Genomic DNA, 113,892 nt, shown 5'->3' with positions numbered 1-113,892 from the left:
CGGTGGGTCAGTGTGGCGACCCAGGAGCGCAGGGGGCCCTGCTTGGGGTCGTACGCCTCCGGGTTCTCCCAGACGTGGGCGAAGACCTCGCGGGTGACGCCGTCGGCGGCCCGGTCGTCTCCGAGCACGCGATGGGCGAGGCCGTGCACGAGCGAAGCGAATCGGTCGTAGAGCTCACCGAGCGCGGCCGCCTCCCCGCGTGCGAGCCGCTGTTGCATCTTGCGGTCCCAGCGGGGCGGCGCGTCCTTGTTGGTCATGCGGCCCCTCACCCCCGGTCGTGCGGTGCGCCTGTCCCTGTGTCCACCGGATTCTCCTCTCCGGCTTCCTCCCGAATGTAGTCGGCACCCCTGACAACGCACGCCCCTTTGTGGCAATGCGCGCCCCTCGCGGAGCTGCGGATGGTAATGCCCCGATCACGCTGTGCGTGTGGCTCCTCACGGTGTGCGTGTGTCTGCCGTGGCTCGGTGCGATCAGGATCGACCGTACTAGACCGTTCTCGACCGAAACAGCCCAACTGGGGCACGCTTCGATTCCGCATCCGGTGTTTCATGGAGTGAGGGTGGGGCAGCCGCGCACCAGGGAAATGACAGGACCACTTCCGGTTCCGTTTCCGGGTCCGACGTCGTCGGGCCGTCAGGGTCCAACAACGTCGAGCGAGGGGCAGGCGCGTGACGCTCAGGGTGACCGACGGCGAGCAGCGCGGCTGGGCCGTGCTCCGGGTGTCGGGCGAGATGGATCTGGTGACGTCACCGGTGCTGCGGCAGCGCGTGCACGACGCCGTGGCCGACGGGCGGCACAGTGTTGTCCTCGATCTCTCCGGAGTCCTGTTCTGCGACTCCAGTGGTGTGGGGGTGCTGATCGCGAGCCGGCGACTGCTCCGCTCATGTCAGGGGCGCCTCCGCTTGATCCTTCCCGCGCAGGGCGCCGTGGACGGATCCCACGTCAACAGGGTGCTGGGCGCCCTGGGTGTGCGCCGGCTCTTCGACGTCTATCCCGATGTCGGTGCCGCTGTCGACGACGAGCCGGATTCCCTGTCCGCGTGATTCGCGTCACGTGCGGGTCAAGTAGAGGGGAAGATCGTCCGGTAACTCCGCGACACGGTTGTCGCGGTATTTCCCCGGTCTTGGCACAAGCGTCGTTTTCCCGCTCCCCGAGGGCCCCGGTCGTCGTACGCTCCCTGCCAGACGTACCCACGTGATGTAAGGCGGCCCGAAAAGACATGGTCAGCACCGAGTACGAGCGAAAGATCGCCGCCCGGTTCGCCACCTTCGATCAGGACGGCAACGGCTATATCGACCGCGAGGACTTCAACGCGGCGACCAAGGCGCTGCTCGCCGAGTTCGGCACGACGGCCCGGTCCGACAAGGGCCAGGCCCTCTACATCGGCGCGGAGGCCTTCTGGCAGGGCATGGCCGGAATAGCGGACCGGGACGGCGACCAGCGGATCACCCGCGAGGAGTTCGTGGGCGGCGCGGTGAAGCGGCTGCGGGACAACGCCGACCGGTTCGCCGAGATCGCCCGCCCGTTCCTGGACGCGGCGCTCGCCATCGCGGACGGCGACGGGGACTCGGCGGCGACCGTCGACGAGATCGCGCGGGCCCTCAAGGCCCTCGGCGCGCCCGAGACCGTCGCCACCGCCGCGGCCGGCGCGCTGGATGCGGACTCCGACGGCCGGGTCACCGAGCCGGAGATCGTGAGCGCCTTCGCCCGCTACTTCACGGTGCCCGAATAGCGTTCCCTGAGCTTGTACTTGAGCACCTTCCGCAGGGTCTCGTTGCGCGGAAGGGCGTCCACCAGCTCCAGTTGCTCCGGCAGCTTGTGCACGGACAGCCCTTCCGAGCGTAGGTAGTCGGTGATGGCGGAGAGCGTCAACTGCGGAGTTTTGTCCGGTTGTTCGATCACCGCGCATACGCGTTCGCCGCGTTCCGCGTCCGGCAGGCCTATCACCGCGACATCTCCTACCGCCGGGTGGCGGTGCAGCAGGTCCTCTATCTCCTTCGCCGAGATGTTCTCTCCCTTGCGGATGATGACGTCCTTCAGGCGGCCCGTCAGGACCAGATGGCCGGAGGGCGTGAGGTGCCCGAGGTCTCCTGTGATCAGGAAACCGTCCTCGTCGAAGGCCTCCGTGGTCTGCGCGGGGTTCAGATAGCCCGTGCAGACGGCTTCTCCGCGCAGTCTCACCTCCCCGTCCACGATCCGGATCTCCATCCCCTCCGGGGGCCTTCCCTCGGTCGTCGCGAGGTTCTCCTCCGAGTCGTCGGGCGAGCCCATCGTGATCATCGGGACCTCGGTCATGCCGTATCCGTGGGTCAGCCGGACGCCCATCTCCCGTACGACGGCGTGGTGGACCTCGGGCGGCTTCGGCGCGCCGCCGCCCGCGAGGAGGCGCAGGGTGGGGATGAGTCTGGCGTCCGGCTGCTTGCGCTGTTCGGCCAGGAACATCGAGTAGAACGCCGTCGAGCCGCCCGCCACCGTCACCCCGTGCTTGCGGTAGCCCTCCAGCGCGTCCGGCAGTCCGAACTTCTCGAAGAGGACCGCCGGGAACCCGTACAGCAGCAGCATGACCAGATAGTCGGGGCCGCCTATGTGCGCGAAGGGGAACGCGATCGAGCCGATGTCGTCGGCCGACAGGTGCAGCGCGTGGGCGAGGCAGGAGCCGCCGGCGATCAGCGAACGGTCCGTGTGCAGTACGCCCTTGGGGTCGGACGTGGTCCCCGAGGTCCAGTAGATCCAGCGCACGTCCGTGCCCGTGGTGGGGGGCGGGGGCAGGACGGAAGGGTTCCCCTCGGGTAGGGAGTCGTACGCCTCGAAGACGCCGGGTGCGTTGATGCGTTCCGCCATCGCCGTGTGGTCGAAGCCGCGCCACTCGCCCGGTACGGCGAAGTGTGCGGCCCCCGACTCCCTTACGGCGAAGGCGACTTCGCGGTCCCGGTAGAAGGGGATCACCGGGGACTGGACCGCGCCCAGCCTGGCCAGGGCCATCGCGAGCACGACCGTCTCGATGCGGGTCGGCAACTGCCAGGCGACCACCGTGCCGGGGCGCACGCCCAGGTCATGGAGGCCGGCCGCGGTCCGCTCCGCGCCCGCGCGCAGCTCCTCGAAGGTGAGCGTGCGGTCGTCCTGGAGGAGGACGGGGCGGTCGGGGGTGAGCGCGGCGCGACGCTCGACGAGTTCCCAGAAGGTGCGGGAGGCGCCCAGTGCGTGTGCGGTGTCCGTCGTCATGGCCCGTGCTCCTCACAGCTGACGGGTAGTCAGATTGGCTGGAGAGCGTAGGGCTCGGTGCCTTGTCGGTCCAGGGGTGCGGGGCTAGCCTTCTAGGGGACCTGTAGCTGACGGTCCGTCAGATACCCGCAGTTGGCCCGGCGGAGGGGACCCATGACCGAACTGCCCCGCATCATCAGCGTCGACGACCATGTGATCGAGCCCGCGAACCTCTTCGAGACCTGGCTGCCGAAGAAGTACCAGGACCGCGGCCCCAAGCCGCTGACGGCCGGGATCGGCGAACTCGCCTATGTGGCGGGCAAGTACCAGATCACGATGGACCCGGACGGGCCGCCGACCGACTGGTGGATCTACGAGGACCTGAAGTTCCCGTACAAGCGCAACATCGCCGCCGTCGGCTTCGACCGGGACGAGATGACCCTTGAGGGCATCACGCGCGCGGAGATGCGGCCCGGCTGCTGGGATCCGGTCGAGCGGCTCAAGGACATGGACGCGAACCACGTCGAGGGCTCGCTGTGCTTCCCGACCTTCCCGCGGTTCTGCGGGCAGACCTTCGCCGAGGCGCACGACAAGGAGGTCGCGCTGGCCTGCGTGCGCGCCTACAACGACTTCATGGTCGAGGAGTGGTGCGGGGGGAGTGGGGGGCGGCTGATTCCGTTGTGCATCATTCCGCTCTGGGACATCGAGCTCGCTGTCGCGGAGATCCGGCGGAACGCGGCGCGCGGCGTGCGAGCCGTGACCTTCTCCGAGATCCCCACCCACCTCGGGCTGCCGTCCATCCACTCCGGCTACTGGGACCCGTTCTTCGCGGTCTGCCAGGAGACCGGCACCGTCGTCAACATGCATATCGGCAGCAGCAGCCAGATGCCCGCCGCGTCGCCGGACGCTCCGCCCGCCGTCCAGGCCTCGCTCAGCTTCAACAACGCCATGGCCTCGATGATGGACTTCCTGTTCAGTGGGGTCCTCGTGAAGTTCCCGCAGCTCAAACTTGCCTACTCCGAAGGGCAGATGGGCTGGATCCCGTACGCCCTGGAGCGCGCCGACGACGTGTGGGAGGAGCACCGGGCCTGGGGAGGGGTCAGGGACCTGATCCCCGAGCCGCCCTCCACCTACTACTACCGGCAGATCTTCTGCTGCTTCTTCCGCGACAAGCACGGCGTCGCGTCGCTGGACGTGGTGGGCCGGGACAACGCGACCTTCGAGACCGACTACCCGCACGTCGACTCGACCTTCCCGCACACCAAGGAGGTCGCCCTCGACCACATGAAGGGCCTCGACGACGAGACCGTCTACAAGCTGATGCGCGGCAACGCCATCCGCATGCTCGGCCTGGACCTCGACAAGTAATGGACCTCTCCTACACGCCCGAGGAGGAGGAGTTCCGGGCGCACCTGCGGGAGTGGCTCGCGAAGGTCCTCCCCGGGCTGCCCCCCAAACCCTCCCCCGACGACTGGCCCGGCAGGCGCGCGTACGACCTCGGCTGGCAGCGCATGCTGTACGACGCCGGGTACGCGGGGCTCCACTGGCCCGCCGACGCGGGGGGCCGCGGAGCCACGCCCACGCAGCACCTGATCTTCCTGGAGGAGACGGAGAAGGCGGGCGCGCCCTACGTAGGGGCCAATTTCGTCGGGCTGCTGCACGCCGGGCCCACCATCGCGGCCGAGGGGAGCGCCGGGCAGCGGGCACGCTGGCTGCCGCCCGTGCTGCGTGGCGAGGAGGTGTGGTGCCAGGGGTTCAGCGAGCCGGACGCCGGCTCGGACCTCGCGGCACTGCGCACGCGCGCGCGGCGGGACGGCGACGACTACGTGGTGAGCGGCTCCAAGATCTGGACCTCCCACGCGGAAGTCGCCGACTGGTGCGAGCTGTTGGTGCGGACGGATGCGAAGGCGCCCAAGCACCGGGGGATTTCGTGGCTCGCGATGCCGATGGACGCCCCGGGGATCACGGTCCGTCCGCTGCGTACGCTCGCGGGTTCGACCGAGTTCGCGGAGGTGTTCCTCGACGAGGTGCGGGTGCCCGTCGCCAACCGGGTCGGCGAGGAGAACGACGGCTGGCGCGTGACCATGGTGACGCTGTCGTTCGAGCGCGGGACGGCCTTCGTGGGCGAGGTGGTGGCCTGTCGGCGCGTCCTCGGTGAACTCGCGCGCGAGGCGCGGAAGAACGGCCGTTGGGACGATGTGCCACTGCGGCGCAGGCTCGGTCGGCTGAATGCCGAGTTCCGTGCGCTCTGGCGGCTCACGCAGTGGAACGTGAGCGAGTCGGAGCGGTCGGGCGGAGTACCGGGCATCGGGGGTTCGGTTTTCAAACTGAGCTACTCGCGCGCGCGGCAGGACCTGTACGACGCGGCGGCCGACGTGCTCGGCCCCGAGGCGCTCGACCTCGACAGCCCGTGGACGCTGGACCGGCTGTCGTCCCTCTCGTACACCATCGCGGCCGGTACCTCGCAGATCCAGCGGAACATCGTGGCCGAACGGATCCTGGGCCTCCCGAAGGGGCGATGACCGTATGGATTTCCAACTCACTGATGATCAACGGGCGTTGCGGGCGGGTGTACGCGAACTGCTGGACCGGCGCTTCGGACGGGAGCAGTTGCGGGCCGCCGTGGACGCCCCAGGGCTCGACCGTGCGCTCTGGCGGGAGTTGGGCGAGGCGGGCTTCTTCGCGCTGCGACTGCCCGAGACGGCGGGCGGGGTCGGACTGGGACTCCCGGAGGCGGTACTGGCCTTCGAGGAGGCCGGCCGGGCGCTGCTGACCGGACCTCTCGTGGCCACGCACCTCGCGGTCGGCGAGGTGCCCGGAGCGGCCACCGGGGAGAGTGTCGTCGCGGCCGTCGACGGTACGCTCGTCGAGTGGCTGGACGAGGCCGACGTCGTACGCGGCGATGTGACGGGAGCCGTCGCGATGCGCTCGGCGGATCCGCTCACTCCGCTGCACCGGGTGCCCCGGGTCGCGCCGCCCGACCCGGTGGCCGCGCTGCTGACCGCCGCCGAGCAGTTGGGCTCCGCCTCCCGCACCTGTGAACTGGCCGTGCAACACGCCCGGACCCGTGAGCAGTTCGGGCAGCCGATCGGGGCCTTCCAGGCGGTGAAACACCTGTGCTCGGAGATGCTGGTGCGGGTGGAGGTGGCGCGTGGTGCGGTGTACGCGGCCGCCGTCACGGCCGATCCGCTCGACATCGCGACGGCCGGACTGCTGGCCGACGAGGCCGCCGAGCTCGGCGCCCGCGACTGCCTCCAGGTGCACGGCGGCATGGGATTCACATGGGAGTCCGACGTGCACCTTCACCTCAAACGTGCCTGGTTGCGGGCCCGTCGCGGGCAGAGCGCGGCCGAGGCCGAGGAAGCACTCGCGGAGGATCTGCGGATCGCCGCACCAGGGCCCCGGACGTGAACTGTGCACGACCATTGCCGTCGATCGTGGCATGACGGAACGGGCCCGAACGGACGGATGTCACTGAACGTGGCATACCGGAATTACCGAGCGTTGATATCGGGTTGTGTCCTATGCGTGACTCGTCACGGCCTGGAGTCGGAGCTGTGCTCCGGTACCTTGTGTGGGATGCGAGTGGTTCTGAGGCCGAGCCATCACGGTGTTGCCCCTGAGGCAACTCCGGATCCGGCGATGCGCACCGCTCGCGAGGCAGGAAGCAGGACCGTTCCTGCCTGTTCGACTCCCCGTGACGAGCGTCGCACAGTATGCCGCACGCGTACTCCTTCGCGCTGGAATATGCCCGAAGCGCTTGTTGGGGTGACTGTACGTCAACCATGCTGTCTCCTAAGGGGATCACGTTCCGTGAACCCTTTTCTGACCACGATCGTGGCCCTTGCGAGGCGCGAGGCGATGTGTCCGCCGGTTCGGATGGTGTGAGCGGTGCAGGTGCTTCAAGTGCAGCTGGAGATCCGGCCCGACCCCGCAGAGGTGGGGCGGGCACGGAGGTGGGCCCGTTCGCGGCTCGCGGGGTCCGGGATAGAGGCCGATGAGCCGCTTGCCGAGACCCTGATCCTGCTCGTCTCCGAGCTGGTCACCAACGCGGTGGTGCACACCGGCCGTCCGGCCGTGCTGCGGCTGTTGCTGCCGAGTTCCGTGACCGGGCCCACCGTCGGAGAGCGGGCCGTGGCGGAGGCTGTGGCCACCGTCCGTCTTGAGGTGCTCGATGCCAGCGCCCGCCCGCCCCGCCCCCGATGCGCGGACGGCGACGAGACCAACGGCCGTGGCCTGGCCCTCGTCGACGGCCTCGCCGACCGCTGGGGCTGGAGCAGCGAGGGCGCCGGCAAGCGCATCTGGTGCGAGGTGGACCGCTGTTCGGCGACGGCGGCAATCGCGGTGACGTGCGACTCGGCTCCGGCCGTGTACGGGGACCTGGCGTTCGAGGTGGTCTGAGCGGGCCGCTGTCCCTTTGGGGGCGAGCGGGGCCGTGCCCCTTCAGGGGCGCGGGGCGGTGACATTGGCGGCTCCGCCGCGGGGCACGACCAGTCCCCAGTGACCCGCACATGGCATCCGGACCTCCAGGCGGAGCACAGAAGCACGGGGCCTGCGCCCCACTTACCCCGTGCTGCCCGATGCGCCGTACCGTGCTTCCGCCCGTGACAGCACAAAGAGGGGCGTAAGCCGTTAATCGCCGAACAGGTGTTGACGGGCCGTGTCCGTTTGATCACGCTTGTGGTCAGCGATTCGCCGTGAGGGGACGGCGAGGGTTCCGGTGACGGGAGCCCTTGGCGAGCGTGGGTCGCGATCGGCGTCGGCTCCTCCAGGGTCGGGAGCAGGGCGGGTACGCCGGAGCCGGATGGCGGCGCGCGGTGTCGTGCCCGGGGTGAGGTGGGGTCCCTCCCGCCCGGGTGTGGCCGAGTGTGGGGGAGGTGCGCCGCCAGCCGACCCTCTTCCGGCAGGGTCGACGGAGTCGGCAGGGTCGGCAGGGTGTCTCAGAGGATCGCGACGGGTGCCACGGGGGTTCCGGTGGCGCCGACGAACGGTTCGGGCATCGCCGACAGCAGGAACGTATGGCGGCCAAGTTGTCCACAGGCTGTGGACAACTCTTCGAGATTCCAGTTCTGGCCCTGGAGCATGCCCATTTCGACCAGATCGAGAGCGTGCACCGGAAGCCACAAGTCCTCTATTTCCGGAGGAAATATCTCAAAGGTGAGGGTGTCGTTCGCGACGGCGGCCACATCGCGCGCGTGGAACCACTCCGGGGTGCGGACGGACAGCCCGGGCGACGGGAACGCGTACGCGTGCTTGTCGCCCGCCAGATAGAGCTGCATCTGGCCGGTGCGTACGAGGACGATGTCGCCCGCGCGGACCTTCGTCCCGGCCAGCTCCTCGGCCGCTTCGAGGTCTTCCGGGGTCACCGCGTGGCCGCCGTCGAGACGGTCCTTGCCGAGCGCGCGGGCCACATCCAGGAGGATGCCGCGCGAGACGATGTGGCGGGGCTTGTCGATACCGCTGAACTCGGCGCCGCCGTGGGCCGTGACGGTGGTCGCGGGACGGCCGTTGTAGATCTTCCCCGAGTGCGAGACATGGGTCAGCGCGTCCCAGTGGGTGGCCGCCTGGAGGCCCATGGTCACGGCGTCGTCGCTGCACGCGACCGTGCCGGGCCCGAACAGCTCCTGGTTGATCTGCACCATCGCGTGCAGCGGGTTCACCCGGCCCGGGATCATCCCGGTCTGCACGCCGTCCTCCCTGAGCGGGAGCGCGAGCGGGACGCGGCGGCCCGTACGTACGGTCGCGGCGGCCTCGCGCACCACCGCGTCGGTGATCAGGTTGAGCGTGCCGATCTCGTCGTCGGCGCCCCAACGCCCCCAGTTGTTCACGCGCTTGGCGATCTCGTGGAACTCGGCCGGCATCGACATGAGTGCTCCCCGGGGCTTGTCTCCAGGTATCTGACGGGTCGTAGAATCTGAGTCGAATCTAACGGACCGTCAGAAACTGCGGGAAGGGGCCGGGGCGTGGGGAACTTCTTGGCAGGCAAGGTCGTCGCCGTGACCGGGGCGGGCAGGGGCATCGGACGCGCGGTGGCGCTGGCCGCCGCGGCCGAGGGCGCACGGGTCGTCGTCAACGACTACGGGGTGTCCATCGAGGGCGCGGAGCCGACCAGCGAGATAGCCGAGGCCGTGGTCAAGGAGATCGAGGCGGCCGGCGGCGACGCGATCGCCGTCGCCGACGACATCTCGACGATGGCGGGCGGCCGGCGGGTCGTCGACACGGCACTGGAGACGTACGGGCGGATCGACGGAGTCGTGTGCGTGGCCGGGATCCTCCGCGAGCGGATGCTCTTCAACATGTCCGAGGAGGAGTGGGATCCGGTCCTCGCCACCCACCTGAAGGGCACGTTCACCGTCTTCCGGGCCGCGTCCGCCATCATGCGGCGGCAGGGTTCCGGGACGCTCATCGGGTTCACCAGCGGCAACCACCAGGGGTCCGTCTCCCAGGCCAACTACAGCGCGGCGAAGGGCGGGATCATCTCGCTCGTGCGGAGCGCCGCGCTGGGGCTCCACAAGTACGGGGTCACCGCGAACGCGGTCGCGCCCGTCGCGCGTACGCGTATGTCCGCGAACGTGCCGATGGAGTTGAAGGAGATCGGCGAGCCCGAGGACGTGGCCGCGCTCGTGGTGTACCTGCTGTCCGAGCGGGCGCGGGAGGAGCGGATCACCGGGCAGGTCTACACGATCGCCGGGCCGAAGATCGCGGTGTGGGCTCAGCCGAGGGAACTCCGTGCCGGGTACGCGGAGGGGTCCTGGACGCCTGAGCGGATTGCGGACTTCCTGCCGGGGAGCGTGGGGACGGACCCCATGCCCTTGCTTGCGCAGGTGGAGGAGATGGCGCGAGCTGCGCGGCGCGCGGCCGGGAAGGAGTGAGCTCGCCGTAGGGGCTGAGGTGGTCGGCGGGTGCGGGTTGGCTGTGGCTGGTCGCGCAGTTCCCCGCGCCCCTTGAGGGGCGGTGGGAGGACACCTTGGATTTCGGGTTCACGCAGGAGGACGCGGCGTTTCGGGGCGAGGCGCGTGCCTGGCTGGCCGAGCACGTTCCGGGAGCCGGTGAACGCGGAGCCTGGGAACGGACACTCGGCGAAGCCGGATGGATTGGGCTCGGGTGGGTTGAGGGCGGGTACGGGAATCGGCTGGGTGGGCTCAGCCAGCAGGTTGTCTGGGCCGAGGAGTATGCGCGCTCCCGGGCCCCCGCCCGGACCGGGCACATCGGGGAGAACCTGCTCGCGCCCACTCTCATCGCTCATGGCAGTGAGGAGCAGAAGGCCCGGTTCCTGCCTGCGATCGCGTCCGGTGAGGAGCTCTGGTGTCAGGGGTACAGCGAGCCGGGGGCCGGGTCGGACCTTGCGGGGATTCGTACGGAGGCCGTGCGGGACGGCGATGCGGGGGTATATCGGGTCTCCGGGCAGAAGACCTGGACCTCGCTCGCGCATGAGGCGGACTGGTGCTTTGTGTTGGCGCGTACGGAACCGGGGTCGCGGCGGCATCGCGGGCTGAGTTTTCTGCTCGTACCGATGGATCAGCCGGGGCGGATCGACGTCCGGCCGATTCGTCAGATGACGGGGACGAGCGAGTTCAACGAGGTCTTCTTCGACGGGGCGCACGCGCGCGTGGAGCACGTCGTCGGGGGCGAGGGCAACGGGTGGCAGGTCGCGATGAGCCTGCTCGGCTTCGAGCGGGGGGTCTCCACGCTCGCCCAGCAGATCGGCTTCGCCCAGGAGTTGGGGCGGGTCGTGGAGACGGCCGTCGCGACGGGCGCGGCGGACGATCCCGTCGTACGGGACTGTCTCGTGCGTCAGTGGGCCGAGTTGCGTGTCATGCGGTGGAACGCGCTGCGGACGCTGGGGAGTTCGGCGGACCAGGCCCAGGTCCAGGGAGCTCCCAGCGTGGCCAAGCTGCTGTGGGGGCGGTGGCATCAGCGGCTCGGGGAGCTGGCGGTGCGGGTGCGGGGCGCGGGGGCGGCGGTGGGGCCTTCGGACTGGTCGGCCTCGGCGCCCTACGAACTGGACGCGCTGCAGCACCTGTTCCTGTTCAGCCGGGCCGACACGATCTACGGCGGTTCGGACGAGGTTCAGCGCACGATCATCGCCGAGCGCGTGCTCGGCCTTCCCAGAGAACCGAAGGGTTGAGGTGGGCGCGATGCGGGGTCTGAGGGGTGTGGCATGCGGGGTGTGATCTTCGACGGCAAGCAGACCCAGGTGGTCGACGACCTGGAGATACGGGATCCGGGGCCGGGTGAGGTGCTGGTGGCGATCTCCGCGGCGGGGCTGTGCCACAGCGATCTCTCTGTGGTGGACGGGACCATTCCCTTCCCCGTACCTGTGGTCCTCGGCCATGAGGGGGCGGGGGTCGTGGAGGCGGTGGGTGTGGGTGTCACCCATGTCCAGCCCGGGGACCATGTCTCCCTGTCCACACTCGCGAACTGTGGGACCTGCGCCGAGTGCGACCGGGGGCGGCCCACCATGTGCCGCAAGGCCATCGGGATGCCGCAGCGGCCGTTCACGCGGGCGGGGCAGTCGTTGTACCAGTTCGCGTCCAACTCCGCCTTCGCGGAACGGACGTTGGTGAAGGCCGTGCAGGCCGTGCGGATTCCCGAGGACATTCCGCTGACCTCCGCCGCGCTCATCGGGTGCGGGGTGCTGACCGGGGTCGGGGCCGTGCTCAACCGGGCGCGGGTGGATCGCGGGGACAGCGTGGTCGTCATCGGTACCGGGGGGATCGGGCTCAACGTGATTCAGGGGGCGCGGATCGCCGGGGCGCTGACTGTGGTGGCCGTGGATTCGAATCCGGCGAAGGAGGGGGTGGCTCGGCGGTTCGGGGCTACGCACTTTCTGTCTTCGACGGAGGGGGTGCGGGAGGTTCTTCCCACGGGTGCCGATCATGCCTTCGAGTGTGTGGGGCGGGTGGAGTTGGTCCGGCAGGCCGTTGACCTTCTCGATCGGCATGGGCAGGCGGTGTTGCTCGGTGTTCCGCCTGCTACGGCCGAGGCGTCCTTTCTCGTCTCGTCGATGTACTTGGACAAGTCGATTCTTGGGTGTCGGTATGGGTCTTCTCGGCCTCAGCGGGATATCGCGTTGTACGCGGAGTTGTATCGCGAGGGGCGGTTGTTGTTGGACGAGTTGGTGACGGAGACGTATCCGGTGGAGGACTTCGAGAAGGCTGCGGCCGATGCGGGGGCCGGGCGGGTTGCCCGGGCTGTTCTTACGTTCTGAGCCGTGTCGCCGTGTCGCCGGAGGCGGTTTTCGCCCCCGCCGCCCCTACCCAATCCCGTCACTTCCTCAGGGGCTCCGCCCCCGAACCCCCGCTCCTCAAACGCCGGAGAGGCTAAATACTGCGCAGTTCCCCGCGCCCCTAAAAACCGTTGGTCAGCGGAATGTTCGTCGGTAAGTCGTGGGGGTTACGCCCAAGGTTGATTGGAGGTGTTGGCGCATTGACTGGGGGGTGCCGAAGCCTGAGGCGTGGGCGATCTGGTCGATGGAGAGGTCGGTGGATTCCAGGAGGTGGCGGGCGCGTTCGACGCGTTGCTGGGTGAGCCACTGGCCGGCGCTGATGCCGGCCTCCTCGCGGAAGCGGCGGGTGAAGGTGCGTACCGACATGGACTCCTGCTCGGCCATGTCCCGCAGTTGGATCGGTTCGTGCAGACGCGCCAGCGCCCAGGCACGAGCCGCGGTCGTGGACGCCAACTGCGGCTCGGGGACAGGGCGTTGGATGTACTGCGCCTGCCCGCCGTCACGGTGCGGCGGCACGACCGTACGCCGGGCCACCTCGTTGGCGACCGCCGTGCCGTGATCCCGGCGCACGATGTGGATGCACAGGTCGATCCCGGCCGCGACCCCGGCGGACGTCAGCACGTCGCCGTCGTCGATGAACAGCACGTCCGCGTCCACCCGCACCTTCGGGAAGAGCCGCTGGAAGTGCTCGGCGGACGCCCAGTGCGTGGTCGCCGGGCGGCCGTCGAGGTACCCGGCGGCGGCGAGAACGTACCCGCCCGTGCAGATGGAGACGAGCCGCGTGCCCGGCCGGATCAGCGCGAGGGCCGCGGCCAGCTCGTCCGTGAGTACGCCCTCGTCGTGCACCGGGCCGAGCTCGTACGAGGCCGGAATGACGACCGTGTCGGCGGTGGCGAGGGCCTCAGGGCCGTTCTCCACGAGGATGGAGAAGTCCGCCTCCGCCTCGACCCGGCCCGGCGGCCGGATCGAGCAGGTCACCACCTCGTACAGACGGCGGCCCTCGGCGTCCTTGGCGCGGCCGAAGATCCGCTGCGGGATGCCCAGCTCGAAGGGGAGGAGACCGTCCAGGGCGAGGACGACGATGCGGTGGGGCTGGAAGGGGGTCTGCGTACCCATGGCCCGATTCTAGCGAATGCTGTCCTTCTGGCCACTCGTTCGGAGAGTCCGCAGGCCGGAAGCTCTATGACGTGACACAGACAACCGATGCCGCAGCCACTGGGGCCGCTGCCCTTCAGGACTCCGTGCCCGGCAGGCGCCGTCGGCGGATTCACCGGGCCTGGTTCGTCGCCGCCGTGACGTTCGTGACGATCATCGGGGCCGCCGCCTTCCGTTCGCTGCCGGGGCTGCTGATCGACCCGCTGCACGAGGAGTTCCACTGGTCGCGCGGCACGATCGGGCTCGCGGTCTCCGTCAACCTCGCGCTGTACGGGCTCACGGCGCCGTTCGCCGCAGCGCTGATGGACCGGTTCGGCATCCGCCGGGTGGTTGCCGCCGCCCTGATCGTGATCGCAGTCGGTTCCGGCGCGACGGTGTGGATGACGACCGCGTGGCAGCTGCTGCTGTGCTGGGGCCTGCTGGTCGGGCTCGGATCGGGCTCGATGGCGCTCGCCTTCGCCGCCACCGTCACGAACCGCTGGTTCACCGAGCGGCGCGGCCTGGTCACGGGCATCCTCACCGCGGCCTCGGCCTCCGGCCAGCTGATCTTCCTGCCCGTCCTTTCCTGGATCGTCGAGGAGCACGACTGGCGTCCGGCGGCCGTCACCGTCGCCCTGGCCGCCCTCGCGGTCGTCCCCTTCGTATGGCTGCTGCTGCGCGACCACCCGGCGGACGTGGGCCTGAAGCCGTACGGCGCAACGGAGTTCGTCGAGAAGCCGCCACCCGTGCCCGGTGCGGCACGACGCACGGTGAAGGTCCTCTTCTCGGCCGCGCGCATCGGCCCGTTCTGGCTGCTCGCCGGAACGTTCGCGATCTGCGGGGCCTCGACCAACGGCCTGATCCAGACGCACTTCGTGCCCGCCTCCCACGACCACGGCATGCCGATCACGGCGGCCGCCTCGCTGCTCGCGGTCATCGGCGTCTTCGACGTCATCGGCACGATCGCCTCCGGCTGGTTCACGGACCGCTTCGACCCACGCCGTCTGCTGGCGGTCTACTACGCCCTGCGCGGCATCTCCCTCCTCTTCCTCCCCCTTCTGCTGGCCCCCTCGGTCCACCCGCCGATGATCTTCTTCATCATCTTCTACGGTCTCGACTGGGTCGCCACGGTCCCGCCCACCATCGCCCTGTGCCGCGAGCACTACGGCGACGACAGCGCCATCGTCTTCGGCTGGGTCCTCGCCTCCCACCAGGTCGGCGCCGCCCTCGTCGCCTTCCTCGGCGGCGTCGCCCGCGACACCTTCGGCTCGTACGACGTCATGTGGTACGCCTCGGGCGCGCTGTGCGCCGCGGCGGCGCTGATGGCGTTGGTGATCCGGCGGCGGCCGGTGGCGGTACTCGCCTGAACGCGTACGGGACCGGCACCCGGCCTCAGTCGGTGAGGCGGCCGAACCGTCCGCGGTGGAACAGCAGGGGCGAGCCGTCGCCGTCCGCCGTGCCCAGGGCGTCCACCCTGCCCACCACGATCAGGTGGTCGCCGCCCGTGTGGACGGCGTGGATCGTGCAGTCGATCCAGGCGGGGGCGCCGGCGAGGCGCGGTGACCCGGAGACCGGGGCCGGGTCGTGGGCGACCCCGGCGAACTTGTCGGCGCCGCTCACCGCGAAGCCGCGGCACAGGTCGCCCTGGTGGGTGCCCAGGACGTTCACGCAGAAGACGCCCGCGCGGGCGATGCGGGGCCAGGTCGTCGACGTACGCGCGACCATGAACGCGATCAGCGGCGGGTCGAGGGACAGCGCGGAGAAGGACTGACAGGCGAAGCCGGCCGGTCCTGCCGACTCTCCCTCACCCGCCGGTGCGGTCACGACGGTCACGCCCGTCGCGAAGTTGCCCAGTACGCGGCGGAATTCGACCGGGTCGATCGGTGCGCGTTCGTCGTCGCCGACCGCGCGCAGGTCCGGGCGTGGGAGCGGTTCGACCCGGCCCGCGGTGTCCGGGGCTCCGGCCGACCTGAGGTAGCGGACCGCCGCGGCGGCCATCCCTGCGTGTCCCATCACATCTTCCATTGAAGCTGACGGAGTGTCAGATTGGAAGAGTTACTCACGAACGCGAGGCTCAGCGGCCGTGGAACTCCGGTCCCCTGCGCTCCACGAACGACGTCACTCCCTCCTGTGCGTCCGCCGTCGTCATGTTGATCTCCTGCGCGGTGGCCTCTGCGGTGAGGGCGGTGGCCCGGTCGGTGTCCAGGGACGCGTTCACCAGTTGCTTGGTGAGGGCGATCGAGCGGGTGGGTCCGGCGGCGAGGCGTTCGGCCCAGGTACGGGCCGCCTTCTCCAACTCGCCATCCGCTACGACCCTGTTGACGAGCCCGAGGCGTTCCGCGTCCGCGGCCGTCAGGGCGTCGCCGAAGAACATCAGCTCCTTTGCCCGCTGGGGGCCTATCAGGCGGGGGAGGAGGTAGGCGCCGGCGCCGTCCGGGACGAGGCCTCGTCGTACGAACACCTCGATGAATCTTGCCGATTCGGCGGCTATGACCAGGTCGCAGGCGTAGGCGAGGTGGGCGCCTATTCCTGCCGCGGTGCCGTTCACCGCCGCGATCACCGGTTTCTCGCAGTCGAGGATCGCGGTGATCAGGCGTTGGGCGCCCTGGCGGATCACTCGTGCGACGTCTCCGGCGACTCGGTCTGTTGGTGGGCCGCCGCCTCGGAGGTCTGCGCCTGCGCAGAAGCCTCGGCCTGTTGCCGTGATGACGACCGCCCTTACGTCCGGGTCCGCGGAGGCCTCCTCGAACAGCCGGATCAGGTGGTCGCGCTGGTCCGGGGTGAGGGCGTTCATGGCTTCTGGGCGGTTGAGGGTGATCCATGAGACGTGGTTGGTGGTGGTGTGGAGTATCAAGGGGGTGGTCCGATCCGGTTGTGGGTGAGTGCGGGTCGCGTGTGGCTGATCGCGCAGTTCCCCGCGCCCCTAAAAGACTGCGCAGTTCCCCGCGCCCCTAGGGGGTGGGGCTTGCGGCCGTCTGTTGGCTGCCGGCCCGGTGGGGGCTGGTCGCGCAGTTCCTCGCGCCCCTGAAAGCCACAAGATCGCGCCGTTCCCCGCGCCCCTTAAGAGAGCGTGCTTGAGGTTGGTGCGTACGTGCGGGTGCGTTGTGGCTGGTCGCGCAGTTCCCCGCGCCCCTGAAGGGGCCCGCCCCCACCCTCCGGCAGTCGCCCTCCGGCCGAAGGGGTCGTGTCGGGGTTTCCGATCGCAGCACGACCTCTGATGGGCAACCGATCGGTGCGGGATGACACAGCTGCGATCGGATGCCCCGTCGCGGCCCCGACCGGACGACAAACGGCAGGCGCGTCTTTAGGGGCGCGGGGAACTGCGCGATCAGCCACAAACAACCCGCAGGCAGAACTCAACGGCACACAGCCAACGCGTCCAGCGCAACCGCCCCCTGCCCCCGAGGCAGCACCATCAGCGGATTGATGTCCAGCTCGGAGAGCTCCCCGTCCAGTTCGAGGGCCATGCGCTGGACACGGAGGACCACCTCGACGAGCGCGTCGAGGTCCGCCGGAGGACGCCCCCGCACGCCGTCCAGAAGCGCTCGCCCGCGGAGCTCAGAAAGCATCGACCGAGCCTGATCCTCCCCGAACGGCGGCACCCCCACCGCCGTGTCCCGCAGCACCTCCACGAGCACCCCACCCAGCCCCACCGTCACCGTCGGCCCGAACAGCGCGTCCTGCGTGACCCCCACGACCATCTCGACCCCGGGCTCGACCATCTGGCACACCAGCACCCCGTCGAGCGGCACATCCTCGTACCGCGCGATGTCGGTCAGGTCGCGATACGCGTCGCGCACCTGACTCGCAGAGGTCAACCCGATCTTCACCAGACCGAGTTCGGTCTTGTGCGCGAGCTGCGCACCGGATGCCTTCATCACCACGGGATAGCCGACGAGCCCGGCCGCCCGCACGGACGCCGCGGCACTCGTCACCAACTGCTCCCGCGGCACGCGAATCCCGTACGCCCGCAACAACTGCTTCGCCGCGTGCTCGCTCAACTGCTGCCCCGGCCGCATCAACGCCTGCGCCTTGCGGAACGAGGGGGACGACGTACGCGGCGCCTCGTCGAACGGCGAGCGGTAGAACGACGAGAACCGCGCGTGCTCAAGATGGGCCCGCACCGCAGTGATGCAGTTCGAGAACGTACGGAAGGTGGCCACCCGCGACGATCCGAGCAGCGTCTCCCGGTACGCGGCCTCCGTGCCGACCGGCGAACCCCACACCACACACACCAGCTTGTCCGTTTCCTCCGCCGCCTCCACCAGGTCCCGCGCCAGCTTGTCGCTCATCGGCGGGAAGGGGCCCGTGATCGGACAGATCAGCACTCCCACCGCCGGGTCCGCCAGGATCGCGTCGATGATCTTCCGACCGCGCCAGTCGCCCACCGGATGCCCGCCGTTGTCGACGGGATTGGACACGTCCAGGTACTCGGGGATCCACTCGTGCAACTCGGCCTGCTTGCCGGGCGACAACCTGGGGAGCGACAGTCCCGCCTCCGTCGCGAGGTCCGAGAAGTGCGCACCCGTGCCGCCCGAGATCGAGTAGACGACAACACCGTCGGCGGACGGGGGGCGGGCACGCGCCAACAACGCGGCCGTGTCCTGGAGTTCGTCGAGGCCGTCGACGCGGATCACGCCGTACTGCCGCATCGCCGCGTCGACCACCGCGTCGGCGCCGGTCAGTTTGCCGGTGTGCGAGGCGGCCGTACGGGCGCCGGTCTCGGTGCGGCCGACCTTCACCGCCACCACCGGCACCCCGCGCCGCGCCGCCCGGTCCGCGGCGAGCAGGAAGGACCGCCCGTCCTTCAGCCCCTCGACGTAGCAGGCGATGGCGCCGACTTCCGGCTGCTCGGCGAAGTAGGAGATGAAGTCGGCGCTCTCCAGGTCGGCCTCGTTGCCGGTGGGCGCCCAGTGCGAGAGCCGTACGCCGAGCTCCTGCATGGTGAAGACGGGCCGCCCCTGGTGTCCGGACTGGGTGATCAGCGCGATCGCAGGCCCGTCCAGGTCGTCGCGGAACTTCTCGAAGGCGTTCAGGTTGGTGTTCGGCCCGAGCAGCCGCAGCCCGGAGCGCTCCACAGCGGCGGCCAGCCGGGCCTGCGCAGCAGCGCCCTCCGCGCCCGTCTCGGCGAACCCGGAGGCGAACGCGACCGCGAACTTCACCTTGGTCTCGGCGAGTTCCTCGATCACGGGCAGCGGATCGGAGACCAGCAGCACGGCCAGGTCGACCTCTTCGGGCAGATCCCCGACAGCGGCGACGCACGGAATGCCGAAGACCGACTCACGCGTCGGATGCACCGGGTACAGCCGCGCGCCGACCCGCTCGGACCAGGCGAGCAGTTGCTTGGTGATGCCGGTGTTCGGCCGTCCCTCGGCGTCCGAGGCGCCGACGACAGCCACGCGTTCGGGGCGGAAGAAGCGGTCCAGATCGGGTACGCCGGCGTACAGCGGCCGGCCGCTGACGTCGAGGTCGTCGGTGGCGGCGGGCCTGCCGTGCACGGCAGGGGCCGGTTGCTCGCCGCAGGCGATGACTCGGGCCCGGCGGGAGTCGGTGGTGAGGGTGCCGTGGGTTGATCCAAGCATCGGTCCGCCCGCTCCTGTGTGGCTGCCAATAACTGACGCAGTGTCAGATTACTTAACTGACGGCTCGTCAGGAACGGGTCTGCACGCAAAGAAGTTGTGGCGAGCACAGGGTTTGTACCCGGTGGGGGGTGTGGGGGAACTCTGTTGGGAGGGCGGGTCTTTGGTTGCGGGGGCGGTGGGGGCTGGTCGCTCCCCCGCTCTCGGCTTCGCACGAGCGGGGGGCATCGCGGCGGAGCCGCAAATCGATGCAGCCCCGCGCCCCTAAAGGATTGCGCAGTTCCCCGCGCCCCCAGAAGGCTGCGCCGTTCCCCGCGCGCCCAGGGATCGCGCCTCCCCGTGCCTCCGCAAGACTGTGCCCCCTCTGGGGCGCGGGCTCAGCCTGTGATGCGGGACGGGTGTCTGTGGTCCCTGTCTCGGGCGATCGTTCTCGCGATCTTCTCGGCGTCGAGGGCGAGTTCGCGGAGCATGCCGCTGATGGGATTGACGTAGCCGCTGAAGAAGAGGCCGCGGGCATTGTCAGGGCAGTAGGCCCCGTGCACGACCGGCTTGCCGCGCGCGTCCAGCACGTCGAGGTGGCCGACGAGAGCCTCCAGGGCGCGGACGTAACCGGTCGCGGCGATCACGACGTCCGGGCCGACGCGGTCGCCGTTCGCGAGGACGACCTTGCCGTCCTCGAAGCCGTCGACCGCGGGCACGACCTCGACGCGGCCCTTGCGGACGGCGTCGATCAGGCCGACGTCCTGCACGGGGATGGCGCCCTCGTTCACGCGGGAGTACAGCCCGGTGTCGGGTCGCGGCAGCCCCTGCGCCGACAGGTCGGGCACGCTGACCTTGGCCAGCGGCCCGGCCATCCGGTCCACGAGGCCGACCGGCAGCCGTCGGCAGAGGATGCCGGTGAACTGGGCCGCCCAGCCGGCCGTCGACCGGCGCACGATGTGCGGCGCGGTCCGCACCGAGAGCCGTACGCGCGAGGCGCCGCCCTCGACGAGGTCGACGGCGATCTCGGCACCGGTGTTGCCGACCCCGACGACGAGGACGTCACGTCCGGCGTAGGGGCCGGGGTTGCGGTACTCGCCCGCGTGCAGGAGTTCGCCCTTGAAGGCGTCCCGGCCGGGCCAGTCCGGCACGTGCGGTGTGTGGTTGTAGCCGGTGGCGACGACGACCGCGCTGCCGGTCAGCTCGCGCCCGCCGGTGGCGTGCAGCAGCCAGCCGGTGCCGTCGGCGGAGGGCTCCACGCGGGAGACCTCGACACCGGTGACGATCTCCAGCTCGTGGTACTCGGCGTACTTCTCCAGGTACCGCACCACGTTGTCGCGCGACACCCACCGCCCGAACGAGCGCGGCATCGGCAGGCCGGGCAGCCCGGACAGCCGCCGCGTGGTGTGCAGATGGAGCCGGTCGTAGTGCCGTCGCCAGGACGCCCCGACGCGCTCGGACTTTTCGAGCACGACGGCGCGTACGCCCTGCGCGCGCAGCGCGTGCGCCGCCGCGAGACCGCCCGGGCCGCCGCCGATGACGTACACGGGGCGGTCGGCGGGGGGCTGTGCCGCGGAGTCCGCGGGCGCTGTGGAGTCGGCCATGTGCCAGAGCGTATTCATGTGGTCACTTGATGGGTCTCGGTCAAGCCCGGAATTGGTTGCGGATTGATCACGACTGTAGGAGGAGTGCGTGGGGCTCGTGGCGTAGAGCGTCTGGTTGTGGGGGCTTGGTGAGACGCGGCTCTTGCGTGTACGCCGTCCGTACGCTGAACTGACGTACCGTCAGATCCCGTTCGGCGGCAGGGGAGTTCATGGACACGATCTGGCTCACCGGGGCGGAATGGGTCGCCGTGCTCCGTATCGGGCTCGGGCTGTGGTGGCTGGAGAGCTGGCGGCACAAGGACAAAAAGGGCTGGTTCGAGCGCGGGACCGGAATCGCGTGGGCGTCGGACGTCGCGGCCAAGCACCGGTGGAACGCGGTGCGCAGCGGCTTCGACACGGTGGTCGCGCCGCGGCCGCGCACGATGGCGTACGTCGTCGTGTACGCGGAGCTCGCCCTCGGGCTCGGCCTGGTCGTCGGCTTCCTGACCCCGATCGCCCTGGTCGGCGGGCTGCTCCTCAACCTCCTCTACCTCGTGCTGATGATCCACGACTGGGCCGAGCAGGGGCAGAACGCGATGATGGCGCTGATCTCCCTGGTCGCACTCTTCGCGATGTCCTGGCAGACGTGGTCGCTGGACAGCGCGGTGGGCTTCTTCTGATGGCCGGGGTACTTCGGGTGGGGGTGCTGTTGTGACCGGGACGCGGTTCGATCTGCCTGAGGTCGACGCCTTTACGCGGCCGTACTGGGACGCGGCCGCCGAGGGGCTGCTGCTGCTGCGCCGGTGCGGGGCGTGCGGGCGCGCCCACCACTACCCCCGCGAGTTCTGCCCGCGCTGCTGGAGCGAGGACGTCACCTGGGAACCGGCGAGCGGCCGCGCCACGCTCTACACCTGGTCCGTCGTCCACCGCAACGACCTGCCGCCCTTCGGTTCCCGCACGCCGTACGTCGCCGCCGTCGTCGATCTCGCGGAGGGGCCGCGGATGATGACCGAGGTGGTGGAGTGCGGGGAGGAGTCGCTGCGGGTGGGGATGGCGCTGGAGGTGGCCTTCCGCACCGAGGAGACGGAGAAGGCGGAGGGGCCGGTCGCGGTCGCGGTTCCTGTGTTCCGGCCCGCTTCTGCCTAGTGCGGGCGCCCGTTGTTGAATGGAACGATGACCGACTTGTACGAGTCCCACGCCGCCCGTCCCTTTCCCGAACTCCACGGTCACGGTCTGCGGCTGCGGCCGTGGGACGCGGAGGCCGACTCCGATGTCGAGGCGTGGCTGCGGGGGTGTTCCGACCCCGAGTTCAAGCGGTGGAACACCCCGCTCAGGGCGATCGAGGACATGGATGGCGCGCGGGAGTCGCTGCGGGCGCGGGCCAAGGCGGCGGCGGAAGGTGTCGGGGCCTCCTACTGCGTCACCGACGCGGAGAGTGGCGTGACGCTCGGGCACATCGGGGTCAACGACATCGACCACGTCATACGGGTCGCCCGGGTCGGCTACTGGGTGCTGCCGGAGGCGCGGGGGCGGCAGGTCGCGACGCGGTCGCTGGCGCTGGCCGGGCGGTGGGCGTTCGAGGGGCTCGGGGTGCATCGGCTGGAGCTGGGGCACGCGCTTGGGCACGATGCGTCGTGTCGCGTTGCTGAGCGGTGTGGGTTTCTGTATGAGGGGACCTTGCGGGGGGCGATGTTCGAGGCGGGGCGGCAGGATGCGTTTCGGGATGTGCATCTGCATGCGCGGCTCGCCACGGATGCGGAGGTTGTTGGTTTGTGACGCCCCGGGCGGGGGGCTCCGGTTGTGTGGGCGGCTGCGGGTGGGTGGGGGTTGAGCGCGCAGTTCCCCGCGCCCCTTAAAAGACAAAAGCCTTGGGCGCAGCCCCGCTTTTAGGGGCGCGGGGAACTGCGCGACCAGCCCCCACCGGGCGCGCAGCCGCAGAACACACGCCATCGGGCCTACGGCCACAGCAGTTCGCGGCGCCAAGTGGACTCGGTGCGGTGGTACGCAAGGCGTACATGGCGTCGGTGGGGGTCGCCCTGGAAGAACTCGACCTCGTCGGGGGCAAGGACGTACACCGTCCATGAGGCCGCGGGGGCGTCCGGCTCCTGCTCGGCGCGCCGCCAGGCGGCCTCGGAGGCGCGTTCCAACTCCTCGTAGGAGTCGAGGACTTCGCTCTGGCGGCCCACCAGCGCGGAGGCGAGGGCGCCGGTCGAGCGGGCGTGCAGGTCGGCGTGAGCGACCTGGGGCGGGGCGACGGTGACCCGGCCTCGCACCCGGATCTGCCGACCCTGCGCGGGCCAGTAGAAGCAGAGAGCCGCGTACGGCCGGGCCGCCAACTGCCGGCCCTTGCGGCTGCCCGCGTGCGAGGCGAAGTGCCAGCCCTCCTCGTCGGCGCCGTGCAGCATCACGATCCGTACGTCGGGCCGGCCCTCCTCGTCCGACGTGGCCAGGGACATCGTGTGCGGCTCGGTCTGCCCTGCCCCCACCGCCTCCGCGAACCACTGCTCGAACAGCGGCAGCGGTTCCGCCGGGGCGGTGTCCGGGGTGAAGCGGGGCAGCTCGGTGTCCCAGACCCGCTGGGCCCGCAGCAGCCGTACGAACTCGGAGGGGGGCGGGGACGAGGAAGGGTCGGTGCTCATGGGGCGATTGTCGCGCCTGCCTCCGGCTCAGACCGCGCCGAGGTCCGACGACAGCCAGCGTTCGGGGCGCATCCGGACGACCACCTGGGTGCCGTGTTCCTTCCAGGAGAAGTCGACGTACCCGTCGACCTTGTCGGCCGGGAGGTAGCGGGCCGAGATCTCGTGGAGCTGCTCGCGGGTGGCGGGGGTCGTGTCGAGGACCGGGCCCTCGACGGACACGTACCGGATGGTGGGTTCGAGCCGGTCGACCATGAGGGTGAACCGGCCCGCCGCGCTGAGCAGTTGGTTCTTGCGGGAGTCCGCCTGGATCAGGATCCATACGGTGCCGTCGGGCTCGTACTGGTACCAGATCGGCACCGTGAGCGGGGCGCGGCCCGCCCCGGCGTCGACCGCGAACGCGGCGATGTGCGGCTCTTTCAGGAACGTCTCTCGCTCTTCACGGGTCAGGGCCATGCGGGGTCCTCCGGAGTGCGGGCGGTGGTGATTCCCTTTGGTTCTTCAGCGTGTTCTGTCCAGTTACGTATTCCAGTTCCGCGGGCCGGATACGTGGTGCCGCGCGGAACGCGTTCATGGCCGCTCGGTGGGCGTACCCCCCTTCCATGGTGGAGCCAGCACCACCATGGGTTCGGGTGTGGGCTGTCTCGTTGGGACGGGCGGGCGACGGCATTGTTGAACTCAGTCGATCGCAGGGGTTCACGGCCCCGCCGCCCGGAAGGAAAACCCCATGAAGTCGCAGCTCGCGCAGCAGCCGGTGACGGTGGGCGAGGTCGCTCCCGGGCCGTTCGCCTCCTTCGTCCGGTTCGTGGTGTGCGGTGGCGGGATCGGGGTCCTCTCCAGTGGTGCGGTGGCGCTGCTGGCCGGTGCGATGCCCTGGGCGGTGGCGAACGCGGTCATCACCGTCGCCTCGACCGTCCTCTGCACCGAGCTGCACGCGCTCTTCACCTTCGGGACCGGTAAGCGGGCCGGCTGGCGCCAGCACTGGCAGTCCGCCGGGTCGGCCACGGCGGCGTACGCGGTGACCTCGCTCGCGATGCTGATCCTGCACTTCGTGCAGTCGTCGCCCGGGATGCTCACCGAGCAGGTCGTCTACCTCAGCGCCTCCGGGCTCGCCGGGACAGCCCGCTTCCTGGTGCTGCGGCTGTTCGTCTTCGCGGGCGGCAGGGACGGGGGCCGGGACCAGGACCGGAAGCAGGTCCAGGACCGGGACCAGTTCCGGGACCGCGCCTTCGTCCGCAGGGCCGCCGCTGCCCGGCGCCGGGTGGTCTCCGTGCCGACACGCCTGCCGAACCGTGTCCTCACTCCCGCGGCGCTCACGGTCGGATCATGAGCCTCGGATCGCGAGTCGAGGGTTTCGCCGATTAGTTTCTCCCGTCCTCGCCGTCTGTCCCGACGACACAGAGACGACGCAGAGTTGACCGACCAGCTCTGCCGGAACCTGGAGGAACCTCATGAGGAAGATCACCGCCGGACTGTTCATCTCGCTCGACGGCGTCGTCGAGGCGCCCGACCAGTGGCACTTCCCGTACTTCAACGACGAGATGGGCGCGGCCGTCGGTGCGACCTTCGGTACGGCCGACACCATGCTGTTCGGCCGCACGACCTACGACAGCTTCGCCGGGGCGTGGCCCGAGCGGGAGGCCGCCGGCGGTGAGGACGCCGGGTTCGCGAAGCAGCTCGGTGACGTGCGGAAGATCGTCGCCTCCAGGCAGAAGCTCGCGTTCAGCTGGCGGAACTCCGAGCAGTTGGAGGGTGACCTCGTGGAGACCGTCACCGCGCTGAAGAACGAGGAGGGCGGGGACATCGCCCTCAGCGGTTCCGTCTCCGTCGTACGGCAGTTGCTGGGCGCGGGGCTGTTGGACGAGCTGCATCTGCTGGTGCATCCGATTGCCGTGCGGAAGGGGATGCGGTTGTTCGAGGAGGGCGACTCCTCGATTCCGCTGAAGCTGATTTCTTCGCAGACGTTTCAGACGGGGGTTGTGAGCCTGGTTTATGGGCCGGAGGGGGTGGCTGGTGCCGGCACGTATGAGGAGGCCAAAGGCCATCTTCCTCAGGGGGAGTAGTAGGGCTGGGGTGGTTGTCGGGTGCGGGTGGGCGGGGGCTGGTCGCGCAGTTCCCCGCGCCCCTGAAAGACTGCGCAGTTCCCCGCGCCCCTGGGTGGGTGGGGGCGGTGTGGTGTGTTGGGTGCGGGTTCGTTTGGGCTGAGCGCGCAGTTCCCCGCGCCCCTAAAAGCGGGGCTGCGCCCCAGGCTTTTGTCTTTTGAGGGGCGCGGGGAACTGCGCGACCAGCCCCCACCACCCGCAGACTCACGACATGCCCCGTCCAAGTACCACCGTCCCCGACGAGCAGAACCAGCCGCCCGTTCCTGAGGCGACGGCCAGTTCTGGGAGGTGGCCGTCGGGGCGGTGGACCTGGCGGGCGCCCGCCTCGCCGCGGAGTTGGCGGACCGCCTCCACGAGGAGGAACAGGCCCCGCATGCCGGGATGTTGGGCCGACAGGCCACCCCCGTCCGTGTTGACCGGGAAGTCGCCGCCGGCGACCTTCAGGCGGCCCTTCTCCACGAACCGACCCCCCTCGCCCTTCTCGCAGAAGCCGAGGTCCTCCAGCGTCACCAGGGTCATGTAGGTGAAGGCGTCGTAGATCTCGGCGAAGTCGATGTCCTGCGGAGCAACCCCCGCCCGCCGGAAGGCGGTTCGGCCGCTCACCGCAGCCGGTGACACCGTGAAGTCGGGCCACTCCGACATCGTCGTGTGGGAGACGTGCTCCCCGGTGCCGAGGATCCGGACGGGAGTCGTACGGCAGTCCTGGACGTACTCCTCGGCCGCGAGCAGGACCGCCGCCCCGCCGTCGGAGCGTATGCAGCAGTGCAGCTTGGTGAAGGGGTCCGCGATCATCGGGCCCGACAGGACGTCGTTGACCGTGATCGGGTCGCGGAACATCGCGTCGGGATTCAGCGCGGCGTTGGCCCGCGCCTGGACCGCCACCGATGCCAACTGCTCCAGCGTCGTGCCGTGTTCGTGCATGTGGCGGCGCGCGGCCATCGCGTACTTGGCGATCAGTGTGTGGCCGTACGGGACCTCGAACTGCAGTGGACCGCGCGCGCCGAACGACAGGTTGCCCGTGCGGCGGCCCGCCTTGATGTCCGCGCGGGCCGTGGACCCGTACACCAGCAGGACCGCGTTGGCGTGCCCGGCGGCGATCGCGTCCGCCGCGTGGGCCGCCATGACCTCCCAGGTGGAGCCGCCGACGGAGGTGGAGTCGACCCAGGTGGGCCGCAGGCCGAGATACTCGGCCACCTCGACCGGCGCCAGCGTGCCGAGGCCCGCCGAGGCGAAGCCGTCGATCACCGTGCGGTCCAGGCCCGAGTCGGCCAGGGCCCGGCGGGCGGCCTGGGCATGGAGCGCGTACGGCGTCGCCTCGTCCACCCGGCCGCAGTCGGAGAGGGACACGCCGACGACCGCCACCTTCCGCTGAGTCATGAATCTGACGGTACATCAGATTCGATGGGCTCCGGCAGGGTGCAACAGGGTGTCACGCCTCTGTGCATCTGGCCGTCGCCGCTCTAACATGACGCGCCGTCAGATGCGAAGGAGTGTGCTGCCCATGGACGCCACCTTCACCGCGGAGCAGGAAGAGATCCGCCGCACCCTCCGTGAGCTCCTCCTCAAACGCTGTGGCCCGGAGGAGGTCAGGACCGCCGTGCAGAGCGAGGGCGGGTACGACCCCGCGCTCTGGGAAACCCTGGCCCAGCAACTCGGGCTGCCCGGGCTCGCGTTGCCCGAGGCGTACGGAGGAGTCGGCTGCTCCGTCACCGAACTCGCCCTTGCCAGTGAGGAGTTGGGGCGGAGCCTTGCCCCCTCGCCGCTTCTCGCCACGGCCGTGCTCAGCGCGCCTCTGCTGCTGGCCCTGGGGAGCGAGCGGCAGCGGGCCGCACTGCTGCCCCGTATCTCCTCCGGCGAACTCACCGCCGCCCTCGCGGTGCCGGGCGCGAGCCTGACCACAGCCCTCGGGCTGACCGGCGACAACCGCGGAGACTGGGCGGGCGGCGGCCGCGCGGGAGGCGTACAGGCGCGGCAGACCGACGGCGGATGGCGGCTGTACGGGCAGGCCGACCAGGTGCTCGACGGGCACAGTGCGGGCCTGCTGCTCGTGTCCGCGCACACCGGAGGCTTCGCCCGCTCTCGGACTCTCCTCTTTCTTGTACGGGACCCTCTCGTGCAGGGCTCTCTCGGCCGGGACGGTTCCGGGAGTGCCGGGGTGACCCGTGTGCGGCTTACCTCCCTCGACGAGACGCGGTCGCAGGCGCGGATCCAACTGCGGGACGTGGAGGCCGAGTTGCTGGGCGAGGAAGGCGAGCCCTCGGACGTTGCCGGGGCGCTCGCCGCGGTCGGTGACTCGGCCGCCGCCGTCCTTGCCGTGGAGGCCCTCGGTGCCGCCGACCGCGTACTGGAGCGGACCGTCGAATACGTCAAGCAGCGTGAGCAGTTCGGGCGCGCGATCGGGTCCTTCCAGGCCGTGAAGCACCGGCTCGCCGATCTGTACGTACAGGTGCAGGCGGCACGTTCGGCGGCGTACTACGCGGCCTGGGCGACGGCCGTCGGGGAGGAACGGGTGGGCGGGCTCGCGCTGGCCCAGGCACTGGAGGCGCTGCGGATCACCTCCTCCGAGGCCGTGCAGCTGCACGGCGGCATCGGGTTCACCTGGGAGCACGAGGCGCATCTGTACTTCAAGCGGGCGGCCGGCGACGAGCTGCTCTTCGGGCCGGTGCACCGGCTGCGGGAGCACGCGGCGGACGCGGCCCGGCTGTTCGGCGGCGGGGAGGTGGCGGTCTGATGGGCGCCGGAGTAGGAGTTCGGATCGTGCAGAGGGTGTCCTCGACCCGTGGTTTCGCGAAGGTCGCGCCCCATCTCATTCCCGCGATGGACCGTGCCGTCCACCGGCTCACCCGCGGAAAGGTCCTGCTCAGCGCCCAGATGCTGCCCGGCGTCATCCTCACCGCACGCGGCGCGAAGAGCGGACTGACCAGGCGTACGCCGCTGGCCTGCATGCCGGAAGGAGGGAAGGGGAGGGAAGGCACGAGCTGGATTCTGATCGGGTCCAACTTCGGGCGTACGGACCATCCGGCCTGGACCGCCAACCTCCTCGCCCATCCTGACGCGGAGGTCAGCTGGAAGGGCAGGGACATCCCGGTCACCGCGCATCTTCTGCGGGGCGAGGAGCGGGACACGGTCTGGAAGGCGCTGCTGGAGTTCTGGCCGCCGTACGCGACGTACCAGGCGCGGGTGGAGCGGGAGATCCGGCTGTTCCGGATCGTCCGGCGGGAGGAACCCGGGAGTTCCGGGAGTTCCGGGAGTTCCGGGAGCGCGACAGGCGGCAGCCCACCTGAGTGAACTGCCGCCTGCGTGACAGGACTTGTGCCTGGAAAGACCCGGCGTCCGGCGCGGGGTGCGGCGGACTACTTGGTCGGCTTCTTGCCGGTCACACCCAGATGCACCAACAGGGCGAGGTTCGGCTTCAGTTCGGCCTGCTTCACGCCCCAGGACTGGAAGCCCTTCTGGTGCGAGGCCACCGCCGCGAGCATCGCGACGAGGGAACCCGCCATCGCTGCCGGGCTGACGTCCTTGTCGACCTTGCCCTTCGCCTGAAGCTCCTTGACCGTGTCCGTGAGGGAGTTGTTCACGGAGTTCAGGATCTTCATACGGATCTTGTAGAAGCGTTTGTCGCCCTCGGCGGCGCCCAGGTCGACGACTCGGAGGATGGCGTCGTTTTTGCGCCAGAACTCCAGGAAGCCGTCGACGAGTTCCTGTGCGGTCTGCCAGCCGGCCTTGCCGACCCAGGAGCGCCCTTCGAGGAGTTCGGTCAACCCGGCGCCCTCCGCCGCCATTTGCTCTGCAATCTCCAGGACGGCGCCCTCGACGTCCGGGAAGTACTGATAGAAGGTCGCCGGTGAAGTGCCTGCCTTCCGCGCGACGTCGATGACTTTGACGTCGCGGTAGGGCGAGGAGCTGAGCATCTCGCTGAGGCAGTCGAGCAGCTTCTGCCGCGTCGCCTGCCCGCGCCGACCGGCCACACGGCCGTCGACGGTACGCACTTGTCCTGTCATGCCGTCAGCTTACCGAGGGGTGATCGGAGCGCGATTCGGCCGACTGCAAATGGGGTGCGCGGGCCCTCGGAGAGGGTCTGGAGGAGGGGTGCCGCCCGCCCTGCGGGATGCGTGAAAGGCCGTTAGCTTGGCCGCATGGCTGGATCTGAGGCATCTGCCGGTTTCGCCGAGGGCGTCCCCTGCTGGATCGACGCCCAGCTTCCGGACGTCGAGGCGGGCAAGCGCTTCTACGGCGAGCTCTTCGGGTGGACCTTCGAGCCCTTCGACAAGACGGAGGAGGCGACCGGGCCCGCCCCGGGCTCCTCGGGCTCCCCGGGCTCCCTGGAGTCCCCGGCCCCCGCGGCCTACGCGGGCCCCAGCCCGTACGCGGGCTCCGTACGGGCGCACCTCGACGACCGGCCCGTGGCGGCCCTCGTACCGAAGCGGGACGGGCGGATGCCCACCGTGTGGACGGTGTACTTCGCCACCCCGGACGCCGAGGACCTGGCCGACCGGATCCGGGAGGCGGGCGGCCAGGTGATCACGGCACCGGTGCCGGTGGGCCCGTACGGCACGATGGCGCTCGCCGCCGACCCCGAGAGCGCGGTCTTCGGGCTCTGGGAGGGCGGCACGCTCCCCGGCTTCGGCAGACGGCACGGGCCCGGCTCCTTCAGCTGGGTCGAGCTGTACGCCCGGGACACGGCAGTCGCCGACTCCTTCTACTCCGGTCTCTTCCACGACGCCCTCTTCGGCCCCGGCACCACCCGCGACTTCGGCCGGGTCCTCGTCACCGAGGCCTTCCCGGCGGAGATGCCGCCCCACTTCCTCGTTCACTTCGGGGTGCAAGACTGCGAGGCGCTGCTCGGGACGGTGGTGCGGCTCGGCGGACGGGTCCAGGCGCCGCCTTTCGACACGTCGTACGGGCGCGTGGCCGTCGTCACGGACAACCAGGGGGCGTCCTTTGCCCTGCTGCAAACTTGAAATTCGCGTGCTTCAGTACTGAAGGGCGTATGAACGGCGTGCGCAAAGCTGCGAAAGGCGTCGAAAAACACCGGGCGGCGTTGAAAAGCAAGGCAAGCGCGGGCCTTTTGTCCCAGGGCGCGCTAAGACATCCCGATTCGGGCCCGGGTTCGCAACCGGAGCCGCGGCCAGGAAGAATCGGGGTGCGTGCCGCCGGAGCGGTTCGGTGGTGAGACGCTGCGCAGTGGCTGAAGCTGCGGCTGGAGCGGTGGCTGGAAGCGCGGCCGCGTACGGGGAGGTGGCAGGCAAGTGGTGGATCAGCTGACACAGCACGATCCGCGGCGGATCGGGCCGTTCGAGGTGCTGGGACGGCTGGGAGCCGGCGGCATGGGGCTGGTCTATCTCGCGCGCTCGGCCTCGGGCCGGCGGGTGGCGATCAAGACGGTCAGGACGGAGCTCGCCGAGGACCAGCTGTTCCGGGTCCGCTTCTCGCGCGAGGTGGAGGCGGCCCGTGCCGTCTCCGGCTTCTACACGGCCGCCGTGGTCGACGCCGACGCGCGCGCCGCCGTGCCGTGGCTGGCCACCGCCTACGTGCCCGCGCCCTCCCTCGAAGAGATAGTGACCGAGTGCGGGCCGATGCCCGCCCAGGCGGTCCGCTGGCTCGCGGCGGGTGTCGCGGAGGCCCTGCAGTCCATCCACGGGGCCGGTCTGGTCCACCGTGACCTGAAGCCCTCGAACGTCCTCGTCGTGGAGGACGGGCCGCGCGTCATCGACTTCGGTATCGCCTCCGGGGTGTCGAACACACGTCTGACGATGACCAACGTCGCCGTCGGCACCCCCGCCTACATGTCGCCCGAGCAGGCGAAGGACTCCCGCAGCGTGACCGGCGCGAGCGACGTCTTCTCGCTCGGCTCGATGCTCGTCTTCGCCGCCACCGGTCACGCGCCCTTCCACGGCGCGAACCCCGTCGAGACCGTCTTCATGCTCCTGCGGGAGGGCCCGGACCTCGAAGGCCTCCCGGACGAGCTGCGCCCGCTCATCGAGTCCTGTATGCAGATGGAGGCGACGGGCCGCCCCAACCCGGCCGACCTCCAGGCCCAGCTCGCACCCCACCTCTTCGGCTCCGGCTCCGACGACAGCGGTACGGCGTCCGCGTGGCTGCCCGAGCGGGCCGTGGGCCTCATCGAGCAGCGCCGCGGTGGCCGCCCGGCGGCCAAGCCGTCCTCCGGCCGCAGCGGCGGACGCGGCGCCCCCGTGGTGCCGCCCCCGCCGCCCCACGACCCGCCGCCCGTCCCGGTCGGCGCCGGTACGGGCCGGCACGGCGGCCCGCCCGACACCGGGCCCGTACGCCTCGCGGGCGCCCAGGTGCCCATCGGCCCCGGCCCGCGGGTCGCCGACGCCCGCGCCGCCGCCGTGAAGGCACCTCCTCCCGAAGCCGGCCTCGCCGCCTCCTGGTCCCGGCCGCGCCCCGGCGTGAACGGCGCCGACCTCCCCGGCGCCGGGCCCGTTCCGGTGCCCGCGCCCGCGGCGGCCCCCGGCGGCGACTCCGCCACCTCCTGGCGGCCGTGGCGCTTCCGCATGTCGAACGACGTGTGGGGCACCCCCGCCGTCGCCGGCGACCTCGTCTACGTCACGTCCTTCGAGGTGCACGCCCTGGACGTGGCCACCGGGCGGCGCCGCTTCAAGACCCGGGACGTCGCCTGGTCGATGGCGGTCGCCGGCGGCCGCGTCCACGCCTCCGACGGCCCCACCCTCTTCGCCTTGGACGCCCGCGAGGGCACCGACCTGTGGCGGCTGCCGACCGACGCCTGGGTGTACTCCCTCAAGGCCGACCGCGGCACGGTCGTCACCGGCACGCGCGGCGGTGGCGTACAGGCCTGGGAGGCCGCCAACGGGCAGAAGCTCTGGGAGATCACCGGCGCCCAGACCGACTTCGAGTCGCCCGAGGCCGGACCCGCCGTCCACGACGGCACGGTCTATGTCTGGAAGGACGCCCGGCTGCGCGCGCTGGAGGCCCGTACGGGGGAGGAGCGCTGGTCGTACCCCATCGGGGACGCGGCGTCCTGCGGCGGCGTGCCCGTCCGGATCACCCAGGCCGACGACGGATACGTGTACGTGTCCGCCGGTACGCGGGTGCTCGCCATCGATGTCGCCGGTGGGCATGTGCGCTGGCACTTCGAGGCGCCTGCCGTCTTCCTCAGCCCGCCGACGTTCGCGCCGGGGCCGGCTGTCACGGGCGGCGGGATCTATCTTGCCGACTACCTCGGCACGGTGTACGCGCTCGATGCGACCGACGGGCGCGATCGGTGGCGTATCGCCACGGAGGCGCGGTCCTCGCTCGATCCCGTGCTTGTCTCCGCGGGGCATGTCCATGTGGGGTCCGGGAAGGGGCTCTACACGCTCGACGCCGTCACCGGTACGCCGAAGTGGCGCTTCCAGGCGGGGGGTGACGTGGTGGGTGCGCCCGCCGTTGCCGACGGGCGGATCCACTTCGGGTCCACCGACCATCTGCTCTACACGCTGAAGGCCGATGACGGTCGGTTGCGGTGGAAGCTGGCCACTGGTGGGGAGATCACTGGGGCGCCCGTTGTCAAGGACGGGGTGGTGTATGCGTGTAGCAAGGATCGGTGTGTGTACGCGCTCGATGCGGAGAAGGGAACGGGGACTGCCCGTTCCTGATGGCGCGGGCCGGGTGTGGGTGCGTTGTCGGGTGCGGCCCGGTGGGGGCTGGTCGCGCAGTTCCTCGCGCCCCTGAAAGATGCGCCTGCCGTTTGTCGTCCGGTCGGGGCCGCGACGGGGCATCCGATCGCAGCTGTGTCATCCGGTACCTATGGGGTGCCCATCGGAGGTCGTGCTGCGATCGGAAACCCCGACACGACCCCTTCGGCCGGGGGCGACTGCCGCTGGGTGGGGCTGCGCCCCGTCAGGGGCGCGGGGAACTGCGCAGTCTTTTGGCTTTTAGGGGCGCGGGGAACTGCGCGATCAGCCCCCACCGGCCCGCAGATCCCCACGACCGGTGGACGCGCTCAGCGGTAATCCGTCGGCGGACCATCGAGTGTCGGTACCGCCGGGTCCGGCGGAGGTACGTACACGGGCTCCGCCCGCACTCCACGGCCCCGTAGGACCACGGAAGCCAGCAGCAGGAGCAGACCACCGCCGAAGGCGAGCCCCGTGCCGGGGCCCAGGCCGTTGGTCGGGGTGGCGGAGATTACGAGGTTGCCCTCGGCCTGGCCCACTCGGATCAGCCAGAGGACGGTGAAGGCGAGGACGATCACGCCGGCCAGGGCCACCAGCAGTCGCGACCGGAGCAGCAGCCCGGCCAGCGTGATCAGTGCGGCGCCCGCGAAGGGCAGGAAGAGTGAGGCGAAGAGCTCGGCGGGGATGTTCGTGACGCCGCCTGCGGAGAAGAGGTCCCCCAGGCGGTAGTGCCGGCCGTGACGGCCGTCGTACCAGGCACGGAAGGGGCTCCATACGGCGGCCGTCGCTCCGGCGAGAGCGAGGACGGACCCGAGCAGGTTGCGGACCATGCGCGGACCTCCGTTCCCGGGCTCTCGATGCCGACGCTACGCCGGGTCCCCGACCCCCGCCACGCGACGGACACGCTCAGTGACGGCCCGGGGCGGGGAGGCTCGGACTGGTGGTCAGCGGGTTCGGAAGCCCGTCCGGCGGCCGGTGAACAGGCCCGCCTGTGCCTCGCTCGGGAGGTTGCCCATCGAGACGAGATGCGGGGCGTGCGCCAGCGCGGCCGTCCGGGTCGCCTCCTTTGCCGCCCATACGGCCCGTACGGTCCCCTGCACGGCCTCGGTCGGGTAGGAGGCGATGATGTCCGCGCACCGCACGGCTGCGGCCGGCGCCTCACCGGGCGCGGTGACCTCGCTGACCAGCCCCACCTCGTACGCCCGCCGCGCGGAGACCCGCTCGGCCGTGCCCATCAGCGCCATCCGGGCGACCTCCCCGAACGGCATCCGCTGCGCCAGGAGGATGGACTCGTACGCGCTGACCATGCCGTACGTGGTGTGCGGATCGAAGAACGTGGCCGTCTCGTCGGCGATCACGAAGTCCGCCTCGCCGATGAGGTAGAAGGCTCCGCCGCATGCCATCCCGTTCACGGCGGTGATGACCGGCTTCCACAGGTCGCACGCCTTCGGCCCGATGGTGATCAGCGGATCGTCCACCATGTAGGGGGAGTTGGGCTGCGGGACGTCGGCATCACGGTCGAGGCCTGTGCAGAAGGCCCGGTCGCCGGCGCCGGTGAGCACGATCGCCCTTACGGAGTCGTCGAACCTGAACTCCCGCCAGGCGGTCGTCAGTTCGGCGGCGGTGGTGAGGTCGATCGCGTTGAGCTTCTCGGGGCGGTCGAGGGTGACGACCGCTACGCCTGTGTCCTTGTCGGTGGAGAGGTGAAGGGTCATGGGCGCTCCAGTACCCAGCGGGGCAGCGCGATGCCGCTCTTGCCGTCCTTGCTGTGTGTGAAGACCACCTGCACCTTTGCCCCGATCCGTATTCGCTGCTGGGTGACGGAGTTGAGCGGTGCCTCCGGACCGCTGACGAGGTTGCCCACGATCCGGATGCGCGGGGCATCCGCCAGTTCGACGACGATCACGTTGTACGGGGCCTGCGCCGCGTAGTCGGGCAGGAGAGGCGGATGGGGGATCACGTACGACCAGACGCGGCCCTTGCCGCTCATCCTGCGCCACTCGCTGTCGAAGGAGTGGCAGTGCGGGCAGCAGGGCCGGGGCGGGAAGCGGAGTTCGCCGCAGTCGGGCTCGGCGCAGGCCTGGACGCGCAGCTCGCCCCGGGCGGCGTACTCCCAGAAGGGGGCGCCGTCGTCGTCCACGACAGGTGTCAGCATGTCGGCCCTTCGGATATTTGGTTCGGCGGATGGTCGGGCGGTCAGGTCCTCAGGAGGAGGGCGGATGTCGGTACGCCCTCGCCCGCCGTGACCAGGCAGGTGGCCGCGTCCGGGACCTGTGCGGTGCTCGTGCCCCGGAGCTGCTTCACGCCCTCGTTGATGAGGTTGAAGCCGTGGACGTACGCCTCCGAGAGGCCGCCGCCGCTCGTGTTCAGCGGCAGCCGTCCGCCGATCTCCAGGGCGCCGCCCTCGGTGAACGCGCCGCCCTCGCCCCGGCCGCAGAAGCCGTAGCCCTCCAGAGAGAGAGGGATGAGAGGGGTGAACGCGTCGTAGATCTGGGCGACGTCCACGTCCTCCGGGGTGAAGTCCGCGTGTTTCCAGAGGTGTCGGGCCGCCGTCCAGGCGGGGCCCGTCAGCGGGTCGTCGTTCCAGTAGTTGACCATGCCGTGGTGCTGGGCGGGCAGGCCCTGGGCGGCGGAGTGTACGTACACGGGCCGGCGGCGGCAGTCGCGGGCGCGTTCGGCGGAGACGATGACGCAGGCCAACGCGCCATCTGTTTCAAGGCAGTTGTCGAAGAGGCAGAGCGGTTCGCTGATCCAGCGCGAGGTCATATACATGTCCCGGGTCAGCGGGCGCTCGTACATCATCGCCGCAGGGTTCTGGTTGGCCCGGTTGCGGCAGGCCAGGGCGACGTTGAAGAGGTGGTCGCGGGTCGCCCCGTACTCGTGCAGATAGCGGCGGGTGAGCATGGCTATCTCGTCGGCCGGGCGGAGGAGGCCGAAAGGGCGCGTCCACTGGGCGGGGGTGGGGAGTTGGACGGCCGTGTTCTTCCACGGGCGTGGGCCGCTGCCGCGCTTGCGTGAGCGCCAGGCGACTCCGACCGTCGCCTGGCCGGTGGCCACGGCGGCGGCCAGATGCGCGACGGTCGCGCACGAACCGCCACCCCCGTATCCGACCTTGCTGAAGAAGGTGAGGTCGCCGAAACCGACGGCCTTCGCCACCTCCACCTCGTCCGTCTCCTCCATGGTGTAGGAGGCGAGCGCGTCGACCTCGGCGGGGGAGATCCCTGCGTCGTCGAGGGCGGCGAGGATCGCCCGGCAGGCCAACGCCTTCTCACTCTCGGGGAGTTGCTTGGCGAAGGGGGTCTGCCCGATCCCTACGACGGCCGTGGCGTCCTTGAGTCCTGCCCCTGTCATGGGCGCACCTCCACCGTGGTCCAGGAATGCTGACAGGGCGTCAGGCTACAGCTAATCTGACGGGTAGTCAGCTAGTGGGAGTCGACCATGGGGAGGCTCGTTGTGCGCGGTGACATGGAGTGGGGCACCATTCCGGGGCTGGTGCGGGGGGCGGCCGACCGGTACGCCGACGTGGAGGCGGTAGTCGAGGGCCGCACCCGCGTCTCGTACGCGGAGTTGGGCGCCCGGGTGGAGCGCGCGGCGGCGGCCTGCGTCGCGAACGGCGTCAACCCCGGTGACCGCGTGGCCATCTGGGCGCCCAACACCCTGGACTGGATCGTCTCCTCGCTGGGCGCGGTGTCGGCCGGCGCGGTCCTCGTCCCGCTCAACACCCGCTTCAAGGGCACGGAGGCGGCGTACATCCTCTCCCGGAGCCGGGCGAAGCTGTTGTTCGTGACGGGGACGTTTCTGGGGACGTCCTACGTGGCGTCGCTTCGGCGGGCGGCAGGGGAGGGCTCGGGGTCCGCGAGTCCGCTCGGCGGGCTTCCGCATCTGGAACAGGTGGTCGTTCTCTCGGACGACGCCCCGGCCGACTTCCGTACCTGGAAGGACTTTCTGGCCAGTGGGGACGGCGTGGCGGCGTCGGACGTACGGGCGCGGGCCTCGGCGGTGGAGTCGTCGTCCCCCTCGGACATCGTCTACACCTCGGGCACGACGGGCCGCCCCAAGGGCGCGGTGATCACCCACGCGCAGACACTGCGGGCGTACGAGGTGTGGAGCGATCTCGCGGGCCTCCGTGAGGGCGACCGCTATCTGATCGTGAACCCCTTCTTCCACACCTTCGGCTACAAGGCCGGTGTGATCGCCTGTCTGATGCGGGGCGCGACGATGATCCCGCAGCCCGTGTTCAACGTGGACACGGTCCTCGCGAACGTGGCCTCGGAGCGGATCTCCGTCCTGCCCGGCCCGCCCACCCTCCACCAGTCGCTCCTGGACCACCCGGGCCGCGACGCGTACGACCTCTCGCCCCTGCGTCTGGTGGTGACGGGCGCGGCCGTGGTGCCGTTGCGCCTGGTGGAGCGGTTGCGGGAGGAACTTGGGGTCGACACGGTGCTGACCGCCTACGGCCTCTCCGAGGCGAGCGGGATCGTCTCGATGTGCCGACGCGGGGACGAGCCCGGTGTGATCGCGTCGACGTCGGGCCGCGCGATCCCGGGCACGGAGGTGCGGGTGGTGGACGCGGCGGGCGTCTCCGTCGCCCCCGGCGCCCAGGGCGAGGTCCTGGTCCGCGGTTTCAACGTCATGGGCGGCTACTACGAGGACGCCCGGGCCACCTCCGAGGTCCTCACCCCCGACGGCTGGCTCCGCACCGGCGACGTCGGCGTCCTGGACCCGGCCGGCAACCTCCGGATCACCGACCGCATCAAGGACATGTTCATCGTCGGCGGCTTCAACGCCTACCCGGCGGAGATAGAGCAACTCCTCGGCCTGCACCCGGACGTGGCCGACGTGGCGGTGATCGGAGTACCGGACGCGCGGCTCGGCGAGGTCGGCAGGGCGTACGTCGTGCGGCGGCCGGGAGCCGTGGCGACCGCGGACGACCTCATCGCCTGGGCCCGACGCGAGATGGCGAACTACAAGGTGCCCAGGACGGTGGAGTTCGTGGGCGAGCTGCCGAGGAACGCGAGCGGGAAGGTCGTCAAGGGCGAGCTGCGGGCGCGCTGAGGGCTGGTTCGGAAGCGGGAGTACGGGCAGACGCGCGGCCGGATCGTCCCGGCCGCGCGTCTGCCCGTACTCCCGCTTCCGGTCTCGTGGCGCCCCGCGCTATTCGCGGGCGGACAGTGCATGGGCGGGGGCCGTGCGCAGTGCCTGGCGGGTGGGGAGTTCGACCGTGATGAACGCGGTGCAGATCACGGTCAGCGCGACGGCGGGGAGCAGCCACACCGGGCCCGCGGGCCACGGCCGGTCCAGAAAGCCGATGCCGAGCAGCGCGAGGGGGATCGCGGACAGCAGCAGGCCGGTGGTGAGGGCGGCGGCCCCGATCACCGCGGCCTCGCGGCGCATCATCGCGAGGATCTGGCGCGGCGTGGTGCCGTTGAGGCGGAGCGTGGCGATCTCGCCCTGCCGCTGGGCGGTGGTGGCGACGAGCTTGTTGGCGATGCTGAGGAGGAGGTAGCCGAGGAGTACGACGATGAGGGCCAGGTTGATCCAGACCTCCGGCGGGGCGTCGCTCAGGCTGCCTCCCGATCCGGTGTCGGTGGGCTCAACGGTCAGGCCGGGGCGGGCCGCGGCGAGGGCGGTGAGGGCGCGCCGGGCCGCTTCGGTGCCGTCGGTGCGGACGAGGACGCTCTGGTCGAGGCCCGCGGTGGTGTGGCCCGCGGCGAGGTCGTGGGAGAGGGCGAGCGGGCCGAAGCCGAGGGCGCGGTCGTAGACGGCGACGACCCTGGGGCTGACCCGGGTGCCGTCCCCGAGGACGAGGGTGATGCGGCTGCCGAGTCCCGAGCCGGGGGAGCGGGCGACCTCGGTGCTGACGGCGACCGTGTCGCCGGTGAGCCTGGCCAGGCTGCCGTCCCTTACGTCCAGGTCGAGGACGCCCGACGCGGCCGGGGTCAGGATCATGGCCGAGCCGGATTCGACGACCGGGTCACCGAACTGCTTGTACTCCCGGATCACGGTGGTGTCGCTGACCGGGGCCGCCGCCTCGACGCCCGAGGTCCTGGTGACGGCGGCGAGGGTGCCGGCGGGCAGGCCGCCGAGGCCCGGCGCGGTCAGGCGCTGCTGGGCGAGGGTGCCGGTGCGGGTGTCCTGCACGGTGGCGCTCATGACGGTCGTCTGGGCCAGCGTGTAGGTCAGGACGAACACGACCGCCATGGCCAGGGCACTGACGACCCCGGAGAGCCGCAGCGCGTATCCGCGGATGTTGGACACCGCGAGCCAGGTCGGCGCCGAGACCCCGGGGCGGAGCCGGCGGCCCGCCGCGTCGCCGATGCCCCGGACCAGGGCGGGACCCGACAGGGCCAGACCGATCGCCCCGATGATCCCGGCCATGGAGGTGGCCGTCGCGCCGAGGACCGTACGGCTCAGCAGCGGTACGACCGACAGCGTGGTGGCGGCGACGATCAGCAGCAGCCCGAAGCGGGCCCGCATCTTCGACGGCGTGCGGGGTTCGCTGCGCGACTCGGCGACCGCCTCGGTGGCCGGCATGCGCGAGGTGCGCCACGCGGCGCTGCGGGCCGACACCTGCACGGCGAGGCCGAGGAGCAGGACGGTGGCGAGCGCGGGCAGCGGGCTGAACGTGAGCGGCAGGGTTTCCGGGATCACTTCGCGGTCGACGAGCATCCGCCGGAACTGACCGGCCAGCAGATAGCCGAGGCCGACTCCGGGCACGACCGCCACGACGGCGATGATCGAGGCTTGTCCGGCCGCAAGTCGCCTGATCTGCTTGGGAGTTGCGCCGACTGCCCGCATCAGGGCCAGATCGCGGCGCTGGCCGCCGATCGACACGGCGAGCGCGCTCGCCATCACGAACCCGATGATCAGCATGATGATCCCGCCCAGCGAACTGGCCAGCAGGATCAGCAGGGAACGGGCGGCGCCCGCGCCGGGGGAGGCGATGTCGCCGCGCTCGGAGCCGGTGGAGACGATCAGGTCGGCGGGGGCGGCGTCGCTGGTGTCTGTGCTGGTGCCTTTTCCGGTGTTCTTGATCTTCTCGCGGGCCGCTGCGGCCACCGAGGCCTCGGTGCCGGGCTCGGTGCGCAGGGCGACGAGGTCCACGGTCCCGGCGCGCTCCCCGTCGGCGCGGCCGGACAGCCGTACGGCCGTCGGGTCGGCGAAGAGGATTCCGGCGTCCGGTGCGTCGACGAGCGCCGTGACGCGGTAGGTGGCCGCGGCGCGGCCGGCAGCGGCGACCTCGACCCTGTCGCCCACCCGGACTCCCGCGGTGGCGGCCGTGGCGCGGTCGAGGGCGACCTCGCCGGTGCCGGCCGGAGCGGATCCGTCGACCTTCGCGTCCACGAAGAGCTTCGTCGAGGACCAGCCGTGCCCGGCCGTCCGCGGGTCCTGGGTCGGTACGACCTGACCGTCGGCGTCGACGAGGGCGGCGGGGAAGCCGATGTCGCCGACCGCGGCGGTGACGCCGGGCAGTTGGGCCAGCTCGTCGACCAGCTCGGCCGGGACGGTGCCGCGCTCCGGGAGGGCTATCGGCAGGTCGGGGCCCGAACTGAAGCTCTGTTCGGTGGAGACCACGACCTCAGCGCCGGAGAGGCGCCCGGCCGGCAGCTGGGAGCGGAACCCGGACTCGGCCATCACTCCGGTGCCGGTGATCAGGGCCGCTCCGCCGAGGACCGCGCACGCCACCGCCAGCAGGGCGGTGATCCGGTGTCCGGCCATCCGGACCGCGAGATGCAGCATGGTTCTAGACCTCTCCGAGCTTGACGAGACGGTCGGCCAGTTCGGGTGCGGTGGGCTGGTACAGGCGCTCGACCACCCGGCCGTCGGCCATCACCACCGCGTGGTGCGCCTGGGCGGCGGCGGCCGGGTCGTGGGTGACCATCACCACCGTCTGGCGCAGCTCGTCGACGAGTTCGCGCAGCAGGCCGAGGACCTCGTGGGCGCTGCGCAGATCCAGCGCTCCGGTCGGCTCGTCGGCGAACACGACGGCCGGCTTGGCCACCAACGCCCGTACGATCGCGGCCCGTTGCTGCTGGCCGCCGGAGAGCTCGGCGGGCCGGTGCGACAGGCGGTCGGCGAGACCGACCCGCTCCACCAGTGCCCGCAGCCACTCCCGGTCGGGGGCCCGCCCCGCCAGGCGCAGCGGCAGCGTGATGTTGTCGGCGATGCTGAGCGCGGGGACCAGGTTGTAGGACTGGAACACGAACCCGATGTGCTCGCGGCGAAGTTCGGTGCGGCGGGTCTCGTTCAGCCCGGCGATCTCCTGGCCGCCGATGCGGATGCTCCCCGAGGTGGGGGAGTCGAGACCGGCGGCGCAGTGCATCAGCGTGCTCTTGCCGGACCCGGAGGGCCCCATCACGGCGAGGAACGTGCCGTGCTCCACGGCCAGCGACACGTCGTCGAGCGCGTGGACGCCTCCCGCGTACGTCTTGCTGACGTTCGCCAGCGCGATGGCGGGAGCGGTCCGCGTCGCCGCCGGGTGGGCGGCTCCCGCGTGGACGCCGCTCATCGCCGGCCCCGCAGGTGACGGGTGACGAGCGCGGTCACGCACAGCGCGGTGACGGCGCCGCAGGCCAGGTGGACCTGGGTGGAGGCGGCGCCGTAGGAGGCCACCATGTTGCCGACGGTGCTGATGACCAGCACCAGCCACAGCGTCGTACGCACGACGTCGTTGCGGCTGACCGCGGTTTTCGTCGGGTCCGTGCTCTCGGTGCCGCTGGTGAGGCGGTAGGGGTCCGTGGTGGCCATCGCTGTCCCTCTTCGGATTCTTCGAACTCTTCGGACCCTCGGCGGGTCTCGCTGACGTCACCGAAACTACGGATCAGGACCCTGGGCGGCCGAGCCCGCCAGCAGCCCGAGTGGGGGTACAGCAGGCTGTACCTCTACGCTCCTCATCGACAGCGAACCGGCCGCCCGCACAGGGCTGTTGACAAGGGAGAGAGGTGGGGCGGATGTCGACCTCGACCCGGCACGGTGAGCCGGTCGACGTGGGGCGGCCCGGGATCAGGGCAAGCGCGATCAGGACCGCCGAGGCCGCCGGCGCCGCGCTCGGACAGCTCATCGGCGGGCTCGGGACCGCGATGCTCGCGTCGGCCGTGCTGATCTGGCTGGCCGTATCGGCCGTGACGTCCGTCGTGGGCGTCGGACTGCTCATGGCCCCCGTCGCGCTGCGCGTCCTGCACTCCCTCGCCGAGCGTGAACGCCACCGGCTCGCCCGGTGGGGTCCCGAGATCATCGGGCCCGACCCGGCGCCGACCCGGCTGCGGCTCGCCCTCGTCGACCCGACCACCCGGCGGGAGCTGCGCTGGCTGGTCCGGCACGGCACGCTCGGGCTGCTGCTCGGCCTGATCGCGCTGCTGCTGCCGCTGATGGCCGTACGCGACGCGCTGTTCCCGCTGTACTGGCGCCTGATGCCGGAGGGCTCGACCAGTACGTCCGTGGGCCTCGGCCATGCCCAGGGCTGGGCCGACGCCCTGGGTGTGACTCTGCTGGGGCTCGGCTGGATCGCGATCATCCTGGGCCTCACTCCCGCCATGGCACGGCTCCAGGCGCGCCCGGGACGTGCCTTCCTTGCGGCCGGACCCGACACCGACCTGTCCCTGCGCGTCGCGGAACTCACCGCCACGCGGGCTGCCGCCCTGGACGCCCACGCCACCGAACTGCGCCGTATCGAGCGCTCGTTGCACGACGGCACCCAGAACCGGCTCGTCACCGTCACCGTGCTGCTCGGCGCGGCCCGCCGCATGGTGGCCCGCGATCCGGCGGGCGCCGACGAACTCCTCGAACGCGCCCAGAGCGCCGCCGAGCAGGCCCTCGCCGAACTGCGCTCGGTCGCCCGGGGCATCCTGCCGCCCGTACTGGCCGACCGCGGCCTCGAAGGCGCGCTCACCGGACTCGCCGCGAGCTGCCCGGTGCCGTGCCGGATCGACGTCGAGGCGCCCGAGCGGTGCGCCGCGTCCGTGGAGGCCAGCGCGTACTTCGTGGTCGCCGAGACACTGACCAACATCGCCAAGCACAGCGGGGCGAAGAGCGCCACCGTCACGGTCCGAAGCCGCGGAGGCCGGCTGCGACTGGACATCACCGACGACGGCCGCGGCGGCGCCGACGAGGCGGGCGGCTCCGGGCTCACCGGCATCCGCCGCCGCATCGCGGCCCACGACGGCACCCTCGACCTGGCCAGCCCGCCCGGCGGCCCGACGACTCTCAAGGTGGACATGCCATGCGGATTGTGATCGCCGAGGACGACCCGTTGCTGCGGGAGGGACTCGCACTGCTGTTGCGCGCGGAGGGCCTCGACGTGGTGGCCACCGCCGGAACCGCCGACGGCATCCTCGACGCCATCGACACGCACAAGCCCGATGTCGCCATCCTCGACGTACGGATGCCGCCGACGCACACCGACGAGGGGATCGTCGCCGCCGTCGAGGCCCGGCGGCGCAGGCCCGATCTCGCGGTCCTCGTCCTGTCGGCGTACGTCGAGCAGTCCTTCGCCACGGAGCTGCTCGTCGGCGGGGTCACCGGGCTCGGCTACATGCTCAAGGAACGGGTGGGCCGGGTCGAGGAGTTCCTCGACGCGCTCAACCGGGTGGCCGCCGGGGGCACGGCCATCGACCCGGAGGTCGTCGCGCAGCTCTTCACCCGCAGCCGTCAGGACACCCGTCTGGAGCGGCTCAGTCCGCGCGAGCGAGACGTACTCGGGCTGATGGCCGAGGGACTGGGCAACGGCGCCATCGCCGAACGGCTCGTCGTCACGGACGGCGCCGTCCACAAGCACATCCGCAGCATCTTCGCCAAGCTCGACCTGTCGCCCGCCGACCAGGTGGACCGGCGGGTCGCTGCGGTCCTGCGCTACCTGGACGACGCGCGCCGACGCACCTGACGTCCTGTCACCAATCCCTGATTGCGGCGGTGTTGGCCGAGGTCAGGGCCGGTCCGGTACAGCAGGCGCTACCGGCGCAGTGGGGTGGGCACCCGCTCCGAACGGCCAGGCTGCCGGATCGTGACGGGGGGCCGGAATTCCTAGGTTGGTGATCACACCGCAACGGCGGTACGACGACCGACCCGCAAGGAGCCCGCCCGCATGAAGACGAAGCTCACCTCCCGCATCGTGGCCACGACGCTGGTGACCGCCCTGGCCGGTATCGGACTGACCCTGCCCGCGGCGGGCGCGACGGGGCATGCGGCGAAGCCGGCGCACGACAGGACGCTCAACAAGACGTACGGCAAGGCGCACGACAAGGCGTTGCAGGCCGACGTGGACGCGATCCTGAAGACCGGGAGCGTGGGTGTCGTGGCCCAGTCGACGGGTCCGCGGGGCTCCCGGTACGCCACCGCGGGAGTGGCCGACAAGGCCACCGGCGCCGCCGCCCGCTCCGGCGACCGGTTCCGGATGGCCAGCGCCAGCAAGACGTTCGTCGCCACCGTGGTGCTTCAACTCGTCGGCGAGGGACGCCTGTCGCTCGACGACACCGTGGAGCACCTGCTGCCGGGAGTCGTGTCGGGCAACGGCAACGACGGCAGCAGGATCACCGTACGGCAGCTGCTCCAGCACACCAGCGGGCTGTTCAACTACACCGCGGACTTCCCCATGCTGACCAGCGTGGACGCCTACCAGGCGGGCCGCTACACGACCTGGACCCCGGAACAGCTGGTCGGCATCGCGATGCGGCACGCCCCGGACTTCGAGCCCGGCGCAAAGTGGTCGTACTCCAACACCAACTACATCCTCGCCGGAATGATCATCGAGAAGGTCACCGGGCACAGCTGGGAGCAGCAGGTCACCAAGCGCATCATCCGCCCGCTGGGCCTGCGCGACACCTCCGCCCCGACGACGGACTCCAGGATCCGCGGCCGCCACCTGCACGGATACTCCGACTTCGGGAAGACCGGGCCGACGATCGACACCACCGCGTTCAACCCGTCGGCGGGGGGCGCGGCCGGCGCCATGATCGGTACGACCGCCGACCTGACCCGCTTCTACCAGGCGCTCCTGGGCGGCAAGTTGCTGCGCCCGGCGCAGCTGGCCGAGATGAAGACGACCGTACGGGCCGCGGAGATGGACCCGGTGTGGCCCGGCGCGCGCTACGGCCTGGGCCTGATGGAGGTCCCGCTGACCTGCGGAGGCGTCTACTACGGCCACGGCGGCGACCTCCCCGGCTCCACCACCCGCGACGGCGTCAGCCCGGACGGCCGCCGGGCCGTGGTCCTGCACGCGACCGGCGACGGCGCGACCGACCTGTCCACCGAGCGGGCCCAGAACGACCTGATCGACGGCGAACTCTGCGCCTGAGACCGGGTTGCCCCGGCCGCGACGGCCCTCCCTCCGGGGCCGTCGCGGCCGGTCAGCACGCCGGCAGCAGTCCGCAACCCCTCGATCTCGACGGCCGGTCCCTCGGCCCGGAATAGGAAGTCGACGTAGCGGCGGCGGCCGTCGAGTGTACGGAGTTCGGCCTGGCTCTCGGGGCAAAGGCCCGCGTCGTGCAGGCGCAGGCGCGCGATGGTTTCGGCGGTGACCCGGGTCGGGTGGGGGAGCTGCGCGGGGTGAGCGTTCTTCACGCGGGCCAGGCGGTGACCTGGAGGATGTAGACGCATTCGTGTCGGGCGATGGTGAGGTAGAGGAACATCCCGCCTGGCACGTATGCGGTCTGTACTCCTTCGCCTGCTCCTCGGTATGCGGTGCCGTCAAGGTGCAGGGCGTCGGCGGCTCGCACGAGCTCGTCGGCGCGCTTCTCCACTTCGGCGACGAATGCAGGCGCGGCGGGAGTTTCGCCGCCGATGACGTGCGTTTCGTCCGGGTCGTACTCCCAGCGCCAGTCACTCACGGGTGAGCGACTCCCGAGCGGAGGAGTGGAGGGTGCGAAGTTCGTCCATGGCTTCGCGCCACGCGGGGTCCCCCTGGTCGACGGTCTGTGCTGTGTGCTCGGCTGCCCGGAGTCGGGCGGCCGTGGACGGGATCCTTGCGATCTCGACAGCGACGGCCCACGTTTCGAGGAACTGCATGATCGGTCCGAGGCTGCCCGCGCGGGCAGCCAGGGCGATGGCCTCGTCCTTTTGGCGCTCCATCTCGGCCAGCCGGTGAGGAACGACTTGGGCCAGGGCCACGCGAAGCGCGCCCGGGGTTCGCTCGGGCCGGGGGATGAGAGGTCCGCCGGGCTCGATGTGCTGTGCGGTCATCCTGATCCTTCCCTGAGACCGTGCCAGCCCACGGTACGGCAAGAGGCGGTGGTGACACAGGGTGTTCGATCCGTTGCTCAGTCGGATATGGCGTCAGCGCTTCAAGATCGCGGTGAAGGCCGACCAGGCTGCGGGGCCGATCAGGAGTACGGGGCCGTCCTGGGACTTGGAGTCGCGGACGGGGACGACTTCGGGGAAGTCTCCGGCTACCTCGACGCAATCACCACCGGTGCCGTTGCTGTAGCTGCTCTTGCGCCAGAGCGCGGCGCTCAAGTCAATCTCGGTGCTTGCCATTTCGATAGTCCTCTGCCGCATCCTCGATCATGGCGAGGGACGCCTCAGGCGGCAGTGCGGCGGCCCTGAGCAGATCGTACGACTCCCGGTACTGCTTCACGAGCGCCGGATAGTCGATGACTTGGCCGCCGTGCAGACTCTCGACGTACACCACGGGAGGAGCGTCCGCGAAGGTCATGATCTTGGTCATGCCCATCATGAACGGATGGGCAGCCGCGGTTTCCGGAACGATCTGCAAAATGGAGCGCGTGGTTCGGACCGCCTCCGCGATGTGATCCAGCAGCTCGGCCATCTGCGCGGCCGGTACTGGCGGGCGCCGGATCAGCGACTCGTCCAGGATCGCCCAGAACCTCGGCGGACTCTCCGCCTCGAAGAGTTCCGCACGCGACAGCCGTGCGCTCACCTTCTTCTCGACCTCGTCGTCCGAGGATCGGGGCATGGCCGCCCGTACGATCGCCCGCGCATACGCAGCGGTCTGCAGAAGTCCAGGCACCAGCATCGGCGCCCATTCCTCAATCGATTCCGCATGCCGCTCCATCTCCGCCACGTCCGCGAAGTACTCCGCATGCCCCGACTGGCGGGCCTTGCGTGCATCTTCACAACGGCGCTCGAAAAAGCCGTCAGTCCTCAGAACCTTGTCGACGTGCCGGGCCAGGTCCAGGGGCATGCGCCGCTCACCTCGCTCGATCTGGCTCAGGAAGGGGATGCCTCGGAAGCTCCCTTCCGCCATCTGTTCGAGCGTGAGGCCCGCCAACTCCCTCTGATAGCGCAACTCGGCGCCGTAGAAGGAGGGGACGTTCGCCGACGCGTCGGGATCCTTGCGTGGGGGCACAACTCATCACCGCCGTTTGCCAATTGCTCTTGCGCAGCCCAAACCCCTGTCACGGTACGCGGCTTGACGTCAACGTGTGACTGAATCGTCACAGAACGCATTCACCGTACGCACGGAAAGGCGTCCCCCATGAGAGACCCCCAGCCTTCTGCCCCCACCGCCTACGACATGGAACGCTGCGTAGGCGAACTCCGCACCGCCCTCGCCGCCCACGGCATCACGTTGCCCTCCCTGCGGGTCGACCTGCCGACCTTCGCGGGTACGCACTCACCCCCGGCGGGACTGATCGCGCTCGGCAACTGCAACACCGCGACCGCGCGCAAGCTGGTCGCCGTACTCCGAGAGGCGGCCGCGCAGTGAACGCCCCGCCCGCTCTCGAACTCGACCTGCTCGCCCTCCCCAAGGTCGCACCCGACCTGCGCCGTACCGTCCGCCGGCACCTGGGTACCCCGTGCGCCGACGTCCAACTCTGCGTCACGGAGCTGGTCGGGAACGTCGTCCGGCACGTGGGGGAGGGGACCCCCGTCCGCGTACGGGTGGCTCGCATGGACGGTGACAGCGGCCGGATCCGGGTCGAGGTGACGGACCCCGACCCGCGCGCCCTGCCCGTCCTCCTGCGTGCGACGGGGGACGACGAGTCGGGGCGGGGGCTGGCGCTGCTGGACGCGGTGGCACTGCGGTGGGGTGTGGAGCGGGGGACGGTCGGCAAGACGGTGTGGTGCGAGCTGCAGGAGGCGTGGTGATCGACGCGGCGGCGAAGAGGTACACCCTGACATTGCCTGAGGAACTCACTGAGGAGATTCGACGGGAAGTTGGGCCGAGAGGCTTCAGTGGCTGTGTCGCGCGAGCGGTGAGATGCCAGTGGGAGCGAGAGCGGGGCCGGTCGGCGCGGCGGGGTGCCGAGCTGTCGGAGCCCGATTCAGGGACGGATCAAGGCGCCGCGCCGGGTGGTATCAGGTGATACCTTCACGTCATGGCGAAGACTCAGATCAACATCCGCATGGACGACGAGACCGCCGAGATGGCCAGGCAGGCCGCCGAGACGAGGCGGATACCGGTCAACGAGTACGTCGAGCAGTTGATCCGTAACGACAACGAGCACGTGCGTGCGGTCTTCATGGCCGCGGCGCAGGAGGTGCTCGATGAGTACGGGGATCTGATCGACGAACTGGAAGGGGACACCGGTCCGTGAGCGTGCAGGTTGATCTCGCCTGGATCCTGGAAGTCGCCCGACGGGCCGGTGTGGACGATCCGGGTATCGACGACTACGGCGTGCCGGTCGCCGCCGTTGAGCGTCACCGTGCGGTCCTTGTCGGCCAGGACATCTATCACGGTGCGTACGCCAAGGCAGCGGCCCTTGCGCATTCGCTGGGGCGTATGCAGTGGCTGGAGCGTTCGAATCTGCGGGTCGCTGTGGCGGTGGCCCATGCCTACCTGGTCGCTGCGGGTGTGCCGTCCAAGCTGGACCAGGAGCGGGTCAGCGCGCTGGTGGTCGAGCTGAAGAAGGACGGCTGCACTGTGCGTGGTGTCGCGGCGGTGTTGAAGAACTGGGCGGTTTGAGGCGCGGGGTGCCAGGGGCGGATACGGCGATGGGGGCCGAGCCGGGCGGGATGCTGTTGGCGAATCCCGTCAGATCCCCGGCAAGTGTGTGGTGAGTCCCAGCGACACGCCGTGAACCCGGTGTGTCGCTGGGATTCTCGCGACAATTGCCTCGCCTGACGGATTCGCCAACAGGTTCGCCAGGCCGGCTGCGCTGGCCTCCTCGGTGGGGGGAAAATCGGGGTGGGCGCCCGGTAAGCCGAAGACTCTGTGATGCCGGTCAGCTCGCCCAACAGGATGGCGATGGGGATCCGCTAGCGGACTTCGGTTTGCGCCACGGCCACCACGGTGACCGGCAGCGCGTGTGTCAGACTCAGCGACTTCCCGGATCCCTCCGGGCGCCCGTTCGATCGGCACGCGTGCGGGAGGGACACGGCGATGGCCAGACAGGACGTGAAGGACGAGGTCCTCTATCTGCGGGCGGCGGGGCTGGATCTGGGCAAGCGGTTCCTGCTGGCGTGCGTACGCACGCCGTGCTTGAAGCGGCCGGGAACCTGGACGCTGGAGACCGAGCGGTTCGCCACCACCCCGGCCGAGATCCGGCGTCTGCTGGCCTGGCTACTCGAGCGCCGGGTCGAGGTGGTGGTGCTCGAGGCCACCTCGGACTACTGGCGCCACCTCTACTACACCTTGCAGCCGCATCTGAACCTGATGCTGGTCAACCCGGCCCACCTCAAGGGCATTCGGGGGCGCAAGAGCGACCCCAGCGACGCCGCGTTCCTGGCCCGGGCGGGCGCCTCGGGCATGGTGATGGGCTCCTTCGTGCCCGAGCGGGAGATCCGCGAACTGCGGGACCTGACCCGCCGCCGCACGCAGCTCATCACGGCACGCGGGCAGGAGGCCCAGCGGCTGGAGAAGGAACTCGAGGACACCGGCATGAAGCTGTCCTCGGTGCTCAGCGACATCACCGGGGCCAGCGGACGCGCCATCATCAACGCACTGATCGGCGGCGAGCGTGACCCCCAGGCGCTGGCCGACCTGGCCATCCGGCGGGCCCGCAGCAAGATCCCGGCCCTGGTTGAGGCACTGGACGGCACGTTCACCGAGCACCACGCGTTCATGTGCCGGCACTACCTCGACGAGATCGACCACCTCACCGCCACGGCCGACCAGCTGGACCAGCGGATCACCGCGCTGCTGACCCGCCTGGAGCACAACAAGGACATCGAGAACCTGGACACCATCCCCGGCATCGGCCCCGCGGCGGCTGAGATCATCATCGCTGAGACCGGTGGGGACATGACCCAGTTCGCCACCGCCGGCCATCTCGCCTCCTGGATCGGGGTCTGCCCGGGCATGAACGAATCCGCCGGCGTCACCAAATCCGCCCGTACCCGCAACGGCAACAGCAACCTGAAACGGCTGTTGGGCATCGCCGCGATGTCGGTGACCCGGAACAAGGACTGCTATCTCAGCGCCTACTACCGGCGCATCGCCGCCCGCCGCGGACGACAGCGGGCCCTGGTCGCGGTGATGCGCAAACTCGCCGTCGCGATCTGGCACATCCTCCGCCACAAGACCCGCTACCAGGACCTCGGCGCCGACTACTTCACCCGCCGCGACCCTGAACGCGCCATGCGTCGCATGACCAAGGAAGCCAACCGCCTCGGCCTCACCGTCCGCTTCGAGCCCATCGCAGCAACGGCCTGACCAGCACACTCACTCAACTTTTCGTGTCAGCGTCCGGGTGGGCTCGGCCCCCATCGAGAGGTGGTGCGTCAAGGCATCGGGTTGTCCAGCGGGGCCACAGGCATCGGGTTGTCCGGCGGGGTCACGGGCATGGGGTTGTCGGCCAGTGCCGGGCTCGCGGCCGCTGCGGTGATGCCGAGCATCAGGGCGATCGTGGCGAGGATCTTCTTGGTACGGGTCATCTCGGCTCCTGTTGGGAGAGGGACTTCCGAACACCAAGTGACGCTAGCGCCAGGGGGGGGCGGTTGTTCGAGAGGGCCGAACGGATCGCGCCACCGATTGACCTGAACCGGGCCCCGGACAGACCTCGGCCGCGGTGGCTCCCCCTCCGCGCCACCGCGGCCGATCCCCGTCGGGATAAAGGTCTCTACTTGCCGCCGTCGAGGTCCAGCGCCGGCGGGGAGGGCATGCCGTTGTCCATCGTCCGGATGTCGGCGGGCTCGCTGGGCATGCCGTTGTCGAGCGGTACGACCTTGGGGTCCTTGGCAGGCGGCGTCGGCATGCCATTGTCCTGCGTGGTGGCGTCCGTGCCCTCGGCGGGCGGCGTCGGCATCCCGTTGTCGAGCGGAGTCACGACCGGGTCCTTGGCGGGCGGCGTCGGCATGCCGTTGTCGAGCGGAGTCACGACCGGGTCCTTGGCGGGCGGCGTCGGCATGCCGTTGTCCTGTGTGGTGAGGTCCGTTTCCTTCTTCGTCTCGCTCATGGGCCTGAATCCCTCCGTTGTGGTGACGAGTAAGGAACGCCCGCCCAGAAACTCCCCCGAGGGTCGCTGGACGGGCGTTCGGAGCCGCACATTAGCCGTTGGGCTCCTGGTCAGACCGTCTGCCCCCCGACGCGACGGTGTGACACGTACGAGAGTGCCGGGCGGAGATAAACGAATGCTGAACGTCCGCTACTGCCCCGTCACCGGCACGCCGTTCACGCCGCGGTGGCGGGCGTGAGCAGCGCGCGTACCTCCTCGGCCTGTGCGGCACCGCCGTGCTGTTCGTAGAGGTTGAGCGCCTCGCGCCAGCAGACCCTGGCCCGGTCCACCTGCCCCAGCATGGTGAGGGCCCGGCCCAGCAGCGTCAGCACGGTGCCCTGCATCCGGTCGCCGCCGATGCAGCCGAGCGCGAGGGCCTGCTCGGCGTGCTGGGCCGCCTGCGCGGGGCGGCGGGCGGCCAGGTGCACCTCGGCGATCCGGAAGTTGGTCGTGCCCTCCCAGAGCCGCTGCCGGTGGCTGCCGAAGACGGACAGCGCGTCGGAGAGCTGGCTGAGGGCCTCGGTGTGACGGTCGGCCCTCGTCAGGGCGATGCCCAGGGTGAAGTGACCGTTGGCGAGGCGCAGGGTCTGGCCGATCTCCAGGTACGCCGCAAGGGCCCGCTGCGCTATCTCCACCGCCATGGCGATGTTCCCCATGCCCAGGTGCGCACGCGACAGGTTGCACAGGCTGAGCGCTTCGAGGGGCCGGTTGCCGATCGTGGCGTACCCCTCGATCGCCTGCTCGAAGAACGGCTTGCCCTCCGCGTACTGCTCCTGGTGCATGAGTGTGAGCCCCCGGTCGTTGGCCGCCCAGCTCATGGCCATGGCGTCCCGTGCGGAGGCGGCGAGTTCCATGGCGAGCTGCGCCTGCTCGGCGGCCTGTTGGATACGGCCGGAGACCAGCAGGACATTGGTGAACGTCGTCCGCGCTCTGCCCTCCGCGTGTGCGTCCCCCGCGACCCGGGTGGCGTCGCACATCGCCCGTGCGGTCGTCTCGTACTGGTGGGAGTTGGCCCCGGACTCGGTGAGGTCCTTGGCGGCCCACAGCAGATCCACCGCCCGCCGCAGCCGGTCCGTGCCGGCGGACTGCCGTACGCAGGCCAGCAGTGGCGAGGCCTCGTTGTACAGCCAGTCGAGGGCGGCGCTGCCCTCCGTGAACCGCAGCCCCGGGTGCTCCGTCACCTCCAGGTGGTCCACCAGTCGGTCCCCGGGCCGCTCGATCGCGTAGACCCCGGCGGCCGTGGCCAGGTAGAAGTCGAGCATCCGCGACATCGCGGCCGCCTGCTCGCCCGGTGGCTGCTCGTCCCGCTCGGCGCACGCACGCGCGTAGAGCCGGACCAGGTCGTGGTAGCGGTAGCGGCCGGGCGCGGCCGACTCCAGGAGTGAGGTGTCGACGAGGGATTCCAGCAGGTCCTCGGTCTCCTCGATCGGAAGGTCCAGCGCCGCCGCGGCCGCGGCCAGCGAGATGTCCGGGCCGTCCGCCAGCCCCAGCAGCCGGAAAGCGCGGGCCTGGGCCGGCTCCAACTGCCCGTAGCCGAGCTCGAAGGTCGCCTTCACGGCCAGGTCGCCCGCCTGGAGTTCGTCCAGCCGGCGTCGTTCGTCGGCGAGCTTCGCCGCGAGGACCGAGACCGTCCAGGTACGCCGGGCCGCCAGGCGGGAGGCGGCGATCCTGATCGCCAGCGGCAGGAATCCGCACGCCGCCACCACGTCCAGCGCCGACTCGCGCTCCGAAGCCACCCGCTCCTCGCCCACGATCTTGGTGAAGAGCTGGATCGCCTCCTCCGGCGACATCACGTCCAGGTCGACCAGATGGGCCCCGGCCAGGTCGACCATCCGCACCCGCGACGTCACCAGCGCCGCACATCCCTCCATGCCGGGCAGCAGGGGGCGTACCTGGGCCGCGTCCCGCGCGTTGTCCAGCAGGACCAGGATCCGGCGGCCGTCCAGGGTCGAGCGGTACAGGGCCGCCCGCTCCTCCAGGGAGTCGGGGATGGCCGAGTCCGCCGTGCCCAGGGCGCGCAGGAAGGAGCCAAGCACCGTTTCGGGTGCGACCGCCCGCGCGCCCGCTCCCTGCAGGTCCACGTAGAGCTGTCCGTCCGGGAAGGCGCTGCGCGCCTGGTGCGCGACATGGACGGCCAGCGTCGTCTTGCCCACGCCGCCGATGCCCGCCAGCGCCGACACCGCCATCACCTGGCCCTCGGACGCCGACGCCGCCGCCAGCACCTCGCTCAGCTCGGACACGAAGGACATCCGGCCGGTGAAGTCCGAGACGGTGGCGGGGAGTTGGGCCGGGCGCACCGGGGCGGCCGCGGTCTCCGGGGCCAGTGGGGCCGAGGGCTCCGCCAGGCCGGGGTCCGCCTGAAGGATGCGCTGCTGGAGTTCCTGAAGACCCGGCCGCGGGTCCACGCCCAGCTCGTCCGCCAGCAGCCGCCGTGTGTCCGCGTAGGCGGCCAGGGCCTCCGCCTGCCGCCCCGAGCGGTACAGCGCCAGCATCAGCAGCTCGCGCAGCCGCTCCCGGAGGGGATGGGCCGCGGTGAGCGCCGTGAGTTCGGAGATCGCCTCCGCATGGCAGCCCTGCTCCAGGTCCATGTCCAGCCGGGACTCGACGAGTTGGAGCCGCCACTCCTCCAGGCGGGCGCGCTGGGTCTCCGCGTACGGGCCCGGAACGCTCGCCAGGACCTCCCCGTCCCACAGGCTCAGGGCCTTGTTCAGCAGGGCGCGCGCATGGCACAGGTCGCCCGTCGCCTTCGCCTTCTCCGCGTCGGCCGCCAACTCCTGGGCCAGCGCGAGGTCCAGCGAGGCACCCACGCCGGACGCGTCGGTGAGCCGGACGGCATACCCGCCCGACTCACTGACCAGAACGCCCGGCGAGAGGATCTTCCGCAACCGCGACGCATACGTCCGAACCGCCGCCAACGCCTGCGAAGGCGGCTCCTCCCCCCACAACGCGTCGATCAGTTCGCCCGCCGTGGCCGTGCGGCCCTCGCGGAGCAGCAGGGCCGCCAGCAAGGCGCGTTGTTGAGGGGACCCGGTGGGCAAGGAATCCGCCCCACGCCAGGCGCGCACCGGGCCGAGCACGCTGAAGCGGAGCGCCGCCGAATCCTCGGGACGCCACTGCTCCGGTACTCGCGGTACACCGTCCATCCCTGCCCCCTGCCGAAACGTCATGACAACCAGGCCAGTTTGCCTTGTTCATGGCGGATGCGTCAGCCGTGGGAGACACCGATCACAGGCCGCCGTGCCGAGTGGCGCAAGCCCTCACAGAGCCCACACCCCCTCCCCGCAACCCCGTGACGAGGTTCCCGCATTCCAGAGAGCCGCCGCGCGGTAGCTGACGGACCGTCAGATCGGCGCTACCGTAAAACACATGGAGACCTTCCCGAAGATCATCTCGGTGGACGACCACACCGTGGAGCCCCCCAACGTCTGGCGGGACCGGCTCCCGTCGCAGTACCGGGACACGGGGCCGCGCATCGTCCGTGCCCCGCTCAAGGAAATGACCTTCCTGGGCGGCAAGTTCGCCCCGGTCATGGGAAACCCCGGTGACGACGGCCCGATCGGCGACTGGTGGGTCTACGAGGACCTGCACCGCCCCCTCACCCGTCTCGACACCGCCGTCGGATACGACAGGGACGAGATCAAACTCGAAGTCATCACCTACGAGCAGATGCGCCCGGGCTCGTACGACGTCCCGCAGCGCCTGGCCGACATGGACGTCAACCACGTCCAGTCCGCCCTCTGCTTCCCCACCTTCCCCCGCTTCTGCGGCCAGACCTTCACCGAGGCCAAGGACCGGGAACTGGGGCTCCTCTCGGTGCGCGCCTACAACGACTGGATGGTGGAGGAGTGGTGCGGGCCCGATGCGGCGGGCCGCCTGATACCGCTCACCCTCATACCTCTGTGGGACGCGGAACTCGCCGCGCAGGAGGTGCGGCGCAACGCCGCCCGCGGGGTACGGGCCGTCGCCTTCTCCGAGATACCTCCGCACCTCGGACTGCCCTCCGTTCATACGGACGAGTGGGATCCGTTCCTCGCCGCCTGCGACGAGACGGGCACCGTCATCGCCATGCACATCGGGTCGAGCAGCCGGATGCCCTCCACCTCCGCCGACGCCCCGCCGGCCGTCGGCTCCACCATCACCTTCGCCAACTGCTGCTTCTCGATGGTCGACTGGCTGATGAGCGGCAAGTTCGAGCGCTTCCCGAACCTCAAGGTCATGTACGCGGAGGGCCAGATCGGCTGGATCCCGTACATCCTCGAACGCGCGGACGTCGTGTGGGAGGAGAACCGCGGCTGGGGCGGCGTCGCCGACAAGGTCCACCGCCCGCCGTCCGAACTCTTCACCGAGCACGTGTATGGGTGCTTCTTCGACGACGCCTTCGGTTTGAAGAACCTCGACGCCATTGGCGTGGGGAACGTGCTGTACGAGACCGACTACCCCCACTCCGACTCCACCTGGCCGAAGTCGAGGGAGGTCGGCGAGGCGCAGATGGGGCACCTGGACGCGGACGTCGTCGACCGGATCGTACGGCGCAACGCCATCGAGCTCCTGGGGCTGACCGGGGACGGGCTCTGGGCCGGGCCGGGCGGTGCCCGTTGAGCGCCTCCCTCGGCAACACGTCCTTCACCTACGGGATTCAGCTTCCCGTCCAGTCCCAGAGCACCCTCTACGCGGAGGCGTGGGAGGCGGACGCGGGTCCCGGCGACCTCGTCGAGATCGCCCGCACCGCCGACCGCTCCGGCTTCGACTACGTCGCGAGCTGCGACCACGTCGCCATACCGCGCCGCCTCGCCTCCGCGATGAGCACGGTCTGGTACGACCCCGTCGCCACCCTCGGCTTTCTGGCCTCAGTCACCGAGCGCGTACGGCTGTTGAGCCATGTCGCGGTCGTCGGGCTGCGGCACCCGCTGCTCACCGCCAAGCAGTACGCGACCCTCGACCACCTGAGCGGAGGGCGGCTGATCCTCGGGGTCGGCGCCGGACACGTACAGGAGGAGTTCGAGGTCCTCGGGGTGGACTTCGAGCGGCGTGGGGCCGTGCTCGACGAGTGCGTCGACGCGCTGCGGGCCGCGCTCGGACCCGATGAATTCCCCACCCATCACGGGAAGTTGTACGACTTCGAGGGGCTCGGGCAGCGGCCCCGGCCCGCGCAGGAACGGGTACCCGTCTGGGTCGGCGGGTCCTCGCCCGCCGCCGTCCGGCGGGCCGCGGTCAGGGGCGACGGGTGGCTGCCGCAGGGGGACCCGCGGGAGCGGCTGCCCGAGCAGATCGCCCGGGTCCGACGACTGAGGGAGGAGGCGGGGGTCGTCGAGCCCCTCGTCGTCGGCGCGATCACCGAGCCGCTGTACGTGGGGGAGCCGGGGTGGAGTGTCGGGCGCCGCACCCTCAGCGGGGACCCCGAGGCGCTCGCCGAGTCGTTGCGCGCGTACCGGGCGATGGGGGTGCACCAGATCCAGGTGCGGTTCCGCAGCCGGAGCCGTACCGAACTCACCGACCAGATGGCCGCGTTCGGAACGGAGGTCGCCCCGCTGCTGTAGGCCGCTGTTGCGGGTCGCTCCGGGGAACCTGTCTGACAGCCAGACAGTTCTTTCTTGAAACTTCGAACAACTTCCGCCTGTGCCGCGTATGCAAGGACGTCATGGCTTCGGCGGAAGGACACGCGAAGTGCGATCCCCCCGGCACGTCCGAACTTCCAAGAACAGCGCACAGCACGGCTCCCGGCACAGCTCCGCGCACGTCGGCACCACCGCTCCAGCGGATTCCTCCCGCAAGCTGTCCGTCGCCCTGGCCTGCGCCGACGGTGACTGGCCGCACGAGGACTGGCCGGCCCCGGACGATCCGTACGTGGGCCGGGTGCTGCACCTGTCGCCGCCCTACCGCGAGCTCCGGGAACGCCCTTCGGAGGGCGCGGTGGACGTCGTCGTTCTCCGGTGCGAGGACCCGTCGACCGCCTTTGCGGAGCTGCTGAAGGCCATGGGCGCGATGAGCGCCCCGGTGATCGTCCTCAGCCCCCGGCGCGACACGGAGACGGTGGTCGAGGTGTTCCGGGGCGGCGCGGGCTATCTGGTCGAGGGCGACTACTGCACCCACATGCTGTCCTCGGCGGTGATGGCCGCCACGATCGGCCACACCTACCTCTCGCCGACCGCGTGCGCCGCCCTGCGCGACGCTGCCCGGCGTATGCCGGGCAGCGGGGAGGCGACGGAGCGGATGCGTGCCCTGCTCTCGCCCAGGGAGCGGGAGATCATGGAACTGCTCTCGACCGGCCTGGGCGCACAGGAGATCGGCCTGAGGTTGGGGCTGAGCGAGAAGACCGTCCGCAACAACCTCAGCAACATCTACGCCAAGCTGGACGCCCGCGGCGGCACGGACGCGGTCCTGCGGTGGCTCGGGGCCCCGTACAGCGACACCCTGGGCCCCCTGGGATCGACCGCGCGCTGAGGGGGCGGCCGGCACGGAAGGTGTCCGTGGCGGCGGGTACGGAGAAGCCCCCGCGTGACTCGCGGGGGCCGTTCGTGCCTTGTTGCCGTTGCCGTACTTCACCGCGGTCGCTCCCGATTACGGCGGTCGCTTCCGCTGTACGGCTGTCGCTCCTGCCTACGGCGCCGGGATCTCGGACAGCGGGACCTCGACGTCCGAGACGTTCGTGCCGCCCTCCTCGAATCCGGGTTCCGTGCGGATGCTGTTCGACGAGTTCTGGATTCCGCTCGCCTCGGGAGTTCCGCACTTCACGTTGCGCAGCCAGAGGCGGCCGTCAGGGGTGCCGTTCTTCAGGAGCTGCGGATAGAAGACGTGCACGCTCGTGCCGCCCTCACTGGGGGAGAAGAACACCTTCTGGCCGTTCTGCTCCTCCTTGTACGTGGCCTTGAGGAATCCGCTCACATCGGTGCGCTTCTCGGACCACATGAAGAACCCGAGGTGGTCGGCTTTGACGGTGTCGGTCCTGGAGAAGTCGAATCCGGTTCCCGTGTCGTCACGCTTGATGCTGAATTCCGTCGTGTTGAACTTGGCGCCTATCTCGAAGAACGAGTTGCCCAGCTTCGAGTCCGCGGCGGCCGTGAACCCGTCCTCAAGGGTGATGGACCTCGTCACCGAGGCCGACACGCTGAAGTCCTTCGTGGCGGCGGTCGTGGATCCGCAGTTGTCCGTCACGGTGGAAACGCGCTTGTTCGCGCCCAGGCTGTTCCTCTTGACCTGGACGTCGACGAATTCACAGTTGTCCAGCTTCGCGGAGTCCTCCGCGCAGTCCTTGGACACCTCGGAGGGGGTGGCGGCACCCGCCTGGTTCATCAGCGGAACGGCCACCGCGGCGGCCACGACCGGGGCCAGCATGAGGGCGATGCGCTTCTTCTTGCTCCGGTGATGTCCCTTGCGGCCGGTGCGTGTCATGGTGCGTCTCCTTGGGGGAAGTGGGGGGAGGGGAGTCGGGTGACGGGGTTCGTCGGCCACGGCTGACCGGGCTGTCGGCAGCCCGTCGGCAGTGGGCGACCGGGAGCCGTCAGCAGTCCGTCAGGACCGGCTTGGCGACCCCGTCCGCGATTCCGGGGGCGCCGGCGGCTCCCGCCAGGACGACCGGTCCCTCGATGACCTCGGGCGCCGCGAAGTTCTGCTCGGGGCTGGGATTGACGGCGAAGCTCCCGGGATCGGCGTCGATCCGTACACGCCATTCGCCCGTCATGCGCTGCATCTTCGGCGTGAACTCCATGTGCAGGACCTTGCCGACCGGGACTTCCCGCGTCTCCTTGTCGCCGGCCGTCACCGACTTGATGGTCAGGTCGGTCGTGCCCTTGTGCTTGAGCCAGGACCCGCTCAGAAAGCCGAAGAGGCCTCCGCCGGCGCCCTGTTGTGTCGCGGTGTACTTGCCCTCGCCCTGGCCGACGGTCGCCTTCCAGGTGATGCTGACCTTCGCCGGGTCGGTGGCGTTCGGCTCGCAGTTCGGGAAGTCGATCGAGGCCTTCTCCTTGGGGCCGTCGAAGGTCTCGAAGTTCGTCTCGGCGAAATCGCAGTTGTCGGCCTGGAATCCGTCCGCGAAGGCGCCTCCGAAATCCTCGACCGACCGTTTTTCGCCGCTGACGACTGCGGACCTCTCGCACATGGTCATGATCTGCTCAGGTGTCTTCTCCTCGGCCGCGTTCGCCGAGGGCAGCAGGGTGACGACCGCCGCGCCGGTGGCGAGTGCGGACCCAATGGCAACGAGCCGGATCTTCTTGTTCTTCAAGGCCCTCTTGGCCATGCCTTGCTCCGTCCTTGGGGGCTTCTTTGCCTTGCCGAGAAAGGATTATTGGTCCGCCTCAGCGGGCCCGACAGAGTCAAATGTCCCTACCGGCCGGTTACTTGACGTGTGCATTGCGACACACCCGGAAACCTTCGGCAGGGCCTCGACCCCTTGCCTGACGATGCGTCAGATACGACCATGGGCATGCCCGTCACCCGTGTGACGGTGTGTCAGAAGTGGTCCACGCGTCCGCGTCTCCGAAGGAGTCTCAATGACGAAGTCAAGCCGCCTGCGTGACCGGCGGAGCGGAGGTGAACACCCGTCCGTCACGCAGCAGAGCCCACAACACACTCGCTCGTCGGCGGGCCAGGGCGATGACGGCCTGGACGTGTTTGCAGCCCTCGCCCCGCTTCTTGAGGTAGAAGTCCCGGTTCGGTCCCTCGCGGATGATGCTGGTCTGCGCGGACATGTAGAACACCCGTCGCAGGCGGCGGCTGTAGCGTTTGGGCCGGTGAAGGTTGCCGGTGCGCCGGCCGGAGTCACGCGGGACGGGCACCAGCCCGGCCGCCGACGCCAGGTGGCCGGCGTCGGCGTAGGCCGACAAGTCGCCGGCGGACACGACGAACTCGGCCCCGAGTATCGGGCCCATCCCGGGCAGGGATTCGATGATCTCCGCCTGCGGGTGACCGCGGAACGTGTCGCGGATCTGCTTGTCGATCCGCTTGAGCCGGTCGTCCAGGGCCAGGATCTGCCCGGCCAGGTCGGCCACGATCTGCGCGGCGACGTCCTCGCCGGGCAGCGCGGTCTGCTGGGCTTGTGCCGCCTCCAGTGCGGTCGCGGCGACCTCGTCGGCGCTGCGCACGCTGCGGTTGGCCAGCCAGGCTGTCAGCCTCGCCCGGCCGCGGCGGCGGATGGCGGCCGGGGTCTGGTAACCCGTCAGCAGGACCAGCGCGCCTTTGTGCGAGCTGTAGTCGAAGGCCCGCTCCAGCGCGGGGAAGACGCCGGTCAGCACATCGCGCAGGCGGTTGATCATCCGCACGCGGTCGGCCACCAGGTCGGAGCGGTGGGCGGTCAGCAGCGCGAGGTCGGCGGCCAGCTGGGCGGGCACGTCGATGGCGGTGAAGTCGTTGCGGTGGCGGGCGGTCTCGGCGATGACGTAGGCGTCGCGGGCGTCGGTCTTCGCCTCACCCCGGTAGGCACCCGACATGCGGTTGACCGTGCGGCCAGGCACGTAGACGGCCCGCTGGCCGTGGGCCGCGAGCAGGGCCAACAGCAGAGCCGAGGACGTGCCGGAGATGTCCACCGCCCAGTGAACCTCGTCCGCCAGATCGAGGATCTCGCCGAGCGCGGCCAGGATCGCCGACTCGTCGTTGTCGATCTTCTTCGACCACAACGTGGCGCCGGTCTCATCGACCACAGCCGCCCAGTGGTGGCCCTTGCCCGCGTCGACACCGGCCCAGAGCTGGGCCCTCCGCTTGCTCACTCGCCCTCCTCGCGCCGTTCGGCATGCCGTCGGCCCGAGGAACACCCCGCTGTCATCTCCGTAATCAGCGACCGCACGAAGCGCGCACATCTCAATCAGCAGCCAGGGCGCCCCGGAGAGCCGGGCGGCCACTCCTTCGAAGCCACTGAAGGCAAGAACCCATAAGCCACACCCGGCCCTCCCGGGCCGCCTAACAACTTACGGAGAAACCCATGGGCAAGCTCGACGGGCGGGTCGTACTCGTCACCGGCGCCGCACGAGGCCAGGGCGAGCAGGAGGCGCGGCTCTTCGCGGCCGAGGGCGCCAGGGTCGTCGTCGCGGACGTGCTCGACGACCAGGGGGAGAAGCTGGCCAAGGAGATGGGCGCGCTCTACGTCCACCTCGATGTGAGCCGGGAGGCCGACTGGGCGGCCGCGGCGGCCGCCGCGAAGGAGGCGTACGGGAAGGTCGACGGGTTGGTGAACAACGCGGGCATCCTGCGCTTCAACTCCCTGGTCGACACGCCTCTCGACGAGTTCATGCAGGTCGTGCAGGTGAACCAGGTCGGTGTCTTCCTCGGCATCAAGACCCTGGCCCCCGAGATCGAGGCGGCCGGCGGCGGGACCATCGTCAACACCGCCTCGTACACCGGGGTGACCGGCATGGCGTACGTCGGCGCGTACAGCGCGACCAAGCACGCGATCGTCGGCCTCACGCGCGTGGCCGCGCTGGAACTGGCCCCCAAGGGCATCCGCGTCAACGCCGTCTGCCCGGGCGCCATCGACACCGCTATGAGCAACCCGGCCCTGCTCGACCCGACGGCGGACGCCGAAGCATCCTCGGCCGGCGTCGAACGGCTCTACCGCAAGCTCGTGCCGATGGGCCGGATCGGGAAGCCCGAGGAAGTCGCCCGGCTCGCCCTCTTCCTCTCCTCGGAGGACTCCTCGTACATCACCGGGCAGCCGTTCGTGATCGACGGGGGCTGGCTGGCGGGCGTGAGCGCCATGTGACGGCCCATCAGGTATTGACGCCTCGCGGGCGCGGTGCAACAGTCGGCGGCAGATGGATCTGACGGTGCGTCAGGTCTGGCAGGGTGACGGACAGGGGACGGTGAACCTCCTTGGAATTCGGGCTCTTTGTACAGGGATACGTGGGCAAGCGGGCCGAGACCGATCCGCTCGCGGAGCACAAGGCGCTGATGGAGGAGACCGAGTACGTCATCCAGGCGGACAAGTCCGGCTTCAAGTACGCGTGGGCGTCCGAGCACCACTTCCTGGAGGAGTACTCCCACCTCTCGGCGAACGACGTCTTCCTCGGCTATCTCGCGCACGCGACCGAGCGGATCCACCTCGGGTCGGGCATCTTCAACCCGCTCGCCCAGGTCAACCACCCCGTGAAGGTCGCCGAGAAGGTCGCCATGCTCGACCATCTCACCGAGAACCGCTTCGAGTTCGGCAGCGGACGCGGAGCCGGCTCGCACGAGATCCTCGGCTTCCTCCCCGGCATCACCGACATGAACTACACCAAGGAGATCTGGGAAGAGACCATCGCCGAGTTCCCGAAGATGTGGCTCCAGGACGAGTACGTCGGGTTCAAGGGCAAGCACTGGCAGCTCCCGCCGAGGAAGATCCTGCCCAAGCCGTACGGGAAGTCCCACCCCGCCATGTGGTACGCCGCCGGGTCGCCGCCCTCGTACTCCATGGCCGCCCGCAAGGGGCTCGGGGTGCTCGGCTTCAGCGTGCAGAAGGTCTCCGACATGGAGTGGGTCCTTGAGCAGTACAAGACCGCCGTCGTGGAGGCGGAGCCGATCGGGGACTTCGTCAACGACAACGTGATGGTGACGACGACGGCGATCTGTGCGCCCACGCACGACGAGGCGATACGGATCGCCGTGGGCGGCGGGCTGCACTATCTGCCGTCGCTGGTGTTCCGCTACCACGACACGTTCCCCCGGCCCGAGGGGTTCCCCGTGTGGCCGGAGACGCTGCCCGAGTACAACGAGGAGTTCATCGAACTGCTCATCGCCGAGGAGCTGTTGATCTGCGGGGATCCGGACGAGGTGCTCACGCAGTGCAAGCGGTGGGAGCAGGCCGGGGCCGACCAGCTCAGTTTTGGGTTGCCGGTCGGTGTGCCCAAGGACGAGACGCTCCAGACGATCAAGCTGATCGGGGAGCACGTGATTCCGAAGATCGATACGGATCCTGTCCATCGGACGACGCGGTTCCGCGGGGCGGTCTGAGGATCGTCGGCGGGTGCGGGTTGCACGTGGCTGGTCGCGCCCACACGGCGCAGCCGTAAATGTCACAGCCCCGCGCCCCTGAGTAAGTCGTGACTCGGATGCCAGAAGGCTCAGGGAGAGAAGGGTTTCGTCGTGCTTGACCATCTGATCAAAGGCGTGACCGTCGTCGATGGGTCGGGTGGGCCCGCCTTTATCGCCGATGTGGGGATACGGGACGGGCGGATCGCCGTGATCGGCGGCCAGGTCACCGAGGAGGCGCGTACGAGTGAGGACGCGAGTGGGCTCGTACTCGCGCCCGGGTTCGTCGACCCCCACACCCACTACGACGCGCAGCTCTTCTGGGACCCGTATGCGACGCCCTCTCTCAACCACGGGGTGACGACGGTGGCCGGTGGCAACTGCGGATTTACGCTCGCGCCCTTGAATCCGTCGCGTCCCGAGGATGCCGACTACACGCGGCGGATGATGTCGAAGGTCGAGGGGATGTCACTGGTCGCGCTGGAGGAGGGCGCGCCGTGGAGCTGGCATTCCTTCGGGGAGTATCTGGATGCCCTGGAGGGGCGGATCGCGGTCAACGCGGGCTTCATGGTGGGGCATTGTGCGCTCAGGCGGTATGTGATGGGGCCGGATGCCGTCGGCGGGCAGCCCACGCCCGAGCAGTTGGATCAGATGCTCGCGCTCTTCCACGAGGCGATGGAGTCCGGTGCCTGGGGACTGTCCACGACACAGTCCTCCACCCACTCCGACGGGGACGGGAAGCCGGTCGCCTCACGGCACGCCAAGCCCGCCGAACTGCTCGCGCTCTCCCAGGCGGTGGGCGATCACGAGGGCACGCAGATCGAGGCCATCGTGGCGGGCTGTCTCGACCAGTTCAGCGACGACGAGATCGATCTGTTCGTGGAGATGAGCGCGGCGGCGGGCCGTCCGCTGAACTGGAACGTCCTGACGATCGACGCCGCCGTACCGGAGCGCGTCCCGCGTCAGCTGGCGGCAAGTGAGCGGGCCCGTAAGGCCGGTGGGCGGATCGTGGCGCTGACGATGCCGATCCTCACGCCGATGAACATGTCGCTCGGTACCTTCTGCGCGCTGAACCTGATACCCGGGTGGGGGGAAGTGCTCGGCCTTCCCGTGCCCGAGCGGATCGCGAAGCTGCGGGATCCCGCCGTCCGGCGCGAGATGCTGCGGCGGGCCGACTCCAAGGAGGCCGGTGTCTTCCGGCGCCTCGCCGACTTCGGGCGGTACGTCATCGGCGACACCTACAGCACGGAGAACGAGGGGCTGACCGGGCGCGTCGTACGGGACATCGCGGCCGAGCGCGGCCAGGAGCCCTTCGAGTGCATCATCGAGATCTGCGCCAACGACAGTATGCGTACGGTCCTTTGGCCCATGCCGACCGACAACGACCCCGACTCCTGGTCGCTGCGCCAGGAGACGTGGCGGCACGAGGACGTGATGCTCGGCGGCTCGGACGCGGGCGCCCATCTGGACCGCATGTGCGGGGCGCCGTACACGACCCGGTTCATCGGGGACTGTCTGCGGGGCCGGAAGCTGACGACTCTCGAGCAGGCCGTGAAGATGCTCACGGACGACCCGGCGCGGCTCTTCGGGCTGCGCGAGCGCGGACGGATCGCGGAGGGTTTCCATGCGGACCTCGTGCTCTTCGACCCGGACCGCATCGACGCCGGCAAGGCCACCCTGGTGCACGACCTGCCGGGAGACAGCCCGCGCCTCGACTCGAAGGCGATCGGCATAACGGCCGTCTGGGTCAACGGAGTCGAGGCGATACGGGGCGACGTGGTAACCGGTGCCGTACCGGGCAAGGTGCTGCGGTCGGGCCGGGACACGCGCACGGTGAGCACGAAGTGACGCGCCGACGACGGCGGTTGCGGCGGTGGCGGGCGTTGGGGGCCAAGTGACGGACGAACAGCGGCTGTTCATCGGCGGCTCGTGGGTGGAGCCGGACGGCGGCCACTACGAGGTGATCGACCCGGCGACCGAGGATGTCGTCGGGCTGGCTCCGGAGGCCTCGCGGGATCAGGTGCACGCGGCGGCCGCGGCGGCCCGCGAGGCCTTCCGGGCATGGTCGCGCACGACACCCGAGGAGCGGGCCGCCGTCCTCAGCCGGGCGGCCGAGGAGATCCGGCGCAACCTCGTCCCGTACGCCGAACTCGCCCAGGCCGAGACCGGAGCCACGACCGGCACCGCGCGCGGGATGCAGGTGGGTGTGGGGGCGGCCCGTTTCCAGCGGTACGCGCGCGTGGAGCCCGTCGAGGAGCCGTTGCCCCCGCAGATCAACGAGGCGGGCCCGTTCGGCAGGGCGGCCGTGATGGGTGCCCTGGCTGTGCGCCAGCCCGTGGGCGTGGTCACCTGCATCACCTCGTACAACAACCCCTGGGCGAACCCGGCAGGCAAGATCGCCCCGGCGCTCGCGATGGGCAACACGGTCGTCGTGAAGCCCGCGCCGCAGGACCCGCTGTCCGTGTACCGGATGGCTCAGGCGCTGGAGGCCGCGGGCGTGCCGCCCGGGGTCGTGAACGTCGTCAGCGGTTCGCGCGCGGAGGTCGGTGAGGCGGCCGTCGACTCGGACGACGTCGACATGGTGAGCTTCACCGGCTCGACCGCCGTCGGTCGGCGTATCGCCGAGGTGTGCGGGCGCGGTATGAAACGGCAGTTGATGGAGCTGGGCGGGAAGGGCGCGGCGGTCGTCTTCGAGGACGCGGACCTGGAGTCGGCGGTCCGGGGTATCGGAACCACCTTCTCCTTCTACAGCGGCCAGATCTGCACGGCCCCGACGAGGGTGCTCGCGCAGCGGACGGTGTACGACCGGTTGGTGGCCCAACTGGCGGCGTACGCCGGTTACTTGAAGGTGGGTGACCCGCGCGCGGACGGCACGGTCGTCGGACCGGTGATCTCCGCGGCCCACCGGGACCGGATCGAGTCGTACGTCGAACTGGGGCGCAAGGAGGGGGCGCGGGTGGTCGCGGGCGGTGAACGGCCGCCGTCCGACCGGGGTTTCTACGTCGCCCCGGCCCTCCTCGCCGACTGCACGCCCGACATGCGGGTCGTCCGCGAGGAGATCTTCGGGCCGGTCGTCGTGGTCCTCCCCTTCGACGACGAGGAGGAGGCCGTCGCCCTCGCCAACGACAGCGACTACGGCCTCATCGACTACGTCTGGTCCGGCGACGTCGCCCGCGCCTTCCGCGTGGCCCGGCAGCTGCGGGCCGGCGGCGTCGGCGTCAACACGGTCGGCCGCAACATGGAGGCGCCGTTCGGCGGCTTCAAGCAGAGCGGGGTGGGCCGAGATGTCGGCTCGTACGCCCTGCACGCGTACTCGGAACTCCAGTCACTGGTGTGGCCGGGCTGATCCGACTGATCCGATCTCGCCCCCGCCGCCCCTACCCTCCCCCACTCTCGGCTTCGCTCGAGCGGGGGGACCCCATCGTCCCTTTCTGGGGGCTCCGCCCCCAGACCCCCGGTATCGCGCTGAACGCGCTCGTCCTCAAACGCAGGACGGGCCGGCCGGTGCGGGACTTGGCTGCAGGGGGGCGCCCCGTAAGGGGCGCGGGGAACTGCGCGACCAGCCACACACAACCCGCACCCGAATGAGGCGGGGTCTGGGGCGCAGCCCCAGGGGACGGGAACGGGTAGGGGCGGCGGGGGCGAGACCTCGTCCGGACCACGACACCGTAGCGGCGCTACGGTCAGGGGTAGCGTCGCTATCGAATCAGTGTTAGCGTTGCTTCTGTCGGGAGCGAAACACGCTCCCCCGCCACGACAGGAGCACCGTCATGAGCGACGAGCAGCCCACCACCCCCCGCGTAGCGGTCGTCACCGGCGGATCCCGCGGTATCGGCCGCGAGACCGCGGAGAGGCTCGCAAGGGACGGCTTCGCGGTCGTCGTGAACTTCGCCGGGAATCAGGCCGAGGCCGACAAGACCGTCGCAGCGATCACCGAGGCGGGCGGGCGGGCGCTCGCCTTCCGGGCCGACGTGGCGGACGAGACCGAGGTGGCGGCGCTCTTCGACGCCGCGGAGGCGACGTACGGCGGGGTCGACGTCGTCGTCCACGCGGCCGGTGTCATGACACTGGCCCCGCTCGCCGACTTCGACCTCGACGCCCTCGACCGGATGCACCGCACGAACATCCGCGGCACGTTCGTCGTCGACCAGCAGGCCGTGCGCCGGCTGCGCGAGGGCGGCGCGGTCATCAACTTCTCCAGCTCCGTGCTGGCCCTCGCCATCCCCGGCTACAGCGCGTACGCCGCCAGCAAGGGCGCCGTCGAGGCCATGACGCTGATCCTCGCCCGCGAGGTGCGCGGCCGGGACATCACGGTGAACGCGGTGGCCCCCGGCCCGACCGCCACCGCCCTGTTCCTGGACGGCAAGGACGAGGAGACCATCGCGCGGATGGCCGCCCAGCCGCCGCTGGAGCGCCTCGGCACACCGAACGACATCGCCGGAGTCGTGTCCTTCCTCGCCGGCCCGGCCGGCCGCTGGGTCAACGGCCAGGTGCTCCGCGCCAACGGCGGCATCGCGTAAGCCCCCCGTCCCACTCCTTTTCACCTTCCACCTTCCCCCTTCTCTCCTCAGGAGTTCCGTCATGGGCAAGACGATCGTCATCACGGGTGCCGGTTCGGGATTCGGTGCGCTCGCCGCGCGGGCACTGGCCGACGCGGGTCATACGGTCTACGCGGCGATGCGCGACACGGCAGGGCGCAACGCGAGCCGGGTCGCGGAGGCCGAGGCGTACGCGGCCGAGCATCAAGTCGACCTGCGGACGGTCGAGTTGGACGTCCTCTCGCAGGAGTCCGCGGACGCCGCCGTCGCCACGGTCCTGTCCGGGGCCGGCGCGCTGGACGTGGTCGTCCACAACGCGGGCCACATGGTGACCGGCCCGACCGAGGCCTTCACCCCGGAGGAACTGGCCGCGGTGTACGACACGAACGTGCTGGGCACCCAGCGGGTCAACCGCTCCGCCCTGCCCCACCTGCGGGCCCAGGAGCACGGCCTCGTGCTCTGGATCGGCTCGACCTCGACCCGGGGCGGCACCCCGCCCTACCTCGCGCCGTACTTCGCCGCGAAGGCCGCGATGGACGCGCTCGCAGTGTCGTACGCCGCCGAGCTGGCCCGCTTCGGCATAGAGACGACCATCGTCGTGCCCGGCGCCTTCACCTCCGGCACCAACCACTTCGCGACCGGCGGCCACCCCGCCGAGCAGGCGGTCCTGCCCGCGTACGAGGAGCGGTACGCGGGCCTGATGGACCAGGTCGCCCAGCGCCTCGCCGCCCTCGCGCCCGCCGACGCCCCCGCGTCCCTGGTGGCCGACGCGATCGTCGAGGTCGTCGGCTCCCCGCTCGGCGAGCGGCCCTTCCGGGTCCACGTCGACCCGGCGAACGACGGGTCGGAGGAGGTCAGCCGGGTCGCGGACCGCATCCGCGCCGAGTTCCTGACCCGCATAGGCCTGGACGACCTCCTCGCCCCGCACGGGACGGCCGCGTGACCCCGGCCCGCACGACATCGGCCCGCCCCGCCTCGACCCGGACCTCGTCGGTTAGCGTCGCTCCCGTGAGTACGAAAGCGCGCATTCTCGAAGTGACGGCGGCCCTCGTCGCCGAGTCGCCGGACGGGGACGTCTCCACCCGGGCCGTGTGCGAGGCGGCAGGGGTCGGCGCCCCCGCCCTCTACCGCCACTTCGGGGACAAGGAGGGACTCCTGTCGGCGGTCGTCGACCACGGCTGGGACAAGTACCTCGCGACCAAGCGCGACCGCGCCCCCGGCACGGATCCCGTCCAGGACCTGCGGGACGGCTGGGACACCCACGTCGAGTTCGCCCTGCACAACCCGAACCTGTACCGCCTGATGCACTCCCCGGCGATGCGTACGCCCCCGGCGGCGGCCCTGGAGTCCCACCGCATCCTCACGGGGGACCTCCAACGGGCCGCGGAACAGGGCAAGTTGCGTCTCGCCCCCGAGCTGGCCGCCCAGATCATCATGTCCGCGAACGTCGGCGTGGCATTGATGCTGGTCTCCCGCCCGGCGACGTTCACCGACGAGTCGGTGTCCCGCCGCGTACGGGACTCGGTGCACACCATGGTCTTCACCCCGGACGTGATGACGGCTCCGACGGCCACCCCCGATCCCTCGGCTCCCGATCCCTCGGCTCCCGAGGCGGACACGGCGCGGACGGCGGCGACGAGCGAGGCGGACGGGTCCCGTCTCCCCGCCACGGCGGCCCGTCTCAACGCCCTCCTCCGCCAGGCCCCGGCCCCGGTGCTCAGCCCCGCCGAGGACGCCCTGCTCACGGAGTGGCTGAACCGGATCTCGAACGCCCCCCGGAGTTAGGCGGCTCTCCTCTCCCGTCTCCTCCCCCTGCCGGACCCGACGACCTTCGCGGGAAAGCCGGGGCGACTCTCGAACTCGGTCACGAATTCGGCGCCGGCGTGCTTGAATTCCCAGTTCGTACGATCTTGACGGGGTGGCCGAGTACCGAGCCTGCCGCTCCGACCGGCGGGTGGGGGACGAGGGCCGATGGACCACGCGACTGAGGTGTTCCAGCCACTGCAGGCGGACGATCCGCCCATGGTGGCCGGCTATCGCCTCGCCGCCCGGCTCGGCGCGGGAGGCATGGGCCGGGTCTACCTGTCGCACACCCAGGGCGGCCGACCGGTGGCGATCAAGGTGATCCGGCCGGAGCTGGCCGACGACCCGATCTTCCGGCGGGGGTTCCGCAGGGAGATAAAGGCGGCCCAGCGGGTCCGGGGCGCGTACACCGCGGAGCTGATCGACGGCGACGCGGATGCTGTACCGCCCTGGCTGGCCACGCTGTACGTGCCCGGCCCCTCGCTGGCGGAGTCCGTCGCCCGGCGCGGACCACTGCCGGTACCGGCAGTGCTGTGGCTGATGGCAGGGGTGGCAGAGGCCCTGGGGGCCATCCATGCCGCGGGAATCGTGCACCGGGACCTGAAGCCGTCCAACGTGCTGCTGGCCGCCGACGGGCCGCGGGTGATCGACTTCGGCATCTCGCTGGCCTCCGGCGTCACTTCGCACACAGCCACGGGAGCCACCGTCGGCACGCCCCAGTTCATGGCTCCCGAGCAGGCGTCCGGGGGTGAGGTCACGGCGGCGACCGACGTGTTCGCGCTCGGCCAGACAGCGGCGTTCGCCGCGCTGGGTGAGCCGTTGTACGGGGACGGCAACTCGGTCGGCGTGCTGTACCGGATCGTGCACTCGGAACCTGACCTGTCCTTGCTGCCCGAGCAGCTCCGTCCGCTGATGGCCCGGTGCCTCGCGGCCGATCCGGGGGAGCGGGCCACTCCGGCGGAGATCGTCGAGTGGTGCCGGCAGCGGCTGGGCCGGGATGCCGACGCGGGCGCCGGGCCGGCCGTCTGGCGGGAGGTCATGGGGCCGGAGGTGACGGTTCCGTCCCCGGTTCCCCACCCGACCCCGGTGCACACGACGCCGTTGCTCCAGCAGCCGCAACTGCAGCGGCGTCCGCAGCCGACGGTGCCGGACGAGCGGCGGGCCCGCCGACGGCGTACCAGGGTGTTCTCGGCCGTCGTGACGGTGGGTGCGCTGCTGTCGGCGGGTGTGGCATGGACGACCCTGGACATGTCGGACCGGCTCCGCGACCGGAACTCGGCCGAGTCCTCGACGTCCGGTCAGGAGTCCTCGGCACGGTCGTCGACTTCCTCATCGACGTCCGGGGCGTCCTCGGGGTCGGGAGCCGGGGGCCGGACATCAGGAGGTTCACGCCCCTCCTCGACCGCGTCCGAGCCGCCGAAACCGATCGCGTACCCCGTGCAGATGCTGAACGCGACGATACCCCTGGACATGAAGGATCCCTACCGCTTCCTCAAGGACGCCAAAGACGTCAAGGACGACAGGAGCGCCAAGGAACGCAAGGCGGACATCCGCTTCGTCTGCGGGCAGACCTGCGCGCTGGAGAGCGACACGAGTCTGATCGACTGGGTGCCTTCCGAGAAGCCGGGTGCCACCCTGGAATCCTGTCGCGCAACCCTCGCCGACGCCGACCACAGGCTCCCGCTCGCCATTGTGGCGGCCGGCAGCGAGATCTGCTTCGAACACCCCTCCGGAGACATCGCTCTGTTCGTGGTCGATGTGAAGTCGACCGCCCTGCCGGACAGCGGTTTCGTGTCCGGGGACTTGACGGTCTGGCGGGGGGCGGCCTAGCCGGTTTCGCCCGGCGTAGGAGGGTGGGGTCCCTCAGTCGGTCAGATCCACCCGCACTGTCAGCAGGTTCGTGCCGACCGCTCGGACCGCGGCGCTGTTCATGCGCGGGAGGGACTTCAGCCGGGTGCGGGCGTCGTCCTTGTGCAGCAGGTGGGCGGTGCCGTGGTGCCACCGGCCCTTGTCGCGGACCCGGACGCTCGGGTTCGCCTGGATGTTCCTTACGTACTGCGACTTCTCGCCGTACTCGGACACGATCCAGAACTCCTGGCCGACCCGCCGCCCGCCGACCGGAGTCCGCCGCGGCAGCCCCGACTTGCGTCCGGTGGTCTCCAACAGCGTCTGGAACGGCAGCAGTCTGGACACCGGGTTGGCGACCCACCGCTGGATCTTCGTGATGACGCGGAACTTGGTCTCGTGGTAGCGCGACATGTCGTTGTGGATCCTCGTCCTGGACGATGACGTAGATGACGTAGATGACGTAGATGACGGAGCTGTCGGCCGAGGCCGTCGGCCGGTCGGCCGGTCGGCCGGTCGGCCGTGAGCATAGAGCTGGGCCGGCCGGCTCGGGCCGCCGGGGTGGCGGCCAGGGGCGGCAGCGCACGCTCTACGGGTTCAGGACGATCTTTCCGGCGACCGTGCCCGACTCGGCCAGGCGCAGGGCGTCGGCGATGCGGGAGAGCGGTAGCTGTGCGGCGATGCGGGGGGTGATGTCACCGCGCTGGAGGGCCGCGAGGACCTGGGTGAGGTCGGCGCGCAGCCGGGTCCGGAACCGGTTCTTGGCCAGGGCCCGCCCGGCCCAGATGTTGAAGAAGTAGGCGCGGCGGCGGTTGGGCAGTGTGTTCCACAGCCAGATCCGGCCGAGCAGCTTGAGTACGGGCAGCTGCTTGGAGCCCTCGTCGTCCCGGGTGGAGGCGCTGCCGTAGGCGACGAGCGTGCCGCCGGGCGCGAGGAGGCGCCAGGAGTCGATCGCGCTGCGCCCGCCGACGTGGTCGAAGACGGCGTCCACTCCGCCGGGGGCGAGTTCACGGACCCGCGCGGGGATGTCCTCGGTGCGGTAGTCGACGGGGGTGACGCCCTGGGCCCGCAGCGCGTCGTGGTGGCGAGCGGACGCTGTGCCGATCACCTTCGCGCCCGCGGCCTGGGCGAGCTGGACGAGGACCGAGCCGACGCCGCCGTTGGCGCCGTGCACCAGGACGGTGTGCCCGGCGCGGACGCGGGCCTTGCGGTGCAGCATCTGCCAGGCGGTGATGCCGTTGACCACCAGGGTCTCCGCCTCCGCCGCGCCGACCCCGTCGGGCACCGGCACGACGTCCGCCGCGTCGACGATTACGTGGCTGGCCCAGCCGCCGACCTTGACCAGTGCGGCCACCCTGGTGCCGGTCAGGCCCGGCTCGACGCCCTCGCCGGTCGCGGTCACGGTGCCGACCAGGTCGTAGCCGGGGACGAAGGGGAACGCCGGCTGGTCGTAGTAGCGGCCGCGGCGCATCTGCTGCTCGGCGAAGGAGACGCCGGTCGCCTCCATCCGGATCAGGACCTGGCCGGGGCCCGCGGTGGGGACGGCTCCGTGCCGGAACTCCAGCCCTTCCGGCTCCACCTTGCCCGGCAGGACGACCTCGACGAGTGCTTCGGTGTTCATGACTGCCTCCACTGCGCTCTGTGTTCGGGTTCCGCTGCGAGTCACTCGGTGAGTCACTCGGTCAGTTATTCTCTCTCGCTTCTGTTAGAAGTTATAACTTCACGAGAAGGGCGACGTCAAGAGGTTCAGTGATAGCCTCTAACTAAATCTTGAACATGTAGCCTGCAGGCGTCCCCACAAGCACGGAAGGCGGCAGGTCATGGCGGAGACCGGTACGACGACCCCGCGAGAGCGCTACCGCACCCAGGTGCGTACGGAGATCAAGGAACGCGCGTGGGAGCAGATCGCCACGGCGGGGGCGACCGCGCTCTCCCTCAACGCGATCGCCAAGCAGATGGGCATGAGCGGCCCCGCGCTCTACCGGTACTTCGCCGGCCGGGACGAGCTGATCACCGAGCTGATCAGGGACGCGTACAGCAGCCTCGCAGACACCCTCCGGACGGCCGCCGAATCCGGGGCCGACCTCACCGCGCTCGCGCACGCCCTGCGCGAGTGGGCCCTCGCGGACCCCCACCGCTACCTCCTCATCTACGGCACGCCCGTACCCGGCTACCACGCGCCGGGCGACGTCACCGGAATCGCGCAGGGCATCATGGCGACGTTGCTCGACGCCTGCGCCGCACTGCCCTCGGACGGCCCCGCGACGCCGTTCGACGCCCACCTGGAAAGCCACCGCCAGTGGGCGGCGGGCCACCCCGCCCCGCCCGCGGCCCTCCATCGGGGCCTGGCGCTCTGGACCCGGCTGCACGGCGTTCTGTCCCTGGAGCTCGCCGGTCACTTCACCGGGATGGGCTTCGACCCCGCGCTGCTGTACGCGGCCGAACTGGACGACCTGCTCAGGATCTGACCACACCGTGCCGGGCCGGTGCTGAACCTCTCCCGCAGGGCCGCCGGTTCGGGAAACCGCCGTGCGGAGAGGCCGGGTGGCCGGATGGGGAGGTCGGCGCGGATTCGCGAGGCTCTTCCCATGATGAAGACGAAGAAGAGCAAGCGAAACATCGGCCTGACCGCCGTCTCCGGCGTGGTGCTCGGGCTCGCCCTGCCGCTCACCGCGACCGCTTCGGCCGCCCCAACCGCCTTACGAGCCAAGCCTCTTGACTGGGTGAAGTGCGAGGGGAGCGGGTTCGGCCCCCGGCAGGAGTGCGCGACCGTCGACGTGCCCATGGACTACACGGACCCCGAGGGCGAGAAGATCGGTATCGCCGTCTCGCGCATCCGGAGCGAGAAGCCGGCCGTGCGCCGCGGGGCCCTGCTGCTGATCCCCGGAGGGCCCGGCGGCAGCACCCTCGAAGAACAGTCGGACAAGGCGATGAAGCTGCCGCGGGAGGTGCGGGAGGCATACGACCTCGTCGTGTTCGATCCCCGGGGCAACGGGCGGTCGGCGCCGGTGAGTTGCGGGTTCGAGCGGCCCGACCTGGCCGCGACCACGTTCCGGCCGTGGCCCGCAGGCCCGGACGGGTCCGTCGCCGGGAACCTGACCGCAGCCCGGCGGATGGCGGGCGCCTGCGAGCGCAACGGCGGGGAGCTGATGCGGCACATCGACACCGTCGCCAACGCACATGACGTCGACCGCATCCGGGCGGCGCTCGGCGAGCGGAAGCTGTCCGCCTGGGGCGTCTCGTACGGCTCGTATCTCGGCGCCGTCTACAACCAGTTGTTCCCGCACCGCACCGACCGGTTCGTGCTCGACAGCAATCTGGACGCCAACGCGGACGCCCACGGCGGCCAGGTCTCCCGTGGTCTGTGGGCCGGGTTCGAGAAGGGGGTCGAGAGCGTCTTCCCCGAGTTCGCCAAGTGGGCCTCGGCGCCCGGGAATCCGTACCGGCTGGCCGATACGGCGGCCGAGGTGCGGCCGGTGTTCCTGCGGCTCGCCGCCCGCCTCGACCGCGCGCCGATCCCCTGGCCCGGCGCCAATCCGGCCGAACTGAACGGCAACGTGCTGCGGCAGAGCCTGCTCGACGCGTTCTACGACCCCGAAGGCTTCCCGGCCGCGGCCCGGTTGATCCTGGCGGCCCGGAAGGGCACCGTCCCGCCCGCGCCCGAGCCGCCCCCGGAGGCGCTGCTGCAGAACGGCCTCGCCGTCGCCTCCGCGACCTTCTGCAACGAGGGGAGGTGGCCCACGTCGGCCGCCCGCTACCAGAAGGAGGTCGACGAGAGCCGCGCCAAGTACCCGCTGACCGCCGGAATGCCGAGGAACGCGACCCTCTGCGCCGCCTGGCCGTACCCGCCGAAGCAGGACCCGGTACGGATCACCGACCGCGGACCCTCCACCATCCTCATGGTCCAGAACGAGCGTGACCCCGCCGCCCCGCTCGCCGGCGCCCGTGAACTCCGCGCCGCCCTCGGCGGGCGCGCCGTCATGGTGACCGTGAACGCCACCGGACACGACGCCTACCTCGGCAACGGCAACTCCTGCGGGGACGCGGCCGTCACCCGCTTCCTGGTCACGGGGGAACGGCCCGCCAAGGACACGTACTGCCGCTAGGCGCAGGGCTGTTGACAGACGCCGGTCTCCCACACGTCACTCGCGCACCTCCCCTATCCTCGTGCGCACGCGCAGCCGGGGAAAAAGGGAGCACGCATGGACGGGTTGGACCCGGCTGATCCGGGCTGGATCGGTGGATATCGACTGCTCGGCAGACTCGGTGAGGGCGGCATGGGGCGGGTCTATCTGGCCCGTTCCGAGCGCGGCCGTACGGTCGCGGTCAAGGTCGTCAGGGAGGAGCTGGCCCGCAAGCCGGACTTCAGGCGCCGCTTCGCGCAGGAGGTGAAGGCGGCGCGGCGGGTCGGCGGCGACTGGACCGCGCCCGTGCTCGACGCCGACACCGAGGCACCGACGCCCTGGGTCGCCACCGGTTACGTCGCCGGCCCCTCGCTCGCCGAGGTGGTGGACGAGCAGTACGGCCCGCTGCCTCCGAAGTCCGTGCGGGCGCTGGCGATCGGGCTCATCCGCGCGCTCCAGGCCATCCACGGCGCGGGTCTCGTGCACCGCGACCTCAAGCCCTCCAACGTGCTGGTGACGATCGACGGGCCCCGCGTCATCGACTTCGGCATCGCGCGCGCCCTCGACACGGCCGTGCAGTCCGCCGACGGGCTCACCAAGCCCGGGGCCCTCGTGGGGTCCCCGGGCTTCATGGCGCCCGAGCAGGTGCGCGGGGAGCGGGTGACGTTCGCGAGCGACGTCTTCTGCCTCGGTGCCGTGCTGGCGTACACCGCGACGGGGCGGCTGCCCTTCGGTACCGCCGAGGGCGGTATCCACTCGCTGCTCTTCCGTATCGCGGAGGAGGAGGCGGATCTTGAGGGCGTACCCGAGGCGTGGCAGGGACTGATCGCGGCCTGCCTCGCGAAGGACCCTGCCCAACGGCCCTCTCTGGACACGCTGTTGGCGTCGGCCGAGGAGGTGCCGGGCGCACCGGCCGGCAGAGAGGGCAGGGGCGGCGCGTGGCTGCCCGGCGAGGTGCTGGCGGAGCTGGGCAGACACGCCGTACGCCTCCTGGACAGCGAGGACCCGCAGGGCCCCGCGCCGGCGTCGGGTCCCGTGTCCGGGGCGAGCGCCCAGGTGCGGATACCGAGCCCGGCACCGGCATCCGGCCCCATACCGGCATCGAGTCCCGTACCGGGCTTCGGCCCTCCCCTCGCGTACTCCCCGACGGCGCCCTCGTGGCAGAGCCCGCAGCCCGGCAGTCCCCACCCGCACAGCCCGTTGCCCGGCGGCTTCCACGCGCAGAGCCCGCTCCCCGGGGGTCTCCACCCCCACAGCCCGCCACCGGGGCATCTGCAGGCCCCGCAGTTCTCCTCTCCCGCCTACGGCTCCCGCTTGCCCGCCCCTCGCTCGACCCGTGGTCTCTCGATCGCCCTGGCCCTCCTGCTGGCCCTCTTCGTCGTGCCGCTGCTGCTGCGGATCGCCGTCCTCGGGGTGGCCTACTCCAGGCTCTCCGCGGCGCCCAGTACGTCCGCCACCGACCTCATTCAGGACTACAAGTACCTGAGCGTCGCGTCGCTGGGGACCGAGGTGCTCACCGTGTTCGTGGGCATCGCCGTGGTGATCGTGTGGGCGTTCTGGTTCCAGCGCAGCCGGGGCAACGCCGAGGCCTTCGCGCCGGGCCGCATCCGCCACGCGTCCGGGATGGCGGCCGGTTCGTGGTTCATCCCGGTCGTCAACTTCTACATGCCCAAGCAGATCGGCAACGATATCTGGACGGCGACGACCGGCAGGCCGGCCGGCGCCGGACGGTGGCTCCTTCACACGTGGTGGTGGTTCTGGGTCGCCTACTTCCTGGCGTACGCGAACGACTCATGGGCCAGCTGGTACGACAGGGACCTCGCCGTCGCGGCCACGGACACCATCGTCACCTCACAGGCGGCCAACATCATCGGCATCGTGACCGCCGTACTGGCCATCCTCTTCGTGCGACGGCTCACGAACCTCCAGCAGGCCCGCATGGCAGGAGGCGCCTAGCATGCCGCAGCACACCGGGGAGCCGGGGGCCATCGGGTCCATAGGCGGCTACGAGCTCGTCGACCGGCTGGGCAGCGGCGGCATGGGGGTCGTGTACCTGGCGCGTTCGGTCTCGGGGCGGCAGGTCGCGGTCAAGGTCGTGCACGCGCAGTACGCGCTGGACGAGGAGTTCCGGGCCCGGTTCCGGCAGGAGGTCGCGGCGGCCCGGCGGGTGAGCGGGGCGTTCACGGCCCCGGTGGTGGACGCCGACCCGGACGCCGAACTGCCCTGGATGGCGACTCTGTACGTGCCGGGCCGAACGCTGTCCGAAATGGTGGACAGGGAAGGACCGTTGGGCGGGCCCGAACTGCGTGCGCTCGCGCTGGGGCTCGTCGAGGCACTGAGGGACATCCACCAGGCGGGTGTGGTGCACCGGGACCTGAAGCCGAGCAACGTCCTGATGGCCGGGGACGGCCCGCGCGTCATCGACTTCGGCATCTCGCGCGCCGCCGACAGCCAGGCCCTCACCGTGACCGGGCGGCTGATCGGCACCCCGCCCTTCATGTCTCCGGAACAGTTCGCCTCGCCCCGGGACGTCACCGCGGCCTCCGACGTGTTCTCGCTGGGCTCGCTCCTGGTGTTCGCGGCCACTGGCAACGGCCCCTTCGACGGCGGCAGCCCGTATGTGACGGGCTACCAGGTGATGAACGAGCCGCCGTCCCTGGACGGAGTCCCGCAGCCGCTGCGGGGCATCATCGAGCGCTGCCTGGACAAGGACCCGGCCGCCCGGCCCCAACTGGCCGAACTGCAGGGGCTGTTCGGCGCCATGCCGGACACGGCCGCTCCTGCCGGGCCGGGCGTGGCGCACCTGCCGAGCGTGCCGGGGAACGGGAATGTCCCCCGGGGGCCCGCCGGCACGACGACTTCCGGCACGACGACTTTTGGCACGACCGCGACGGGCGCCGCCGGCCGCGGACGCCGGGCACGCCGCCTGCTCGTGCTCGGCGCGGTCCTGGCCGTCACCGCGGCGGCCGTGCCGGTGTACCACCTGGTGTCGGGTCCGGACACCACCGAGGGCGGGCTCGGCGACCGCGCGTCCGGGGCCGGCGCCTCCGCCTCGCCCGCGCTGCCCGCCGGCTGGCAGCCCTGGCGGACGGACCTCACCCGAGCGGTGAAGAACGAGTCGCTGGTCACCAACGTGGACAGCGTGGACTCCGGCTGTGTCTCCGGCGGAGCTTCCCTGTACTGCGCGGGGACGGGCTTCACGGTCGCCCGGATCGACGCCGCCTCGGGCCGCGTGAAATGGCGGTTCGGCAGCAACTCGCAGGCCGCCGCGCGTCCTCTCGGAGTCCGGGACGGGATCGTCTACACGCACGTCCAGCCGAACGAGGACTCGGTCTACTCGACCCAGGAGCTGGTCGGCGTCGACACCGACAGCGGGAAGCGTGTCTGGACCCGCACGATCGACGCGGGCCACTCCGCCGCCGTGTTCGACGGCGGCCTCCTGGCGATGTCGGGCGAAGGCGAGGAGTTCGTCGCCCTCGACCCGAAGACGGGCGAGGACCTGTGGCGCACCCCGGCGAAGTCGTCGGCCGGCACCGCCTGCGCCCCGACGGTCCTGGGCGGTGCCCCCTACGGAATCTGCGTGAACGAGGACGACCCCTTCAAGGGTGACGCAGGCTTCCTGCGCCTCGCCCCGGCCGACGGTACGGCGCGGGAACTCGCCGAGCTGCCCCTGCTCGCGGAGCCGCTCGGCGCGGTCGGCGGGCGGCCGCTGTTCGCCCTCCGGCAGAGCGAGGAGTCCCAGTCGGACAACGGCCGGGACGAGCCGTACAGAGCGCTGCTGCAGGTGAACCCGGACAACGGCGACGTCGTCCGCATCCCCCTCAAGGGCACCCCGCGCGGCCTGCCCGGCCTCGTCGGCAGCGCCGTGTACTTCGTCCGCCCCGACGGAACCGTCACCGCGACGGGGGCCGACGACGGCGCCCGGCTGTGGCAGAAGGGCACGCAGATCGAGAACCTGTCGGCGCCGGTCCTGTCGACGAAGTACGACCATCTCTACTTCGCCAACCGCTACGGCCGCCTGCTCGCCCTCGACCGCAGGACCGGCGCCGTCCAGTGGACCACCGACAAGCTGAACGACCCGGGCACCTCGGCGGAGAACCGAATCCCGAGCACGCTACTGGTGAAGGACGCGCTGGTGGCCGTGGCAGGCGACACGGCCTTCTCCGTACGCCCGGACCAACCGTCGTAGCAGGCGGCGGTCCGGCAGCGCCCCGTCAGGGGCGGGGCTGTGACACCTGCGGCTCCACCAGGCCCCTTCAGGGGCGCGGGGAACTGCGCGCTCAGCCCCCACGCACCCGCACTCGAAACGCCGAACCTCAGACGCCCCTTCAGGGGCGCGGGGAACTGCGCGACCAGCCCCCACGCACCCGCACCCGACGAACCACCCCTCCGACGCCCCACACCAACAGCCGAGCGCAGCTCACCCGCGGCCGAGGAAGATCGGATTCGTGAACGCGGCCAACGCCCCGGGCAGCGGCCCGACCGCAGCCTCATGCCGCACCTCCGCCCGCACATACGCCGCGTACTGCGCAGTCGTACGCCACTCCACCACCCCGGCCCCGGACACCGGCAGCACCGCGCTCGTGTGCAGCACACCTTGGTCCGTGACGAAGCGGACAGTGCAGCGCGGCACCCCCGACGCCTCCAGGGTGACGGTGACCGGATCGTCGCGGTCGACCTTCAACCGCCCGCCGATCCCCGCGTGTTCGCCCTTCGGGCCGGCCGCGGAGAACGACAGCGACACCTTCCGCGACTCCGCCACGTACGAGCGGCCCGCGCGGATGCCCTCCTGGATCGCCTCGCGGGTCAGGTCGTCGGCGAGGACGACGGTCTGCGGGGTGCCGACCGGATCGGGATCCCGGTGGGCGTCGCTGTTGCCCATCGCCGGAATCCAGCCCCGGCCACCCCCACCGTCGCCCCGGCCCTCACGCACGGAGGCGACCAGCATGCTGTCCCAGTCGGCCAGCGACACCTCGTCGTCGGGGCCGAACGGGCCGTTCCACACCTCGACCGCGTCCGCCTCGCCGAAGCCGAACTTCCAGTTGCAGCCGACGCAGGTGGCGTGCGGATGGGCGGGCACGACCAGGCCTCCGGCCTCGCGGATCCGGCGCGCGTACTTGCCGAAGCGGTTGTCGCGCGCCCGGTAGCGCCAGTCGACGAACGTCCCCGGGTCGGTGCCGAGCGCGACGACGTGACCGTTCCTCGTCGTCACCTCCTCGCCGAGCAGGATCAGCAGGTCGTCACCGGCCTCCGAGGCCCAATGGGCGTGCGCGGAGTGCGTGTTGTGCTCGGACGAGTTGATGAAGTCCAGGCCCGCCGCCCGCGCGAGGGCCGCGATCTCGGCCGGGGTGCGGCGGCCGTCGGAGTACCAGGAGTGCAGATGGCAGTCGCCCCGGTACCAGGCGCGCCCGCGCCCCTTGGCCCGCGACGGCGGGTACACCGGCTTCACGACCGTGCCCGGCTCGCCGTACGTCAGCGTGATGGTGACCTCGTACGGGAGTCCCTGCGGGGCCACGGTGTACGGGCCCAGCGCGATGTGCCAGGTGCCCTCCTTGACCGGGCCCGGGATGTAGCCCGGCGTCGCGTCGTCCGCGCGGATGAAGAACTCCGTGCGTGCCCCGCCCGACCAGCCGCGGAATCCCTTGCCGCCCAGCTCGGTGCCGCGCTGGTCGAAGATGCCGATGTCGAGCGCGTTGCCCGCGGTGCCGGTCGGTACGGCAGGCTTCTCGTAGGTGTACGCGACCTTGATCTCCCGTACGCCGTCCGGGACTTCGACGGGCAGGTACACGAAGTCCGGCGAACCGGTGGGCAGGGTGCCGCGGACCGTCCGGGTCTCGGACGCGTCCGCCGCGTCGGCGGCCTCGCTCGGAAAGCTCACGCTTCCCAACGTAAGCGCGGCGGCGGCTCCCGTCACGAACAGCGCGCGTCTGCCGATGCCGTGGTCACCGCTGCGGTCTCCGCTGTGGTCGTCCTCGCACATGTCTGCTGCTCCCGGGTCTCGTGAGTGACTGAGTGGCATGTAGCGGTTCAGGTGCTGCGGGGGTGGTACGACAACCCTGGTATTCAGCCGTGAACTGTGGTGCAAGGGAAGGGGATCGGCAGTTTTCGGGTATGGAGCACTCATAAGAAGCATTCGTGAGAAGCAGGTGGAATGCCTACCGGTCGGTATGGACAGTTGAGGCTCGTGCCGGTAGGGAGGTGCCATGCGCATCTCCGTGACGATCTTCCTCACCGACGAGACGATCACCCCCACGCTGCTCGCTCGTGAGCTGGAGGAGCGCGGCTTCGCCGGGCTCTATCTGCCCGAGCACACGCACATACCCGTGGAGCGCGTCACCCCGTACCCGGCGGGCGGTGAGCTGCCGCCCGAGTACGGCCGGACCCTCGACCCCTTCGTCGCGCTCGGCCAGGCGGCGGCGGTCGCCGAGTCGCTCGCGCTCGGCACCGGGATCACCCTCGTCGCCCAGCACGACCCGGTCGCCCTCGCCAAGCAGATCGCGACCCTCGACCACCTCTCCGGCGGCCGTTTCACCCTCGGCCTCGGTTTCGGCTGGAACGTCGAGGAGGCCGCCGACCACGGCGTCGACTGGCGCACGCGACGGGAGCTGGTCCGGGACCGGATGGCCCTGATGCGGGCCCTGTGGTCCGCCGAACCGACCGGCTACGAGGGCGAGTTCGGCTCCGTACGGCCGAGCCACGCCCACCCCAAGCCCGTACAGAAGCCGCGCGGACCCGTCGTCGGGCCGCGCACGCTCGTCGGGGGCGCGGCAGGGCCCAAGCTCTTCGCGCACATCAGCGAGTACACGGACGGCTGGATGCCGATCGGCGGCCGCGGGCTCACGGAGTCCATGCCCGTGCTGCGGGCCGCCTGGGCCGGGGCCGGCCGCGACCCCGAGGCCCTCCAGGTCGTGCCGTACGCCGTGCTGCCCACGCCCGGCAAGCTCACGCACTACGCGGACCTCGGCATCGAGGAGGTCGTCCTCCAGTTGCCGCCGGCCGGGGAGGGGGACGTACTGCGCGTTCTGGATGAATACGCCAAGTACCTGTAGTCGGCCGCTGGTGTGTCACTGGTGCGCCGCTGGTGTGCCGCTCGTGACGTGGCCCATCCGTAACGGGGCCCGATCAATGCGATCGTATGCTCGAAGGATGACGACTTCCGCGACCTCCGGAACCGGGCCCACCGCGAACGCCATGCGTCGCGCCCTCAAACGCGCCCGCGACGGCGTCGCCCTCGACGTCACCGAGGCCGCCGTCCTGCTCCAGGCACGCGGCGCCGACCTGGACGACCTGACCGCGTCCGCCGCCCGGGTGCGTGACGCGGGCCTGGACGCGGCGGGCCGCCCCGGCGTCATCACGTACTCGAAGAGCGTCTTCATTCCGCTCACCCGGCTCTGCCGGGACAAGTGCCACTACTGCACGTTCGTCACGGTCCCCGGCAAGCTCCGCCGGGCGGGCCACGGGATGTTCATGTCCCCGGACGAGGTCCTCGACATCGCCCGCAAGGGCGCCGAACTGGGCTGCAAGGAAGCCCTGATCACCCTCGGCGACAAGCCCGAGGACCGCTGGCCCGAGGCCCGCGAATGGCTCGACGCGCACGGCTACGACGACACGATCGCGTACGTACGGGCCATCTCGATCCGCATCCTGGAGGAGACGGGCCTGCTGCCCCACCTCAACCCGGGCGTCATGTCGTGGACCGACTTCCAGCGGCTCAAGCCCGTCGCGCCGAGCATGGGCATGATGCTGGAGACGACGGCGACGCGGCTGTGGAGCGAGCCCGGCGGCCCGCACTACGGGTCGCCGGACAAGGAGCCGGCCGTCCGCCTGCGCGTCCTGGAGGACGCGGGCCGCTCGTCGGTCCCCTTCACCAGCGGCGTGCTGATCGGCATCGGCGAGACGTACGAGGAGCGCGCGGACTCCCTCTTCGCGCTGCGGCGCGTGTCGCGGTCCTACCACGGCATCCAGGAACTGATCATCCAGAACTTCCGCGCCAAGCCGGACACGGCGATGCGCGGCATGCCGGACGCCGAGCTCGACGAACTGGTGGCGACAGTCGCCGTGGCCCGGCACATCATGGGCCCCTCCGCCTGCCTCCAGGCACCGCCGAACCTCGTGGACTCCGAGTACGGGCGGCTGATCGGCGCCGGGATCGACGACTGGGGCGGGGTCTCGCCGCTCACCATCGACCACGTCAACCCCGAGCGCCCCTGGCCGCAGATCGACCTGCTGCGCGAGCAGTCGGCGGAGGCGGGCTTCGAGCTGCGCGAACGGCTGTGTGTGTACCCGGAGTTCGTGCAGCGCGGCGAGCCGTGGCTGGACCCGCGGCTGCTCCCGCACGTACGGGCGCTCGCCGACCCGGAGACGGGGCTCGCCGTGCCGGACGCGGTCGTGGAGGGCCACCCCTGGCAGGAGCCCGAGGAGGCGTTCACGTCGTCGGGGCGTACGGATCTGCACACCGCGATCGACACCGAGGGGCGCACGTCCGACCGGCGCGAGGACTACGACCACGTGTACGGCGACTGGGACGCCCTGCGGGAGGCCGCGGCGCCCGGCATGGTGCCCTCGCGGATCGACACGGACGTCCGGGCGGCGCTGGCGACGGCCGCCGACGACCCGACCCGCCTCACCGACGACGAGGCACTGGCGCTGCTGCACGCGGACGGGCCCGCGCTGGACGCGCTCTGCCGGATCGCCGACGACGTCCGCAAGGCGGCGGTCGGCGACGACGTCACGTACATCGTCACGCGGAACATCAACTTCACCAACGTCTGCTACACCGGCTGCCGCTTCTGCGCCTTCGCCCAGCGCCGCACGGACGCCGACGCCTACACGCTCTCCTTGGACCAGGTCGCCGACCGTGCCGAGCAGGCGTGGGACCTGGGGGCCGTCGAGGTCTGCATGCAGGGCGGCATCCACCCGGACCTGCCGGGGACCGCCTACTTCGACATCGCCCGCGCGGTGAAGGAGCGGGTGCCCGGCATGCACGTCCACGCCTTCTCGCCGATGGAGGTCGTGAACGGCGCGACCCGTACGGGTATGTCGATCCGCGAATGGCTGACGGCGGCCAAGGAGGCGGGCCTCGACTCGATCCCCGGCACGGCCGCCGAGATCCTCGACGACGAGGTCCGCTGGGTCCTGACGAAGGGCAAGCTGCCCACGGCGACCTGGATCGAGGTGATCACGACCGCCCACGAGCTGGGCATCCGCTCCTCGTCCACGATGATGTACGGGCACGTGGACCAGCCCCGCCACTGGCTCGGCCACTTCCGGACGCTCTCCCGGATCCAGCAACAGACCGGCGGCTTCACGGAGTTCGTGACGCTCCCCTTCATCCACACGAACGCGCCGGTGTACCTGGCGGGGATCGCCCGCCCGGGCCCGACGACCCGGGACAACCGCGCGGTGATGGCGATGGCCCGGCTCCTGCTCCACCCCCACATCCCCAACATCCAGACCAGCTGGGTGAAGCTGGGGACGGAGGGTGCGGCGGAGATGCTCCGCTCGGGCGCCAACGACCTCGGCGGGACGCTGATGGAGGAGACCATCTCCCGTATGGCGGGCTCGTCGTACGGCTCGTACAAGTCCGTCAAGGAGCTGATCGCTGTGGCGGAGGCGGCGGGACGGCCGTCCCGGCCCCGCACCACCCTGTACGGCGAGGTGCCGGAGGAGCGGCAGCGGGCGGCGGCGGCCTCGGACGGGCATCTGCCGGAGCTGCTGCCCGTGCTGGAGTGACGGGCGGAGGCGAGTGAGGGAGCAGGATGGGCCAGGATCGGCCGAGGGGCCCGTCGGAGTAAGATGATCCGACCCTCCGACGGGGTGAATCAGAGCTGAGGAGATGCGTACGCGTGCCTGCCCGACGGCTTCCCTCGTGGGTCTGGGTCTCCGGTCTGACCGCGGCTGCTCTGGTGGCGGTGACGTTCCTGGCCGTCAAGGCCGACAAGGGCCCGCAGCCCACGGCCTCGGCGTCGCCGAAGCCCTCCGCCTCGGCGACCGCCAAGCCCTCCAAGGGCCCCGACGAGTCCAAGCCGGTCGCGGTGCCGGACGGCTCCGGCACCGGACGGCGCATCGTCTACTCCCTCGACCAGCGCCGCGTATGGCTCGTCGACGCGAGCGACGCGTCCCGGCGCAGCTTCAAGGTGTGGCCCGGGACGGTGAACCCGGCACCCGGCTCGTACACGGTCGGCACCCGACGCGAGACGAGCACGGGCAGCGACGGCGTGGAGATCGAGAACATCGTCTTCTTCACCGTCAGTTCGGGCACCAACATCGCCTTCTCGAACGCCGTGGACGGCTCTTCTCCGCCGCCGCCCGCGTCCGGCGTACCGACCGGCGGGATCCGGATGCGTGCCGCCGACGGGGACGCGGTCTGGAAGTTCGGCACGGCGGGGACGAAGGTCGCGGTCGTCGACTAGCGACCGGCGGGACGGGTCCTTACGGCCGGACGCTGCTCTCGGGCGTGGTATCGACCTGGTCCGGAGCCGTCGACGGTTCGGACGGCTCCAGGGACGGCGGGGCCTGTGTCGGCGTCGGGGCGCTGTCGGGGGCGGTCGGTTCGGTCGCGGCGGTGGAGCCGTTCGGGACGCTGGGGCCGGCGCTGGGTGCCGAGTCGCTGGGGTCGCTGGGGCTGGGAGTCGCGGGCTTGGAGGGCGACGGCGACGGGTTGGGCGGCGTCGAGGGGCTGCTGGAGGGCGGCGGGGCGAGCGGGACCGTCGGGGAGACGGGCGCGTCGGGTGCGGCCAGGCGGAACGGCAGCGCGATGAGGGCGGCGGCGACGCAGGAAAGACCGACCCCGGCCGCGGCGCGCAGCACCCGGCGGCGGGAGGCGTCGCGGCGGATCGCCTCGTAGCCGCCCGGGGGCGGGGCGAGATAACCGGAGGCCGGCCGCAGGATGACCGCGAGGGGGTCGTCGGGCTCCAGGTCCGGACCGTCCTCAGAGGGTGTGATCAAGGCTTCTCCTCAGGTGGGCGCGGAGCATTTCTCGGGCCGCGTGGAGGTCGGCCTTGACGGTTCCTTCCTTGCGCCCGGTCAGCGCGGACACCTCCCGGATCGGCATGTCGGCGTAGTAGTGCAGCAGGATCGGTACGCGCAGTCGTTCCGGCAGCGACTGTACGAGCAGGCGCACCGACGGGTCGGCCTGTTCGTTCCGCGGCCGGACGGCGACCTCGTCGCTGACACGGCGTACGGCTCTGCGCTCGCGCTCCAGTTTGCGCCAGTGGTCCCGGACGAGGTTGGCGGCGGTGACGTAGAGGAACCCCCGGGGCTCCGCAACGTTCGTCCAGCGGGCCCAGAGCCGGGTGAACGCCTCCGAGGCGATCTCGTGGGCCGTCTCGTCGTCGTCGACCAGGCGGCGGCACCAGCCGGCCAGGCGCGGGTAGAGGGCGGCGAACAGCTCGGACGCTGCCTTCTCGCGGGACCGTTTCAACGCTCTCCATGGTCGTGATGGACTCGTAGGAAGGATCCCGGGCCGTCGGCGTACCGTCCGTCGACGTACGGTGCCTCGGCCCAGGATCCTGGAGCTACGGGTTACGGGTTGTCGGAGCTCAGCGCGGCGAAGACGATCACGCTGTCGCGGTATCCGTCACCGGTGCGGGGGCCCCCGCACGTGATGAGACGCAGTTCGGGACTGCCCACGTTCCCGTAGACCTCTTTCGTCGGGAACTCCGCCTGGGCGACCGTCCGTACGTCGGTGACCGCGAACTCCGCCGCCTTGCCGTTCTCCAGGCGCGCCACGATCCGGTCGCCTCGGCGCAGCCGCGAGAGGTGATGGAAGACCCCGTCACCGTAGGAGCCGACCGTGACATGGCCGAGGATCACCGACGGACCGACCTGGCCGGGCGTCGGCGAGTGCTGGTACCAGCCCGCCTTGTCGTCCGCCGCGATCGGAGGCACCTCGACGGTGCCGTCCGAGGCCAGGCCCAGCCGCATGACCGGGGTGTCGACCTGGATGGCCGGGACCTGCAACCTGACCGGGACCGACCGCCCCAGGGCCTTCGCCGCCTTCGCGGGGGGGCGCGGGCTCCCGGTCTTCTCTGCACCGGCCCGGTCGTCCGTGGTCCGGTCGTCCGTGGACCGGTCGGCCTGCTGGCCGTCGCAGCTCACGAGCAGCGAGGCCACCGCCGCGGTGACGAACCCGCGCCGGGAGAGCGCGCGCCTGGAGGGCAGGGTCATTCCCCGGTCGCCCGCCGACGACGTACGACGAAGAACGCCGCCCCGCCGACGGCGAACGCCGCGGCCGTGCCCCCGGCGATCAGCCCGCTGTCGGATCCGGACTTCGTCGACGTCGACACCTCACCGGTGTCGGGCGCTCCGCTCGGTACGACGGAGACCTCGTCGCCCGGCGCCCTGGTCGGCTCGGCGCTCGGCGCCACCGTCGGCTCGGTGCCCTGGCTCGGTGCGTCGCTCGGAGCCGGCGTCGAGGCCGCCTCGGAGGGTGCCTGGCTCGGGGCGGGGGTCGACGCCACGGTCGGGGTCGCCCCGTCGGCGAACGCGGGCACCGTGCTCGCCAGTACGGCGGTGCAGGCAAGTGCTATGGCGCTGAGGACAGTTCGGCGCATGAATCGCTCTCTTTCGTCGGCCCGCCCGCCCGGTGACCCGGCGGACTGGGGTACGGATCGAGCGAAGAGACGAGACAGCGGCGGACCGGGTTGTAAAGAGCAGGCAAAGTCGTTGGCTCGTCGGGCGGTTGATTCCGCAGGGACGAGTACGCCGGACCGGTCGGGGGGCGCGGGGCGTGGGTACGGGTGGGCGTGGAGTGTGCGCACCCGGCGTGTGGGGGCACGGGGCCCTCGCCGGGCACGTCGCCGTGCCAGCATGCACCTGTGCCGCAGGACAACGACCACACCCAGGAATGGACACGCCTGGCCACCCATACGGATCAGGCGGTCGAGGCCAGTCTCCGCTGGCTGAGCACTCAGCGGCTCACGGACTTCCACGCATACGCCGATGCCGCGATCCCGCTGATCGAGGAGGCCCTGCCCGCCTACCTGGACCGGTGGGGCGAGCGGTCACCGGGGCCCGGCCTTGCCCCGGTGCCCGTACCCGCTGTGAAGATCGCCGTGCCGTTGGTGCAGCAGCACCATGTCGCCGCCGACCACCATGCCGTCGTCGGTCAGGTGCGCGAGGCCCGGGCGCTGCGGGTGCGCGGCGAGGCGCTGGCCGGGCGGCATCTGACCGGCGTACAGCGGGCGGAGCACTGGACCGGCGGGCACGCCGAGCACCTCTTCGCCGAGGGGCACACCGCGCGGGCCATGGACCTGCTCGTCCGGGCGGACGGCCTGCTGTGCGCCGAGGACAGGCGCCTCGCGGCCGTGGGCGTGCGGCTTACGCACGCGCGGTTGCTCAGGGAACTGGGGGACCGCGAAAAGGCGCTTCTCCTGTTGGAGGGGTTCGAGGAGCCGCTGAGGACGCGGCAGCCGGGTGAGGGGCGGCTGCGCATGGAGAACGGCCATGAGTGGTCGTTACCCGACCTTGCGCGGGCCGTGGAGGCGGAGCAGCGGTTCCATCTCTTCCAGCGGCTGCTCGACCTGAAGGCGGGGCTGTTCGGCGACACGGAGCGGTACGCGGAGGCCGAGCGGCTCTACCGCGAACTGCGGCCGGGCATGGGGCCGTTCGCCGATCTCCAGCTCGCCTCGCTGGCCTGGAGGCGGGGGGACGCGGGGGCAGCGGGAGAGCTGCTGGACGCCCTCGCGCCGGTCTTCGAGGACTCTGGGGTCTCCAAGGCTTCCGGGCCCTCCGAGGAACCGGCCGAGCTGCCGTCCGGATACCCCGAGGGCGCCCTCGCCTTCCGCCGCACCGCGTACTGCCTGTTGCGCGCCCGCGTCGCCAACGCCTCCGAGGAGGCCCTGGCCTGGTGTGCCGCGGGCCTCTCCACGGCCGCCGCCCTGCCGCAGCCGGAACTGGAGTGGAAGCTGCACGCCGAGCAGGCGCGGCTGCTGCGGTCGGCCGAGCGGTTCACCTCGGCGCAGGCGGCGTACGGCAAGGCCGTGCGGATCGTCGACCAGCGCCGCCGCGTCTCCACCGGGCTGCGCTGGGACAACTCGTACCTCGCCGAGCGGCTGCCCGTCCTGCACGAGGCCCTTGACCTCGCCGTCGAACGGCGGGACGCGCTCACCGCGCTCGGGATCGTCGACATGCTCAAGGCCCGCTCCTTCGCCGCCCGCCTCGCCCTGCTCCCGGTGCCCGGCGCGGACGCGCCCACCGCCGACGAGCGCGAACTGGCCGAGGTGACGGCGGAGCTCAACGCCCTGGAGTACGGCGACGTGAAGAGCGAACCCGGGCCGGACGCCGCCGCGCGCGCCGCTGGTGCCCGGGAGCTGCGGATACGGCGAAGGCGGCTCGTGGAGCGCATCCGCCGTGACGACCCGCGCTGGCGGGCTGTGACCGAGGGTGCGCCGGTGGACTTCGAGGAGGCGGTGGGGGCGGTTGCGGAGCGCGTGTGGCGCCTTCCCGGTGTTCCTGGCGTTCCTGGCGTTCTTGATGGGCGCGGGCGGCGGGCCGCGCTGTCCCTGTACCGCAGGCAGGGGCGGGTCGTGGCCGTCGTCGTGAGCCCTGACGGGGTCGAGGTCGGCGCCCGGGTCCTGTCCGGCGAAGTGGTGCGGGCTCTTGAGGAATACGGGAAGCGGCTGCGGGAGAGCACGCGCCCTGGCATCGACCGCACACCGCTCGACTTCTCCCCCTTCTTCGGAGTGGCTCTTGAGGATCTGGTGCCCCGGAGGCTCGTGGAGGCCGCCCTGGCCGCCGACACGCTCCTCGTGGTGCCGCACGCCGACCTGCACGGGCTGCCCTGGCAACTGCTCACCGCTCTGGGCCGGCCGCTCGTCCGGCACACGGCCGTCGGTGTCCTGCCCAACCTGGCCGGCCTGCCGACGCTGGACCGGCCCCCGGCCCGCTCGGTGCGCGTCTCCCTCTTTGGCGTCCAGGACCAGCCCGAGCACCTGAGGCTCAATCAACTGGCGGAAGTAGAGGGCGAGTTGTGCGATCTGGAGGGTCTGTACGGGAGCGAGCGGCTGTTGTCGCGAACCGCCACCGGGGCGCGGGCGGACGTACGGACCCTGCTCGGCCTGCTGGACCGGCAGGGCGGCCCCGGCACCGTCCTGCACCTGTCGTGCCACGCCACCGCGGCCGGTGACGACCCGTACGACGCGGGCCTCCATCTGGCCGACGGCAGGCTGGGCATCGCACAGCTCGCCGTGCGGCGCGTCCGGTACGACGAGGTCGTCCTCGCGGCGTGCTCCGGCGCGCAGCGGCCCAGCGGCACGGTACGGGCCGAGGGCCGGGTCCAGGTCGTCGGCGACGACGCGATCACTCTCGCGCACGTCTTCCAGGAAGCCGGGGCCGCGTTCGTCCTGGGCAGCCCGGCGCCGGTCGGGGACCGGTCCGCCCGCGCCTTCGGCCTCGCCTGGCACCGGCACCGCGTGGGCGGCGCGAGCCCCCTGCGGGCGGCACGCGCGGCGGCCTGCGACCTGCTCGACGAAGGGCGTCCGGCACGGCACGAATGGGCCGGGTTTACGGGGTTCGGCTGCCGGTAGGTCCGGCGGCCGGGGAGGGAAGACAGATGGGGGAGACCCGTGGTGACGGTGGTGTACAGCGTGCCGTACAGGAGGGAGGGGACGAGCCGGAAGAGAGTGTCGAGCCGGGGACGCCTGATCAGGACGAGGCGATCCGCGGCCACACTCAGGCCAGGCAGCCCGAGGACGACGACGAGGATCTGGAGCTGCCCGAGCCGTTCTCCGCGCCCCTGTGAGCCGACGCTTGTCCCCGAGCTGTACGGGCAGGTCTCACCCGCCTCCCGCGGACGTGGCCCGTGCCCAGCACGCTCGTAGGCCTCCTCGCGGTGCTGCTCGCCGCCACCCCCGGCTACCTGTACCTCTTCGGCTACGAGCGGCGTACGCCGCGCGAGGCGCTCAGCCCCGGGCGTGAGGTGGCCGAGATGGTGGCCGCGGGGGCGTCCAGCACGCTCGCCGCCGCGCTCGGCGTGTTCGCGCTCGCCGAGGTGTGGAGCGCGCTGCTGACGTTGGAGCAGCTGACGGCGGGGCGGCGTGCGCTCGTCGAGCATCCGTGGGCCGCGCTGGCCACGGGGGCACTGGTCCTCGGGATCAGCGCGGCGCTGTGCGCGGGGCTCGGACACGTACTCGGGGGACGCACGGCGTACGCGACGGGGAACCGGGCACGGCCGGGGACGGTGTGGCACGGGGTGCTCACGTCCCCGTGCTACGGGCGGGACGAGCACGGGGCGCGGGTGGAGACGCGGCGGTTCGTCGCCGTGCATCTCCAGGACGGGCTGCGGGTCGAGGGCTACTTCGAGCGGGTCTCCCGTGACACGGACACCGGGATGCGGGACATCGCGCTGAGCAGACCCATCGCCCTCACGCCGAAAGACGGTGAGCGGCGGGCCTCTGCGGCGGCGACGGTCATCGTGCCCGGCGCGCTCATACGGCTGATCGAGACGGGACCACCGCCGACGGCGGGGCCCGGCTGAGCGGAGGGAAACGCCGATGCGCAAGTTCGTACTCTTCGTGGAGGTCCTCGCGGCGGTCATCTTCCTGCTGTCGCTGCCGAGCATGTGCTCCCCGTCGGCGCAGCAGGTGCCTCCGCCGCAACAGCAGGTGCCGTGCTGCAACGCGGTCACTTGCTGGTGCTAGCCGCATCGATCCACGGAGGTTGTCGTCGCGGGCGCGGACGGCGAGCGCAGCGGCGTGGATCGGACCAGATCGGCGCCGGCGATCCCGTCGTCGAACCGGCCCCGCCCCATGAACGGACCACAAGCGATCACCCCGTAGGACACCGGCTAAGGAGTCCTTGGCGCATCGGCCCACGCGTGGAGTTTGTCCGGGTTGACCACGAGCCACAGGTCGGTGATCAGGCCGTCGCGGACGTCGGCGGCGAGGACGGCGATGGTCGTACCGGCGATGGCGACCGTGACGCCGGGGGCGCCGTTGATGTCGTCCTCGACGAGTTCCACGTCCGGCTCCCTGCGCAGAAGGCCGAGGAGGAAGCGCGCCACCTTGTCCGCGCCGGTGACCGGGCGCAGCGCCGAGCGCACCTTGCCGCCTCCGTCGCTGCGCGACTGGACGGCGGGGTCCAGCAGGGCGACCAGCGAGTCGAGGTCACCGGTCTCGCACGCCGCGCGGAACGCGGAGACGACCTGCCGGTGTTCCGTCGTCGTACCGCCGACGGGCCGCCGCTCGGCGAGACGCCGGCGGGCCGAGGAGGCGAGCCGGCGGCAGGCCGCGGGGGAGCGGCCCACCGTCTCGGCGATCTCGGCGAACGGCGTGCCGAAGACGTCGTGCAGGACGAAGGCGACGCGTTCCGCGGGCGTGACCGAGTCCAGGACCACGAGCATGCCCATGCTGACCGACTCGTCGAGCGTGATCCGGTCGGCGGGATCGTCCCCGCCCGTCCCGCTCGTCCGCCCCGCCCCGGCAGCGCTGGTCCAGGTGGTGCCGCCCCTGACCGGCTCGGGCAGCCACTCCCCGGTGTAGCGCTCACGGCGGACCCGTGCGGAGGCGAGCTGGTCGAGGCAGATCCGCGAGGCGACCCGGGTCAGCCACGCCAGCGGGGTGACGATCGCCTGCTGCTGCGGTTCTGACAGGGCGTACCAGCGGGCGTACGTCTCCTGTACGACGTCCTCGGCGTTCCTGCACCGAACCGAGCATCCGGTAGCCGAGGTTGAGCAGCCGGCGCCGCTCGGCCATGAGGGAACCGAGGCTGGGACCGGGGTCGGGCCTGGGGTCGGGACCAAGGTCGGGACCGGGGTCCGTGTCGGCATCGGGGCTCTGCTCGGACCCGGGCGGGATGGGCATGGACTGCTCAGCCTCCCTCTCCGGGGCGCCCGTCGGGCCCTTGCCCGTGGTGCGCGTCGTGCGCGATGTGCCGGACGTTCTCGGTGAGCCACTCGTCGAAGGTCTGGGTGCCGCGGGACCCTGGTCCGGTCGGCAGGTTGCCGCCGCCCTTCATGGCCTTCCCGACGGCGCCGGGGAGCGTGACCGGCACCAGCAGCTTGCGCCGGCCCCCGGCCCGCAGCACCTTGCGCACCATGTCCACGAGTTCCTCGACCCGCGGTCCGGCGAGCTCCGGCGCCATGCCCTGGGGCGGCCCGAGGACGAGCCGCACGAGATGCTGGGCGACCTCGCGGGCCGCTACCGGCTGCGTACGCATCCGGGGCACCATCGCGACCGGGCCCGGCATCCGGTCGAGGACCTGCTGCGGGAACTCCAGGAACTGCGTGGCCCGCATGATCGTCCACGGCGTCGGGCCGTCCTTGGCCACGACCTCCTCCTGGCACAGTTTCCCCTTGTAGTAGCCGAGGCCGACCTGTTCGAGGCCGACGATCGACAGGGCCACGTGGTGCCGTACGCCGGCCCGGGCCTCGGCGCCCAGGAGGTTCCGGGCGACGCTCTCGAAGAACGAGATCGACTTCTTGGCGCTGGTGGTCTGCACGTTGCTGACGTCGACGACGGCCTCCACGCCCGTCATGGCGGCGTCGAGTCCGGCGCCCGAGACGAGGTCCACACCCCGCGACCTGGCCAGTACCACCGGTTCGTGCCCTGCGGCGACCAGCTCGTCGACCACGTACCGCCCGACCAGCCCGGTCCCGCCCGCTACCGCGATCCGCATGACGGACCTCCTTCTTCAGCCGTGTTCCTGTCCGCCTTGTCCCTGTCAATCCTGATCCCGTACGTCATCATGTGTCCCCTCGCCGTCCGGGGAGCACCGGCACGAGGAGAAGGGCGGACGACAGCACCAGCGCCGTCAGCAGGACGACGTTGAGCACCTGGTCGCGCGTCCCGTACATCCCGAGATGCTGCATGTGGTAGCTGAGGTGCAGCACGTTGAAGACCAGCCACACCGCGCCCGTGGTCTGCACGAGCCGGGTGTTCCGTACGGAACCCAGGGTGATGGCGGTGAGAATCGCCAGCGCCAGGAACATGGCCCCGGCGTCCTTGGCAAGGTGCTCGTTGTACGGGCCGAGCTGGGGCAGCCAGCTCAGTCCGAAGCCGGGAAAGCTCGCGTGCCACTCCTTCGGCGAGAAGTAGGCCCAGGCGCCTGTGTACAGCGCGGTCACGGCCAGAAAGCCGAGGTTGGCGTACCGGATTTTCGTGTTCATGCCCCTATGACGAGACGGCCCACGAAAACGTGAGCCGCGCCGAGGGACGGGCCGGCACCGCGGGACCGGTCGGACGTCGTGGGACCCGTCAGACGTCGCCCGGGTGCAGACCGGCGTCGCGCGCGAGCAGGGCCGCCTGGACCCGGTTGTCGCAGTCGAGCTTGGTCAGGATGCGGCTGACGTACGTCTTCACGGTGGCCTCGCTCATGTGCAGCCGCCTGCCCGCGTCCGCGTTGGACAGGCCCTCCCCGAGCAGGGCGAGCACATCGCGCTCCCGTGCGGTCAGCCCGTCGAGGCGGTTCCTGGCCTGCTCCGCGCGGGCGGTGACCCCGGGGGAGGAGAGGGCGTCCACCACGTGCCGGGTGGCCGCCGGTGAGAGATAGGCGTTCCCGGCCGCTGCCGCCCGCACCGCGTGGATCAGCTCGTCGGGCGCGGAGTCCTTGAGCAGGAAGCCCGCGCCGCCGTGGCCGAGCGCGCGCAGCACGTTGTCGCGCTCGCCGAACGTGGTGAGGATCAGCACCCGTACGTTCGGCGCGACCCGGCCCAGTTCGGCCAGGGCCGTGAGCCCGTCCATCACCGGCATCTGGATGTCCAGCAGTGCCACGTCGACGGCCGTGCCCCGGGCGTTCTCCACGGCCTCGCGGCCGTCACCCGCCTCGGCGACCACGTCGATGTCGTCGGCCGAGGTGAGGATCATTCTGATGCCGGCCCGGATGAGCGGCTCGTCGTCGGCGACGAGGACCCGGATCACACGGCCTCCTGCGCGGTGTCGGTCGGAAGCGGATGGCATGGCCTCGCCATCATGCCCTGATCCGGTCGGGTGCGTCGCGGAGACGGTGTGAGGAGGCGAGGGCGCGACCGCGGGCCGGGTCGTTTCGCGCCTTCGCGCCTTCACGGCCTTGCGGCCTCGCGGCTTTGCGGTCACCTCATGGGGCTTGGGTCAGCTCTCGTCCTTGAAGGTCTGCTTCTCGACGAGCTTTCCGTCGCGGAAGCAGAACCGGAAGACGGTCGTGGTGTCGTCGGGGTCGTCGGACGCGAAGTGGCGGCAGTCCGCATCCTTGGGCATCCGCGGGCCCTGGTCCGCCCAGACCGAGGTCAGTACCGAGTCCTCGTCGGGCAGCTTGTCCTGCACGGCGGTCTCGGGGTCGCCGACCTTCGCCGACTCGTACACCCTCGGCGGGATCGTGGCCTTGTTCATCTCGTCCATCAGCGCGCTCACCCCCCAGATTCCCAGGGCGACAACGCCCACGACGAGGACGACGGCGGTGACGGCGCAGCCGATGGCAACGTTCTTCTTCCTGCTCATGGTGGCGGCGAACTCCCCTTGCGGATCGGACCGGTTGATGACCGCTCCACTGTTGTCCGCGGCGCCGGTGCCGGGCTGCCCCACAAAGTCGTTGTACGGGCCGACGGAGGTCGCGCCGTGGGGGTGGCCGGGCTGGGGTTCGCCGCCCCCTGTGTCGGCGCCGGTACCGAGGGAGGCACCGGCACCTGTGCTGTAGGGCAGCATGCCCGCGATGCGGAAGCCGCCGTCCACGGTGGGACCGGTGTGCACCATGCCGCCGATGAGCCGGGCCCGCTCCTGCAGTCCCCTGAGCCCCTGGCCGCCGCTGATCACCGCCGGGGCGTCCGGTGCCCCGGCAGGCGCGGGCCCGTTGGCGACCTCCACCACCAGGCTGTCCGGCTCGTAGCGCAGGGCGAGGGTGATCGGGGCGCCCGGGGCGTGCTTGTGGGCGTTGGTCAGGCCTTCCTGGGCTATGCGGTACGCCGTGTGACCGGCGGCGGGCGCCAACTGCCGGAAGGCGCCGGACCGGAGCAGTTCCACGGCCGCGCCCGCGGCCCGGGACGACTCGACAAGACCGTCGATGGCGGCGACCGCGCGGGAGCCGGGACGCCCGCCGTCCGTGTCGACGGGCTCGGCGGCCTCGGTGGGCTCGGCGGCCTCGGTGGGCTCGGCGGGTTCGGCGCGCCCGGGTTCGGTGCGTCCGTGCTCGTTGGTGCGCACGTCGGGCCAGTTCCGGTTGTCGTCCCGCTCCTCGTGGAGGATGCCGACGGCCTCGCGCAGCTCGCCCATCGCGGTGACGGAGGCGTCCCGCAGGATCCGTACGCCTTCCCGCTGTCGGTCGGTGAGGTCCGGATCGACTTGCAGGGCGCCCGCGTGCACGGCGATCAGGGCGAGCTGGTGGCCGAGGCTGTCGTGCATGTCCCGGGCTATGCGGCCCCGCTCCAGCAGGCGCGCCTGCCGTGCCACCATCGTCTGCTCGCGCACGAGTTGGACGTTGTTCCGCTGCAGTGCGTCCAGCAGCGAGTGGCGCTGCGCCCGGTAGCGGGAGGCAAGCCCCGGCACGATCGACAGCGTGAGGAACAGGCCTGCGCTCAGCCCGAACGTGAAAGCCAGTGGCAGGTCGGAACCCGCGCCGAACTCGCTGCGGAACGACACCGCGGCATGCAGTACGAACGCTGCGCCGAACGCGGCGACCACCCGCCAGGGCCTCAGGATGCGGCTGCCCGCCGACCAGCTCGCGTAGAGCAACAGCGGTGCCGCGCCGGCCAGTTCCCCGGCCGCGGCCGCCGAGACGACCAGCACCGTCGCCGGCAGCGAGCGCCGCATCAGCGACAGCAGGGCGACGCCCGTGACGACAACGATGGTCCGTACACCGAACCCGGCCCCCGCGGCGTCGATCAGCCCGGCGAGTCCGGCGAGCACAACGGTGAGTACGGTCTCGCCGGCGATCCGCCCGCGACTCCAGGGCGACGCGGCGACAAGCCGGCGTCGGAGCGGCCATGCGCTGCGGGCGGTCTTCGCTTCGTCCAGTTCCACGGCCCGACGATAGGCAGTGCCCGGGAGCGCCCGCATCATCCCTGCGTCGCGCCGCCGAACGACGAAAGTGGACAACCACAGGACGACTACGGCCAGGGCGGGCGCTGTTCGGGGGCCGCCGGTGCCGTATCGGCCGTATCTGCCGTCTCCGAAGGTCGCTGCGGGCCGCGACTTCCGAGGACTGATCCGGGCAGGCCGTCGCGGCGACGATGGCTCAGCAGGACACAGCGCAGGCGACGAAAAAACGGGAGACGTCACGTGGACGACATGCAACTGCAGGCGCACGAGCGGTTCAACGTCCGGCAGAAGATGACCTTCATGGCCAACCGGTACGTGGTGACCGTGGCGCGTCCGGACGGCTCCGAGGGCGAGGTCGTCGCCTTCGCCCAGCAGAAACGGACCGCGATCAAGGAAGAGATGACCGTCTACTCCGACGAGTCCAAGAAGAGTGTCCTGTTCACCTTCAAGGCCCGCCAGCTCCTCGACGTCAGCGCCGTCTACGACGTACGCGACGAGACGGGCAACCCCATCGGCACGTTCCGCAAGGAGTTCGCCGCCTCGCTGCTGCGCTCGACGTGGAGCCTGGAGCAACCGGGCACGACGCAGCTAACAGGCCGCGAGCGCAACAGGGTTGTGGCCATACTGCGCCGGGTCTGGGAGTTCCTGCCGCTCGTCGATTTCATACCGTTCGCATGGCCGTATCACTTCGACTTCACCGAGGGCGACAAGCGGGCGATGTCGGTCGACAAGAAGTTCGGCCTCCGCGACCGCTACGTACTCGACATGGCGAACCCCGACCTCGACCGCCGCCTGGCCATCGCCCAGGCGGTGGCCCTGGACGCCCTCCAGTCACGCTGAGCGGCGGGCGTGGCTGACGAACTCGCTCCACGCGGCGCCCGTGAACGTGAGCCGTGAGCGCTGCTTGTCCTTGGAGTCGCGGACGTGGATGGTGGCGGCGGTGGCTTGGGCTATCGCGACCTCGACACACTCGGGGCCGTCGTTGCTGCTGTAGCTGCTCTTGAACCACTCCAGTGAGGAGTCGGCTTCGGCGGAGGCGGCGGTGGGGGTCATGTCTCTCCCAGAACTTTCTCGACCAGGGTCAGTGACTCCCGCGGCGTGAGAGCCTGCGCCCGGATCATGCCATAGCGCATCTCGACGATCTGAACCTCTTTCGGATCGGTGATCAGGCGACTGTGCAGCTGACCTTCCGAGTGGCCGAGCGCCTTGCCGTCCTGAAGTTTCAGCAGTTGGAGCGGGCCGCCCATGCCCGCATGATCCTCACGATCCGTTGGCATGACCTGGATCTCCACGTGCCTCAACCTGCCGACCTCCAACAGGCGTTCGAGCTGTTGCCGCAGCACCATTCTGCCTCCGATGGGCCGCCGTAGCGTGACCTCTTCCTGGACAAAGGTGAGCAGTGGCGCGGGTACGCGTTCGAAGACGGACTGTCGGGCCATGCGTGCTGCGACCTGGCGGTCGATCTCGTCCTCGGTGTACGCCGGCCGCCTCATCGCGAACAGCGACCGCGCATAGGTCTCCGTCTGCAGCAGACCGTGCATGTTGTGGTTGGCGTACGCTCCCAGTTCGACCGCCTCGGCCTCCAGGTTCGCCAGATCCCGCACCTTCTTGGGATACCTGGCCTCGGCCACGTCCTTCTTCATCGCCGAGAGCTTCCCGTCCGCGTCGAGAACCTCGTCCGCCTTGTCGAGGAACTCCGGCTGGGGCACCCGCCGCCCCCGCTCCACCGAAGAGACCATCTCCTCGCCGTACCCGATCGCGGCGCCGAACTCCGACTGCCGCATCCCGGCGGCTTCCCGCCACGCCTTGATCTGACGCCCGACGGCCTTGAGCACGGCCGTCGCCTCCTCGTCCTCCACAAGCCCACCTCTCGCGCGTACGGACGGGACAACTACGGACCGGACAACCGCGCACCGCATCCGTACCGCACCCGGACAGTCACGTTGCGTACCGGCTTCGCCGCTGTTCAGGGTAGATGTACGCGGCCACGCTGAGTGACGTGAACAATGGAATCCATGCCCCCGCTCAACCGGTCGCCGCCGCCCTGCACTTCACGATCCTGCTGTCCGCGACCCGTCGCGGCGCACGCCTCGCCCGTCTGCTCACGGAGCGCCAACTGGCGGAGTGGGGCGCTGAGTCCGAGTCCGCGCTGCACGTGGTGGCCGAACTCGCCGCGAACGCGGTGTTCCACGGACGTGTCCCCGGCCGGGACTTCAGGCTGACGCTCCGGCTCGACGAGGTCGGCGTGCTGCGCATGGAGGTGACCGACGCCCGGGGCGACCGGCACCCGCGTATCAAGGACCCGGTCGGTGACGGTGAGGAGTCGGGGCGCGGCCTGTTGCTAGTGGAGGCGTACGCGGACGGGTGGGGCGTGGTGGACGGCCCGGGGCCGGGCTGCAAGACGGTGTGGGCGGAGGTGACGCCGGATCGTGGACGGGCGTGACCCGGTGGGGCCCGACGCCAAAGAGAAAGAACCGGGAAAAGAACCCAACCCACCCACCCCAGCCCGTCATCAACCGCACCCCTAGCATTCCCGCGCCTCTGGCGCCTGATCACTCGGTCGGGTGATCGCGGACAATTCGGCTGGCGGAAAGGCGGATTGGTCGGGCAGCGTCAGCGCGGACAGACAACCGCAGATGTGAAACGGCCCCCGCCGGGACTGGCATCCCGAACGAGGGCCTCACCACCTAGGAAGACAGCACCTTCCCGATGACTGATCAGCACTTTAGCGCGCACACGCGCACCCGGACCGGCCGTTCCCACCAAGGAGTGGGTCACGTCGACGAGCACCACGACGAGCGGTTCACCGTGGTCGGAAACCATCTCGCCCAGCACTCCGAGCTGTCCCTGACGGCCATCGGTCTGGCGGTCCACATCCACTCGCTCCGCAGCGGCACGCTCGTCGGCATCAAGGCGCTGGCGGGGAAGTTCCCGGAGGGGTGACAATTGCCACGGATTTTCTATTCATTCGTAGTCACCTATAGCCGTGCATCTTGATCGTGTGAAGCTTTCGGAGTGGGCGCGCCAGCAGGGCGTGAGTTACCAGACCGCATGGCGGTGGGTGAAGGACGGGAAGATGCCCGTTCCCGTCGTCCAGGCGCCGTCCGGTACGTGGCTGGTCGCCGAGCCCGCTCCGGCCGTCTTTGCAGCGTCGGGGCGGGTGGTGGCGTACTGCCGTGTCTCGTCAGCCGACCAGAAAGCCGACCTTGAGTGGCAGGCGTCACGGGTGGTGGACGGGGCGAACGGGCTTGGCCTGCCGGTCGCGGAGGTCGTCACCGAGGTCGGCTCGGGATTGAATGGGCGGCGGCGCAAGCTGCACCGCCTCCTGGCCGACCCACAGGTCACGGTGATCGTGGTCGAGCACCGCGACCGACTGGCCCGGTTCGGCGTCGAGCACCTCGAAGCCGTACTGTCCGCCACCGGCCGGCGCCTGGTCGTCCTCGACCCGACCGAGACCGCTGACGACCTGGTACGGGACATCACCGAGGTGCTGACCTCGATGTGCGCGCGGCTGTATGGGCGGCAGGCAGCGAAGAACCGTGCCGCCCGAGTGGTGGCCGTGGCGACCGCCGAGGACGCCGGGTGAAAAAGTTCCAGGCGCAGCCCGGTTTCGTGGTCCAGGCGTACCGCTTCGCGCTGGACCCGAACGCCGGCCAGGAGGCCGCGCTGCGCTCGCACTGCGGTGCCGCCCGTGCCGCCTACAACTGGGCGGTGGGCTGGGTCGAGGCGTCGTGGTGGCAGCGCAGGGCCGAGGAGTCGTACGGGATCGCCGAGGAGGACCTGACACCCTGGCGGCCGTGGTCGCTGCCGTCGCTGCGCAAGGCGTTCAACGAGGCCAAGCACACCGACCCGAGGTTCTGCGGGTGGTGGGAGGAGAACTCCAAGGAGGCGTACTCCACCGGACTCGCCAACGCCGCCGCCGCGTTCGACAACTACGCCAAGTCCAAGCGCGGCAAGCGCAAGGGGCGCGCGGTGGGTATGCCCCGCTTCAAGTCGAAGCGGAAGGCGCGTCTGGCCTGCCGGTTCACCACCGGCACCATCCGCGTCGAAGCGGGCGGCAGGCACGTCACGCTGCCCCGTCTCGGGCCGGTCCGCGTCCACGAGCCCACCGTCAAGCTCCTCACTCATGTCCAGGCCGGCACCGCCCGCATCTTGTCCGCGACCGTCCGGCACGAGCGCGGACGCTGGTTCGTGTCCTTCCAGACCGAGGTGAAGCGCGACCTCGTACGGGTCGCCCGCCCGGATATCGCCGTGGGCATCGATCTCGGGATCAAGACCCTCGCGGTCATGGCGGACAGTTCGGGCGAGATCCGTGAGGTGGCCAACCCCAGGCACCTGAGCGCCGCCCTGGTGGAGCTGCGCCGTGCCTCCCGCCTGGTGTCGCGCCGCCGGGGCCCCGACAAGCGGACCGGGCAGAAGCCGTCTCGCAGGTGGGAGAAGGCCAACGCCGCCCGCAACCGGGTCCACCACCGGGTGGCGAACCTCCGTGAGGACGCCCTCCACAAGCTCACCAGCGCGGTGGCCGCCGAGTACGGCACCGTCGTCGTCGAAGACCTCAACGTCACCGGCATGGTAAAGAACCGGCGCCTGGCCCGGCACATCGCCGACGCCGGGTTCGGGGAGATCCGCCGCCAGCTCGGCTACAAGGCGAAGCGCAACGGCTGCCGCACCGTGGCCGCGAACCGCTGGTTCCCCTCCTCCAAGACCTGTTCCGGGTGCGGCGTAGTGAAAGCCAAGCTGCCGCTGCATATCCGGACCTTCGAATGCGACGCATGCGGCCTGGTCATCGAACGGGACGCCAACGCCGCACTCAACCTCGCCGCCCTCGCGGCAGCCGCAGCAACAGGTACCGCAGTGGGCGGAGACCTGGACACCGGCAAGGTGTCGAAGCCTCGTGGAGTCGACCAGAAGACCCGCACCACCCTGCCCAGCTGCAAGGCCGGGCAGAGGCGGGCAGGTGGCGCAACCCTGCCGCACCAACGGCAGCAGGAAACGAGAGACCGTACTCAAACCGAAGCCCTCACGCTTTGGTGATGTGACGGACCTTCCGGGCCGAAATGCCCGGAATGCTGAGAGCTGACTACGCTCGAAGCGACGGAGAGACGAGGATCGCCTCGGCCCTGCGGGAGTTGGAGACCCACGGATACCTGGCCCGCATCAAGGAACGCCTTCCCTCGGGCCGCATCGTGACGCGCACGATCTCGTACAACAAGCCGAGGACACGCACGGCCCCGCGCCCGCCGAAGCCGCACGGCGAACCGAAGCAGACCCCGCCCCCGGCTCCGCCCTCGCCCCCGGTGGCGGCGACATCACCCCCGCTGCCAGAGCCCCAGACCATCCCCGCCCATCGCACCGCCCGCGACGTTCTCGCGGGCCTCCGCACCCACGACCCCCGACTCCACCTCGGCGAGCAGGACGTACGCCGCCTCGCCCCCGCGGTGGTCACCTGGCTGGAACGAGGCGTCACCCCGGACGACGTACGGCGAACGCTCGCGTCAGGGATGCCCCAGGACGGCGTACGCCACTCGGCGGGCTTCCTGGCCCACCGCCTCACCGCCCTCCTTCCCCCGCCTCTCCCCGCCGCCCGACCAGAGCCATCCCGCCCGGCCCCTCTCCAGAACTGCGACGACTGCGACCGAGCCTTCCGGGCCTCCGCACCGGGCCGGTGCCGGGGTTGCAGCACGGCCCACCAGGCCCGAGCGGCAGCAGCGGCTTAGGACGCGACAGAAATGAGTCACGTGACCAGCGCCGTTCCGGCAGCCCTCCGCCGCCTCCGCCGGTACCGTACGAGGAGCGCCCCGCCCGCACCGGAGGTCCCCGTGAGTGCTCAGAGCGACGGCCCGTACGGATCTCTGATCCCCATGCCCGAGCTCACCCCTGACGCGCTGCGGTCGGCGGTCGCCCGGATCGCACCCAGTCGGGTCCCGGCGCTCACCCAACACCTCTTCGAGGCCACGACGAACGCACAGCAGACCCAGAGCCTTGCCCCGTTGCGGGCTTTCGTGCACTCGTGGGCCGTATTCGTCGCGATCGAACGGCACCCACAGCGGGCCGCCCGCCTCCACGAGCTGGAGCGGATTGTGGACGCGGGGGACCAGGAGCCGGCCGAGGCCATCGCCGAGATTCGTGCGATCCGGGCGGCGGCCGAAGCCGATGTCGCTTCACGGACTGCAGTGACACGGTTGAGTCTCGACCGTCCCGGTACTGGCTAGCGCATCCACCAGGGGCGGTTCCTGGCTCTGGTGCCGAATTGCGTGGTGATGTCGTGAGGTTCTATGGCGCGGCTGGCTGGCAGCCGGTTTCAGTGGACCGATCCTGGAGGTAGCGGGACTGCTCCAGAGGGGTGAGCGAGGCGTCGACGGCCTCGCAGATGTTTCGGATTGCGCGGGCCGGGTCGGGCAGGTTGACGTTCCACAGGCCGACGGAGCTGCCCGTGCCGATGGCCAGGGTTTGTCCGTCCGGGCTGAACGCGACAGCTGTGAGCGAGCGGGTCGGCAGGGTGATTCGGGTCTGGCTGGTGGCGAGGTCCCACAGCTGGACTCCTCGTACGGTGCCTGCGGCCAGGGTGCGTCCATCGGGGCTGAAGGCCAGCGACGCCACCTCACCGCTGGCGCTGAAGCTGTCCTGGAGCCGGCCGGTGCGCCTGTCCCATGTGCTCACGACCCCGCTACTGCTTGCGGTGGCCAGGGTGTGCCCGTCCGGGCTGAACGCGAGAGACAGTGTGCTTGGGCGGCTCGGCTTGATGGTGCGCTGTGTGCGGCCGGTTGCGGCGTCGAGCAGCGTGACCTGGTCGCCGCCGGTCTCGATGTTCACGACGGCAAGTGTGCGGCCGTCCGGAGTGAACTCCACCGCCCTGACGGATCCGCCGTGGCCGGTGCTGGCGGTGTGCAGTGCGCCGGTTGAAAGGTGCCAGATCTGCACTGTTTCCCTCTCGCCGACGAAGGCGAGCCGGGTCCCGTCTGGGCTGAAGACCGCTTCGTTGACGGCGCGTAGGGCAAGGCTTTGGCGAAGGCGGCCCGTCGCAACGTCCCGGACCTCGATGCCGCTCACAGCACGGATCTGGCGAAGGCGGCCCGTGGCAGCGACCCGGACCTTGATCACCCTGTTCTTGATGGTCAGGGCCGCCAGGGTGTGTCCGGTCGGGCTGAAGCCCACGGCCGCGAGGCGGGAAACCGTGGGCGACTGCTTTCTCCGGAGTGTCACGTCGGTGTCGAGCGCCGGTGTGGCTTCGCGATCGCCGGTCCTGACGTCCCAAAGCCGTACAGACCCACGGCCGGGCGGTTCTTGGTGAATCGTGGCCATCGTCCGTCCGTCCGGACCGAACGTCATGTCTGCAACGTATGTGCTGTCAGGGCCTGGCAGGGTGGTCTGCGGGCGCTCGGCATACAGTCGGTGGACGCGGATGGTGGGGTCCGAGTTGCTGCTGGTCACCAGGGTGCGGCCGTTCGCGCTGAGGGCCACTTTCATGGCCCCCCGTCCGTGGTGACCGACAGCCACGGTGGCGATCGCTGTGCCGGAGGCGGTGTCCCACAGCTGCACCGTGTCCGCCTGGCCCAGGATGGCGAGGGTCCGCCCGTCCGGGGCGAAGACCATCTCGTTGAGCCCGAGGGGACCGTCGCTGATGGTGCGCCGGACGGTGCCCGTGGCTACCTCCCGCAGTTGCACCAGACCGTCGGTGCGGGCCATCGCGTATGTCCGGCCGTCCGGGCTGAAAGCCACCGAAGCGCCCTTGCTTCGGCTGTTGTGGGCGGTCCGGGCGCGGCCGGTGGCGAGGTCCCACAGCTGCACCCGTCCGTTGCGGCCTGCCGCGGCGACCGTTCGTCCGTCCGGGCCGAATGCGACCGCCTCTGGGTCGCTGGTGAAACTGTGCCGTAGGCGGCCGGTGGCCGCATCCCACACCCGTACAGCCGCCGGGGAGGAGATGGCCAGGGTACGACCGTCAGGGCTGAAGGCCATCCCGCGTACCGAACCGTCGGGGACGGTGATGGCTCTGAGTTTCTTGCCGGTGACCGGATCCAACAGGCCTACCAGCCCGCTGTCGGCGACAGCGAGGATGCGTCCGTCGGGGCTGAACGCCGCGACTTCGCCGCTGTCGTAGCCGGCGATCGTGTGTCGGAGCCGGCCTCCGGGCAGACTCCAGATCCGCACCTTGCCGTCGCGGCTGTTGGCGGCGACGGTGTGTCCGTCCGGGCTGAGGGCGATGGAATCCACGGGTTCGGTGCCGCCGGTGAGGCGCTCGCGCAGCGGTAGAGCCGCGGCGGCATACAGGGCGGCGGTCGCTTCGCGGGTCGGGCTGGTCCGGTAGGCATGGACAGCGAGCAGTGAGGCGAGGTCGGGTTCGGAGTCCAGCAGTGCACTGGACTGGGCGGCCAGTTGCCGGGACTGGGCGAGGTGTTGGGCGGTGACCGCGCTCTGCCACTGCCCCACGGCCAGGCCGGCGGCGACGAGGGCGAGGCACAGGGCGGCGGTGACCGCGGTGAGCACCAGCCGGTAACGGCGACGGCCCTTCTGCTCGTGGTCGCGACTGGCGTCGAGGAAGGCGTGCTCAAGGTCGTTCAGGTCTTCGTGCGATGCGCCGCCGAAGTGTTCCTGAGCGGCGGCGAGCCGGCTTCCCCGGCACAAAGCGCCCTCTTCGCGGCCCAGTTCCTGCCAGGCGTGGGCCGCTTCGGTCAGGTTCCGGTGCACACGCAGGCGTTCGCGGTTCTCCTCGATCCACTCGCGCAGCCGGGGCCAGGCCGTGATCAGGGCCTCGTGGGCTATCTCGACCGTGCCGCCGTCCAGGGTGAGCAACCGCGACCCGGCGAGTGCCTCCACCACCTGGGCGGTGTCGTCCCGGCCGGTGCCAGGCAGTTCCGCACGCTCGACGGGACGGCGGGTGTCAGGGGCGCCGTCCCCAGGGGCGACCAGGCGCAGCAACACCCGGCGGGCGGTAGCCGCCTGGTCTTCGGTGAACCGGCCGTAGACCTGCTCGGCGGTCTTGGCGATCGCGCCGTCCAGGCATCCGGCCGCCTCGTACCCGGCCATGGTCAGTGTCTTGCCTCGGCGGCGGCGCCAGGTCTCCAGCAACGCGTGGGACAGCAGCGGCAGCCCGCCCGGCGCGTCGGCGACCTCCTTGACCAGCCGAGTGGTCAGGGCTCGTTCCACGGTCAGTCCGGCGGCCGTGGCCGGCTTGACGACAGCGTCACGCAGTTCGGTTGGACTCATCCCTCCGGCCAGGATGTTGGCATCGCGCAGTGCCTCGGCCAGGTCACGGTGCTCGGCGCAGCGGCCGTAGAAGTCGCCTCGTACGGCCAGCAGCACCCGCAGGCGGCTCTCGGGCTTCCGGGCTGTCAGCAAGAGATCGATGAAGCGAGCGCGCTCGGCCGCGTCGTGGCAGAGGGTGAAGACCTCTTCGAACTGGTCGACGATCACGAACGTGTCCGCGACGCTGCTGCCGTCGCGGGGAGCTGCGGGTGTGAGGAGGGATGCGTGGCTGCGGGCGGGGCGTTCGCCCGGGGTGAGGATCCGGATCGCGGCCGGACGCAGGTCCGGCTCCTGAGCCTGCCGTAGGGCGGGTATCAGGCCGGCCCGCAGCAGGGAGGACTTGCCGCTGCCGGAGGGACCGAAGACCGCGGCGAACCGCCGGCGGCGCAGCAGGTCGACCAGGTCGGCGGTGAGCTGTTCCCGGCCGAAGAACAGTCTGCTGTCCCCGGTCTCGAATCGTGCCAGGCCACGGTACGGCGTGAGCGATCCGTCATCGTCCCGGGAGCCGTCACCGGCGGACTCCTCCACCGCCTCCTTCCACCGGGCCTCCCATTCCGCCAGGTCTCCACCGCATGCCCCCACGTAGGCCAGGGTCACCGGCAGCGTCGGCAACCGCTCGCCCGCCGCCGCCTGGGAGAGCGTGGTCACCGAGTAGCCCGCCCGCCGGGCCAGCGACCGGTAGGTGATTCCGGCCGCCTCCGCCCTCAGCTTGCGTAGCTCGAACGCGAACCGCTGCGCCGGACCCGCCGCCGGATCCACCGGCACCTCACGACGCCCCGCCACACCTTCACCCCCTCCAGCCGCCCCTGCATCAGAGCGGGCAGCCAACCCATGCATCTCCATGACACCAGAAGGGTTCGCGCACCCCGCCATTGTTCGGCCGCCGGAACGGTGCTGCCGAACAATGCTCCAGCCGCTGAACTCGGTGATGTGAACAGCGCGGCCTGCCTTCCCGCGCCGGCATCTGCCTCACGACAACGCAACGAACATCTCACCGAAGAGGACGCTGCCCACGCATGGAATCCCCACCCCGCGTCCCCGCCTCACCGGCGCGTTCGCCATCCGTTGCATCGCGATTACTGGATGCCATGGCGACGGCAGGTCCGTCGCGGTTGGGCTGGCTGGACGCGTTGCGCGGCATCGCCTCACTCGTCGTGGTCTTCGACCACTCGTCGTACACGTTCATGGCGGACTTCCGGCGGGAGTTGATGCCGCAGTTCAACACCAGCCGGTACGGCATCATGGTGTTCTTCCTGGTGAGCGGCTACATCATTCCCGCGTCGCTGGAGCGCCGGGGCTGCGTCCGGACGTTCTGGATCGGACGGATCTTCCGCGTGTACCCGCTGTGGGCGGCTGTCGTCACCGTGCTCCTTGCCGTCAACCTCTTGGGCATTGCGGAGCTGCGTGACGTCGGTCAGCAGAGCGTGGCCGCCGTGGCTGTCGCCCACGCCACCATGCTCCAGGAGTTACTGGGGACACCCAATCTCCTGCTCATCCTGTGGACGCTCTCGTACGAGATGGCCTTCTATCTGCTGGTCGTCGCGCTCTTCACGGTCCGCCTGCACCAGCGGTCGGCGGGCGTCGCCGTCACCCTGGCCGTGCTGGCCGCCGTGAGCGTGGCGGCAGGGGTCACGCTGCCTGCCTCCGCCCTGTCCGACCTGGTCGGCACGGGCCCGCTGATCGGACTCGCCTCGGGCGCCCTGGTGGTCGCGATCTGCTGTGCGAGCTCCGGGTCACCCGCGCTTCGCGTGTTCGGCGGAGTGCTGGGCGGGGTACTGGCGCTCGTCCTGGTCCCGCTCAATGGCACGGTCCCGCTGTGGGAGGGGCTGGTGATCCTCGCCGTGATGTTCCTCGGCACCGCCGTCCACCGTGCTGAGAACAGTCAGTGCACCTGGCGCTGGGCGGCCGGCACCGCCGTCATGGTTGTCGCCTGTGGCGTGGGGAGCGCGTACTGGTACGGCGACGACGACCACTTCACACGGCGCGGCTGGATCGTCGCATTCGTGCTGGCTGTACTCACCTTCGGCGCCGGACTGTTGTCGCGCCACCGGCGCATACCGCGGATGCTGACCGGCTTGGGAACGATCAGCTACTCGGTCTATCTGGTGCATCCGCTGCTGCTGACGGTGATCGACAGCACCATCGGCCGACGGCGGCAGGACAGTCTCGCACTCGAAGTGGCGTTCTTCACCGTGCTGCTGCCCCTGTGCCTGCTCACCCACCGTTATATCGAAGCGCCGGGCCAGACCTGGGGCCGCAGGTGGGCACGCCGCGTGCAGCCACCGTGACGAGCGCCTGTGTGGCACCACCCTTGCGGCGCCACACAGGCGAGGATCGCAATCAGGCAACTACTTACCGAAGTACGCGTCGTACACGGTCACCGACGACTTGTTGCCCTGCTTGTCGGTGATGTTGGCGCGGAAGGAGACGGACTTGTCCTTGGGTGGGTTCGTGATCGTGATGCGGTTGTTCTTCACCGGAGCTTTCCGCCAGGTGGCGCCCTTGTCGTAGGAGACGTACACCGCAAGCGACTTGAGGTTGTCGCCCGCTGCCGCGCCCTGGATCGTCACCGGTACGACCGACTGCCTGTCGGCGGGGGCCCGGCTTGTCAGGTCCGTCTTTGCTGTGAAGCGGGCTGTAGAGATGGGTAGTTGGGTGCGGGTTGTGGTCTTCGAAGAGCGGAACGTCCAGCTTGCATCGACGCGGGTTGACGTGGTGGCGACGGTCGGGGCCCTGCGGACCGACGTCGTCAGGCGATAGTCGGCCGCGTCGGACGGGACCGTGAAGCCCTCGCCGTTGCCGTCCAGGGCGTCTGAGTTCTCCGTGAGTTTGACGCCGTTGCGGTGGAGGGTTGTCCGGACCGACTCGTACCTCGTCCAGCCCGCATGCCCGTCGCCGTCCGCGTGCAGGGGAAGCTCGCCGGTGATCGTGTCGTCATCCCTGGAGATGCCCTCGGACGCACTCAGACGCGGGCCCAGTACGCCCGCGTTGAAGCGCGTCTCGTACGTGGCGCCGCCCTTGAAGGCTCGGGGCTCGTCGAAGGCGTAGTACGACTCGGCGGGGGCGGTGCCCTCCTCGTCCGGGGTGCCGTTCTGCTCGAAGGCGATGTCCCACTTGGTGTTGTCCAGCGCGGAGAGGTGGACGGTGCGGGTGCGGGGGAGGTCCTGTGCGTCGGTGATCGGGGAGATGCCGCCGAGTTCCGGGAAGTAGCCGGCCACGTAGAGGCGGCCCTGCTTGCCCGGTGCCGATGCGCCCACGCCGACCTTCAAGGTGGCGAGGTCGGCGGGGCGGAGGTGTTTGCGGTAACCAGTCGCGAGCTTCCGGGTGTTGCCGCCCAGCATGACGTCGTACTCGGTGTCGGTGCCCTTCTGCCACACGCCGATCCACTGCTGGTTCAGCGAGCCGGTGGTGACCTCCGGACCCAGGTGTGCCGTACGGAGGCTGTCGAACGTGTCGACGTCCACGCCGGTCTCGATGTTGTAGTCCTCACCCGCGTACCAGTACCTCGGCGCCACCCACGTCGGCTCGGCCGCGTTGTCCGGCACGGTGATGTCGACCGGCTTCGCCACGCGCGCGTCCGCCGTCACCGTCATCTCGCCGGTGACGTCCAGCCGCGGCTGGACCAGCCAGTCCGTGCCCGCACGGGAGTCCTCCGGGTCCTCGGAGATCGTGGTGTCGAAGAGGTAAGTTCCCTTCGGCAGGCGGACCTTGACGGTGCCGGACGCGTCGTGCGGTTCGCGGTAACTGCCCGCCCCGGCACCGGTGATCCCTGACAGGAACGACCAGTAGTCGGGCGTGGGCTGCCCGTCCCGGCCCACGAATTTCAGCGTCACGTCGTACGCCTCGGTCTCCCGCTTCACCACCGCGGCGGTGCGTACGGACTGGCCGTCTCCCGTCGCCACGACATACGCCGAATACGTGCCGTCCAGCGTCCCGCCCAGCCTCGTGTCCGTCGTCAGGTCCACGGAGGCCTTGCCGCCCGCCGGGACGGTCAGCGTTTTCGTCCCGAGCGTGAAGAAGCCGGCCGGGGCGGGGGCGCCCTTCGGGTCGGTCGCCGTCGCGGAGAGGCTCAGCGTGACGTCCGTCGTACCTAGATTCCGGTACGTGATCTCCTTCGCGGCCGGGGTGTCGTCGGTGTGCGGCCACTGCTGCTCGCCGAAGTTCACGGACACCGGCTCGGCGACCACCGTCTGTGCGAGGGCCCGGTCGACGGCAATGCGGCCCGAACCCTGTTGGTACGGCTGGTAGTTGGTGCCGCCGGTTGTCGAGGCGGTCAGTGCGCCTTTTAGCTCGGCGTACGTCCAGTCCGGGTGCCGTTGCTTCAGGATCGCGGCGGCGCCCGCCACATGCGGGGCCGCCATCGACGTACCGGAGATCGTCAGGTAGCCCTCCGGATTCTGGCCGACCTCCTGCTCGATGACGCTGCCGGGCGCCGCCGCGGCCGTGATGTCGACGCCGGGCGCGGTGACATCCGGCTTGATGCCGCCGTCACCGACGCGCGGGCCCCGGCTGGAGAACTCGGCGAGCTTGTCGTCGCCGTCCACCGCGCCCACGGTGAGCGCGGCCTCCGCACTGCCGGGGGAGCCGATGGTCTGCTCACCGAACTCGCCGTCGTTGCCCGCCGACACGGCGAAGAGGATGCCCTTGCCGGCGGAGAACTTGTCGACCGCCGTTTCCAGGGGGTCGAGGCCCGGGGCGTCGCCGCCGCCCAGGCTGAGGTTCACGACGTCGGCGCCCTGTTCGGCGGCCCACTCGATGCCTGCGAGGATGCCGGAGTCGTCACCGGAACCCTCGTCGTCGAGCACCTTGCCGTTCAGCAGCTCGGCACCGGGCGCGACGCCCTTGAAGGCCCCGGCCGACCTGGCGCCCGTACCGGCGGCGATGGACGCGACGTGCGTGCCGTGGCCGTACTTGTCGGTCGTGTCGGGGGACGGGGTGAAGTTCCTGGCGGCTACCACCTGGTCCTTGAGGTCCGGGTGGGTCGTGTCGACGCCCGTGTCGAGGACGGCGATCCGGACGCCCTTGCCGTCGTACCCGGACGCCCAGGCCTTGTCCGCGCCGATCTGCGGGACGGACTTGTCGAGGCTCGCTTTGCGGACGCCGTCCAGCCAGATGTGGGCGATGCCGGACGCGGCCCTTGTGTTGCCGCCCGGCGCGTCGGTGACCGCCGCCCACAGGCCGGCCGGGTCCCGGGTGGTGACGGCCTCGGCGTTCAGCGACTTCAGTGTCCGGCGGACCTCGGTGTTGTCCGCCGCGCGTACGTCGGCCTTCGCGGCCCTGGCCGCGCCCTGATAGCCGACGATCACTTTCAGGGCCCGCCCGTGGGAGGCGCGCACCGCCTTCCCGCCCAGCTCGGTGATGTCGAAGAGCCGCCGGTCGAGCTTCCCCGAGGCGATCAGACGCTGCGCGTCGGCCGGCACGACCAGCGTGTGGCCGGCCTCCGTGAGCGTACGGATCGCGATGTGTTCACGGCCCTCGGCGCGCTCGACGCCGAGGACCCGGCCCTTCGCGTCGACGGCGACACGGTCACCGGTGATGAGCGTGACGCGATGCGCTGCCGGTCCCTTTGTGGCCGAGCTCGCCCCGACCGTCGTGGCCCTTCCGGCCTCTCCGGCTGCCGTCGATCCGCCCGCCGACGCCGGGCCGGTCATGCCCGCCGTCAGCGCCACCGCGGCCGCTGCGGCGACCGTGGTGGCGTACGCCCTCTTCATCTGTCTGTTCACGTCTCCCCCTGGAGATGACAGCAGTTCCCCGCGAACTCAGCTCGCAAGGACGGAAGTTGGTACCTCTTCAGGGACGTGAGTGGTCAGGCGGACAGTTGAGTTCCGGGGGAAAAGTCCATCGCGCGTACCGCTCGGTCCCGGCCGGTGGTACCCGAGGCGGACCGGCTCTCGGCCCTCTCCATCGGACGACGGATGACCGGAAGGTGGATGACGGGAGACGGATGTGAGGAAGGACCGCCCCGCCTGCCGACTCCTAGGTCATTTCCGTGGGCTGGGCCAGACTGGGACCCGGACCCCGGACCAGAAGCGGGACCGGGAGCGGCAAGGAGGCGGGCGGGTGGCGCAGGCAGGGCCGTCGAGGCAGGAGCTGATCCAGCAGGGCAACCGTGCCGGATTCGTCGGCCGGGACACCGAACGGGCCGTGTTCCTGCGGAACTTCGACCTCCGGCCCGGCGACCCCGGACAGCGCTTCCGCTTCCACGTGCACGGCACCGCAGGCGTCGGAAAGACCTTCCTGGTACAGGAGTTGCAGCACCTGGCACGCGAACGCGGTGCGCTCACGGCGTACGTCGACGAGCATGCCGGAAGCGTCCCGGAGGCGCTGTCGGAGATCTGCGAGCAATTCGCCTACCAGGGACGGCGGTTGAAGGACCTGGAGCGGCGGCTGACCGCGTACCGGCAACGGCGGCACGAGGCGGAGGCGGCCGCCCTCGCCGCGCTCGCCGGCGGCCCCGCACCGGAGCCGGAGACGGCGTCGGCCGGCAGCAGGGCCGCGGTCGGGCTGGGCCTCGCCGCCGTGGAGGCCACCCTGCCGGGCGGGAGTCTCCTGACGAGCGCCTTCCAGGCGGACCGGCTCGCGCTGGGCGCCGACCACCTGCGGGCCGGCCTCGGCGCCCGCTTCCGCAACCCCGACGACATCGAACTCGTGACGTCACCCGAGAAGGTGCTCACGCCGATCCTGCTCCGCGAACTGCGCGCTGCCGCCGCCGCTTCCTCCTCCGCCTCCGAGTGGATCGTCCTGTTCTTCGACACGTACGAGCGGACAGGCCTGTATCTGGACCCGTGGCTGCACGAGATGATCACGCGCGGCACGGTGGACGGCGGGCTGCCCGCCACCGTCGTCGTGGTCACCGCCGGACAGCGACCGCTGGACCCCGCCCGCTGGCGCGGCCTGGACCCGGTCGAGGACGTGCCGCTCGCGCCGTTCACCGAGACCGAGTCGCGCAGGCTGCTCGCCGGGAAGGGCGTCGTGGCCGAGCCGGTCGTCGAGGAGGTGCTGCGCCTCACGGGCGGTCTGCCCGTCCTCGTGTCGACGCTCGCGAACAAGCG

At 70.7% G+C, this 113,892-nt stretch carries 104 protein-coding genes (2 of these 104 running past the window's edge); 59 read left to right on the top strand and 45 right to left on the bottom strand.

Annotated features, from left to right (window positions below; all coding sequences use genetic code 11):
* Positions 1–257: the start of a sigma-70 family RNA polymerase sigma factor gene (locus QF035_RS23670; RefSeq protein ID WP_307522543.1), read on the bottom strand. The gene continues 307 nt to the left of window position 1, outside the view; only the first 257 of its 564 coding nucleotides appear in the window; its start codon is at positions 255–257; its stop codon lies off the left edge, out of view.
* 411 nt (positions 258–668) lie between these two features.
* On the opposite strand from QF035_RS23670, the gene QF035_RS23665 reads away from it, so the two are divergent.
* Together QF035_RS23665 and QF035_RS23660 are read left to right on the top strand one after the other, a co-directional pair.
* The gene (locus QF035_RS23665) at positions 669–1,043 is read left to right on the top strand and encodes an STAS domain-containing protein (protein WP_200396613.1); all 375 of its coding nucleotides are present in this window, start codon (positions 669–671) and stop codon (positions 1,041–1,043) included.
* 176 nt (positions 1,044–1,219) lie between these two features.
* Positions 1,220–1,732: an EF-hand domain-containing protein gene (locus QF035_RS23660; RefSeq protein WP_307522542.1), complete on the top strand. Its 513-nt coding sequence runs from the start codon at positions 1,220–1,222 to the stop codon at positions 1,730–1,732.
* Here QF035_RS23660 and QF035_RS23655 read toward each other — a convergent pair.
* Entirely contained in the window at positions 1,711–3,222 is a 1,512-nt protein-coding gene (locus tag QF035_RS23655; protein ID WP_307522540.1) for a class I adenylate-forming enzyme family protein, read from the bottom strand. The genes QF035_RS23660 and QF035_RS23655 overlap by 22 nt on opposite strands.
* A gap of 153 nt (positions 3,223–3,375) precedes the next feature.
* Here QF035_RS23655 and QF035_RS23650 point away from each other — a divergent pair, with 153 nt between their 5' ends.
* From QF035_RS23650 to QF035_RS23635, 4 genes are all read left to right on the top strand, one after another.
* Positions 3,376–4,569, top strand: coding sequence for an amidohydrolase family protein (locus tag QF035_RS23650; RefSeq protein WP_307522539.1), 1,194 nt, complete (start codon positions 3,376–3,378; stop codon positions 4,567–4,569).
* On the top strand, positions 4,569–5,723 hold the full coding sequence (locus tag QF035_RS23645; protein ID WP_307522538.1) for an acyl-CoA dehydrogenase: 1,155 nt from the start codon (positions 4,569–4,571) through the stop codon (positions 5,721–5,723). The genes QF035_RS23650 and QF035_RS23645 overlap by 1 nt, the downstream gene beginning before the upstream one ends.
* Positions 5,724–5,727: 4 nt before the next feature.
* Positions 5,728–6,612 (top strand): acyl-CoA dehydrogenase family protein, encoded by an 885-nt coding sequence (locus QF035_RS23640; protein ID WP_307522537.1) that lies wholly within the window; start codon positions 5,728–5,730, stop codon positions 6,610–6,612.
* Between the two features lie 495 nt (positions 6,613–7,107).
* Positions 7,108–7,602 (top strand): ATP-binding protein, encoded by a 495-nt coding sequence (locus tag QF035_RS23635; RefSeq protein ID WP_307531368.1) that lies wholly within the window; start codon positions 7,108–7,110, stop codon positions 7,600–7,602.
* Positions 7,603–8,141: 539 nt separating this feature from the next.
* Here QF035_RS23635 and QF035_RS23630 read toward each other — a convergent pair.
* Positions 8,142–9,068, bottom strand: coding sequence for a cyclase family protein (locus tag QF035_RS23630; RefSeq protein WP_307522536.1), 927 nt, complete (start codon positions 9,066–9,068; stop codon positions 8,142–8,144).
* 96 nt (positions 9,069–9,164) lie between these two features.
* Here QF035_RS23630 and QF035_RS23625 point away from each other — a divergent pair, with 96 nt between their 5' ends.
* The 3 genes from QF035_RS23625 (at position 9,165) to QF035_RS23615 (ending at position 12,412) form a co-directional block, all read left to right on the top strand.
* A complete protein-coding gene (locus QF035_RS23625) occupies positions 9,165–10,073 on the top strand; it encodes an SDR family NAD(P)-dependent oxidoreductase (RefSeq protein WP_307522535.1) in 909 nt (302 codons plus the stop codon).
* A 95-nt stretch (positions 10,074–10,168) separates the two neighbouring features.
* Positions 10,169–11,329, top strand: a complete 1,161-nt coding sequence (locus QF035_RS23620) for an acyl-CoA dehydrogenase family protein (protein WP_307522534.1) — start codon at positions 10,169–10,171, stop codon at positions 11,327–11,329.
* 33 nt (positions 11,330–11,362) lie between these two features.
* The gene (locus tag QF035_RS23615; protein WP_307522533.1) at positions 11,363–12,412 is read left to right on the top strand and encodes a Zn-dependent alcohol dehydrogenase; all 1,050 of its coding nucleotides are present in this window, start codon (positions 11,363–11,365) and stop codon (positions 12,410–12,412) included.
* Between the two features lie 153 nt (positions 12,413–12,565).
* Here QF035_RS23615 and QF035_RS23610 read toward each other — a convergent pair whose 3' ends face one another.
* Positions 12,566–13,546, bottom strand: a complete 981-nt coding sequence (locus QF035_RS23610) for a GlxA family transcriptional regulator (RefSeq protein ID WP_307522532.1) — start codon at positions 13,544–13,546, stop codon at positions 12,566–12,568.
* A gap of 71 nt (positions 13,547–13,617) precedes the next feature.
* On the opposite strand from QF035_RS23610, the gene QF035_RS23605 reads away from it, so the two are divergent.
* Positions 13,618–14,931: an MFS transporter gene (locus QF035_RS23605; protein WP_307522530.1), complete on the top strand. Its 1,314-nt coding sequence runs from the start codon at positions 13,618–13,620 to the stop codon at positions 14,929–14,931.
* Between the two features lie 25 nt (positions 14,932–14,956).
* Here QF035_RS23605 and QF035_RS23600 read toward each other — a convergent pair whose 3' ends face one another.
* The 4 genes from QF035_RS23600 to QF035_RS23585 all read right to left on the bottom strand — a co-directional run bounded on the left by QF035_RS23600 (position 14,957) and on the right by QF035_RS23585 (position 20,726).
* On the bottom strand, positions 14,957–15,577 hold the full coding sequence (locus tag QF035_RS23600; protein WP_307522528.1) for a flavin reductase family protein: 621 nt from the start codon (positions 15,575–15,577) through the stop codon (positions 14,957–14,959).
* Positions 15,578–15,638: 61 nt separating this feature from the next.
* Positions 15,639–16,418, bottom strand: a complete 780-nt coding sequence (locus QF035_RS23595) for an enoyl-CoA hydratase/isomerase family protein (RefSeq protein ID WP_307522527.1) — start codon at positions 16,416–16,418, stop codon at positions 15,639–15,641.
* Between the two features lie 502 nt (positions 16,419–16,920).
* The gene (locus QF035_RS23590) at positions 16,921–19,146 is read right to left on the bottom strand and encodes an acetate--CoA ligase family protein (RefSeq protein WP_307522526.1); all 2,226 of its coding nucleotides are present in this window, start codon (positions 19,144–19,146) and stop codon (positions 16,921–16,923) included.
* A 374-nt stretch (positions 19,147–19,520) separates the two neighbouring features.
* Positions 19,521–20,726 carry a flavin-containing monooxygenase gene (locus QF035_RS23585; RefSeq protein WP_307522525.1) on the bottom strand — a complete coding sequence of 402 codons (1,206 nt, stop codon included), beginning with the start codon at positions 20,724–20,726 and terminating at the stop codon, positions 19,521–19,523.
* 209 nt (positions 20,727–20,935) lie between these two features.
* Between QF035_RS23585 and QF035_RS23580 the strand changes: the two genes are divergently transcribed.
* The 3 genes from QF035_RS23580 to QF035_RS23570 are packed head-to-tail and all read left to right on the top strand — an operon-like array spanning position 20,936 to position 22,481.
* Complete coding sequence (locus tag QF035_RS23580; protein ID WP_269652209.1) at positions 20,936–21,385, top strand: DoxX family protein; 450 nt, start codon at positions 20,936–20,938, stop codon at positions 21,383–21,385.
* Positions 21,386–21,416: 31 nt separating this feature from the next.
* Positions 21,417–21,851 (top strand): Zn-ribbon domain-containing OB-fold protein, encoded by a 435-nt coding sequence (locus QF035_RS23575; protein ID WP_307522524.1) that lies wholly within the window; start codon positions 21,417–21,419, stop codon positions 21,849–21,851.
* Between the two features lie 27 nt (positions 21,852–21,878).
* Positions 21,879–22,481 (top strand): GNAT family N-acetyltransferase, encoded by a 603-nt coding sequence (locus tag QF035_RS23570; RefSeq protein ID WP_307522523.1) that lies wholly within the window; start codon positions 21,879–21,881, stop codon positions 22,479–22,481.
* Between the two features lie 179 nt (positions 22,482–22,660).
* Here the strand turns inward: QF035_RS23570 and QF035_RS23565 are convergent, their stop codons facing one another.
* On the bottom strand, positions 22,661–23,344 hold the full coding sequence (locus tag QF035_RS23565; RefSeq protein ID WP_307522522.1) for a pyridoxine/pyridoxamine 5'-phosphate oxidase: 684 nt from the start codon (positions 23,342–23,344) through the stop codon (positions 22,661–22,663).
* Between the two features lie 27 nt (positions 23,345–23,371).
* Complete coding sequence (locus QF035_RS23560; RefSeq protein ID WP_307522521.1) at positions 23,372–23,797, bottom strand: pyridoxamine 5'-phosphate oxidase family protein; 426 nt, start codon at positions 23,795–23,797, stop codon at positions 23,372–23,374.
* Positions 23,798–24,068: 271 nt separating this feature from the next.
* Here QF035_RS23560 and QF035_RS23555 point away from each other — a divergent pair, with 271 nt between their 5' ends.
* Together QF035_RS23555 and QF035_RS23550 are read left to right on the top strand one after the other, a co-directional pair.
* Positions 24,069–24,671 carry a hypothetical protein gene (locus tag QF035_RS23555; RefSeq protein WP_307522520.1) on the top strand — a complete coding sequence of 201 codons (603 nt, stop codon included), beginning with the start codon at positions 24,069–24,071 and terminating at the stop codon, positions 24,669–24,671.
* A 121-nt stretch (positions 24,672–24,792) separates the two neighbouring features.
* Positions 24,793–25,404 carry a dihydrofolate reductase family protein gene (locus tag QF035_RS23550; protein ID WP_307522519.1) on the top strand — a complete coding sequence of 204 codons (612 nt, stop codon included), beginning with the start codon at positions 24,793–24,795 and terminating at the stop codon, positions 25,402–25,404.
* A gap of 243 nt (positions 25,405–25,647) precedes the next feature.
* On the opposite strand, the gene QF035_RS23545 is transcribed toward QF035_RS23550, so the two are convergent.
* On the bottom strand, positions 25,648–26,820 hold the full coding sequence (locus QF035_RS23545) for a thiolase C-terminal domain-containing protein (protein WP_307522518.1): 1,173 nt from the start codon (positions 26,818–26,820) through the stop codon (positions 25,648–25,650).
* Between the two features lie 124 nt (positions 26,821–26,944).
* Here QF035_RS23545 and QF035_RS23540 point away from each other — a divergent pair, with 124 nt between their 5' ends.
* Together QF035_RS23540 and QF035_RS23535 are read left to right on the top strand one after the other, a co-directional pair.
* Complete coding sequence (locus QF035_RS23540; RefSeq protein WP_307522517.1) at positions 26,945–28,174, top strand: acyl-CoA dehydrogenase family protein; 1,230 nt, start codon at positions 26,945–26,947, stop codon at positions 28,172–28,174.
* Positions 28,174–28,731: a nitroreductase/quinone reductase family protein gene (locus QF035_RS23535; protein WP_307522515.1), complete on the top strand. Its 558-nt coding sequence runs from the start codon at positions 28,174–28,176 to the stop codon at positions 28,729–28,731. Before QF035_RS23540 ends, QF035_RS23535 begins: the two co-directional genes overlap by 1 nt.
* A 65-nt stretch (positions 28,732–28,796) precedes the next feature.
* Here QF035_RS23535 and QF035_RS23530 read toward each other — a convergent pair whose 3' ends face one another.
* A complete protein-coding gene (locus QF035_RS23530; RefSeq protein ID WP_079052949.1) occupies positions 28,797–29,444 on the bottom strand; it encodes a TetR family transcriptional regulator in 648 nt (215 codons plus the stop codon).
* A 135-nt stretch (positions 29,445–29,579) separates the two neighbouring features.
* On the opposite strand from QF035_RS23530, the gene QF035_RS23525 reads away from it, so the two are divergent.
* Together QF035_RS23525 and QF035_RS23520 are read left to right on the top strand one after the other, a co-directional pair.
* Positions 29,580–30,404, top strand: a complete 825-nt coding sequence (locus tag QF035_RS23525; protein ID WP_307522514.1) for a VOC family protein — start codon at positions 29,580–29,582, stop codon at positions 30,402–30,404.
* A gap of 288 nt (positions 30,405–30,692) precedes the next feature.
* Positions 30,693–33,062: a serine/threonine-protein kinase gene (locus QF035_RS23520; protein WP_307522513.1), complete on the top strand. Its 2,370-nt coding sequence runs from the start codon at positions 30,693–30,695 to the stop codon at positions 33,060–33,062.
* A gap of 347 nt (positions 33,063–33,409) precedes the next feature.
* Here the strand turns inward: QF035_RS23520 and QF035_RS23515 are convergent, their stop codons facing one another.
* The 4 genes from QF035_RS23515 to QF035_RS23500 all read right to left on the bottom strand — a co-directional run bounded on the left by QF035_RS23515 (position 33,410) and on the right by QF035_RS23500 (position 36,431).
* On the bottom strand, positions 33,410–33,910 hold the full coding sequence (locus QF035_RS23515; protein WP_307522512.1) for a hypothetical protein: 501 nt from the start codon (positions 33,908–33,910) through the stop codon (positions 33,410–33,412).
* Between the two features lie 114 nt (positions 33,911–34,024).
* Positions 34,025–34,795, bottom strand: coding sequence for an enoyl-CoA hydratase/isomerase family protein (locus QF035_RS23510; protein ID WP_307522511.1), 771 nt, complete (start codon positions 34,793–34,795; stop codon positions 34,025–34,027).
* Entirely contained in the window at positions 34,792–35,235 is a 444-nt protein-coding gene (locus QF035_RS23505; protein WP_307522510.1) for a Zn-ribbon domain-containing OB-fold protein, read from the bottom strand. The genes QF035_RS23510 and QF035_RS23505 overlap by 4 nt, the downstream gene beginning before the upstream one ends.
* A 41-nt stretch (positions 35,236–35,276) precedes the next feature.
* Positions 35,277–36,431: a lipid-transfer protein gene (locus QF035_RS23500; RefSeq protein ID WP_307522509.1), complete on the bottom strand. Its 1,155-nt coding sequence runs from the start codon at positions 36,429–36,431 to the stop codon at positions 35,277–35,279.
* An 87-nt stretch (positions 36,432–36,518) separates the two neighbouring features.
* On the opposite strand from QF035_RS23500, the gene QF035_RS23495 reads away from it, so the two are divergent.
* A complete protein-coding gene (locus tag QF035_RS23495) occupies positions 36,519–38,135 on the top strand; it encodes a FadD3 family acyl-CoA ligase (RefSeq protein WP_307522508.1) in 1,617 nt (538 codons plus the stop codon).
* A gap of 99 nt (positions 38,136–38,234) precedes the next feature.
* On the opposite strand, the gene QF035_RS23490 is transcribed toward QF035_RS23495, so the two are convergent.
* From QF035_RS23490 to QF035_RS23480, 3 genes are read right to left on the bottom strand one after another with little or no spacing between them, the layout of a single operon-like run.
* Positions 38,235–40,820 carry an FtsX-like permease family protein gene (locus QF035_RS23490; RefSeq protein WP_307522507.1) on the bottom strand — a complete coding sequence of 862 codons (2,586 nt, stop codon included), beginning with the start codon at positions 40,818–40,820 and terminating at the stop codon, positions 38,235–38,237.
* 4 nt (positions 40,821–40,824) lie between these two features.
* Complete coding sequence (locus QF035_RS23485; RefSeq protein ID WP_307522506.1) at positions 40,825–41,589, bottom strand: ABC transporter ATP-binding protein; 765 nt, start codon at positions 41,587–41,589, stop codon at positions 40,825–40,827.
* The gene (locus QF035_RS23480) at positions 41,586–41,828 is read right to left on the bottom strand and encodes a hypothetical protein (protein ID WP_307522505.1); all 243 of its coding nucleotides are present in this window, start codon (positions 41,826–41,828) and stop codon (positions 41,586–41,588) included. The genes QF035_RS23485 and QF035_RS23480 overlap by 4 nt, the downstream gene beginning before the upstream one ends.
* A 203-nt stretch (positions 41,829–42,031) precedes the next feature.
* On the opposite strand from QF035_RS23480, the gene QF035_RS23475 reads away from it, so the two are divergent.
* The 3 genes from QF035_RS23475 (at position 42,032) to QF035_RS23465 (ending at position 45,369) form a co-directional block, all read left to right on the top strand.
* On the top strand, positions 42,032–43,312 hold the full coding sequence (locus tag QF035_RS23475; protein ID WP_307522504.1) for a sensor histidine kinase: 1,281 nt from the start codon (positions 42,032–42,034) through the stop codon (positions 43,310–43,312).
* Positions 43,300–43,959 carry a response regulator transcription factor gene (locus tag QF035_RS23470; RefSeq protein WP_143639846.1) on the top strand — a complete coding sequence of 220 codons (660 nt, stop codon included), beginning with the start codon at positions 43,300–43,302 and terminating at the stop codon, positions 43,957–43,959. The genes QF035_RS23475 and QF035_RS23470 overlap by 13 nt, the downstream gene beginning before the upstream one ends.
* Positions 43,960–44,160: 201 nt before the next feature.
* A complete protein-coding gene (locus QF035_RS23465; RefSeq protein WP_307522503.1) occupies positions 44,161–45,369 on the top strand; it encodes a serine hydrolase domain-containing protein in 1,209 nt (402 codons plus the stop codon).
* 262 nt (positions 45,370–45,631) lie between these two features.
* Here QF035_RS23465 and QF035_RS23460 read toward each other — a convergent pair whose 3' ends face one another.
* The 4 genes from QF035_RS23460 to QF035_RS23445 form a co-directional block, all read right to left on the bottom strand.
* Positions 45,632–45,901 carry a hypothetical protein gene (locus QF035_RS23460; protein WP_307522502.1) on the bottom strand — a complete coding sequence of 90 codons (270 nt, stop codon included), beginning with the start codon at positions 45,899–45,901 and terminating at the stop codon, positions 45,632–45,634.
* The gene (locus tag QF035_RS23455) at positions 45,894–46,253 is read right to left on the bottom strand and encodes a hypothetical protein (protein ID WP_307522501.1); all 360 of its coding nucleotides are present in this window, start codon (positions 46,251–46,253) and stop codon (positions 45,894–45,896) included. Before QF035_RS23455 ends, QF035_RS23460 begins: the two co-directional genes overlap by 8 nt.
* Positions 46,254–46,346: 93 nt before the next feature.
* Positions 46,347–46,547 (bottom strand): DUF397 domain-containing protein, encoded by a 201-nt coding sequence (locus QF035_RS23450; RefSeq protein ID WP_307522499.1) that lies wholly within the window; start codon positions 46,545–46,547, stop codon positions 46,347–46,349.
* Positions 46,528–47,379, bottom strand: coding sequence for a helix-turn-helix domain-containing protein (locus QF035_RS23445; RefSeq protein ID WP_307522498.1), 852 nt, complete (start codon positions 47,377–47,379; stop codon positions 46,528–46,530). The genes QF035_RS23450 and QF035_RS23445 overlap by 20 nt, the downstream gene beginning before the upstream one ends.
* A gap of 129 nt (positions 47,380–47,508) precedes the next feature.
* Here QF035_RS23445 and QF035_RS23440 point away from each other — a divergent pair, with 129 nt between their 5' ends.
* The 5 genes from QF035_RS23440 (at position 47,509) to QF035_RS23420 (ending at position 50,628) form a co-directional block, all read left to right on the top strand.
* Positions 47,509–47,739 (top strand): hypothetical protein, encoded by a 231-nt coding sequence (locus tag QF035_RS23440; protein ID WP_307522497.1) that lies wholly within the window; start codon positions 47,509–47,511, stop codon positions 47,737–47,739.
* Positions 47,736–48,122, top strand: coding sequence for an ATP-binding protein (locus QF035_RS23435; RefSeq protein WP_307522495.1), 387 nt, complete (start codon positions 47,736–47,738; stop codon positions 48,120–48,122). Before QF035_RS23440 ends, QF035_RS23435 begins: the two co-directional genes overlap by 4 nt.
* Before the next feature lie 230 nt (positions 48,123–48,352).
* Positions 48,353–48,571: a hypothetical protein gene (locus QF035_RS23430; RefSeq protein ID WP_307522493.1), complete on the top strand. Its 219-nt coding sequence runs from the start codon at positions 48,353–48,355 to the stop codon at positions 48,569–48,571.
* Positions 48,568–48,939 (top strand): fic family toxin-antitoxin system, toxin component, encoded by a 372-nt coding sequence (locus QF035_RS23425; protein ID WP_307522492.1) that lies wholly within the window; start codon positions 48,568–48,570, stop codon positions 48,937–48,939. The genes QF035_RS23430 and QF035_RS23425 overlap by 4 nt, the downstream gene beginning before the upstream one ends.
* Positions 48,940–49,356: 417 nt before the next feature.
* On the top strand, positions 49,357–50,628 hold the full coding sequence (locus QF035_RS23420) for an IS110 family transposase (protein WP_307519984.1): 1,272 nt from the start codon (positions 49,357–49,359) through the stop codon (positions 50,626–50,628).
* 68 nt (positions 50,629–50,696) lie between these two features.
* On the opposite strand, the gene QF035_RS23415 is transcribed toward QF035_RS23420, so the two are convergent.
* The 3 genes from QF035_RS23415 to QF035_RS23405 all read right to left on the bottom strand — a co-directional run bounded on the left by QF035_RS23415 (position 50,697) and on the right by QF035_RS23405 (position 54,552).
* Positions 50,697–50,849 (bottom strand): hypothetical protein, encoded by a 153-nt coding sequence (locus tag QF035_RS23415; RefSeq protein WP_307522490.1) that lies wholly within the window; start codon positions 50,847–50,849, stop codon positions 50,697–50,699.
* A gap of 185 nt (positions 50,850–51,034) precedes the next feature.
* The gene (locus QF035_RS23410) at positions 51,035–51,370 is read right to left on the bottom strand and encodes a hypothetical protein (RefSeq protein WP_307522489.1); all 336 of its coding nucleotides are present in this window, start codon (positions 51,368–51,370) and stop codon (positions 51,035–51,037) included.
* Positions 51,371–51,585: 215 nt separating this feature from the next.
* Entirely contained in the window at positions 51,586–54,552 is a 2,967-nt protein-coding gene (locus QF035_RS23405; RefSeq protein ID WP_307522488.1) for an AfsR/SARP family transcriptional regulator, read from the bottom strand.
* Between the two features lie 223 nt (positions 54,553–54,775).
* On the opposite strand from QF035_RS23405, the gene QF035_RS23400 reads away from it, so the two are divergent.
* From QF035_RS23400 to QF035_RS23390, 3 genes are all read left to right on the top strand, one after another.
* Complete coding sequence (locus tag QF035_RS23400) at positions 54,776–56,008, top strand: amidohydrolase family protein (RefSeq protein WP_307522486.1); 1,233 nt, start codon at positions 54,776–54,778, stop codon at positions 56,006–56,008.
* Positions 56,005–56,946: an LLM class F420-dependent oxidoreductase gene (locus QF035_RS23395; RefSeq protein ID WP_307522485.1), complete on the top strand. Its 942-nt coding sequence runs from the start codon at positions 56,005–56,007 to the stop codon at positions 56,944–56,946. Before QF035_RS23400 ends, QF035_RS23395 begins: the two co-directional genes overlap by 4 nt.
* 127 nt (positions 56,947–57,073) lie before the next feature.
* On the top strand, positions 57,074–57,850 hold the full coding sequence (locus QF035_RS23390) for a response regulator transcription factor (RefSeq protein ID WP_373466707.1): 777 nt from the start codon (positions 57,074–57,076) through the stop codon (positions 57,848–57,850).
* Between the two features lie 156 nt (positions 57,851–58,006).
* Here QF035_RS23390 and QF035_RS23385 read toward each other — a convergent pair whose 3' ends face one another.
* The 3 genes from QF035_RS23385 to QF035_RS23375 all read right to left on the bottom strand — a co-directional run bounded on the left by QF035_RS23385 (position 58,007) and on the right by QF035_RS23375 (position 61,107).
* Positions 58,007–58,798, bottom strand: coding sequence for a hypothetical protein (locus QF035_RS23385; RefSeq protein ID WP_307522484.1), 792 nt, complete (start codon positions 58,796–58,798; stop codon positions 58,007–58,009).
* Positions 58,799–58,907: 109 nt separating this feature from the next.
* The gene (locus QF035_RS23380; protein WP_307522483.1) at positions 58,908–59,642 is read right to left on the bottom strand and encodes a hypothetical protein; all 735 of its coding nucleotides are present in this window, start codon (positions 59,640–59,642) and stop codon (positions 58,908–58,910) included.
* Positions 59,643–59,904: 262 nt separating this feature from the next.
* Positions 59,905–61,107: an IS110 family transposase gene (locus QF035_RS23375; RefSeq protein WP_307519482.1), complete on the bottom strand. Its 1,203-nt coding sequence runs from the start codon at positions 61,105–61,107 to the stop codon at positions 59,905–59,907.
* A gap of 212 nt (positions 61,108–61,319) precedes the next feature.
* On the opposite strand from QF035_RS23375, the gene QF035_RS23370 reads away from it, so the two are divergent.
* The 8 genes from QF035_RS23370 (at position 61,320) to QF035_RS23335 (ending at position 71,514) form a co-directional block, all read left to right on the top strand.
* Positions 61,320–62,096, top strand: coding sequence for an SDR family NAD(P)-dependent oxidoreductase (locus QF035_RS23370; RefSeq protein ID WP_307522482.1), 777 nt, complete (start codon positions 61,320–61,322; stop codon positions 62,094–62,096).
* 110 nt (positions 62,097–62,206) lie between these two features.
* Entirely contained in the window at positions 62,207–63,325 is a 1,119-nt protein-coding gene (locus QF035_RS23365; protein WP_373466706.1) for an LLM class flavin-dependent oxidoreductase, read from the top strand.
* Between the two features lie 132 nt (positions 63,326–63,457).
* Positions 63,458–65,191, top strand: a complete 1,734-nt coding sequence (locus QF035_RS23360; RefSeq protein ID WP_307522481.1) for an N-acyl-D-amino-acid deacylase family protein — start codon at positions 63,458–63,460, stop codon at positions 65,189–65,191.
* Positions 65,192–65,237: 46 nt separating this feature from the next.
* Entirely contained in the window at positions 65,238–66,689 is a 1,452-nt protein-coding gene (locus tag QF035_RS23355; RefSeq protein WP_307522480.1) for an aldehyde dehydrogenase family protein, read from the top strand.
* A gap of 424 nt (positions 66,690–67,113) precedes the next feature.
* On the top strand, positions 67,114–67,863 hold the full coding sequence (locus tag QF035_RS23350) for an SDR family oxidoreductase (protein ID WP_307522478.1): 750 nt from the start codon (positions 67,114–67,116) through the stop codon (positions 67,861–67,863).
* A gap of 61 nt (positions 67,864–67,924) precedes the next feature.
* On the top strand, positions 67,925–68,824 hold the full coding sequence (locus tag QF035_RS23345; RefSeq protein WP_307522477.1) for an SDR family NAD(P)-dependent oxidoreductase: 900 nt from the start codon (positions 67,925–67,927) through the stop codon (positions 68,822–68,824).
* 65 nt (positions 68,825–68,889) lie between these two features.
* Complete coding sequence (locus tag QF035_RS23340; RefSeq protein ID WP_307522476.1) at positions 68,890–69,666, top strand: TetR/AcrR family transcriptional regulator; 777 nt, start codon at positions 68,890–68,892, stop codon at positions 69,664–69,666.
* Between the two features lie 186 nt (positions 69,667–69,852).
* Entirely contained in the window at positions 69,853–71,514 is a 1,662-nt protein-coding gene (locus QF035_RS23335; RefSeq protein ID WP_307522475.1) for a serine/threonine-protein kinase, read from the top strand.
* Between the two features lie 33 nt (positions 71,515–71,547).
* Here QF035_RS23335 and QF035_RS23330 read toward each other — a convergent pair whose 3' ends face one another.
* On the bottom strand, positions 71,548–71,943 hold the full coding sequence (locus QF035_RS23330; RefSeq protein WP_307522474.1) for a nitroreductase/quinone reductase family protein: 396 nt from the start codon (positions 71,941–71,943) through the stop codon (positions 71,548–71,550).
* A gap of 175 nt (positions 71,944–72,118) precedes the next feature.
* On the bottom strand, positions 72,119–73,150 hold the full coding sequence (locus QF035_RS23325; protein ID WP_307522473.1) for a medium chain dehydrogenase/reductase family protein: 1,032 nt from the start codon (positions 73,148–73,150) through the stop codon (positions 72,119–72,121).
* A 199-nt stretch (positions 73,151–73,349) separates the two neighbouring features.
* Between QF035_RS23325 and QF035_RS23320 the strand changes: the two genes are divergently transcribed.
* The 4 genes from QF035_RS23320 to QF035_RS23305 all read left to right on the top strand — a co-directional run bounded on the left by QF035_RS23320 (position 73,350) and on the right by QF035_RS23305 (position 79,842).
* Positions 73,350–73,997 carry a TetR/AcrR family transcriptional regulator gene (locus QF035_RS23320; RefSeq protein WP_307522472.1) on the top strand — a complete coding sequence of 216 codons (648 nt, stop codon included), beginning with the start codon at positions 73,350–73,352 and terminating at the stop codon, positions 73,995–73,997.
* Between the two features lie 120 nt (positions 73,998–74,117).
* Positions 74,118–75,635: an alpha/beta hydrolase gene (locus tag QF035_RS23315; RefSeq protein ID WP_307522471.1), complete on the top strand. Its 1,518-nt coding sequence runs from the start codon at positions 74,118–74,120 to the stop codon at positions 75,633–75,635.
* 96 nt (positions 75,636–75,731) lie between these two features.
* A complete protein-coding gene (locus QF035_RS23310; protein ID WP_307522470.1) occupies positions 75,732–77,609 on the top strand; it encodes a protein kinase domain-containing protein in 1,878 nt (625 codons plus the stop codon).
* 1 nt (position 77,610) lies between these two features.
* A complete protein-coding gene (locus QF035_RS23305) occupies positions 77,611–79,842 on the top strand; it encodes a protein kinase domain-containing protein (protein ID WP_307522469.1) in 2,232 nt (743 codons plus the stop codon).
* A 231-nt stretch (positions 79,843–80,073) separates the two neighbouring features.
* Here the strand turns inward: QF035_RS23305 and QF035_RS23300 are convergent, their stop codons facing one another.
* Positions 80,074–81,633 carry a CehA/McbA family metallohydrolase gene (locus QF035_RS23300; protein ID WP_307522466.1) on the bottom strand — a complete coding sequence of 520 codons (1,560 nt, stop codon included), beginning with the start codon at positions 81,631–81,633 and terminating at the stop codon, positions 80,074–80,076.
* Positions 81,634–81,856: 223 nt separating this feature from the next.
* On the opposite strand from QF035_RS23300, the gene QF035_RS23295 reads away from it, so the two are divergent.
* The 3 genes from QF035_RS23295 (at position 81,857) to QF035_RS23285 (ending at position 86,065) form a co-directional block, all read left to right on the top strand.
* Entirely contained in the window at positions 81,857–82,702 is an 846-nt protein-coding gene (locus QF035_RS23295) for an LLM class F420-dependent oxidoreductase (protein ID WP_307522465.1), read from the top strand.
* A gap of 97 nt (positions 82,703–82,799) precedes the next feature.
* Positions 82,800–85,385, top strand: coding sequence for a bifunctional FO biosynthesis protein CofGH (locus tag QF035_RS23290; RefSeq protein ID WP_307522464.1), 2,586 nt, complete (start codon positions 82,800–82,802; stop codon positions 85,383–85,385).
* 113 nt (positions 85,386–85,498) lie between these two features.
* Positions 85,499–86,065 carry a hypothetical protein gene (locus tag QF035_RS23285; RefSeq protein ID WP_307522463.1) on the top strand — a complete coding sequence of 189 codons (567 nt, stop codon included), beginning with the start codon at positions 85,499–85,501 and terminating at the stop codon, positions 86,063–86,065.
* Positions 86,066–86,084: 19 nt separating this feature from the next.
* Here the strand turns inward: QF035_RS23285 and QF035_RS23280 are convergent, their stop codons facing one another.
* The 4 genes from QF035_RS23280 to QF035_RS23265 all read right to left on the bottom strand — a co-directional run bounded on the left by QF035_RS23280 (position 86,085) and on the right by QF035_RS23265 (position 88,207).
* Positions 86,085–86,600: a hypothetical protein gene (locus QF035_RS23280; protein ID WP_307522462.1), complete on the bottom strand. Its 516-nt coding sequence runs from the start codon at positions 86,598–86,600 to the stop codon at positions 86,085–86,087.
* On the bottom strand, positions 86,584–87,075 hold the full coding sequence (locus QF035_RS23275; RefSeq protein WP_200396553.1) for an RNA polymerase sigma factor: 492 nt from the start codon (positions 87,073–87,075) through the stop codon (positions 86,584–86,586). Before QF035_RS23275 ends, QF035_RS23280 begins: the two co-directional genes overlap by 17 nt.
* A 101-nt stretch (positions 87,076–87,176) precedes the next feature.
* The gene (locus QF035_RS23270) at positions 87,177–87,821 is read right to left on the bottom strand and encodes a class F sortase (RefSeq protein ID WP_307522461.1); all 645 of its coding nucleotides are present in this window, start codon (positions 87,819–87,821) and stop codon (positions 87,177–87,179) included.
* Entirely contained in the window at positions 87,818–88,207 is a 390-nt protein-coding gene (locus tag QF035_RS23265; protein ID WP_307522459.1) for a sortase-dependent protein, read from the bottom strand. Before QF035_RS23265 ends, QF035_RS23270 begins: the two co-directional genes overlap by 4 nt.
* Positions 88,208–88,471: 264 nt before the next feature.
* Here QF035_RS23265 and QF035_RS23260 point away from each other — a divergent pair, with 264 nt between their 5' ends.
* The 4 genes from QF035_RS23260 to QF035_RS23245 are packed head-to-tail and all read left to right on the top strand — an operon-like array spanning position 88,472 to position 92,293.
* Positions 88,472–91,180 (top strand): CHAT domain-containing protein, encoded by a 2,709-nt coding sequence (locus tag QF035_RS23260; RefSeq protein WP_307522458.1) that lies wholly within the window; start codon positions 88,472–88,474, stop codon positions 91,178–91,180.
* 26 nt (positions 91,181–91,206) lie between these two features.
* A complete protein-coding gene (locus QF035_RS23255) occupies positions 91,207–91,395 on the top strand; it encodes a hypothetical protein (RefSeq protein ID WP_307522457.1) in 189 nt (62 codons plus the stop codon).
* Between the two features lie 60 nt (positions 91,396–91,455).
* On the top strand, positions 91,456–92,130 hold the full coding sequence (locus QF035_RS23250) for a DUF6338 family protein (protein WP_307522455.1): 675 nt from the start codon (positions 91,456–91,458) through the stop codon (positions 92,128–92,130).
* 16 nt (positions 92,131–92,146) lie between these two features.
* A complete protein-coding gene (locus QF035_RS23245; protein ID WP_307522453.1) occupies positions 92,147–92,293 on the top strand; it encodes a hypothetical protein in 147 nt (48 codons plus the stop codon).
* A gap of 146 nt (positions 92,294–92,439) precedes the next feature.
* On the opposite strand, the gene sigJ is transcribed toward QF035_RS23245, so the two are convergent.
* The 5 genes from sigJ to QF035_RS23220 form a co-directional block, all read right to left on the bottom strand.
* On the bottom strand, positions 92,440–93,420 hold the full coding sequence (gene sigJ / locus QF035_RS23240) for an RNA polymerase sigma factor SigJ (RefSeq protein WP_307522452.1): 981 nt from the start codon (positions 93,418–93,420) through the stop codon (positions 92,440–92,442).
* A gap of 41 nt (positions 93,421–93,461) precedes the next feature.
* On the bottom strand, positions 93,462–94,268 hold the full coding sequence (locus QF035_RS23235; protein WP_307522451.1) for an SDR family oxidoreductase: 807 nt from the start codon (positions 94,266–94,268) through the stop codon (positions 93,462–93,464).
* Between the two features lie 67 nt (positions 94,269–94,335).
* Positions 94,336–94,758, bottom strand: a complete 423-nt coding sequence (locus QF035_RS23230) for a hypothetical protein (RefSeq protein ID WP_307522450.1) — start codon at positions 94,756–94,758, stop codon at positions 94,336–94,338.
* An 88-nt stretch (positions 94,759–94,846) separates the two neighbouring features.
* The gene (locus QF035_RS23225) at positions 94,847–95,509 is read right to left on the bottom strand and encodes a response regulator transcription factor (protein WP_307522449.1); all 663 of its coding nucleotides are present in this window, start codon (positions 95,507–95,509) and stop codon (positions 94,847–94,849) included.
* A 189-nt stretch (positions 95,510–95,698) separates the two neighbouring features.
* Positions 95,699–97,573 carry a sensor histidine kinase gene (locus tag QF035_RS23220; RefSeq protein WP_307531362.1) on the bottom strand — a complete coding sequence of 625 codons (1,875 nt, stop codon included), beginning with the start codon at positions 97,571–97,573 and terminating at the stop codon, positions 95,699–95,701.
* A gap of 273 nt (positions 97,574–97,846) precedes the next feature.
* On the opposite strand from QF035_RS23220, the gene QF035_RS23215 reads away from it, so the two are divergent.
* On the top strand, positions 97,847–98,437 hold the full coding sequence (locus QF035_RS23215; RefSeq protein WP_307531360.1) for a hypothetical protein: 591 nt from the start codon (positions 97,847–97,849) through the stop codon (positions 98,435–98,437).
* Here the strand turns inward: QF035_RS23215 and QF035_RS23210 are convergent.
* Entirely contained in the window at positions 98,429–98,650 is a 222-nt protein-coding gene (locus QF035_RS23210) for a DUF397 domain-containing protein (RefSeq protein WP_307522447.1), read from the bottom strand. The genes QF035_RS23215 and QF035_RS23210 overlap by 9 nt on opposite strands.
* Entirely contained in the window at positions 98,647–99,456 is an 810-nt protein-coding gene (locus QF035_RS23205; RefSeq protein ID WP_307522445.1) for a helix-turn-helix domain-containing protein, read from the bottom strand. The genes QF035_RS23210 and QF035_RS23205 overlap by 4 nt, the downstream gene beginning before the upstream one ends.
* Positions 99,457–99,572: 116 nt before the next feature.
* Here QF035_RS23205 and QF035_RS23200 point away from each other — a divergent pair, with 116 nt between their 5' ends.
* From QF035_RS23200 to QF035_RS23175, 6 genes are all read left to right on the top strand, one after another.
* Positions 99,573–100,040, top strand: a complete 468-nt coding sequence (locus QF035_RS23200) for an ATP-binding protein (protein ID WP_373466705.1) — start codon at positions 99,573–99,575, stop codon at positions 100,038–100,040.
* 326 nt (positions 100,041–100,366) lie between these two features.
* Positions 100,367–100,540 (top strand): hypothetical protein, encoded by a 174-nt coding sequence (locus QF035_RS23195; RefSeq protein ID WP_307522444.1) that lies wholly within the window; start codon positions 100,367–100,369, stop codon positions 100,538–100,540.
* Positions 100,541–100,598: 58 nt separating this feature from the next.
* Positions 100,599–101,183, top strand: coding sequence for an IS607 family transposase (locus tag QF035_RS23190; RefSeq protein WP_307522442.1), 585 nt, complete (start codon positions 100,599–100,601; stop codon positions 101,181–101,183).
* Complete coding sequence (tnpB, locus tag QF035_RS23185; RefSeq protein WP_307522440.1) at positions 101,180–102,631, top strand: IS607 family element RNA-guided endonuclease TnpB; 1,452 nt, start codon at positions 101,180–101,182, stop codon at positions 102,629–102,631. The genes QF035_RS23190 and tnpB overlap by 4 nt, the downstream gene beginning before the upstream one ends.
* Before the next feature lie 32 nt (positions 102,632–102,663).
* Positions 102,664–103,314, top strand: a complete 651-nt coding sequence (locus tag QF035_RS23180; protein ID WP_307522439.1) for a helix-turn-helix domain-containing protein — start codon at positions 102,664–102,666, stop codon at positions 103,312–103,314.
* Positions 103,315–103,416: 102 nt separating this feature from the next.
* Entirely contained in the window at positions 103,417–103,809 is a 393-nt protein-coding gene (locus QF035_RS23175; protein ID WP_307522437.1) for a DUF6247 family protein, read from the top strand.
* Positions 103,810–103,870: 61 nt separating this feature from the next.
* On the opposite strand, the gene QF035_RS23170 is transcribed toward QF035_RS23175, so the two are convergent.
* The gene (locus tag QF035_RS23170) at positions 103,871–107,623 is read right to left on the bottom strand and encodes an nSTAND1 domain-containing NTPase (protein ID WP_307522435.1); all 3,753 of its coding nucleotides are present in this window, start codon (positions 107,621–107,623) and stop codon (positions 103,871–103,873) included.
* Positions 107,624–107,928: 305 nt separating this feature from the next.
* Here QF035_RS23170 and QF035_RS23165 point away from each other — a divergent pair, with 305 nt between their 5' ends.
* Entirely contained in the window at positions 107,929–109,128 is a 1,200-nt protein-coding gene (locus QF035_RS23165; RefSeq protein ID WP_307522434.1) for an acyltransferase family protein, read from the top strand.
* A 60-nt stretch (positions 109,129–109,188) separates the two neighbouring features.
* Here QF035_RS23165 and QF035_RS23160 read toward each other — a convergent pair whose 3' ends face one another.
* Positions 109,189–112,551, bottom strand: a complete 3,363-nt coding sequence (locus tag QF035_RS23160; protein ID WP_307531356.1) for a S8 family serine peptidase — start codon at positions 112,549–112,551, stop codon at positions 109,189–109,191.
* 349 nt (positions 112,552–112,900) lie between these two features.
* On the opposite strand from QF035_RS23160, the gene QF035_RS23155 reads away from it, so the two are divergent.
* A protein-coding gene (locus QF035_RS23155) for a tetratricopeptide repeat protein (protein WP_307522432.1) crosses the window boundary here: on the top strand, positions 112,901–113,892 show its start. It continues 2,347 nt past the right edge of the window; the window shows 992 of its 3,339 coding nt (coding positions 1–992); it begins with the start codon at positions 112,901–112,903; the stop codon falls past the right edge of the window.

This window comes from Streptomyces umbrinus (assembly GCF_030817415.1).
Classification (GTDB): domain Bacteria; phylum Actinomycetota; class Actinomycetes; order Streptomycetales; family Streptomycetaceae; genus Streptomyces; species Streptomyces umbrinus_A.
The sequence above is the reverse complement of the archived record's forward strand: the minus strand, read 5'-3'. Positions and strand labels throughout refer to the sequence as shown.

Bases quoted from the DNA above. Each gene is read 5' to 3' on its own strand.
- QF035_RS23410 (WP_307522489.1), bottom strand. From the start codon at position 51,370: ATGAGCGAGACGAAGAAGGAAACGGACCTCACCACACAGGACAACGGC.
- QF035_RS23325 (WP_307522473.1), bottom strand. From the start codon at position 73,150: ATGAACACCGAAGCACTCGTCGAGGTCGTCCTGCCGGGCAAGGTGGAG.
- QF035_RS23515 (WP_307522512.1), bottom strand. From the start codon at position 33,910: ATGGTCCGCAACCTGCTCGGGTCCGTCCTCGCTCTCGCCGGAGCGACG.
- QF035_RS23370 (WP_307522482.1), top strand. From the start codon at position 61,320: ATGGGCAAGCTCGACGGGCGGGTCGTACTCGTCACCGGCGCCGCACGA.
- QF035_RS23555 (WP_307522520.1), top strand. From the start codon at position 24,069: ATGAAGTCGCAGCTCGCGCAGCAGCCGGTGACGGTGGGCGAGGTCGCT.
- QF035_RS23315 (WP_307522471.1), top strand. From the start codon at position 74,118: ATGATGAAGACGAAGAAGAGCAAGCGAAACATCGGCCTGACCGCCGTC.
- QF035_RS23290 (WP_307522464.1), top strand. From the start codon at position 82,800: ATGACGACTTCCGCGACCTCCGGAACCGGGCCCACCGCGAACGCCATG.
- QF035_RS23405 (WP_307522488.1), bottom strand. From the start codon at position 54,552: ATGGACGGTGTACCGCGAGTACCGGAGCAGTGGCGTCCCGAGGATTCG.
- QF035_RS23200 (WP_373466705.1), top strand. From the start codon at position 99,573: ATGTACGCGGCCACGCTGAGTGACGTGAACAATGGAATCCATGCCCCC.
- QF035_RS23230 (WP_307522450.1), bottom strand. From the start codon at position 94,758: ATGAACACGAAAATCCGGTACGCCAACCTCGGCTTTCTGGCCGTGACC.
- QF035_RS23305 (WP_307522469.1), top strand. From the start codon at position 77,611: ATGCCGCAGCACACCGGGGAGCCGGGGGCCATCGGGTCCATAGGCGGC.
- QF035_RS23455 (WP_307522501.1), bottom strand. From the start codon at position 46,253: ATGACCGCACAGCACATCGAGCCCGGCGGACCTCTCATCCCCCGGCCC.
- QF035_RS23510 (WP_307522511.1), bottom strand. From the start codon at position 34,795: ATGACCCTTCACCTCTCCACCGACAAGGACACAGGCGTAGCGGTCGTC.
- QF035_RS23565 (WP_307522522.1), bottom strand. From the start codon at position 23,344: ATGAGCACCGACCCTTCCTCGTCCCCGCCCCCCTCCGAGTTCGTACGG.
- QF035_RS23265 (WP_307522459.1), bottom strand. From the start codon at position 88,207: ATGCGCCGAACTGTCCTCAGCGCCATAGCACTTGCCTGCACCGCCGTA.
- QF035_RS23415 (WP_307522490.1), bottom strand. From the start codon at position 50,849: ATGACCCGTACCAAGAAGATCCTCGCCACGATCGCCCTGATGCTCGGC.
- QF035_RS23350 (WP_307522478.1), top strand. From the start codon at position 67,114: ATGAGCGACGAGCAGCCCACCACCCCCCGCGTAGCGGTCGTCACCGGC.
- QF035_RS23320 (WP_307522472.1), top strand. From the start codon at position 73,350: ATGGCGGAGACCGGTACGACGACCCCGCGAGAGCGCTACCGCACCCAG.
- QF035_RS23235 (WP_307522451.1), bottom strand. From the start codon at position 94,268: ATGCGGATCGCGGTAGCGGGCGGGACCGGGCTGGTCGGGCGGTACGTG.
- QF035_RS23540 (WP_307522517.1), top strand. From the start codon at position 26,945: ATGGACGCCACCTTCACCGCGGAGCAGGAAGAGATCCGCCGCACCCTC.
- QF035_RS23485 (WP_307522506.1), bottom strand. From the start codon at position 41,589: ATGAGCGGCGTCCACGCGGGAGCCGCCCACCCGGCGGCGACGCGGACC.
- QF035_RS23530 (WP_079052949.1), bottom strand. From the start codon at position 29,444: ATGACAGGACAAGTGCGTACCGTCGACGGCCGTGTGGCCGGTCGGCGC.
- QF035_RS23650 (WP_307522539.1), top strand. From the start codon at position 3,376: ATGACCGAACTGCCCCGCATCATCAGCGTCGACGACCATGTGATCGAG.
- QF035_RS23465 (WP_307522503.1), top strand. From the start codon at position 44,161: ATGAAGACGAAGCTCACCTCCCGCATCGTGGCCACGACGCTGGTGACC.
- QF035_RS23560 (WP_307522521.1), bottom strand. From the start codon at position 23,797: ATGGCCCTGACCCGTGAAGAGCGAGAGACGTTCCTGAAAGAGCCGCAC.
- QF035_RS23295 (WP_307522465.1), top strand. From the start codon at position 81,857: ATGCGCATCTCCGTGACGATCTTCCTCACCGACGAGACGATCACCCCC.
- QF035_RS23420 (WP_307519984.1), top strand. From the start codon at position 49,357: ATGGCCAGACAGGACGTGAAGGACGAGGTCCTCTATCTGCGGGCGGCG.
- QF035_RS23645 (WP_307522538.1), top strand. From the start codon at position 4,569: ATGGACCTCTCCTACACGCCCGAGGAGGAGGAGTTCCGGGCGCACCTG.
- QF035_RS23500 (WP_307522509.1), bottom strand. From the start codon at position 36,431: ATGACAGGGGCAGGACTCAAGGACGCCACGGCCGTCGTAGGGATCGGG.
- QF035_RS23380 (WP_307522483.1), bottom strand. From the start codon at position 59,642: ATGGCCAAGAGGGCCTTGAAGAACAAGAAGATCCGGCTCGTTGCCATT.
- QF035_RS23430 (WP_307522493.1), top strand. From the start codon at position 48,353: ATGGCGAAGACTCAGATCAACATCCGCATGGACGACGAGACCGCCGAG.
- QF035_RS23300 (WP_307522466.1), bottom strand. From the start codon at position 81,633: ATGTGCGAGGACGACCACAGCGGAGACCGCAGCGGTGACCACGGCATC.
- QF035_RS23585 (WP_307522525.1), bottom strand. From the start codon at position 20,726: ATGGCCGACTCCACAGCGCCCGCGGACTCCGCGGCACAGCCCCCCGCC.
- QF035_RS23180 (WP_307522439.1), top strand. From the start codon at position 102,664: ATGCTGAGAGCTGACTACGCTCGAAGCGACGGAGAGACGAGGATCGCC.
- QF035_RS23480 (WP_307522505.1), bottom strand. From the start codon at position 41,828: ATGGCCACCACGGACCCCTACCGCCTCACCAGCGGCACCGAGAGCACG.
- QF035_RS23440 (WP_307522497.1), top strand. From the start codon at position 47,509: ATGAGAGACCCCCAGCCTTCTGCCCCCACCGCCTACGACATGGAACGC.
- QF035_RS23655 (WP_307522540.1), bottom strand. From the start codon at position 3,222: ATGACGACGGACACCGCACACGCACTGGGCGCCTCCCGCACCTTCTGG.
- QF035_RS23160 (WP_307531356.1), bottom strand. From the start codon at position 112,551: ATGAAGAGGGCGTACGCCACCACGGTCGCCGCAGCGGCCGCGGTGGCG.
- QF035_RS23210 (WP_307522447.1), bottom strand. From the start codon at position 98,650: ATGACCCCCACCGCCGCCTCCGCCGAAGCCGACTCCTCACTGGAGTGG.
- QF035_RS23345 (WP_307522477.1), top strand. From the start codon at position 67,925: ATGGGCAAGACGATCGTCATCACGGGTGCCGGTTCGGGATTCGGTGCG.
- QF035_RS23270 (WP_307522461.1), bottom strand. From the start codon at position 87,821: ATGACCCTGCCCTCCAGGCGCGCGCTCTCCCGGCGCGGGTTCGTCACC.
- sigJ (WP_307522452.1), bottom strand. From the start codon at position 93,420: ATGCCGACACGGACCCCGGTCCCGACCTTGGTCCCGACCCCAGGCCCG.
- QF035_RS23215 (WP_307531360.1), top strand. From the start codon at position 97,847: ATGCAACTGCAGGCGCACGAGCGGTTCAACGTCCGGCAGAAGATGACC.
- QF035_RS23335 (WP_307522475.1), top strand. From the start codon at position 69,853: ATGGACCACGCGACTGAGGTGTTCCAGCCACTGCAGGCGGACGATCCG.
- QF035_RS23495 (WP_307522508.1), top strand. From the start codon at position 36,519: ATGGGGAGGCTCGTTGTGCGCGGTGACATGGAGTGGGGCACCATTCCG.
- QF035_RS23400 (WP_307522486.1), top strand. From the start codon at position 54,776: ATGGAGACCTTCCCGAAGATCATCTCGGTGGACGACCACACCGTGGAG.
- QF035_RS23505 (WP_307522510.1), bottom strand. From the start codon at position 35,235: ATGCTGACACCTGTCGTGGACGACGACGGCGCCCCCTTCTGGGAGTAC.
- QF035_RS23545 (WP_307522518.1), bottom strand. From the start codon at position 26,820: ATGACTCAGCGGAAGGTGGCGGTCGTCGGCGTGTCCCTCTCCGACTGC.
- QF035_RS23470 (WP_143639846.1), top strand. From the start codon at position 43,300: ATGCGGATTGTGATCGCCGAGGACGACCCGTTGCTGCGGGAGGGACTC.
- QF035_RS23600 (WP_307522528.1), bottom strand. From the start codon at position 15,577: ATGGGACACGCAGGGATGGCCGCCGCGGCGGTCCGCTACCTCAGGTCG.
- QF035_RS23535 (WP_307522515.1), top strand. From the start codon at position 28,174: ATGGGCGCCGGAGTAGGAGTTCGGATCGTGCAGAGGGTGTCCTCGACC.
- QF035_RS23525 (WP_307522514.1), top strand. From the start codon at position 29,580: ATGGCTGGATCTGAGGCATCTGCCGGTTTCGCCGAGGGCGTCCCCTGC.
- QF035_RS23165 (WP_307522434.1), top strand. From the start codon at position 107,929: ATGGCGACGGCAGGTCCGTCGCGGTTGGGCTGGCTGGACGCGTTGCGC.
- QF035_RS23615 (WP_307522533.1), top strand. From the start codon at position 11,363: ATGCGGGGTGTGATCTTCGACGGCAAGCAGACCCAGGTGGTCGACGAC.
- QF035_RS23475 (WP_307522504.1), top strand. From the start codon at position 42,032: ATGTCGACCTCGACCCGGCACGGTGAGCCGGTCGACGTGGGGCGGCCC.
- QF035_RS23570 (WP_307522523.1), top strand. From the start codon at position 21,879: ATGACCGACTTGTACGAGTCCCACGCCGCCCGTCCCTTTCCCGAACTC.
- QF035_RS23610 (WP_307522532.1), bottom strand. From the start codon at position 13,546: ATGGGTACGCAGACCCCCTTCCAGCCCCACCGCATCGTCGTCCTCGCC.
- QF035_RS23310 (WP_307522470.1), top strand. From the start codon at position 75,732: ATGGACGGGTTGGACCCGGCTGATCCGGGCTGGATCGGTGGATATCGA.
- QF035_RS23640 (WP_307522537.1), top strand. From the start codon at position 5,728: ATGGATTTCCAACTCACTGATGATCAACGGGCGTTGCGGGCGGGTGTA.
- QF035_RS23450 (WP_307522499.1), bottom strand. From the start codon at position 46,547: ATGGCAAGCACCGAGATTGACTTGAGCGCCGCGCTCTGGCGCAAGAGC.
- QF035_RS23580 (WP_269652209.1), top strand. From the start codon at position 20,936: ATGGACACGATCTGGCTCACCGGGGCGGAATGGGTCGCCGTGCTCCGT.
- QF035_RS23245 (WP_307522453.1), top strand. From the start codon at position 92,147: ATGCGCAAGTTCGTACTCTTCGTGGAGGTCCTCGCGGCGGTCATCTTC.
- QF035_RS23550 (WP_307522519.1), top strand. From the start codon at position 24,793: ATGAGGAAGATCACCGCCGGACTGTTCATCTCGCTCGACGGCGTCGTC.
- QF035_RS23330 (WP_307522474.1), bottom strand. From the start codon at position 71,943: ATGTCGCGCTACCACGAGACCAAGTTCCGCGTCATCACGAAGATCCAG.
- QF035_RS23630 (WP_307522536.1), bottom strand. From the start codon at position 9,068: ATGTCGATGCCGGCCGAGTTCCACGAGATCGCCAAGCGCGTGAACAAC.
- QF035_RS23490 (WP_307522507.1), bottom strand. From the start codon at position 40,820: ATGCTGCATCTCGCGGTCCGGATGGCCGGACACCGGATCACCGCCCTG.
- QF035_RS23660 (WP_307522542.1), top strand. From the start codon at position 1,220: ATGGTCAGCACCGAGTACGAGCGAAAGATCGCCGCCCGGTTCGCCACC.
- QF035_RS23385 (WP_307522484.1), bottom strand. From the start codon at position 58,798: ATGACACGCACCGGCCGCAAGGGACATCACCGGAGCAAGAAGAAGCGC.
- QF035_RS23255 (WP_307522457.1), top strand. From the start codon at position 91,207: ATGGGGGAGACCCGTGGTGACGGTGGTGTACAGCGTGCCGTACAGGAG.
- QF035_RS23590 (WP_307522526.1), bottom strand. From the start codon at position 19,146: ATGCTTGGATCAACCCACGGCACCCTCACCACCGACTCCCGCCGGGCC.